Origin of the sequence: Saccharomonospora piscinae (assembly GCF_005862235.1) — a bacterium.
Lineage (GTDB): Bacteria > Actinomycetota > Actinomycetes > Mycobacteriales > Pseudonocardiaceae > Saccharomonospora > Saccharomonospora piscinae.
In genome coordinates this window covers 68,798-180,104 of record NZ_VCEK01000007.1, presented here as the reverse complement: position 1 = coordinate 180,104, position 111,307 = coordinate 68,798, and the positions used below count along the sequence as shown (strand labels likewise).

Below are 111,307 nucleotides of genomic sequence, written 5' to 3'. Positions count from 1 at the left end.
CGCGGGCGACTCGGTGGCCTGCTCCGTCGCCGAATCCGGGTTCGGCGGCGCCGAACCAGCCGCCCGCGCGGCGGGGTCGGCGCCGTCGGCCAGCTCGAACCAGTCGCGCTGTCCCGCTCCCGCGCCCGGCTCCCGCGGCGTCGGCGTGGCCGGTGACGGTGCCGTGGGCTGTGTGGGCTGTGCGGGAGGCGCGGGCGGCGGCGCGGCGGGGCGGGACTGCGCCGTGGTGGCCGTGTTGGTCGTTGGCGTGGTGCGCCACACCGGCTGCGGTCCGATGTTCATGGGCGCCGCGCCCGGCCGGGCACGCCCCCGGGGCGCCGGGTCGGCGGGTTCGGGTGAGCCGGCCGGGCTCGCCGCCTCGCGTCGCGCCGCGATCGGGTCGAGACACGGCACCAGCGCGACCGTGGCCTCCGGGTCGGTCACGCGGCGGCCGGTGCGGTCGCGGTAGACCAGCTCACCGTCGGCGTCCAGCTCGACGAGGTAGCCCGCTTCGGCGAGCTGTTCCTCGTCGAGGTCGACGAGACGTTCCGGCCGGGACGGCACCACGCGGTAGGTCGGCCACGACAACCCCCGGTGGGTGTCGTGAAACTGGCCGAGCAGGGACGCGAGCTGCTGCTGCCACGGCAACGGCATGTCCTCGGCCAGCGAGCGCGGCAGCACGACGTAGTGTTCGCTGACTCCCGGCGCGTCACCGCCGAGCTGGTCGGCCAGCGGTGTGCTCGACACCGGCGCCCGCCCCCGTCCCTGGCGCGACGCCGCGGGCGGGAACGCGGACTCGACGTCGAACGCCTGCGGCACCACGACCGGGCTCTTCGCCCTGCTGCGCCTGCCCCACTTCTTGGCCACGGGCCTCCTCCTCACACTCCCGGCCGCACCGCTTGCGGCACGAGACCGGCCTCGTCCCACGAGATCGCCCGCGTGTGTACGGGCACCCCGGACTGCTGCGCCTCCACGATGGTGCCGTCCCCGATGTACAGGGCCACGTGGTGGATGGTCGCCGGGTCGGCCGAGTCGTAGGCCCAGAACACGAGATCGCCCGGCTGCGCCTGCTCCACCGGCAGCATCGCGCCCGCCTGGTACTGGTCGCGTGACACGCGCGGCAGGGTGATGCCCGCCGACTCGTAGGCACGCAACATGAGCCCCGAACAGTCGTAGGAATCCGGGCCCACCGCGCCCCACACGTACGGCTTGCCCCGCTCCTCCAACGCGAAGTCGATGGCCTGGCCCGCCTGCTCGTTGGGTGGCAGTGCCGAGCCCATGCCGGGGCCGCAGCCCGTGGCGTCGGGCACCTCGCCCATGGTCTCCACCAGGTAGACCGCCATCGGCTCCCACTCGTGGTAGCGGTCCGGAAACGCCGAACGCTCCACGGCCTGCGCCGCGTCGCCGGGCCGCAGGCTCTCCCAGCCGGGGATGGCCTCCAGAACGTCGTAGAACTTGTTGATGGCGTAGGTCGGGTCGGTGACCTGCGCGGGCGTGCCCCACCCCATCGACGGCCGCATCTGGAAGATGCCGAGCGAGTCGCGGTCACCGTAGTCGAGGCTGCGCAGGCCCGACTCGGTCATGCCGGCCTGGATGGCGATCTGCCACGCCCTCGGCGAGAGGTCGCGTTCCTGGCCGATCGAGATGATGCGCGACACCGTGTCGAGCTGCTCGCCCGCGAGGTTGCCCGCGTCGGTGGCGCCCCGCCCCTGCTGGCCGGGCTGGGTCGGGCCCAGTGCGGCGTTGCAGCTCACCGGTGTGGCGTGGGCGTGCTGGCGCTGGCTGTCGATGACCAGAACCGCACCGGCCGCCACCAGCACGGTCATGGTGGCGGCGGCGACGAAACCGATCAGCAGCCCGGCTCGCACGGCGCCTCACTCCTCCGTCTCGGTGTAGTCGGACACGCGCCACCCGGTGTCGGTGTCGACGACGGTGACGAGCAGCCCGGGTCCGTCGGTGGTGAGCTCGACCTCCACCGACTTGGGATGGGCCTGCCGTGCCTCGGGCTCCCCCACGACCTCCGTGGCCGTGATGTTGTCGGGCTCCACGCTGCGCAGCTGGGGCCAGAACTCCGGGGTGGTCAGGGGGCGCAGCCCGTCGAGCCACGTCTCCGCCGACCCGTCCGCGGGCCGCGTCACCCATGCCTCGGCCCATTCCCGTGCCCTGCGCAGTGCCTCGGGAGCGGGTTCGGTCTCCGACGGCGTTGCCAGTGGTTCGGACAACCGCGTCGGCAGCGCCTCCCGGTCCAGCGTGGCCGACGGCCCGCCATCGGTCTCCGGTGACGCCTCGTCCGACGACGCTCCCGCGGCGCCCGGGGTGACCGGGCCCGCGCCACCGCCGGCGCTGTCTCCGACGAGTCTCGGCACGAGCATCCCCGCGGCGATCAGGACGGCGGCGACCAGGATGACCGTGCCCACGAGGTGCGAGGGCGACCGCATGGGAAAGCCCCAGAGGCGCCGGTACACCGCGGCCCGGCCCCGGTTGGTGCGGATGGGCATGTCGACGACCCCCTACCGGACCACGCGGTCGGTGTCGCGGCCGTCGTCCCGGACCTCAAGGCCGCGCGACGGCCGGTACAGCACGAAGACGGGTTTGCCCGCCACCATCTCGTGCTCCACCCGCCGTGGTTGCGGCACGGCGGCACGCTCCGGTGCCGGCTGTGGTGACGCCGGTGACGGCGCCGACGCCGAAACACCCGTCGAGGCGAGCCGCGACGGGACCACAACGGGATCGACGTCGTCGGCCCGGTCCCAGCCGTGCTCACTCACCGCCGGGGAAGTCATCCTGCGGCCGCCCGAGTACGCCGCCATCGGATCCCGCTGTTTCAGGTAGTCACCCGGCGACCGGCTCGGCGGGTATCCGCCGAAGACGCCGGACTCCGCGCTGCCCGCCGAGGGCAACGCCGCGCGACCGCCGCCTCCGGCCCACACCGTCGCTGGGTGCGCCCCGGCGCCCGAGCGGGTGTCGAGCCGCTCGGCCGTGGCCGTCACCGTCGCTTCAGGACGGTTGCGGCCTCCGGAGAGCACGCCGCCCGTGCCCCGGGTGGCGGCCCCGCCCTCGTCGCGGTCGTCCTCCGCGACGGTCTTCCAGAACTCGTCCTGCGGACTCGGCTGGTCGCCGCCCCGCCGGAACCGGGAGAGCAGCCCGCCGCGAGGACTGGGTACGGCGGCACCGACCATGCCGACCGACATCTCCACCATCTGCCACAGCCGTTTGCCCGGTTTGCCCACCATGAACAGCAGGACGGTGATCAACCCGGCGACCACGAGCTGCGTCAGCATGGACAGCGAACTGCCCGCCGTGAAGATCGCCCGCAGCAACAGGGCCTGCACACCGGCCAGGACCGACAGCACCAGCAGGTTGAACGCCACCGTGCCGACGACCTTGCCCACCCGGCGCAGGATGTCGTGGTGCAGGATGGCGACGAGCCCGATGAGCGGCGCGGTGAGCGTGAACAACCGCACCAGGATCTGCGCGAGCAGCACGGCGGCCTTGGCGAACAGCTGGAACAGCGCGTAACAGAGACTCTGGATGAACGCGAGGAAACCCGTCCCGGTCCTGCTGCCGTCCTCACCGGTGAAGTACCCGGTGGCGGGGCCGAGGTCATTGGCGATGGCGCGGAACTCGGACTTCTTCTCCTCGATCAGCGCCTCGTCGGCGTCGTCGCCCGCGCGCATCTCCTCCCAGGTGAACGACTGCGCGTCGAGCAGCGCCCTGCCGTGCTCCTCGGCCTCCGGCGAGTCGGGCGCGCCGAACTCACCGCGCAGCCAGTTCTTGTAGACCACCTCGGTGTGCAGATCGGTCGGCAGCACGTGACGCAGGACCCGGTCCTCGCTCTCGTCCACGAACCCGGCCTGGATGTTCGTGGTGGTCTGCACGATCGCGTTGTCGATGTCGTCGTAGTAGCGCAGCAGGGCCATCGAGGACGCCGCGAGCCACACCCCGCCCAGGGCGAACAGGGCGCGTTTGCTCACCGTGGCGAGGTCGCCGCGCCAGATGTTGCGGAACAGCAGGATGGCCAGCAGCAGCGCGAACAGCCCGAACAGCTGGGTGTAGATGTTGTCGTAGACCGTCTCGGCGCCCTCGGAGACGGCGTTGTAGATCGGGTTGAGCAGCCCGCCCTCGAGCACGGTGTAGTGCAGCGAGTTCGTGGCCCCGACGATGTTCTTTCCGAGGTTGAACAGCTGGTTCCCGGCCCAGGTGTCGATCGTGGACTCGGGAGAGCCGAGACCGAGCGCGCCGTTGTCGCAGTCGTAGACGTGCCACACCATGCCGGCGTAGCTGTGTTCGAGATAGGCGCTGCCCGCCTCACCGTTGGCCGACGGTGGGTCGATGGCACCGACCATGCCCGCGCCGGGCCGTTCCGGGTTCGGCACCTCGCAGCCGCTGTCCTGCGCCGACGCGGGGGCGGTGAGCGTGAGTTGCAGGCCGAGCACGGCCACGACCAGGGCCAGCGCGGGCGTCCGGCGTCCACCGGGGGCAGCGCGCTCGCCGCGACGACGCGCCCGCACCGCCCGCCACGCCGCAGCGCAGCAGACCACGGCCAGCACCGTCATGATCGTGTTCATACGGCGCCCCTGCCGGTGCCCTTGCCCGCTCCCGCGTGCTGCCGTTCCTCCGGCCGCGTCTCGGCGCCGTCTCCCATGTCACCGCCCGTGTCGCCGCCCGTGTCGCCGCCGGGAGCGCCCCGGTCTTCCGTGCCGGGTGGCGGATCGGCCAGCACGTCGCCCTCGGTGAGTCCGACCTCCAGCTCCGCCGCACGCTCCAGGTCCTCGTCGATGACGTCCTCCGGCGGCTGCGCCACACCCGGCGCGGAGTTACCGGCCTCGTCGGCCCTGTCGGTGTCCGTATGGGGGTCCGTGTCGGGGTCGGACTTCGTGGCGGGGCCTGTCCGCGGTGCCGCGGCGGGAGCGGACACCGACCCCGGCGTGGTGTCGAGCACGCCCCTGAGGTGGTCGAGGTGCGGCCCGGAGAAGTCCACCCTGATGCGTTCCACACCGCCCGCGCCGTCGGCGAAGATGAACTGTCTCGGGTCGGTGTCGCGCTCCACGTCCCGCCGCGAACCCGGCCTGCGGCCGAGGGCCGACACCACCTGCTCGTAGCCCACCCCCACCGGCACCTTCAGCAGGCGCAGCGCGTCGGCCTGGGTGTCGTCGTCGTCCAGCCTGCCGACGAACACCGAGTCGAGCAGGGCCACGAAACCCTGCATACGGAGGAAGTCGGCGGGGATCTGCGACGACAGCAGCACGCGGACGTTCCACTTGCGGGAGTCGCGGGCGAAGCGGTTCATCAGCACCCGGCCCGTGGGTACCTCGGAGAGGAAGAACGCCTCGTCGATCCAGACGCCCTTGCGCAGCTCCTTCGGCTTCTCGTACACGGAGCGCTGCGTCAGCCACGCCGCCAGGTTGAGCATCTCGACGCCCAGTGCCTCGGCGTCGGTCCAGTGCTCCCGGCCCACGCTCTCCTTCGGCAGTGTCAGCCCGGCCATCGTCAGCACGGTGAGCCGGTCGTCGCGGGTGTCGGAGTAGGGGTCGGCGTCGGCCTCCGGGATGAGCAGCGACATGCGTTCGCGCAACTCGTCGAGGAAGTCCGCGACCACGACGGCGTGCTCGTGGTGCTCGCTGGAGTCACCGCGCAGTGCGTCGATCACCTGGCCCGGGTCGGCGTCGTAGCGGCCACCCACGCGCCGCACCGCGCGCAACAGCACGATGCGGGTCTGCGGCATACGCGCCACCTCGTAGGGCAGCACGCCGGTGAGCACGTCGAGCACCAACCGCCGCCGGGTCGCTCCCGCGAGCGCGCGTTCCCTGCGCCATGCCCGCTCGGGGTCCTCCTCGTCGAGGAAGTGTTCGAGCTGCGGTTCGGCCACCACGCGATACGGGTTGAGGATGCCCGGCTGGGCGTTGAGCAGGTTGATCGGCCGTGCGTAGGGGCGGATCTCCGGCAGCTCGCACAACCGCGACAGCGGCCCCGACGGGTCGAGGATCGTCCAGTGCGCGCCCGCACGGAGTGTCTTGTAGACGATGCCGCCACCGAGGAACGACTTGCCGCCACCGAGACCGGCGACCATCGCGGTCAGCCCCGAGCCGTCGCGGATCTCCTGGGCCATCCACGGGTCCCACGCGACCGGCCTGCGGGTGGCCGTGCAGGTCTCCCCCAGCAGGATGCCGCGCCGGTCGCCGACCTCCGCCGTCGCCGTGGGCACGGCCGAGGCGGCCCAGACCACCGACCCCCGGCGCAGGTACGCACCGGACGACAGTGCCTCACCCGGGATGAACTCCCGTGCCAGCGCGTACTGCGCCTCCGGGTGCTCGATGGCGACCTTGGGTTTGTACAGGTCCAGCAGTTGCTGCGCCAGGCGCAGCGCCTCCCGCTCCGTCGGCGCGGACACCGCCAGCCGCCACCACGAGCGCACGCGCGTGGCCAGCGCCGTGAAGCCCGACGTCATCTCGTCGTCGATCTCCAGCACCCGCGACGCCTGGCGGGCCAGCGACTGGGGCGGTTCGAGGTCGTGCTCGTCGGTGTAGTGCTTGACCTGCGAACGGACCTTGTTCATCTGCCGTTGCAGCTCGCCCGCGACCTCCTCCGGCCTGCGCACGTAGATGCGCGCCGACCACTCCACCGCCGACGGCAGCCGGTCGGCGTGCTGCACCCACGGGTCGTCGACCTCGGGAATCTGCAGCCCGTGCATCTGCCCGACCGTGAGCACCGCGACATGCCGGGCGATACCGGCGTTGGAGCCGGTGCGCCCCCGCACGGCGACCGTGGGCGCGTAGGGATCGCTGTGGAAGTCGGCGGCGTCGGTGAAACTCGCGAGATCCTCGGGCTCCCAGGTGGCGCCCGGCACCGCGGGCAGGTTCCTCGGCGCGGGCAGGCCCAGCGAGCACGACCGGTGCATCAGCCAGGACATCTCCTCGGCCTCCACCGGCCTGCCCTCCAGCCCTGGAGCGCCCATCACCTGGTCGAGGTGCTCGACCTCCGAGTCCAGCGCGGCCAGTTCGGCGTCCACCGCCTCGGGGAGGATCTTGCGCAGCAGCGGGGCAGCCCGCTCGACCGCACGGTCCATCACCCGACGGGTCTGGACCTGAACCCCGATGTAGACCTCTTTCTCCGCCATCGAACGGCCCATCAACTGCTGCTGCTCGCCGACGAGATAGTCGTCGAACGACAACGCCCCCGCGGAGTCCGGCGGCCGGTTGTGGGCGTTGTGGACGTGCGCCTCGGCCCACATGCGGATCGGATACGGCCGCGTGGTCACCCGCAGGTGCATCCAGCGGCCCTGGAGATCGGCGTACTGGCCCGCGATCGCCGCGACCAGGTCCCGGCGCTGCGAGTCCGACCGGAACGACCAGCGCTGGGGCGCCAATCGGTACCAGGCGTAGACCTCGTGTCCGGTGCGCAGGAGGTGCCCGTCGATGGACCGCGCCGCGATCGACGGAGTGTAGGTGGGAATGGCCTGCTCGCCGGGCAGCCGTTTGCCCTGACGGCCGCCCTCGGCCTGTTGCGCTGGTGCCGGGTACTGGGCTTTCCGGCTACGGCCACGACCGAACAACGACTACCTCCCGACCGCCGCCGGAGGGCGACGGTGCGCTCGTGCTGGGTTGTCTGGCGGATACGGGACGGGTGGGGGCGCCGCGCCGCGCCGGGCCCCTCTCCGGCGTTCTCGCGGTCTGGGCCGCCGGGCGTTCACTCTGATCTTGCTCGCGCTCGCGGCACCCCCCGTTCCGGTCCGGCGCTCGCGCGGTGAGTGCAGCTCGCGCCACCACATGGTGAACACCGCGCCGAGTGGCCGTTCGTGGCTGATCTTCGACGTGATGATGCGGGTGAGCGCGATGGTGATGACGAACGCCCACGCCGTCGAGAAGAACCCGAAGCCGATTCCGACCTGCCGTTCCACGCCGAGAACCACGAGGAAGACCGGAATCCCGACGCCCCAGGCCACGTAGCGGGCCCGCCACGGGAAGGTCGCCTTCGGCGGACCGAGCCACACCGCGTCGACGCGGTAGATCTCGTCGTCAGTTCGGATGCGCACCGCGCGAGCCCTACGTCAACTCGAACTCGTGAACAGGCTGGCCAGCCACTCGCCGACGTCGACGCCCAGCCCGCTCACGGCGAGGCCGACGATCGCGAGCGCGATCACCACGCCAGCGAGCCTGCGCATCACGCCCGCGTTGTCTCCCTTCCCACCGCCGAGCCACAGCAACAGCAGGGCGACGGCGAGCAGCACGAGCGGGATGATGTTGTCCAGAATCCAGTTACGGACGTTGCCCGTGTCGAGCTCGGCCTGCGCGAGTGTCGCAAGCGTCATCGTGGTCATCGCGTACTCCCGAGTGCCCGGGGTGTGGAGCGCTGCGCACCGGTGTGCGCCGCGCCGGGTTTCCAGCACGTGCCGTGTTCAAACAACATCATGGCGTGATGACTGGTGGGGGTCAAAGGTCTGCCCCGAAGCCACGACCAATCCACTCGGCCTCCCTGCGTGATCTCACACACTCGGACGAGTTCGTCCCCCAGTCCGGCGGGACCGTCGTGACGGTGCGCGTTCGACCCGACGGGGCGCCGCCCCCGGTGTCGACACTCACTCATCCGCGCCGATCCCCCTCACAGTGTGTGCCACGAGTCCCTCGGTCGGTGACCGCTAAGACAGTGAACCATGCCCTGGGCGGGGGCCACGACAGACTCCGCGAAGTGGTCCGCACCACCGTTGGGCGTCGCCCGCGTGGCGCACGCCAGCCTCATCCGAACGGGCGATTCTCGCGGTGGGCGGGTGCAGTGCAGGCCACCTTCGCTGCGTGAGACGCAGTGAGGGTGGCCTTCGCGGCATCCCGCTCAGGATCGCTGCGTGAAAAGTTCCCTCGGGAAGGCGCCCGCCTTGCGCACCGCGCGCGACAGCGGCTTGGCGAGTTCGGCGATCCTCGCCGACTTCTCGGCGCCGACGGCCCGGTAGGGGCCGGCCGCGGCGTGGTCGGTGCGCTCCTCCAGCGCCGCGCGCATCGCCCTGCCCTCGTCGGTGAGACCGCCGTCGTCGCCGAGGACACCACGCTCGCGCAACGCCTGCTCGGCGCCTGCCCAGTCCTCGTCGGTCCAGCCGCGCAGCTTCTTCGCGGCCTCGGCCCGGAAGCTGTTGCCCTGCGCGATGTGGCTGACCAGCGCCTGCAGACCGGGCAGCCCCTCGGCGACCAGCGCCGCGATATGACCGTCCCCGCGGTGTTCCCGCAGCAGGGTGGCACCGTGCCAGAGGGCGGCAACCGGCCCGTCGGGCCAGCCGAGGTCGGCATGACCGGCGAACAGCGGGCGCCCTTCGGGCGAGCACGCCTCCGCGGCCTCGCGGACCAGCCCGGCGAGTTCGGTCACCTCGTCGGAGGCCGCCGCGTCCCCGAGCAGACGCCGCAGTGCCGCCTCGGCCCCGGCGAACCGCAGTTTCACCAGCTCGGCGGGCTCCACAACGGACCAGGCGTGCGGGATGTGCCTCGCGACGAGCCGGTGGTTGAAGTTGTAGAAGGTCGCGGTGACCACGCTGGCCCCCACGGCACCCAACGGTGCCGCCCGACCCGCGAAGTATCGCCCCCGTGCACTGTCCAGTCCCGCCGCCGTGAAGGACTGCTCGACCTCCGGGGCGAAGTAGACGAACGCGTGCAACGGCTCCAGCGCCGCGTGAGCGCGCGACGCGAGTTGCTGGGCTTCGGCGCGGTCCATGCGGATCACCCTAGCCCCGCGCACCGGTGGACGGGAAGCGGCCGTGGCGCGCATGTTCGCTGGTCACGAAAATGGTGGCCCCGCACACACCGGTCGGCCACGGTGGTGACATGTCCCAGGGATTCCGTGGTGAGGTCGTGGACTTCTACCACCGCTACCGGCGCGGCTATCCCGATGCCGTCGTGCGGCGACTTGTCGACGCGTTCGCGCTCGGCCCCGACGACACCGTGGCCGATGTCGGTTGCGGCACCGGACAACTCACCCTCGCGCTCTCGGGCCGGGTCGGCGCGGTGATCGGCCTCGATCCGGAAGCGGACATGCTGGCCCGCGCCCGCGCCGAGGCCGGCGAACACGGCGTCACCAACGCGCTGTGGCTACTGGGTGGCGACACCGACATGCCCGCGCTGCATGCCGCCGTCGGCGACGGCGGGCTGGCCTGCGTCACCATCGCGCAGGCACTGCACTGGATGGATCACGAGACACTGTTCGCCCGGCTCCCGCCGTTGTTGCGCCCCGGTGGCGGTGTCGCCGTGGTGACCAACGGGCTTCCACTGTGGCAGCAGGACACACCGTGGTCGCGGGCGCTCAACGGCGCACTGGCCGAGTGGGTCGGCCACCCGCTCACGGCCCGGTGCGGCACGGACGAGAAGAGCCGCCGCGCCTATCGCACGGCGCTGGCGGACGCGGGCTTCACCGTGCGGACCCGGACGGTGGCCTATACCGACGAGCTGAGCATGGAGCAGCTCGTCGGCGGGGTCTACTCGGCCATGTCGGCCGACCTGCTGCCCGCTCCGGACCGGCGCCCCGCGCTGACCGAATCGCTCACCCGCGCGGTGGAGGCCCATGCGCCGTTCGTGGAGGAGGTACGAGTACACCTGTTGCTCGCCACGCTCATCCACGAGGGGCATACATGATCACCGCGACCCCGGAGAGGCACAGCAACGCGCCGATCACGTCGAACCGGTCCGGCCGGTAGCCGTCCAGCACCATGCCCCACACCAGCGACCCGGCGACGAACACCCCGCCATAGGCGGCGAGGATGCGGCCGAAGTGCGGGTCCGGTTGCCAGGTCGCCACGAACCCGTACGCACCGAGGGCGAGCACTCCGGCTCCGATCCAGATCCAGCCCCGGTGTTCCCGTACGCCCTGCCAGACGAGCCAGGCTCCGCCGATCTCCGCCAGCGCGGCCAGCACGAACAGCGCGATCGAACGCAACACCAGCACCGCGGACCTCCCTCGGGGACTACGACCCTAACGCGATGCCCTTTTCGGTGCCGGGGTCGTGCGCGACGAGGTCGTGTCGCGGCCACAGGCGGGTCGCGGCCACGGCTCCGGCCAGGGTGAGCAGCGCCAGCACCAGCCAGCCCGTCGTGAATCCGGCCGCGGTGACGAGCCAGCCCGCGACGGGGTAGCTCACCAGCCAGCAGGCGTGGGACAGGGAGAACTGGGCGGCGAACAGAGCGGGCCGGTCGGCCTCGTCGGCGCAGCGGCGCAACACCCTGCCGATCGGCGTGAGCACCAGCCCCGCGCCACTGCCGCTCACCATCCAGGCGACGACGGCGACCGGCCAGCGCCACTCACCCGTCTGCGCCGTCGACAACGCGACCGCCGAGCACACACCGGCACACAGCGCCGCCGCTCCGGTGAGCATGACCTGCCGCTCCGGCACCCGGTCCAGGACCCGTGGCAACGTCAGCGCCACGAGCATGGTGCCCACGCCGTGTGCGCCCAGCAGCCACGCGACGTCCGCCTCCGAGCGGCCCAGCGCGTCGCGTACGTAGTTGACCGTGTTGACCACCACCACCGCACCAGCCCCGGCGACCGCGAGGTTCAGCGCCAGCACTCCACGCAGGCGGGGAGTCGCGAGGAAGATCCGCGTTCCCGCTGCCAGGCGTTCTCGCAGGCCCGTCCGGGTGCTCGGCCGAGCCCGGGGCAGCCGTGCCGTCAGCACGAGCACGGCCGAGACGACGAATCCGGCGCTGGTGCCCACGAACAACCAGTGGAAGCTGAGCACGCTGAGTGCCACGGCGGCCAGCACCGGGCTGAGCAGGGTCTCCATGCTCGACGCGAGCTGCGACGCCGACAACGCCCTCGTGTAGCGGCTCTCGTCGGGAAGGAGGTCCGGCAGCACGGCCTGGAAGGTCGGTGTGAACGCGGCCGACGCCGACTGCAACACGGCGATCAGCACGTACACCTGCCAGATCTCCGTCACGAACGGCAGGGCGAGCACCACCGAGGCCCGCACCGCGTCCGAGCCCACCAGCCACGCCCGTCGCGGTATCCGGTCGGCGACCGCACCCACCACCGGCGCGAGCACGACATAGGCGACCATTTTGATCGCCAGCGCGGTGCCGAGCACCGCCCCCGCACCGGCACCGGCCAGGTCGTAGGCCAGCAGGCCGAGGGCCACCGTGGTGAGTCCGGTGCCGAACAGGGCGATCACCTGGGCGCCGAAGAGATGGCGGTAGTTGCGGTCCCCGAACAGCGTGTTCCGGGAGAGGCCGTGGCTCGGGCTCATGCGGCGCAGGTTAGCAGAACAATTGAAGACCTGTTCAGTTGTTGTCGCTCGCTAGACTTCAGCCATGGGCCACGAACCGCCGGGGCACGCGCCACCGGCCCACCTGAGCGCCGAGGACGCCGCCACGGTGGCCACGACGCTGCAGGCACTGGCCACCCCCAGCCGACTGCTGATCCTGACCCGGCTGCGCGCGGGGGCGTGCGCGGTGACCGAACTGGCCGACGACGTCGACATGGAGACCTCCGCCGTGTCGCACCAGCTCCGGCTCCTGCGCAACCTCGGCCTGGTCACCGGCACCCGCCGGGGTCGCAGCATCGTGTACAGCCTCTACGACAGCCACGTCGCGATGCTGCTGGACGAGGCCGTCTACCACATCGAGCACCTGCGACTGGGCCTGCGCCAGGACCCGGCGGGCACCGCGCCACAAAACGCCGGTACACCGGCACCCTGAACCACCCGACCGCCACCCTGTCTACTATGTGCCCTAGTAGATATGGCGGGAGGAACGATGCGGCATCGCGGTACGGGCACGCTCGCACTGCTCGCGGCAGCGTCGGTAGCGGCGGGGGTCGCACTGACGGCCTGCGACGGCGGAACCGGGACCGCGCCGGAGCGGTCACTGCCGACGCCGGTCGTCGACCGGACGCCCCGGACGGCCACCCCTCCTCCGGCGGACGCCGACCCACCCGGGCCCGACACCTCACCGGCCCGCTGGACGGCGCCGTTCGACGATGTCCCGCGCACCGGCGGGCAGATGTTCGTCGGCCTGGTCTTTCCCGCCGACGACGAGGCGGACCTGTCGATCGTCGGCGTTGCCGGGGACGGGAGCACCCGGTGGAGCGTGCGCACCAACCCCGCCTGCGTCGGCTACGGCACGACGCGGGTCGGCGACCAGGCCGCGGCCGTGGTCCTCGCGAGCGACGCCGACAGCCGGGCGGGCAGGATCGCAACCCGGACGTCGGCCCAGGCCTACGACGTGCGCGACGGCAGCCGGTTGTGGGGGCCCACCCGGGTGCCGGGGCCCATGCTCGGGCCCGGACTGATCTTCGGCGACGCCACGCCGTCGGTCGTCGGCGGCGAGCAGTCCGAGCGCGTGATGCTCGCGGCCCACTCGGGCACCCCGGTCGAGCCGCCCGCCGAGGGCGCGGCCCCGGTGTACGAGCACCACGGCACCGGCCTGTTCGGCGACGGGAGCACGGTCACGGCTGTCGACACCGCCACCGGGGAGACGTTGTGGGACTCCGGGAGCGTGGCCGCCCCACAGGACTGGGACGGCGGGCCGCGCCGGGTGGAGCTGCTCGACTCCGGCTCGGCCTCCACCGGCGACGTCGTCGCACTGCGCTGGACACACGCGGACGGCGGCGAGCGGACGAGCCTGCACGACCTCCGGCACGGGCGGCTGATCGCCACGCTGGGCGAGGCGCCGGAGGCACGGACGACCGTGGACTCCAGCACGGGAACGGTCGTCGTCTCGGGCCTCGACCAGTACCGCACCACCCGCGCGTTCGACCTCGGCAGCGGCGAGCAGCTCTGGCGTGAGGACGGTGGTGTCGGCTCCCTGGAGATCACCCTGGCTCACGAGGGCACCGGATACGGCACCCGCGCCGGACGGTCGACGGCGATCGACGTCCGCACGGGGAAGGTCGTCGCCGACGGGGACTGGGAGGTACCGGTGGCGGCCACGGCGGCCAGGCTCCTCACACCGCTCCCGCCGGAGCCGGGAGACGGTCCCTCGGACCGCACCGAGGGCAGCGGCCCCGGCTACGTCGCCCATGAGAGCCGCTGAGCTGCGCCTATCATCGGTGCGGCGGAAGGGGTGCAACGGTATGCGTGGTCTCGGCGAACTCGAAGCCAAGGTGATGGACGTGTTGTGGTCGGCGGAGAAGCCGCTGCGGGTCCGCGACGTTCTCGCCCGGTTGGACCAGTCCCGCCCGCTGGCCTACACCACGGTGATGACCGTGCTGGACAACCTGCACGGCAAGGACTACGTGCGCCGGAACAAGGCCGGGCGCGCCTACGAGTACACCGCGGCCGACTCGCGCGAGGAGGTCGGCGCGCGCCTCCTGCGTGACGTCCTGTACTCCAGTGGCGAGGTCGAGCAGGTCCTGTTGCACTTCGCGGAGTCGGCCACCCCCGAGGAGTCGGACATCCTGCGACGCGCGCTGCGGAAGGGAGAGTCGTCGTGACACTCGCGCTCGGGTTACTCGCCGCGGCCGTCGTGCTCGGGGCCGCCGCGCCCCTGTACCTGCGGGTGACAGTGACTCCCCGGCTGCGGCCCGGGCTGGCACTCGCCGGGTGGGTGAGTTCGGGACTCGCCGTCCTCCTGCTCGTCCCGATCGCCGGCCTGCTGCTGGCCTTCCCGTCCGGCGACGGCCTCGACGGCCTCGTCGGCATGGCGGGCAGTTGCGTCAACGTGTTCGTCGCGCACGGCGACGTGGTGTGGGCCGACGTGGCACGGCTCTCCGGCGCCGCCGTGCTGCTCGCGGCCACGGTCAGGACGATCGCTGTCGGCCTCGGCAGGACCCGCCGCCACCGACGCTGCGGGCGGGACCACGTCACGCTGCTGCGCTCCCTCGGCCGCGCCGAGGGCCGAGTGCTGTGGCTCGAATCCCCCGACCCCGTCGCGTACAGCGTCGGCGGGCGAGCGGGCACCGTGGTGGCGACGCGCGGGGTCGCCCGGCTGAACCCGCACGAGCGTGACGCCGTCCTGGCCCACGAGCAGGCACACCTGCGGGGGCGCCACCACCTCCTTGTGCTGGCCGCCGACATCGCCGCCACGGCGTTGCCCTTCGTTCCCCTGTTCCGGCAGGCTCCCTCGGCGGTGCGGGTGCTGGTGGAACTGGCGGCCGACGCGGCTGCCGCCCGCAGGCACGGGCCGGAACCGGTGCGGGCGGCGTTGCTGGCGGTGGTGACCGGGCAGGCACCGGACACCGCGCTGGCGATGTCGCGCGACGCGGTGGACGCCCGGTTGTTGTGGCTGGAGAAAGGGCGGGCACTCGCCCCGCGAATGCCGGTCCGCGCCGACTATGCCGTGGGCGCGGCACTGACCGCGGTTCCCGCGGTGCTGGCGGTGGCGACCGTCGTGCTGCTGGTGGCGTTCTACTGCGTGGCAGCCGCGAGTTGAGGGTCGGCGCAGGCGTCCGAGGAGCAGGCGCTCTGCCGTCCGCGCCGTCGGCGCTGAACGACGGCCGCGGTGAGCAACGCCAGCGAGATGAGCGCGAGGAACGGCTGCAGAGGTGCCCAGAGACCGAGTGCTCCGGAAGTACCCAGCGCGACGAGCACGAGCTTGTTGCACACCGGGCACCCCACCGCGAAGACGGCGAGCAGCACGCCGCCCAGCGGCCGTCGTGATCCACCCGCGGTGGGCGGAGGGCCCTGGATGGCGAACCAGGCGACCGTGAGGGCGACGGTGGCCGCCACGACCGGGTACTCCCACCAGCGGACCGGGATCTCCCTGGAGAACAGCGGCGTGTCGATGATGTCGGTCGGCACGGCCACCACCGCGAGGGTGAGTGCTCCCATCGCGAGGGCACGCGCCGCTCTGCGAGCCCGCCGTCCGGTCGGCTTCGTCAGGGTGTCCACGGGTACTCCGATCGTGAGTCTGATTTACTATCTAGGATAGTAGTTCAGATTCGAGCGGAGTGGAGAGCCGATGTCCGCATCATCGCGACGGGACACCTCCAAGCGGGACGCGATCCTCGTCGTCGTCCTGGTCGTGGTCGCCGTGGGACTGATCGCCTACCTCGCCGGCGGGGGATCGGACGACGACTCCGCGGCGGGCGCGCAACAGCCGCGGCAGGAAGCGGCGGACGCCACGGCGGGAGCCGACCCGCTGGCCGACCTGCCCCGGCGCGAGCCGGGCGACCCCATGGCACTCGGTGATCCACAAGCCCCGGTGACGATGGTCATGTACGAGGACTACCGCTGCCCGTTCTGCGCGAAGTTCAGCCGCGACATCTCGCCCGCCCTCGTCGAGCGCTACGTCGACACGGGCGTACTCCGCATGGAGTGGCGCGACCTCCCCATCTTCGGAGAGCAGTCGCTGACCGCCGCGCGAGCGGGCCGCGCCGCCGCGGACCAGGACCGCTTCTGGGAGTTCACCGAGGCCGTCTACGCGGCCGCGCCCGACCGTGGCCATCCCGACCTCACCCCGGAGGCACTGCGCGAGTTCGCCCGCGAGGCCGGAGTCGGCGACCTCGACCGCTTCTCCGCGGACCTGACCTCGACCCGCTACGACGCCGCCATCGAGGCCGACGCACAGGAGGGGGCGGCCCTCGGCGTGTCGAGCACGCCGACGTTCATCGTCAACGGGCAGCCCGTCCTCGGCGCCCAGCCACTCGACACCTTCGTGTCCGTGATCGACGCGGCCGACGCCGAATCATGACCGAGATCGGACTGCTGGGAGCCTTTCTCGGCGGCGTCCTGAGCCTGCTCAGCCCCTGCTCGGCCCTGCTGCTGCCGTCGTTTTTCGCCTACGCCTTCGATCGGCTCTCCACGCTCGCCTGGCGCACGACGGTCTTCTACGCCGGACTGTTCGTCGTCCTCGTGCCGCTCGGCGCGGGCGTGGGCGCGATCGGCGCCCTGCTCACGCGGTACCGCGGAATCGCGACGCTGGTCGGCGGCACCGTCCTCGTCCTGCTGGGCCTCGCGATGATCCTCGGACTCGGCTTCGGCTCGGCCGCGGCGCAACGCGCCACCGCGCGCATCAGGATCTCCTCGAACGCGTCGGTGTTCGCGCTCGGCGCGGTCTACGCGCTGGCGGGTTTCTGTTCCGGGCCGCTACTCGGCAGTGTGCTCACCGTCTCCGCGACCGGCGGGCAACCGGTGTACGGCGGGACACTGATGGCGCTGTACGCACTGGGCATGGCGGCGCCGCTGTTCGTCCTCGCGCTGGCCTGGGATCGCTTCGATCTCGGCCGCAAGGACTGGCTACGGGGGCGTCCCGTCCGGATCGGACCACTGCGCACCCACTCCACCAGCCTGATCTCGGGCCTGCTGTTCATCGGCGTCGGCGCGCTTTTCCTGCTCACCGACGGCACCGCGAACCTCGGGGGACTCACCAGCGTGGACACCCAGTTCGCGTGGCAGGTGTGGCTGCAGGACCTGACCGCCTCGGTGGCGAACACCGCCGTGGTGCTGGGCGTGGTGCTGGTGGCACTGGTGGTCCTGGTGGTCCGCCTCCTGCGGGCACGGCGCAGTCGCCAGCTCCGTTGACGGGCCGCTCGTGCAGGTGGACTCGTGGAGGTGGACGAGTTGGCCTGTAAGCCGGATTCTGTCCACGCCCGCCTCGCGGCGGGCGATGGGCGACCATCCATCTGGGCCTGCCGTCGCCGACAGGCTCAAGCAGCCTACCCGCAGACTCGGACGGGCCGTCCTCGAACGCCTGCGCAGGAGCCTGGGCTCCCTCTTGGCCTTGCTCCGGGTGGGGTTTACCGAGCCGTCCCGGTCACCCGGGACGCTGGTGGTCTCTTACACCACCGTTTCACCCTGACCCGGCCGGTGTGGCCGGGCGGTCTGTTTTCTGTGGCACTGTCCCGCGGGTCACCCCGGGTTGCCGTTAGCAACCACCCTGCCCTGTGGAGTCCGGACTTTCCTCGACCGGAGACACCTCCGGCCGCGGCCGCCCGGCCAACTCGTCCACCCGCCAAGCCTACCCCGGCCGGATCGGCCACTCAGGCGAGGTGACAGGTGTCGTTCACGAGCGACACCGAGGCGTTGCCGTCCGGGTAGAGATCGACCACCGACAGCGAGGCCAGATCGAGATGGAGCCGGTACAGCAGCGCCGGTCCCGCGTCGAGCCCGAGGCGCAGCAGCGACTTCAGTGGTGTCACGTGGCTGACGACGACCACCGTGCCGCCCCCGAACCGGGCCACCACATCGGTGAGCGCGGCCCGCACCCGGCGATGGACCTCGTCGAAGCTCTCGCCACCGGGCGTACGTACCGAGGCGTTGCGCAGCCAGCGCCGGTGCAGCTCGGGATCGCGCTCGGCCGCCTCGGAGAAGGTCAGGCCCTCCCACTCGCCGAAATCGGTCTCCCGCAGACCTCGGTGCGTCTCGACGGGCACGCCCAGTGCGTCGGCGACGACCCGCGCGGTCTGCGTCGCCCTCGTCAGCGGTGAGGACACCACATGCACGGGCCCCTCGGGTGGCTCCAAACCCGCGATGCGTTTGGCGACGGCCTCCGCCTGCCGGGTGCCGAGGTCGGTCAGTGCGGCGTCCCCGGAGCCCGAGTAGCGCCGGTCGACCGACAGCGGTGTCTGCCCGTGCCGCACCAGCAGCAGTCGCGTGGGAGTGCCCTGCGCTCCCGTCCACCGGGTCGGCGAACGCTGCTCCGTCGGTTCGCGCTCCCCCGCACCGGCCTCCGGGTCGGCGGGCTCGTCGTCGGCCGGAGCCGGTCGTCGGACTCCGGCCTGGTCGTCCATGGCCTCGTTGGCCAGCCGGTCGGCGTGCGCGTTCTGCGCTCTCGGAATCCAGGTGTAGGTGACGCGGTCGAAGCGCCCCGCCACCTCCCTTGCCCGCAGCGCCAGCGGTTGCAGTGCCGCATTCTTGATCTTCCAGCGACCGCTGAGCTGCTCCACGACGAGCTTGGAGTCCAGCCTCGCTTCCACTGTGGACGCCCCCAGCTCCGCCGCGGCCTCCAGCCCGGCGATGAGGCCGCGATACTCGGCGACGTTGTTGGTGGCGACGCCCAGCCCTTCCTGCCGTTCGGCGAGCACTCCGCCGTCGGGATCCCGCACGACCGCGCCGTACCCGGCGGGGCCGGGGTTACCGCGCGAGCCGCCGTCGGCCTCGACGACGACGTGCCGGCTCACAGCCCCGACTCCAGAGTGCGCACGAGGATCGCGCCGCAGTTGTCACACTGCACGACCTCGTCCTCGGGCGCCGCCTTGATCTCGGCGATCGTGCTGCGGTCCAGCTCGAGCTGGCAGGCGCCGCAACGCCGGGCCCGCAGCAGGGCCGCGCCGATGCCCTTGTGCGCCAGCACGCGCTCGTAGAGGGCCACCAGGTTCTCCGGCAGCGCGGGCACCAGCCGCTCCCGGTCGGCGTCCCTGCGGGCCTGGGTGGTGTCGAGATCGGCCAGCGCCTCGTCCCGCCGGGTCGCCGCGTCGGCGAGTTCGCGCTCGGCCCGGTCCACCTCGGCAGCCGTGCGCTGCACGTCCGTGTCGACGGCCTCCTTGCGCTCCATCAACTCCAGCTGGTCGTCCTCCAGCGCCGACTGCCTGCGCGCGAGAGTCGTCAGTTCGTGCTCCAGGTCCGTGAGCTGCTTCGCCGACACCGAACCCGACTGCATCAGGGTGCGGTCGCGCTCGGCCCGTGCCCGGACCGACTCGACCTCACGCTCCTGCCTGACGACCTCACGTTCGAGGTCCGAAGCCGACGTCTGCACCGCCACCAGTGCGTCCCGCCGCTCCCTCAGGAGCTTTTCCGCGTTCTCGATCTCGGCCAGCTCGGGGAGGGTCCGGCGGCGGTGAGCGACCCGGTTCAGCTCGGCGTCGACCTTCGCCAGGTCGAGCAACTGACGCTGCACAGCGGGTTCTGCCTTCACTGCGGTTCTCCGTTCGTCCAGGTGCCGGCTCGCGCACGGGCTCGCGGGCGAACCCGCTCGGCCCACGCCTGCGATCCTCCCACAACGCGGGAGCACGCCGGTGAACGGCGGTCAGCGACCAGGATGGTTCGCCGGGGCGATGCGTGTGCGGACCTCGCCGAACCCGATGCGGCCTCCCGCGGCGCCCGGCGCCGTGGCCGACAGCGCGACTTCGTCACCGTCGCGCAGGAACGTGCGTTCCTCGCCCGCCACCACGATCGGTTCGCGACCTCCCCAGGTCAGCTCGATGAACGCGCCACACTGCGACCGCTCCGGCCCCGAGACGGTGCCGGATGCGTACAGGTCCCCGGTACGGGTGGCGGCACCGTTGACGGTGAGGTGCGCCAGCATCTGAGCCGGCGACCAGTACATCTCGCGGTACGGCGGGCGGCTCACGATCTCGCCGTTCCACTCCACCGTCAGGTCGATGTCGAGTCCCCACGGGTCCGCCTCGCGCAGGTACGGCAGCGGGCGTGGTTCCTGGGGCGGCGTGGAAACCCGTGCGGCACGCAGGGCGTCCATCGGCACCACCCACGGCGACACCGACGTGGCGAAGCTCTTGCCGAGGAACGGTCCCAGCGGAACGTACTCCCACGCCTGAATGTCGCGTGCCGACCAGTCGTTGACCAGGACGGCGCCGAAAACCCGCTCGGGGAACTGCTCCACCGGAACCGGGCTGCCCTGAGCGGACCCCGATCCGACGAGGAAGCCCAGCTCGGCCTCGATGTCGAGCCGCCTGCTCTCTCCGAACGTCGGCTGGGTCTCGTCAGGTGCCTTACGCTGCCCGCACGGCCGCACCACGTCGGTGCCCGACACCACCACGGTGCCGGCCCGGCCGTGGTAGCCCACCGGCAGGTGCTTCCAGTTCGGCAGGAGGGGTTCGGCGTCCGGGCGGAACAGCCTCCCGAGATTGCTGGCGTGGTGCTCGGAGGCATAGAAGTCGACGTAGTCGCCGACGGTCACGGGCAGGTGGAGTTCGACGCCCGACACCGGAAACACCGCGGCATCCGGCACGGATCCCGACACCAGGGCGGTGACGCGATCACGAACCTCCCGCCAGCGCCGGTGCCCCTGCGCCATGAAGCCGTTCAGCGTCGGCCTGGCGAACACGTCGTCGCCCAGCGCGGCGGCGAGGTCCACCACGTGGTCACCCACGCGGACACCCACCCTGCGCTCCTCACCGGGAGGGGAGAAGACCCCGTACGGCAGATTGTCGAGCCCGAACAGGGAACCGTCGGGAACGTCGATGCTCGTCATGCGGTCCTCTCCGCCCCGGGTGCCACACTCGGCGGCAGCAGACCCAGGGCCAGCAGGTCGTGCAAGGGATCGGTGATGCTGCAGGTTCCGAACGACCGGAACACCGCCCTAGCCTCGGTCAGAGCGGGCTCGTCGAGCGCGCGCACCCGGTCGGCGACCGAGGCGGTGTCGGTGTCGGCCAGCACGGCAGCCAGTTCGGCGATGTCCGCGCCGCGCAGCGCGCCCACCGTGGCGAGCAGCAGGTTGAGGAATCCGTGTTGCTCGAACCCGGTCGCGGGATCGGTGTGCCGCACGGCGTGGTGCAGCCCGGCCGTGGCCTTGAACGGCACCCCCGACCGCACGACGGAGGCCACCGCGTCGGCCAGTTCACCCGGCCCGGGGTGCATCGCGGCGGTGACCCCGCCGGTGCGGAACTTCGCGAGGTAACGAGTACCCGGAAGCGCGGTGAGCAACGGCGTCCGGCGCTCGTCCCGGGGTAGTTCGACGAACACGTCCACGCTCGACGGCACCACCGCCCGGTCGAGCGCGGACAGCACCTCGGCGGGGCTCAGCCCGTCGGGGACGGCGACCTCCAGCGCGCTCAACCGCACGGGTAGCTCCGCGGCGTGCTCGACCACGCCGGGGACGGCCTGCGGCCCACCCGGGAACGTCAGACTCAGGTCGAGCGCGGTGTCCGGGGCCGTGTCGGCCAGCAGCGCCGCGAGATCGCCGAGTGACGAGGCCGCCACCACCAGCGGGCCCACCAACTCGCCGTAGGGCGCGTGGCGATGCTCCGCGTGGGCCGGCACCGCGTCGCTCAGCGGCGCCAGTCCCGGCGGAAACGTCGCGGCGTCGTCGCACCATCGCCGCGCGAAGGCAGGCAGGGTTTCCGTGGCGTTCACTGCGCGGGCCCCCTCCCCGCCCAGGTCCACGCGTACGCGGAGTCCTCACACGCCAGACCACCCTCGCCCAGTTCGAGCGGCCGGAACGTGTCGACCATGACCGCGAGCTCGTCGAAGTAGTCGACGCCGACGCTGCGTTCGTACGCCCCGGGCTGCGGCCCGTGCGCGTACCCGCCCGGATGCACCGACACCGAACCCTGTGCGATCCCGGAACCCTTGCGGGCCTCGTAGTCGCCTCCGCAGTAGAACATGATCTCATCCGAGTCCACATTGGAGTGGTAGTACGGCACCGGGATGGACAACGGGTGATAGTCGACCTTCCGGGGCACGAAGTTGCACACCACGAAGTTGTGCCCCTCGAACACCTGATGCACGGGAGGCGGCTGATGGACACGGCCGGTGATCGGCTCGAAGTCGTGAATGCTCATCGTGTACGGGTAGAGGCATCCGTCCCAGCCCACGACGTCGAACGGGTGGTGCGGATACACCAGCACGGTGCCCACCAGACCGCGTGAGGTGCGATGCTTCACCAACACTTCCACGTCGGTGCCCTCGGCGGTGAGCGGCTCGCCGGGACCGTGCAGATCGCGCTCGCAGTACGGGGAGTGTTCGAGGAACTGGCCGTAACGCGAGAGATACCGCTTGGGTGGGCCGACGTGGCTATTGGCCTCGATCGCATAGGCACGCAGCGGTTGGTCGCCACGCGGCAGCCAACGGTGGGTGGTCGCCATCGGCAGCACCACGTAGTCGCCCTCCCGCGCCCGCAGGGCGCCGAAGACCGTCTCCACCACGGCCTCTCCGGACTCGACGTAGACCACCTCGTCGCCGGTCGCGTTGCGGTACAGCGGCGAGTCCCGCCCGGCGACCACGTACGACAACCGGACGTCCGCGTTACCCAGCACCAGCCTGCGGCCGGTGACGACGTCGGCATCGCGCCAGCCCTCACCCGGGAAAAGCTCAGGCAATCGCAGATGCCGGGGCCGGAGCGGATGGTTCGGCGTGGTCGCCTGCTCGGGCAGTTGCCAGACCCGGGAATCGACGATCGCCGAGGGGAGGTGCCGGTGGTAGAGCAGCGCGGAGTCGGACGAGAAGCCCTCCTCGCCCATGAGTTCCTCGTAGTAGAGGCCGCCGCCCTCGGAGCGGTGCTGGGTGTGACGCTTCGGAGGAACGTCGCCCACGCGACGGTAGTACGCCATGACCTGCCTCCTCGGAAGTCGGCGCCAGGCCGGTACGCCCCCGGCCCACCCCCATATAGTAAAGGTGTTAACTATTTTTCAGCCAGAGTGACGTGTGCCACACATTCCGTAGGATGTCAGTTCCGGCCGCGCACGTCGAACTGATGCCGGTTGGTGATCAGCTTGTTCAGCAGCATCACCAGAATGCGCTGCTCGGTGCCGGTGAGCACACTCGTCCACTCGTGCTCACGCTCGTTGTGGGTGCGAAACACCTCCACCATCTCGCTGTGCCCCCGCGAGGTCAGCGACAACCGCACCGACCGTCCGTCGCGGGCGTCGGGACTCCGGTCGAGCATGCCGTCCGCCACCAGCGTCTTCGCCAGGTTGGACACGGCCGCCCTGCTCATTCCGGTGAGTACGGCGGCGTTCTTCGGCTCCAACGGCCCGGCCAGCCAGGTCACGAACAGCAGCCGGAAACCCGACCACGACAGCCCTCGCGGCCGGTGTACCGCCGCCTCCAGGTCGTAGGTGACGATGTTCGAGGCCCGGTTGAGAGTCAGCAGCACCTCGGTCGCGAGTTGGTGCCGGAACCCGTACTCGGTGGCGAGCCGGTGGTTGGCGAGCTCGACGAACGTCCAGAAGTCGAGTTCGCTCGCCGACGGCCGCCGCTCGTCGTGATCGGAGTGCTCGTCGTCGCGGTCGCCGTTCATGCCTTCACTGTAGAGACCGGAAACCGGAGTACCACCGCCTCAGCCGACACCGCCGGCACCGATTCAGCGTTTGACTATCCACCGGAGCCGACCCGCATCGTCCAGGGATCGGTGCATCGGATGGACACCCGCACGTCGAGGTCACCGGCATTCCGGATCACGCGGGCCGCCTGCTCGCACCACGGCCACTCGCTCGCCCAGTGGGTGAGTCCGACCAGCGCCGGTCCGTCCTGTTCGCGGTGCTCGCCCGCCGGATGGTGCCGCAGGTCGGCGGTGACGTAGGCGTCGACGCCCTCGGCCGCGGCCGTGGCCAGGTAGCTGTCGCCCGCACCACCCGACACCGCGACCGTGCGCACGAGCCGGTCCGGCTCACCCGCGCCCAGTACCCCGGGCTCGGTCGCGGGCAGCGCGGCGGCCACCCGCCGCACGAACTCCGCGAACGGCACCGGCTCGGCGAGCTCGCCCACCCTGCCGAGGCCGGTGCGGCCGTCGGCATGCGGCGCCAACGGCCGCGACACCCGCACGCCGAGGCGCTCCGCCAGCGCGTCCGAGACGCCGGGCACGGCCGAGTCGGCGTTGGTGTGGGCGCAGAACAACGCCACCCCCGAGCGCACCATCCGGTGGACGAGCCTGCCCTTGGCCGTGTCCGTGCCCACCCCGTGTACCCCCCGCAGCAACAGCGGGTGGTGCGCCACGACGAGCTGCGCACCCCATTCCACGGCCTCGGCCACCGTCGCCGCGACCGGATCGACGCACACGAGCACGCGCTCGACGGGCTCGGCCGGGTCCCCGCACACCAGGCCCACCGCGTCCCACGGCTCGGAGAGCTCGCGCGGGTAGGCGGTGTCCAGGGCGGCGATCACGTCGGAGACTGTCGAAGACATGCGGGTGATCCTGCCAAACCGGCCTCAGCGGTGCGCGCCACGCGCCCGCGACATCGTGTGCAGGTGACGCACCAGCGTGAGAAGCACCTGCTTCGCCGACTCCCGCCGCCGCGCGTCACACGCCACGACGGGAACCGAGCCGGACAGCGACAGCGAGTCGCGCACCTCACCGAGGTCGTGCGCCGCACCGGGGAACACGTTGTGGGCCACGACGAACGGCATGCCGTGCTGTTCCAGCCGGTCGATCGCGTACCACGAGTCCTCGACGCGGCGCGTGTCCAGCAGCACCACAGCGCCCAGCGTGCCCGCGAACAGTCGTTCCCAGAGGAACCAGAACCGTTGTTGCCCCGGCGCCCCAAAGAGGTAGAGCACCAGCTCGGCGGTGAGACTCACCCGGCCGAAGTCGAACGCCACGGTGGTGCTCGACTTGCCGCCCACGCCCGCCGCCTGGTCGACCCCCCTGCCCGCCTCGGTCATCGTCTCCTCGGTGCTCAGCGGTCTGATCTCGCTCACCGACCGCACCAGCGTGCTCTTGCCGACACCGAACCCGCCCACAACGACGATCTTCACGCCGTCGGTGGCGGTGCTGCGCAGCGGTGGACGGGCAGCCGAGGGGGCAGCGGCCTCAGCGGCCTCAGCGGCCTCAGCGGCCTCAGAGATTGCGGAGTCCAACGAGCACCTTCTCCAGAAACGCGGGGTCGGGCAGCTGATCGGCGGCGCGGGGGGCGGTCGGGTGCCGGGCGGTGACCTCACCCGCGTCGAGCAGGTCGGCGAGCAGGATCTTCACGACGCTGACCGGCAGGTCCAGCTCGGCGGCGACCTCGACGACGGCAGTCGGACTGCGGCACAGCCACAGGATGCGCAGATGCTCCGACTGGCGCCCGGGCTGGGCCTCGGACTCGCTGACGATCAGAGTGACCAGGTCGAGCTCGCAGTCCTCCGCGGTACTGCGGCCCCCGGTGATCGTGTAGAGGCGTTCGGGCGTGTCCCCGGCGGCACGGGGCGTCTGCTCCCGTGTCATACCCGAGGTGCGGCGGGACGGCGGCGGTAGCGGGGCGGCGCGGTGAGAAACGAGCCGATCTGCTCCACCAGCTCGGTCATCTTGTGCCCGACGAGCCCGACGTCGGCGTTCTCGCGTGCCACCACGGCAAGGTGGGCACCCTCCCCCGCCTCCACCACGAACAACAGCCCGCCGTGGAACTCGGTCATCGACTGGCGGACGCCTCCTGAGCCGTCGCCGAACTCGGCGGAGGCGCTCTGAGCGAGTGCCTGGACTCCGGCGGCGATGGCGGCCAGCTGGTCAGCCTTGTCCGCGTCGAGGCCCCGGGTGTGGCACAGCCTGAGCCCGTCGCGCGAGAGCACCAGTGCGTGGCGGGTGCCGGGCGTGTGCTCCAGCAGGCTCTGCAGGAACCATTCGAGACTCTGGTCGGTGGTGCTCATCGGCAGTCCTCAGTCGGCGGTGGTCGGTGGGGTGTCCGGCCGCACCGCGGCACGGAAAGCGCTGAAGCTCGCGCCCGCGTCGGCACGGGGTTTGGTGTCCAGGCGGTGACGGGCTCTCGGCGGCGGTGAACTGCCGAGCGTCTGTCCCCTGCGCCGCTTCGGCAGCCGCGCGGTGGAGGACGGAGCGGTGGAGGACGGAGTGTGGTCGTCGACGGCGATCCGGTGGCGCAGAGTGGGCTCGTCCTCGGGACGGGGCTGGGTGACGAGCGCGGCCGGGATGCGCAGTACCGCGCTCACCCCGCCTCGCGGCGACGCCCGGAAGCGCACCCGCAACCCGTGTTTGCGCGCCAGGCAGCCCACGACGGCGAGGCCGATCCGGGTACCGAGCGTCGCCAGATCGAGTGGTTCGTCGATCGCCACCGCGCGTTCGGCACGCCGCAACACCTGGGGCGTCATACCGAGCCCCGCGTCCTCCACCCGGACGACCAGCCCGGTGTCGAGGTGTTCGACGTGCACGTGGACGTCCTCCTCCGGCTTGGAGAACCGGGTGGCGTTGTCCATCAGTTCGGCCAGCGCGTGCATGACGTCCTCGGCGGCGTAGCCCGCGACGGCGGCCGTGCAGGTCGAGTGCAGCCGCACCCGCCGGTACGCACCGATGCGGCCCATCGCGCCGCGCAGCACGCTCTCCATGATGATCGGCTTGTTCCACCGCCGTCCCGTGCGGGCACCGGTCAGCACCGCGATGCTGTCGGCGAGCCTGCCCGCCTGTGCGGTGCAGTGGTCGAGTTTGAGCAGGTCACCCAGTACGCGCTCGTCGTGCCGGTACTCCATCTCGCGCAGGTCGGCCAGCATGGTCACCGCCATGGCCTGCACGCGGCCCGCCGCGGTCGCGCACGCCGACATGGCCGCTTCCCGCCGCCGCTCGCTCACGTCGAGTTCCTTGACGAACCGCCGCACAATGTGCTGATCGACTACCTGGGAGGCGAATTCATTCGTGCGTTGTGCCAATTCATCCATAATGGTGGAGACGGCGCGCGACGATCCGCCTTCTCGTAACTGGGACGCACACTCCGGGAGGATCTCGTCAGCTAGTCGAGTGAGTCCCGTTTCCCTCGATTCGGCTTCACGCTTCACCTGCTGTAGTTGACCGGTTCGCTGAAAGACGAGCGCCACCGCGACGCACAGCGACAGCGTCGCCACGGCGCCGGCCAGCAGCACCGGAAACCGCTCGTCCGCCGCGACTTCCAGCGACGACAGCAGCCACAGGCCGACGGTCACCACGACCGAGCAGGCCAGTGCGAGCAGAACCCGGCCGTGAGCCGAGCGAGGTACGAGCGCACGGAGCGCTTCCGACGGGGAAATCAGGGACCCCCAGGTGTGCGAAGACGTTCATTGGCACAATGCCGACAACGGAATCCCAATACCGTGCCGACGAGTTCGGCAGCTTAGTACGACCCCCGCACGCCCTGCCACCGGAAACCCCGCCAAAACCGATCGATGATTCGACCGGTCCCGTTCGATGCCATTTCCGGGCCCGTCCGCAGGCGCCGACCGCGGCGCGGGGACACTGGTGGCATGGCCGACAACGCCGACAGCACCGCCGACACCGGCAGCACCGCCGACATCCCGAGCCCGGTCAGAGTCGTGTTCGTCTGCACGGGCAACATCTGCCGCTCGCCGATGGCCGAGGTCGTGTTCCGCAGCCGTCTGGCACGACACGGACTCAGCGAGGTCGTCTCCGTCCGCAGTGCGGGCACCGGTGGCTGGCACATCGGTGAACCCGCCGACCCCCGCGCCCAGGCCACGCTGGAGGCACACGGCTACGCCGTCGACCACACCGCGCGCCAGGTCGGCACCGATCATCTGGACGCCGACCTGCTGCTCGCCGCCGACGCGGGCCACCTGCGTGCGCTGCGCGGACTCGTCGACGATCCGGACCGGGTGCGTCTGCTCCGCGAGTTCGACCCCACCGCGCCCGCCGAGGCCGAGGTGCCGGACCCGTACTACGGCGACGGTGACGGCTTCGTGGCGGTGCTCGGCATGGTCGAGCGCGCCGCCGACGGCCTCGTCGACTGGGTCCGGGGCCGCCGGTGACGGCCCGGCAGGCGGCCGAGCGGCACACCGGGGTACGGGCGGCAACGAGCAGGCCGCTCGGTGCCGACGCGGCGGTGGTGACGCTCGAAGACGGCGCGGAGGTGGTGGTCAAACGCGGGCAGGGTTCCGGCGCCACCACGGCCGAGGCGGCCGGACTGCGGTGGCTTGGTGCGTACGGCGACGTGCCCGTTCCCGCCGTCCGCGGCCACGACGACACGTGGCTCGTGATCGACCACGTTGCCCCGGGAACGCCGAGCCGCGAGGCGGCCGAACGGTTCGGCCGCGGCCTCGCGGCCCTGCACGCCCGCTCGGCGCCGGCCTTCGGCAGTCCGCCCCCCGGAGGCCCCGGTGAGGCGTGGATCGGGCTCGCCCCGATGCGCAACGAACCGCACGAGGACTGGCCCACGTTCTACGCGCGCTGCCGGGTACGGCCCTACGTGCGGGAGGCCGCGCGGCAGGGCCTGTTCACCGCCGGGGAGACCGCGGTGTTCGACGAGGTGTGCGACCGGTTGCCGGACCTGAGCCCGAGCCCCGAGCCGCCCGCACGCCTGCACGGCGATGCCTGGAGCGGCAACGTCCACTGGGCGGCCGACGGCGCGGTGTGGCTCATCGACCCCGCCGCTCACGGCGGGCACCGCGAGACCGATCTGGCCATGCTGCGGCTGTTCGGGACACCGCTGCTGGACCACGTCCTCGGTGCGTACGACGAAGCAGCCCGCGACGCAGGAACACCGCTCGCGCCCGGGGTCGAGGCACGGGTTCCGCTGCACCAGCTGTTCCCGCTGCTCGTCCACGCGGTGCTCTTCGGCGGTGGCTACGTGGCGCAGGCGCTGACCGCCGCGCGGGCGGCGCTGAGGGCGTGAGCGACCCCTGCCCCGACGGGGCGGCGTCCGGCGCATACCGTGGTGGCGTGCGCTGGAAATTGCTGCTCCGGCCGGGTTGGCTGGCGCTCACCCTCGTGGTGTTCGGCTTCGCCGTGACCTGCTTCACCGTACTGTCCCCGTGGCAGTTCGACCGGCACGACGACCGCAGCACACAGAACACCGCCGTCCAGTCCTCGTTCGACGAGCAGCCCCGCCCGCTGGCGGAGATACTTCCCGAGGGACAGCGTCCCGGCAACGACACCGAGTGGCGCCGGGTGCTGGTCGAGGGCACCTACCTGCCCGAACACGAGATCATCGCCCGCCTGCGGACCGTCCAGGGCGAGCCCGCGTTCGAAGTCCTGACCCCGCTGCGCACGACCTCAGGGCGGGTCGTGCTCGTGGACCGGGGTTACCTGCGGCCGGACAACGGGGACGTTCCGCCGTACGCCGCCGCGCCAGGAGGCGTCGTGCGCGTGGAGGCGCGGCTGCGGGCCGACGAGACCGACCCGCAACGCCGGGACGCCTTCTCCGACGTCTCCACCCAGGGGCGGATGCATGCCTACGCCGTCGACTCACGGACGGTGGCCCGCGCCACCGACCTCGACATCTCCCCCGGTTACCTCCAGCTGGCGGCGGGGCAACCCGGCGTGCTCAACGCCCTGCCGCTGCCACAGCTGGAGGCCGGGCCCTTCTTCTCGTACGCGTTGCAGTGGGTCGCGTTCGGGGTGATGGCCGTGCTCGGCTGGGCGTACTTCACGGTCCGCGAGCTCAAACCGGGCGGCGCCCTGTCGGACGACGGCAACGGGCCGCGCCGCAAGTCGGTCGCCGAGCTGCTCGCCGAGGACGAGGCCGACGAACCGGCATCCCGGTGAGCGGCGTTCGTCAGGTCGTGCGGGCCCGACGCCTGCGCCGCAGCGACGGGACCACGGCCGCCGTGGCCGCGGCCGTGGCGCCCGCCAGCAGCCCCACCACCCGGGACAGCTCGACGGCGCGGGTCACGTGGCCGGCGTCGGGGTTGCGGCCGTCGCCGACGACCGGCAGTTCCCGCACCTGCCCGGGATAGGCCGTGCGCCCACCCAGCCGGATCTCCAGCGCACCGGCGTAGGCCGCCACCACCCGACCCGAGTTGGGGTACGGATGCAGGACCGTGTCCCGCCGCCACGCACGCCAGGCCGCACTGGCCGACCCGCCCACCACGGGCGCGCCCGCGACCGTGAGCGCCGCCGCGATCCGGGTGGGAACCAGGTCGGCGACGGTGCGCAGCGACTCCACCACCCGACCGGACCGATGCCGCCCCGCCCGCCCGGCCGCGACCTGGGAGAGCACCCCGGCCGCGCGAGAGCCCAACAGCCCCGGCAGTCCCGCGACGGCGCCCCACAGCAGGGGGGCCACCACGACATCGGAGGAACCGTGCGCGACAGCCTCCACGGAAGCCCTGGACAGCGCCGTGGCGTCCAGATTCTCCGAACAGCGGGAGTCCCACCAGGCGAGGGTCTCGCGGGTGGCGCCGAGGTCGCCGGTCTCCAGGTGCCGGGCCAGCGCGGTGCCGTCGGAAGCCAGGCGAGTTCCGCCGAGCACGGCCCAGGTGCAGGCCGCGGTGCTGACCGCACGGGTCAGCGGGCGGTCGCGCCCCAGCCGATCCAGCAGGGCCCCGGCCAGCACCGACGCGCCCGCGACCGCGCCCACGGAGACCGTGGCCGGCAGGGGCCGGTCCGCGTCGGCACGACGGTCGAGCGTTCTCGCGGCTCGGACGAGCGAGGCGTCCACCCGCCCGCGCATCGCATCACCGGCCATCGAATCGGCCATCACGCCCAGCAGCAGTCCCACAGCCCGAGCCGCGCTCACCGAGTCACCCCCATGACCTCTCGCGTGCCGAGAGAGTACCGGCTCCGCCGCCGGTCAGTTCGCCGCGGCGGCCCACGCGCGCACCATCACGTTCGCGATGGACGACCCTCCCGGCAGCAGGAGGTCGGGGTCCTCACCGGCCAACGCGGCCCGCACCCGCTCGCGCGGCAGCCACAACGCCTCGGCGATCTCCCCGTCCGCGGGGGTGATCGCGGCCCCGGCGTCCGCCCGCGCCGCGAACCCGGTCATGAGCGAGCGCGGGAACGGCCAGGGCTGGCTGCCGAGATAGCGGACATCGCGGACCGCGACGCCCACCTCCTCGCGGATCTCCCGTTCCACGCAGCGTTCCAGCGACTCACCGGCCTCGACGAAGCCCGCGAGCACCGAGTACCGCCGGGGCGGCCACTCCGGCTGGCGGGCCAGCAGCACGTGCTCACCGTTGACGCCGACGTCGTCGTGGACGAGGCAGATCACGGCGGGGTCGGTGCGGGGGTACTCCTCTCGACCGCACTGCTCGCAGTGGCTGGCCCAGCCGAACTGCCGCAGCCGCGCGGGCCCGCCACAGCGGGCACAGTGCCGGGCCCTGCGGTGCCAGTTGCGCAGCGCCACCGCGGTCGTGAGCAACCCCGCCGCCGTGTCGTCGAGCGAGGCGCCGTGCATCCGGAGCTCGATCCACGCCTCGCCGTCGGCCACCGGCACCGCGGCGGGCAGGCCCCACCCGGTGTCGACGTGTACCTCCCGCGCGTCCGGGCCGGGATCGCCGGACACAGCCCAGTAGTCGGTGTCCTCCCACTGCCCGAGGAACACGGCGTCCTCCGGCAACTCGGCCGCCACCGCCCCGCCGGGCAGCGTGGACAGCTCGATCGCGGGTTCGGGAGGTGCCTTCACGGCATCTGCCTCGGGCACGGGCACCCGGCCGTGGCCGTCGACCCGCACCACGCGGGCCGTGGGCCAGCGGACGCGCAGGCGCTCGGGGTCGGCGCGCAACGACTCCTGCCGGTCGGCGGTCGACCGCGACAGCGCGGGAACCTCACCCAGTTCGAACGGGGCCTCGCTCACGGGCGGCCCGCGCCCTCCGGCACGACACCACCCAGCGCGGTGAGCTTCGGCGCGAGCAACTCGGCGTCACCCACCACGACGCCGGTGAACCGGTGCGGCGCGAAGAAGTCCAGCGCGGCCTGCGCCACGTCCTCCGTGGTGACCGCCGCCAGCCGTCGCGGATGTTCGACGAGCCAGTCGACCCCCAGCCCCACGGCGCACAACGCCGCGAGCTGGCTCGCGAGGCCCGCCTGGGACGACGAGGCGATCAGCAGGGTGCCGACCGCGTACTGGCGCACCGAGTCCACCTCGTCGTCCGTGGGTGGCACGAGCCCGAGCCTGCTCAGCTCGTAGCGGGTTTCCAGCAGCGCGGCGGCCGTGACGTCGCTCGCGGTGTCGGCGTCCACCTGGAGCGTCGCCTTGTCTCCGGTGAACTCGAACCCCGAGTGAGCGCCGTAGGTGTAGCCCTTGTCCTCGCGGATGTTCTCCACCAGCCGCGACGAGAAGTACCCGCCGTAGGCCAGGTTGGCGAGTTGCAGTGCCGGATAGCGCGGGTCGGTCCTCGGCACCGCCTGCGCCGAGAGCCGGATCTGGGACTGCACCGCACCCGGCCGGTCGACGAGCACCACGTCCGCCGGGTCCAGGTCCGGCAGCTCCGGCAGCGTCCGCGCCCTGCCCTCGCGGGCCCAGCCCCCGAGCACGCGCTCGACCTCGGACAGCACCACGTCCGGAGCCACGTCCCCGACGACCACGAGCGTCGAGCCACCGGGCAGCACGGCCGCCACGTGCAGGGACCGGACGGCCTCCGGCACCACGGCCGCGACGTCCTCGGCCAGCGGCATCTCCCGCGTGTACGGGTGCGTGCCGTAACGGCGGCGCTGCAGCGCCTCCCGAGCGATCACTCTCGGCTGGGTGCGGGCCACCGCGAGGCGCTCGGAGATCCGGTCCGCCTCCCGGTTCACCTCACCGTCGGAGTAGGACGCCTCGGTGAGCACGTCCGCCAGTACGTCGAGCAGCTGGGGCAGCTTCTCGGCCAGCGCGCTGCCCGAGATCGTGAGGTGCTCGGGATTCACCATCGTGCCCACATCACCGCCGATCAGCGCGAGGTCGGTGTCGATGCCGACGCGGTCGCGGCGCCGGGTTCCGGTGAGCAGCGTCTCGGCCAGCACCTCGGCCGTCGCGGCGTGGAGCGGATCATCCCCCGCGAACGGGATGGACAGGCGCACCTCCACCATCGGCACGGCGGGTTTGTGCACGGCCAGTACCCTGAGCCCGCCCGCGAGCACAGTGTCCACATGGGACAGATCGGCTGCGGGACGCAGCGTGGCGAGCGGCGGGACCTCTCTCGGTCCCTGGGGCGTGCGGCCGATCTCCTCGGCGCTGCGGTGACTGGTCGTCGTCACTGGGCTCCTCCCTGTCCCGGTTCCACCACGAGAACGGCGCGTGAATCGGGGCGCAGCGCCTTCGCCGCCTCCGCCACCTGGTCGGCCGTGACCGCCGCGATGCGGTCGGGCAGCGCGTGAACGAGCCCGGCGTCACCGTGCAGCAGTTCCAGCGAGCCGAACGCGAGCGTGCGGGACACCAGCCGGTCGTGGTCGGAGTGCAGGCCCGCGCTCCACCGAGCGGTCACCTTGGCCAGCTCCTGCTCTCCGGGCGGCGTGGCGGCCAGCGCGTCGAGTTCGGTGTCCAGCGCGTCGAGCACCCGCTCGGCGCTCACGTCCGGTGAGTGGATGGCCGTCACCGAGAACGTGTCGGGATCGCGCGCCTCGAACGGCCCGAACAGGCCCGCGCCCGCGCCGATGTCGGTCACCAGCGGTTCGGCGTGGACCAGCCGCTGCTGCAACCGCGACGAGTCGCCGTCGGTGAGCACCGCGGCCAGCACAAGATTCGCGAGGTAGGCGTCGAGCTCGTTCACCGGGTCCGGCATGCGGTAGCCCACCGCCAGCGCCGGAAGCGGCGCGTGCGGGTCGACGTGGGTGCCGTGCAGCTGGCCGGAGGGGCGCGGCTCCGCGAACGACGGCCGCTGTGGCCTCGGCCGGGCAGGCACGTCACCGAAGTGGCGCTCGATGAGGTCGCGGGTGTGCTCCACGGTCAGATCGCCTGCCACGGTCAGCACGGCGTTCGCCGGGGAGTAGTAGGTGTCGAAGAACGCGGCGCAGTCGTCGAGCGACGCCTGTTCCAGATCGGTGAAGTCGCCGTAGCCGTTGTGCGCGTTGGGAAACGTCGAGTACAGCACCGGGGGAAGCAGGATCCACGGGAACCCGCCGTAGGGCCGGTTCAGCACGTTGAGGCGGATCTCCTCCTTCACCACGTCGATCTGGTTGGCCAGGTTCTCGCGCGTCAGCTTGGGCGCGCGCATCCGGTCGGCCTCCAGAAACAGCGCCCGTTCCAACGCCGCCGAGGGCAGCACCTCGAAGTAGTCCGTGTAATCCGGATGGGTGGAACCGTTGAACGTGCCCCCGCTGCTCTGCACGTGCCGGAAGTGAGCCAGCTTCTCCAGGCTCTCGCTGCCCTGGAACATCAGATGCTCGAACAGGTGCGCGAAGCCCGTGCGCCCCTCCGGTTCGGAGCGAAAACCCACGTCGTAGTGCACGCTGACACCCACGACCGGCGCCGTCGGATCCGGCGCGAGTACGACCCGCAGACCGTTGTCGAGGGTGAACTTGTGTAGCTCGGAGACGGCCATGACCACACCCTACGGGTAACCTCGGACACAGGAGCAGCAGACCAGGATGAGACCGCTGAGCGAGCAGACGATCCTCGTCACCGGCGCCACCGACGGCCTCGGCCGCGCGCTCGTGGGCGAGCTGGCCTCCCGGGGAGCGCGCGTGCTGGCACACGGCCGCGACCCCGCCAAGCTGCGCGCGCTCCGCGACGAGACGGGGGTCGAGGTGGTGCGCGCCGACCTCGCCGAGCTGCGCCAGGTGGACCGGCTGGCCGAGGAACTGCTCCAGCGCGACGAGCGGCTGGACGTGCTCGTCAACAACGCGGGAGTCGGCACCGGGCGTGATCCTTCACGCCGGGAGGAGAGCCGCGACGGCTACGAACTCCGGTTCGCGGTCAACTACCTCGCCGCGTACCACCTCACCCGTCGCCTGCTGCCCCTGCTGCGGGCGCCCGCGCGCATCGTCAACATCGCCTCGGCGGGGCAGCAGGAGTTCAGTTTCACCGACCCGCAGCTGCGCCGTCACTACAGCGGCGCGGCGGCCTACATGCGCAGCAAGCTCGCGCTGGTGATGTTCACGCTGGACCTCGCCAGCCAGCTCGACGGCAGCGGCATCACCGTCAACGCACTGCACCCGGCGACATTCATGGACACCACGATGGTGCGCGAGTCCGGCCGCATCCCGGTCACCGCCGTGGCCGACGGGGTGGCGGCCACCCTGCGGCTCGTCGCCGGGCAGGACGTGGAGGGCGAGACCGGCCGGTTCTTCGACGGCGACCACGAGGCCCCACCCCATCCGCAGGCGAGGTCACCGAAGGCGCGCGAGCGATTGCGGCGCCTCAGCGACGAGCTGGTGACCGACGCGCTGGCCTGACCGCAATGTCGCACGTTCTTTGTGCCACATCCGCGGTGTTTTATCCGACGCCCCTCCCGCGACTTTCGCAGCGGAGGAGCACCCATCGCATTCGAGGAGGCACGATGACCGCCACCGAGCCGACGCGGTCGGCACCCCAGACACCGCCCGCGCTCGACGCCGAACGGGCCGAGCGCTTCGCGGAGCACCTGATGGAGCTCACGACCGGCGGGATGCTCAGCCACCTGATCGGGATCGGCCACCGCACGGGCCTGTTCGACGCCCTCGCCGCGGGGCCGGCCGACTCGCCAACGCTGGCTCGTCGCGCGGACCTCCACGAGCGGTACGTGCGGGAGTGGCTTGGCGCGATGGCCACCGGCGGCATCGTCAGCTACGACCCCGGCGAGGGTTCCTTCACGCTGCCCGCCGAGCACGCCGTGTGTCTGCGCGGCAGCACGGCCGCCAACCTGGCTCCGTTCACGCTGGCCGTGGCTCACCTCGGCGAACATCTCGACGAACTCGAGGAGGCGTTCCGCCACGGCGGCGGGGTGCCCTACGAACGGTTCCGGCCGCGCTTCACCGAGATCATGGACGGGATGAGCCGGGGCGTGTTCGACGACCAGCTGATCAGCGGCATCGTGCCCGCCGTGCCGGGACTCGCCGAACGGCTGTCGGCGGGTGCGCGGGTCGCCGACATCGGCTGCGGCACCGGCCACTCGGTGACCCTGCTGGCCGCCGAGTACCCGGCCTCGACGTTCACCGGCTACGACTTCGCCTCCGACGCGCTCGACCGGGGACGGGCCGAGGTCGCCGAACGGGGCCTCGCCAACGCATCGTTCGAGGCGCTGGACATCGTGGAGCTGCCCACGGACCCGCCGTTCGACGTCGTGTTCGCCTTCGACACCATCCACGACCAGGCCGAACCCGCGCGCGTGCTGCGCAGGGTCCACGACGCGCTCGTCCCCGGCGGGCACTTCGTCATGCTCGACACGCGGGCCGCGACCGAACTGGCCGACAACCTCGACAACCCGTTCGCGCCGCTGCTCTACTCCGTCAGCACGTTGCACTGCATGACCGTGTCGCTCGCCAGGGGCGGAGCCGGTCTCGGCACCGTCTGGGGTGAGCAGCTGGCACGCCGGATGCTGGCCGAGGCCGGTTTCACGGACGTGGCGGTGAGCGAGGTCCCCGACGATCCGCTGGACTCCGTGTACTCCTGCCGCAGGCCGGAACCGGTCACGGACCGCACGACGCGGTGAGCAGGGTCCACACGGCCGCGTGCACGATCCGGTGCCCCGCGGCGGTCAGGTGGACGCCGTCGGGCAGATACAGGCCCTCGGCGTCGGGTGTTCCGCCCGGCGGGAGGTACTCGCCCAGATCGAGCAGGGGCGCGCCCTCGTCGGCCGCCACGGTCTCGATCACGGCGCGGTAGTCGTCCCAGTCGTGGGCCGGGTCCGCCACCAACCGCGCTCCGGGCTCGGGGCCCAGCACCAGCAGCACGGCGGTCCGTGGCGACGCTTCTCGCAGACCGTCGACGACCGCGCGGTAGTCGGCGTCGAAGCGAGCGGGCGGCACGTCCAGCGCGTACTCGGTGGCTCCCAGCACGACCAGTGCGAGGGCGGGCCGCAGGTCGTGCACCGTCTCGGCGGCGGCGGCCGTGTCCTCCCAGCGGCCACCGGGCCGGAAGTCCGCCGCGGCCGCCCCGGTGTGCGCGAGCACCGTGGTGACGGTGCCCCACTCGGCCGAGGCCCGGCGCGCCAGCGTGGACACCCAACCCGCCGTCGTCGCGGCGTAGGAACCCTCACCGTCGTAGCCGGGTAGACCGAAACCGGTGCCGTGCGCGTCGCCGAGCACGACCACCGAGGCCCGGTCCGCGCACCACACGGGCCCGACCGCGCCGCCAGGGGTGGCGTGCGGCCCCGCGCACCCCGCCACCACCGACAGCAACACGAGCAGCATCGAACGACTGATGCCAACGCGGCGACGTCGCTGTCCCGTGCCGTTTCCGGAGGTAGCCCCGCAACTCACACAACCCACGGTGTCTCCTCGCCGCGACGAGGTCGCCGGACGAGTGAACCGACGACGTCACCGTGCTCGTCGTCGCCGCCCGGCGGCTCGTTTCACTCCACGCGGGAATCACCACGTGTGAGTGACACCACGACACTCGGTGAGCTCAACCCCGGCGGGCCGCTCGCGCGAGTTCCTCGCCCAGGCCCTCCCGGCGGATGCGCTGATCGATGTAAAGCAAAGCGGTCACCGCCGCACCGAACGGCACCGTCACGGTGCGCGCCACCGCGCCGCCGAGTTCGCGCAGCAGCAGTTCCTGCGTCGTGTAGCCGCGCTCGAACGCCTGCGGGTCGATCGCGAGCCCGAACGGCCACTGGATGAGCGTGCCGATCGCCCACGTGACCAGCACTCCCACGACCAGCACCCCGAACACCCGCCACCACGAGCCGCGCACGAGCGCCACCGAGCGGCGCAGCGCCTCGCCGAGCGTGCCGCGTTCGAGCACGAGCGCGGGCGTGGCGAGACTCAGCAGCGCGTACAGCCACACGCCGGGCACGATGAAGAACAGGGTGCCGACCATGACCGCCACCGTGACCACCAGGGTCAACCCCAGCAGCGGCACTAGTCGCGGACGCAGCTGTTCCCACGCCTCGCCCACGCCGATCGGCTGCCCCAGCACCGCCCTGCCGACCACAACGGTCAGCAGTCCCGAGAGGAACGTCTGCGTGACCAGAGTGATCAGCGCGAGTGCCCCGAACTCCGGAAGCGTCTCCTGCAACTGCGCCACGGCCTGATCGAGCTGCTGTTCGGGCGTCGCGGTCGCATCGATCGTCGGCGCCGGCTCGGTGGCGTCGAGGACCCAGAGGTCGGCCGCGAAGTAGACCACTCCGCTGAGCAGTGCGACGACGGCAGCCGAGCCGAACACCACACCCGCGTACCGGCGCAGCGTGTCGAGGGCGCCCCCGATGATCTCCGAGAGCACCAGCGGTCGCAGCGGGATGACACCCGGCCTGTCGCCGCCGGAGGAGGACCAGCCAGTCGAGTCGGACATACCACCATCCTGACGTGCGCCGGCCACGGCGCAGGCGACGGGTCCGGCACGGAGGGCGGTCACGGCCGGGGGACGGCTCGCTATGCTGGCCACCGAGTTCCATCGAGCGCGCGGGGACGACGAGATGACACAGCCTCCACCGGGGCCGCACGGCCACGGGCATCCCGGTTCGCCCTGGGCGAGCTCCGCGACGCCACCGCCGGGGTCGCCCCGGAGACGCGCGTGGCCGTACGTCCTCGCGTTCGGCGGGGGAGCTCTGTTGCTGTCGCTGGTCCTGGTGCTGGTGTACGTGGTGGCCACGGGCACCGAATCCCCGGACACCCGCGAGGACCCGGGCCCCGTGGCCGCCTCGCCGACCACACCCCCGGCCACCCCCTCCACCGAGGCTCCGCCGAGCACGACCACGCCGGAGAGCCCGTCGTCGCCGAGCGCTCCGCCCGCGGGAGGGGCCGCCTCGACCGGGCACGCACCACAGCCGCAGAAGATCTTCAAGCTCGCCGACCATCCGATCCTGCTGGACCCCGACTCCGGCCTCGCCAACCGCGCGTGCCACCTGCCGGGGTGGCAGAACACGCCGGAGGGAGCCGAGCGGTTCTTTTACGCGGCCCGGGAGTGCCTGGACGCGGCGTGGGAACCGTTCCTGCGGGCTCACGGTCTGCCGTTCACCCCGCCGCGCCTGCACTTCCCCTCGGCCGCCAGGTTCGACACGCAGTGCGGCCGGATCAACGTCGGGATCGCCACGGCGGCCTACTACTGCGAAGGCGACCTCTACCTGCCCTACGACGGTCTGCAGACCGAGCAGTACGGCGACTCGCCCGGCGTGTACCTCGCGTTGTTCGCCCACGAGTACGGCCACCACGTGCAGGAGATGGCCGGCATCATGGACGCGGCCTGGGAACGGATCTACGCCTCGGGTCAGGACAGCGACGCGGGCCGGGAGATGTCGCGGCGCAAGGAGTTGCAGGCACAGTGCTTCTCCGGCATGTTCCTCGGCGCCCATGTCGACCAGGGCGGCTCCGTGACCCGGGAGATGTACAACGCGGCCTGGTACGACCAGGAGACGCGCGGCGACGACACCTCAGGCACCCACGACCACGGCAGCAACGCGAACTACGCCAAGTGGTGGCGGGCGGGTGCCTTCGACAACCGCATCGTCGACTGCAACACCTTCGCCGCGTCGTCGTCCGAGGTCTCCTGACGACTCACGCCGCCGACGGCCGCACCAGTCCGGGCCTCGGGCCGCGGGCCAGCAGGAAGGCGTAGGCGCCGCCACTCGCGCAGCTCAGCACCAGCAGTCCGAGCCCGACGGGCCTGCGCAGGTCACTCACGCCGGGGGCCGTGGCCGCCAGCGCCACCGGCACCGGGGAACCGGAGGAGGTGGCGTCCTGCGCCACGGCGATGCGCACCTGCTCGTCCTGGTCGTGGCCGCAACCGCTCAGCCGCCCCTCCCGGGTTCGGCCGCCGAGATCGAAGCGGACGGTCTCCTGCGCGTCCGCGTCGGAGCAGTCGCTCGGGCTCGTCACCGTGGCGTCGGTGAACACCCGTTCCGGGCCGGACGACGACCCGAACAGCGACGGCCCCATCCACCACGCCCCGAGCAGAATCAGCAACCCCGTCGCCGCCGCGACCCCGAGCACCTTCGGCGTCAACTGCGGCGGCGGCCGTCTGTCTGGGTTCGCTGGCTGCGGCACGGCTCAATGGTTCCAGAACATCCCGCCGCTGCCCACCACACGCCCGCCCGGCGGTCGGGGCGATCACACCCGTGGCTCAGGGGACGGTCTCCTCCCCGACCGACACCTTGCGCACGTACAGCAGCCGGTCGCCCGCCTCCAGCGAGTCGGCCTCGGGGGCGTCGACCCGGTAGAGCGCGCCGTCCCGCACGAGCCCCAGCACGATGTCGGGCAGGTGCCGTGGCGAGCCGCCCTCCTCGGACGGCTCCACCGGGCGCTCCGCGATGGCCAGCCCGGTCTCGGGCGTGAGCAGGTCCTCCACCATGTCCACCACGCGCGGCGTCTTGGTGGCGATGCCGAGCAACCGGCCCGCCGTCTCGCTGGACACCACGACCTGGTCGGCGCCGGACTGCTTGAGCAGGTGGACGTTCTCCGCCTCCCGCACCGACGCGAGAATCCTGGCCTTCGGCGCCAGCTCCCGCGCGGTGAGAGTCACCAGCACGGCGGTGTCGTCCCGGTTCGGCGCGACCACCACGGCCCGTGCGCGTTGCACTCCGGCCACGCGCAGCACGTCGGAGCGCGTGGCCGACCCGTGAACGGTGATCAGGCCCCGCGCGCTGGCCGAGTCGAGTGACACGCGGTCGGTGTCCACGACGACGACCTGGCTCGGATCGGTGTCCTCCTCGGCCAGCAGCGCGTTCACCGCCGAGCGGCCCTTGGTGCCGAAACCGATGACCACCACGTGGTCCCGCACTGTGCGCCTCCAGTTCTGGATTCGGAACGCCTGCCGCGAACGCTCGGTCAGCACCTCCAGTGTCGTTCCGATCAACACGATCAGGAACAGCACCCGCAGCGGGGTGACGAGGAGGATGTTGACCAGCCGGGCCGTCTCGCTGACGGGCGCGATGTCGCCGTAGCCGGTCGTGGACAGCGACACGGTGGCGTAGTAGAAGCAGTCGAGCAGGCTCACGCCGTCGTCGTTGGCGTCCCGGTAGCCGTCGCGGTCGAGGTAGACGACGAACACCACGGCCAGCAACGCCAGCAGCGCGAACAGCACCCGGCGGCCGATGGCCTTCGCGGGGCTGATCGTGTGCGCGGGCATGTTGACCACGCCCACCAGCGCGTGTCCCGGCTGGTCGGAGAGCTTTTCCTCGCGGAGCTTGAACTTCCACGGCTTCACCATGATCGCCAAAGCCTATTCCGCCGTTCGCTCGTCCGGTTCGGCCCCGCCGGGTTCCTCCCGCTCGGGCACGGCGCGCAGCAGTTCCCGCAGCCCGGCGGCGTCGGCGAGGTCCACGGGCCGCACGGTGCGGTTGGCCCTGACGTAGTGAAACGCCGCCCGCACCCGTTCCAGCGGGGTGTCCGACAGGTCCGCCCACGCGAGCCGGTAGGCGGCGAGCTGCACCGACAGGGCCGGCATCCGGTCGGGCCCCGGCACCGCGCCCGTCTTCCAGTCCACCACCGTCCAGCCACCGTCCGGATCGGCGAACACGGCGTCCATCCGGCCGCGCACGGTGACGCCGTCGATCTCGGTGGAGAACGGCACCTCCACGTCGTGCGGCGTGCGCCCCGCCCACTCGCTGCGTTCGAACGCCTCCCGCAGCTCCGCCAGCCCGCCGCCGGGGCGGTCCGAAGAGCCATCGGAAGAGGTGCCGTGGGAGATCTCGGTGTCGTCGTCGGCCGCGCCGGGCAGGTCGTCGAAGTCGAGCAGCCGCTCGCCGGCGAACCGGCGTTCGAGCCAGCCGTGGAACTCGGTGCCCCGGCGCGCGGCGGCGCTGGGCGGGAACGGCAACGGCCTGCGCAACCGCCGCGCGAGGTCCTCGGGCTCCCCCGCGAGGTCCACGAGCTGGCTCACCGACAGCGTGCCGGGCAGGTCGAGGTCGGCTCGTGGCTCGCGGTTCCTCGCGCGCTCGGCCAGCAACACGTCGGTGTCGGTGACCCAGCCGTCCGGGTCGTCGGTCTCATCGGCCTCATCAGGGTCGTTGTCGCCGGTGTTGTCGGCGTCCCCGGGCTCTCCGGCGTTGCCGGAGTGCCGAGCCGTGAGCGCCGCCAGCACCAGCCGGGCGCCCTCGCCGACGTCGTCCCGGCGCGGACCGAGCGGGTCGACCGGCCACTGGCCCTCCCGCGAGGCGTCGGCCAGCGGGTTCTCGCCCGGCTCGCCGTGCCACTGCTCGATGACGCCCACCTCGGGATGGGCACGCACCTGCTCGGCGACCTCGACGAGGAACGGCGACGGCTGCTTCGCCTCGGTTGTGGCCGGGTCGTTCCACCGGTGCCCGGAGACCAGCAGGCAGTGTTCGGATCGGGTCAGGGCCACGTAACACAGCCTGCGCTCCTCCTCGGCGTGTCGCTCCTTGAAGCGCTGTTCGTGTTCCGTCAGCAGCTCCTCGACCTGTCTGCGGTCGTCCGCCCCGCGCAGGTCCAGCTCCGGCAGATCCCGCGCGTCTCCCCGCAGCGGGGCGGGCAGCTCGGTCACGGTTTTCAACCACGACGCCGTCTTGCGCTCGTTGGGAAACGTGCGGTCCACCAGGTGCGGGACCGCCACGATGCGCCACTCCAGGCCCTTGGCGGCGTGCGCGGTGAGGATCTGCACCCGGTCCGGCACCACCTCCACCTCGCCGGGTTCGAGCCCGTCCTCCGCGCGGGTCGCGGTGGCGAGGTAGTCGACGAACGAGAGCAGGGTGGCCGACGGCGAGTTCTCGGCGTAGTCGTGCACGACCTCCGCGAAGGCGTCGAGGTGCGCCCGGCCCGCCGCGCCCGGCCGGGCCAGTGCCTCCACGTCCAGCAGCAGGGTGCGCTCGACGTCGGCGACCAGCTCCGGCAGCGGCTGGTCCAGCCTGCGGCGCAGCGCGCCGAGCTCGTGGCTGAGCGCGCGCAGGCGGGCGTAGCCCTGCTCGGAGTAGCGCTCGGGCCCACCCGGATCGTCGAGGGCGTCCACCAGACCTGCCTGTTCGGCCCGTTCGGCCACCACGACGTCGTCCGCGGCGGAGAGCTCCCCCGCCCTGCGCCACAGCGCACCCAGATCCGCCGCCCCCAGCCGCCAGCGGGCGCCGGTCAGCAGCCGCGCCGCCGCCGTACCCGACAGCGGTTCGGCCAGTACCCGCAAAGTGGCGACGAGGTCGGCGACCTCGGGTTCGTCGAGCAGCCCGCCGAGGCCCACGACCTCCACCGGGAGGCCCCGCTGCCGCAACGCCGCCGCGACGGGAGCCATGTCGGCGCGCCTGCGCACGAGCACGGCGGCGGTGGGCGCGGCCCCGGTCTCGTCCCGTTCGGCGAACCAGCGGGACGCGATCGCCTCGGCCACCCACTCGCGTTCGCTCACCACGTCCGGCAGCAGCGCCACGCGGATGTCGGCAGGCCCGGCGCCGTCACGCGCACGCAGCTGCGCCACGCCGAGCCCGCCCGCGCGCAGTGGTCCGGCCACGGCGTTGGCCAGCGTCAGGACCTCGGGCGGGTTGCGAAAGCTCGTGAGCATCCCGTAGTCCCGCGCCGGGACCGGGCGTCCGGTGTCCGGCTCGGGACGGGGGAAGTCGGTGGTGAACCGGGGCAGGTTCGCCGCGCTGGCACCGCGCCAGCCGTAGATGGCCTGTGCCGGGTCCCCCACGGCCGTGACGGGCAGCGGCTCGCCCCCCAGCGGGTCGTCTCCGCCGAACAGCGAACGCAGCAGCACCCGCTGGGCGTGCCCGGTGTCCTGGTACTCGTCGAGCAGCACCGCGCCGTAGCGGGCGCGTTCGGATTCCACCACCTCGGGCTGGGTCTCGGCCAGCCGCGCGGCCAGCGACATCTGGTCGGCGAAGTCCAGCGCGCCCTCGGCCCGCTTGCGCTGCTCGTACGCCGCCACCAGCGGCAGCAGCTGGAGACGCAGCCGTTGCGCCGCCAGGCAGTCGCGCAGGTAGCGGGAGGGGGCGGCGCGCTGCCGCTTGGCCCTCGGCGCGCTCTCCACGGTCTCGCAGAACCAGTCCGTGTACTCCCGCAACCGCCCGGGCGAAACAAGGTGCTCGCCCAGCTCGCCCGCGAGCGCGAGCACGTGCTCGGTGACGGTCGTGGGCACCTTCTCGGTGTCCAGGTCGTCGTCCCAGGACGACACCACCCGGTGCGCGAGCTGCCACGACGCGGTCTCCGACAGGATGCGCGCCCCCGGCCGGACCGGCAGCCGCAGGCCGTGCTCGGCCAGCAGGCGGCCCGCGTAGGCGTGGTAGGTGAGCACGGTGGGTTCGCCCGAGGCGACGGCGAGCCTGCGCTGCCCGCTCGGGTCCACGTCGTCGAGCAGCCCGGACCCGGCCAGCCTGCGCAGCCGCGCCCGCACCCGCTCGGCGAGCTGGCGCGCCGCCTTGCGGGTGAAGGTCAGGCCCAGCACCCGGTCGGGGGTGACCAGACCGTTGGCCACCAGCCACACCACCCTGGCCGCCATGGTCTCCGTCTTGCCCGCGCCTGCGCCGGCCACGACGAGCGCGGGCTCCGGCGGCGCGGCCACCACGGCGGCCTGTTCCAGCGTGGGCGTGGGCAGGCCCAGTGCCTCGGCGATGTCGGCGGGCGACACGCGGGGCGCCCTCGGCGCGGGGGCCGCGTCGGGGATGCTCGTCACGGGCCGGTCACCTGCCTGCCCTCCGGCCGCAGCGGGCACGCCGCCCGTGCGGGGCAGCGCGAGCAGTCCGCGTTCTCCCGCACCGGGTAGGTGGGGCCCGCGGTGTCGCCCGCGGCGCGGCGCACGGTGTTCAGCCACGTGCGGGCAGTCTCGTCGTCCAGCGCGGGTTGCTCGCGAACCGTGGCGCCGGTCCTGTTGTGCGACTTGCCGACGTAGAGCAGCCGCGCCCCGCCGGTTCGCGTCCCGGACTCGGCGAACGCTCCGAGCAGGGTCGCGAGCTGGTACACCGCCAGCTGGGGATGCTCGGCCGCCGCGTCCCGGCTGACCGGGGTCTTGGCGGTCTTGAGGTCCACGACGACGGGCCTGCCGTCCGAGTCCAGCTCCAGCCGGTCCACCCGCCCCGTGAGCACGACCGGGCGCTCGTCGTCCCCGGCGGGCAGTTCCACCCGCAGGTCACGCTCGACGGCGGCCTGGGTGAGTTCGGCGCGGCTCTGGTTCAGCCAGGTGAGGAAGGTTCGCACCATGCCCTCCACCCGGGCCCGCTCCTTGCGGGAGAACCACGGCGCGCCCGCGTCCACCTTGGCCCACGCCGCGTCCAGTTCCTTCCACAGGGTCTGCTCGTCGGTGCCCTCGGCCGCCTCCTGCGCCAGAGCGTGTACCAGCGTGCCCGTGACGGCCGAGAGCTGCGCCGGGTCGGTACCACCGTGCCGTTCCAGCAGCCAACGCAGTGGGCATGCCACAAGCGTGTCCACCACCGACGGCGACACGCGGACGGGTTCGCCGGGCGCCCGGAGCGGCCGGTCGGTGGAGGCGGGGGCCAGCCCGTACCACTGCGCCGGGTGCGCGCCGGGCACGCCGTCCGCCGCCAGCCTCGCGAGCTGGCGCGCGGCGAGATCGCGACGGCCCGGTTCCGTCGCGGGATCGGTCACCGCGGACCGCAGCGCCCCCACCAGCTCGGCCAGCGTCAGGCCCCGCTCGGTGACCTCACGCCGCACGTCCGGTCCGGCGTCCCGCGCGTCGGTGCCGTCGTCGGCCAGGTCACCGAGGAACCGGGACGGTTGCTCGTCCTCGCCCTGCACGGCGGTGACCAGCAACGTGTGCCGGGCGCGGCTCGCGGCGAGGTAGAACAGGCGGCGTTCCTCCGCCAGCAGCGGCGCGGTGGCCGACACGGTCGACACGGCGTCGTCGTCCACACCGGACAGCAGGTCGACGAGACGTTCCACCCCGAGCAGCGAACCCCGCAGGCGCAGATCCGGCCAGGAGCCCTCCTGCACCCCCACCACCGCGACCACGGCCCACTCGCGGCCCGCGGCCCCGTGCGCGGTGAGCAGCGACACCCCCGTGCCCCGGACCGCGACCGGCGCGAGGCTGTCACCCACGATGTGCTGCGAGGACAGGTACTCGGCGAACCCCGCGACACTCGCTCTCGGCAGGCGCTCGACGTACCGCCTCGCCGCGTCGAACAGCGCCACGACGGCGTCGAGGTCGCGGTCGGCCCGCGCACCGAGCGAGCCGCCCCGCCCGGCCTGCGACACCAGCCGGTCCTGGAGGCCGCAGGCCGACCACACCCGCCACAGGACCTCCTCGACCCCGGCGGCCTCGCCCACGGCGTCGCGGGCCGTGGTGAGCAGCCTGCCGAGCCTGCGCACGGGAGCGGCCTCGGCGTCGGCGAGCCCGGCCAGCACGTCGCCGTCGCGCAGAGCGGCCACGATCAGCTCGTCGCTGGATCGCTCGCCGCCCGCCACCAGTTCGAGCCTGCGCAGCCCGCGCCGCAGCCTCCGCAACGCCAGGGGATCGGCTCCCCCGAGCGGGGAGGACAGCAGCAGCTCCGCGGTCTCGGCGTCGAGCGCCTCCGCGTCGGCGGCCACCCGCAGCAGTGCCAGCAACGGCCGCACCGCGGGCTGCCTCGCCAGCGGCAGTTCCTCGGCGGCCGACGCCACCGGCACACCCGCCATCGCGAGTGCCCGCTGCACCACCGGCAGCGAGTGGGACGCGGACCGCATGAGCACGGCCATGTCCGACCACGGCACCCCGTCGATCAGATGTGCCCGCCTCAGCTGGTCGGCCACCCACGACGCCTCGGCGGCGGGAGTCGGTACCAGCCGCGTCCGCACGGCTCCGGCGCCGCCCTCCGCACCATCGACTGTGGACACTGTGGACACTGTGGACGCCGTGGACGCGCGGTGCTCGGCGCTGCCCGGCAGTGTGGCCGCCAGGCGCGCGACCGCCTCGTGGACGGCGGAACCGAGCCGGTGCGAACGCGACAACACGATCGTGCGATCGCCGTCGGGATCGGCGTCGGCCAGCAGCCGGGGATCGGCCCCCCGGAACGAGAACACCGCCTGATCGGGGTCGCCCGCGAGGACCGCGTCCGTCGCGCTGCCCGCCAGCAACCGCACCAGCCGGTACTGCAACGGGTCGAGCTGCTGGGCGTCGTCCACGAACAGGTGCCGCACCCTGGCCCGCTCCCGCGCGAGCAGGTCGGGGTCACCCTCCAGCTCCACCAGCGCGCTCGCGACGAGTTCGGCCGCGTCCAGCGCGGGAGCACCCGCCTCGCCGACGGCGTGTCCCCCGACGCCCTGCAACAGGGTGACCTGCTCGTACTGGCTCCAGAAGTGTCCCGCGGCCACCCAGGCTTCCCGCCCGTGCCGCTGTCCCAGCCGCACGAGGTCCTCGGGGCCGAGGCCGCGTTCGGCGGCGCGCAGCAGCAGGTCGCGCAGTTCCTCGGCGAACCCCGGCACCGCCAGCGCGGGGCGCAGCGACTCCGGCCAGTCCGGTGCGCCGCGTTCGAGGTCGCCCGCGAGCAGATCGCGCACCACGACGTCCTGTTCGGGTCCCGACAGCAGGCGCGGCGCCGGGTCGCCGTCCCGCGCCGCCTGTGCCCGCAGCACGGCGAAGGCGTAGGAGTGCACGGTCCGGACCAGCGGATCGCGCACCGTGCGCACCCGTCCGCCTGCCTCGTCGGCGTCCTCGGCATCCTCGCGGGTGGTCAGGCGCCGGGTGATGTCCTCGCGCAGCGACCCGGCCGCCCTGCGCGATCCCGTCAGCACCAGCACGCTCTCCGGGTCGGCTCCCCCGGCGATCCGGGCGGCGGCCGTGGCCGCGAGCAGCGTGGTCTTGCCGGTGCCCGGGGCGCCGAGCACGCGCACGAACCCCCGGGGCCCCGAGAGCAGCCACCGAGCGCCGTCGTCCCACCTGTGGCGCGGGACCGGCCGCACCGGGGTGCGCACGAGTCGGGCCTGGAGTCCGTTCACGACCTGATGGAATCATGCCGACCCGACGGACCGGCGCAGCCCGGCGGCGAGTGTCGCGTGCGGCGCGGTGAGTGGGGAACCCGGTGGTGGAGGGCGGTCGGAATGGACGAGCAACTGCACGAACGGATTCGCGACGCGGTGGCGTCGGTGCCACCGGGGACGGTGGCCACCTACGGCGACGTGGCGGCGCTGGCCGGGGCATCCACCCCACGGCTCGTGGGCAGGGTCCTCGCGGAGGACGGCCATGACCTGCCGTGGCACCGGGTGCTGCGGGCCAACGGCACGCCCGCCCCGCACCTGGCCACGGAGCAGCTCGCGCGGTTGCGCGCCGAGGGCGTGCTGGCGGACGGGCAGCGGATCGATCTCCGGAGGTTTCGCTGGCGCCCCCAGTAGGTTAGCCTTGCCTAATGACCACCGAGGCGACCCGGCCGAAGCTGGCCTACCTGACCGCCAGGGTGCTCCGCGTGCGCGGCATCACCCCCCGGCTGGTGCGCGTCACCCTCTCCGGAGCGGACCTGCGCACCGTCGTGGACACGGCGCCGGACCAGTACGTCAAGGTGTTCTTCCCCACGCCGGGCACCCGCACACCACGGCTCCCGCCGCCGCTGTCGGACGACGCGATGTCCTGGTACCGCCGCTACCTCGACATGCCGGACGGCCAGCGGCCCGCCATGCGCACCTACACCGTGCGCGAGGCCCGGCCCGAACGCGGTGAACTGGACATCGACTTCGTCCTGCACGCCTGCGCGGGCCCCGCGTCGAGCTGGGCGGCGTCGGCCCGGCCCGGCGACGAGGTGGCGCTGCTCGGCCCCCACGGCCTCTACGACGTGCCCGTCGGGACGTCGTGGCAACTGCTCGTCGGCGACGAGTCCGCGATCCCCGCCATCGCCGCCATCTGCGAACGCCTGCCCGAGTCGGCGACGGCCACGGTCTTCGTCGAGGTCGGCGACGCGGCCGACGAACTGCCCCTGCGCCGTGCCGGTGGCGGGCGGGTGGACGTCCGGTGGGTGCGCCGCGACGGCGCGGCTCCGGGCGAGGCCGTGCTCGCCGCCGTGCGCGCGGCGGCCCTGCCGCAGGGCGAACCCTATGCGTGGCTCGCCGGTGAGGCCGGGCTCGTCAAGCACGTCCGCCGTCACCTCGTGCGCGAACGCGGGATCGACAAGCGGCACATCACCTTCACCGGGTACTGGCGGCGCGGGCGCAGCGAGGACGACGCGGGCCGCGAGCAGTTGCGTGCCTACGACCGGGGAGAACTCGCCCGGGACTGACCGGGACCGCGCTACCTCCCCAGCCTCGCGACCAGCAGCTTCACCAGCGCGCCGAGCCGCTGGCGTTCGGGCAACACCACGTCGACACCCCGCTCCACCAGCGGCGCGGCCGTGACCGGGCCCACGCACGCGCACACGACCCGGTCGGCCAGCGCCTCGGCGAACCGCGCGGCCTCGGGCTCGCCGTCGGCGAGCGCGAGCAGGTTCGCCGCGGCGGGCGCGCTCGTGAAGGCCAGCGCGTCCACTTCGCCCGCCGCCACGGCGGCGACCAGCCCGCGCGCGGGCGTGAGATCGTCGGGCCACTGCCACCGGTACGGCTGGACCTCGACCACCTCGGCACCCCGCTCACGCAGCGGCTCGGTGTACTCCGGCAGCGGCGCGCCGTGCAGTTGCACCACCACCCGGCGACCCCGCAGGTCCTCGCGTGCCAGCCGGTCGAACAGCTCCCGGTTGCTCTCGCCGGGTGCCGACCATCGCTCCGTGAGCCCACTGCCCCGCACCGCTCCGGTCGCCTTCGGCCCGCGCGTGAACACCGCCGCCCGCGACAGCGACCGGGTCAGCCCCGCCGCGAGGCCCCACTGCTCGGCGGCGTCGAGCCAACCCCGGAATCCGGCGCCGGTCGTCACGGCCACATAGTCCACATCGGACGCCACCACGGCACGGGTGGCGTCGCGCAGCCGATCGTCACCGGCGAGCGGCACGATCCGGATGGTCGGCGCGGGTACGACGGTGGCACCATGCCGCCGCAGCGCGGCCACGAACTCCTCCGCCCTGCGCTCGGCCGTGATGCCGATCGTCACGCCCCGCAACGCGCCGGAGGACGACGAATTCTCACTCATACCGCTCACCCATCCTCGCGATCGCCTCGGACACCCTGCGGCGCAGCTCGGCCGGTCCGAGAACCACCAGCTCGGGACCGAACGGGAGCAGTTGCCCGAGCGCGGGAGCACCCGCCTCCACGGGCAACTCGGCCGTGGACCACCCCGACCCGTCGGGTTCCGAGCCGGTCTCGCGCAGCGCGCGGGCGCCCACCGGCCCGAGGTGAAACGGTACGAGGTCCCGGCCCAGCGGCGACAGCCGCACGCGCGCCCGGTCCGGGTGCAGGCGCCGCTCGAAGTCCTCCGACCAGGCACGCCAGTACGCGGCGAGATCGAAGTCACCGGGCCGCTGGACGGGTTCGGCGGTGTCGGTGAGCGTGTCGATGCGGGAGACGCGGTAGGTCCGCACCGCCTCAGGGCTCCCGCCGCACGCTGCCGCGAGGTACCAGACCCCCGCCTTCAGCACCAGGCCGAGGGGGTCGAGGTCGCGGTCGACGACGCTGCCGTCCCAGCGGCGGTACCGCACCCGCACGCGGCGGGCGTGCCACACGGCGTCGGCCACCGCCGCCAGCGCCGGTGCGCTCTCCAGGTCGCGGTGCCAGCCGGGGACGTCGACGTGGAAGCGCTCGGCCAGCTCGCCCGCCCGGCGGCGCAGTTCCTCCGGCAAGGCCGCGTGCAGTTTGAGTTGAGCGGCCGCCAGCACGGACCCGAGCCCGAGTTCGGCCGCCGCGGCGGGCAGTCCCGCCAGCGCCAGGGCACGGGCCTCGGGCTCCGACAGCCCGGTGAGCCGGGTCCGGTAGCCGCCCAGCAACTGGTAAGCCCCCGTGCGGCCCCGGTCGGCGTACACGGGCACGCCCCCCGCCGCCAGCGCGTCGAGGTCGCGGTAGACGGTGCGCACCGACACCTCCAGCTCGGCGGCCAGCTCGCGGGCCGTCATCCGGCCACGGTTCTGCAACAGCAACAGCTCCGACAGCAACCGGCTCGCACGCACGGGTTCCATTCTGCGCGCGAAAACCTGACAGCAGGTGACAGGTATGGGCCGGAGACTGGGGCCATGAGCAACAGCAACGACAACGCATACACCATGACCGGCTGGGACGAGCACGTCGTCGCGGGCGGGTCCGAGGGGCCCCGGTACGCGCACGCCCACGCCACCTTCACCTACACGGGCGTCATCGAGGGAAGTTCCGTGTGCGACTACCTCCTCTACTACGACGAGCGGACCGGCCACGGCGGGCAGCGCGCCCCCGGCTTCGAGCGCGTCGAGGGCCGCGTCGCGGGCCGCGAGGGCGGTTTTGTGATCCGCCACGACGTCGCCTACACCGACGAGGGCATCAGTGACCGGTTCACCGTGGTACCGGGGTCGGGCACCGGTGAGCTCGCGGGGCTGTCCGGCTCCGGGACGGCGTCGTCGGCAAGTGAGGTCGTGCCGTACACGTTCGACTACCGGCTCGACTGACCTACGGGAAGTGCGGACACGGCTACGTGGGCTGCGGACACGGCGGGGCGGGTCAGGCATGGGAGCGATCGACGGCCAGCCGGTAGCCGCGCTTGACCACCGTCTGCACGAGACCGCGCCTGCCGAGCGCGGTGCGCAGCCGCCCGACCGCCGTCTCCACCGCGTGTTGCTCGCCCCCGTCGGGCAGCACCGCCGTCAGCTCCGCGCGGGAGGTGACCCGGCCGGGCGACGCCGCCAGCGCGCGCAGCACGGCCATCGGCGCGGGCGGTATGTCCCGCAGCTCGCCGTCCACGAGTGCGGCCTGCCCCCGGAGCTGGAGCACGTGCCCGGCCACGGCGAGCCGGGGCGAGCGCGCCGCCAGCGCCTCCGCGAGTGCGCGGGCCAGCGCGCCGAGCCGCGCGCGGGGCGGCTGCACGGTCGGCACCCCCACGGCGGCCAGCGGCGCCGCCGTGACGGGGCCGACGCAGGCCACCACCACCCGGGCGCGCAGCGCGTCCACGAGCGCAGGCTGCCGTCCCGTGCGACGTGCCCTCGCCAGGGTGCTCGCCACGGCAGGGGCGCTGGTGAACGGCAGGGCGTCCACACTCCCGTCGAGCACGGCGTCGATGAGCCGGTCGAGCGGGCCGGGATCGGCCGGGCCGACCCACCGGTACACCGGTACCTCGACGACGTCGGCTCCGGCGGCGCGCAACCCGTCCGCGAAGTACGGCAGCGGTTCACCGTGCTGCTGCACCGCGACGCGCCTGCCCGCGACGCCGAGGGCGAGCAGGTGCGCCAACAGCTCGGCGGTGCTCTCCGAGGCGGGCGAGTACGCCTCCGACAGCCCCGCCGCTCGTACGGCTCCGGTCGCCTTCGGACCCCGGGTCAGCAGGGTGGCGCCCCGCAGCCGGGCAGCCAGGTCCTCGGCGAGCCCCCACCCCTCGGCGGCCTCCATCCAGCCCCGGAACCCGATGCCGGTGGTGGCGACCACGAACTCCGGCGGCTCGGCCACCAGGCCCACCGTGGCCGCGTGCAAAACGGTGTCGTCCACCAGGGGGACGATCCGCAGCGCGGGACCGTAACGGATGGTGGCGCCCTGCCGGACGAACAGCGCGCCCAGCTCGTCGGCACGCCGTGCGGCCGTGACCCCCACGACGTATCCCGCCAGCGGCGCGGGCGCGGTCACGGCGCACTGGCGGGCACCGGGGTGGACACCGGCACGGACACCGACACCGTGCCGTCCTCGACGCGCACCGGGTGAGTGGCCACGCGCACCGACCCGTCGTCGAGACACTCGCCCGTGCGCAGGTCGAAACGCTGCTTGTACACGGGTGAGGCCACCACGGGCACCCCGTCGCGGTCGCCCACGATGCCGCGCGAGAGCACCGCGGCCCCGCTGAACGGGTCGATGTTGGACAGCGCGTAGAACTCGTCACCTCCGGTGCGGAACACGGCCACCTGCACGTCGCCGTCGAGCAGCGCCGCGACGCCGTCGGCCCTCGGCACTGCGGCCACCTCGCACACGGGGGTCCAGACTCGCTCGCCCGTCGTCATCGGCTCCCCACCTCCGGCATTCCCAGGGACACGGGCACGCGCTGGTCGCGCTCGACCCGGAACGACACCGTCGGGTCCGGCACGCCGGGGGCGTTGACGAAGCTCGTGAACCGCGCCAGCTTCTCCGGATCGTCGAGCACGCCTTTCCACTCGTCGCTGTAGTGCGCGACGTGCTCGGCCATCGCGGCCTCCAGCTCGGCGCCGATGCCCAGCGAGTCGGCCACCACGACGTCGCGGAGGTGGTCGAGCCCGCCGTCCAGCTCCTCCAGCCACGCGGAGGTGCGCTGGAGCCGGTCGGCGGTGCGCACGTAGAACATGAGGAACCGGTCGATGATCCGTACCAGTGTCTCGGTGTCCACGTCGGACACGAGCAGGTCCGCGTGCCGGGGCAGCGCGCCGCCGTTGCCGCCGACGTAGAGGTTCCAGCCGGTCTCGGTGGCGATGACGCCGAAGTCCTTGCTCCGCGCCTCCGCGCACTCCCGCGCGCAGCCGGACACCCCGGCCTTGATCTTGTGCGGCGAGCGCAGGCCCCGGTAGCGCAGCTCCAGCTCCACGGCCAGCCCCACGCTGTCCTGCTGCCCGTACCGGCACCACGTGGTGCCCACGCAGGATTTCACCGTGCGCAGCGCCTTGCCGTAGGCGTGGCCGGACTCGAATCCCGCGTCCACCAGCCTGCGCCAGATGCGCGGCAACTGCTCGACCGTGGCGCCGAACAGGTCGATCCGCTGCCCGCCCGTGATCTTCGTGTACAGGCCGAAGTCCCGCGCCACCTCGCCCAGCACCACGAGGCGCTCCGGGGTGATCTCCCCGCCGGGGATGCGCGGCACCACCGAGTAGGTGCCGTTGCGCTGCATGTTGGCGAGGAAGTGGTCGTTCGTGTCCTGCAACCCGGCCTGCTCCCCGTCGAGGACGTGGCCCGCGCCGAGGGTCGCGAGGATCGACGCCACCGCGGGCTTGCACACCGCACACCCGCTGCCCCTGCCGTGCCGCGCGATGATCGCGGAGAACGTCGTGAGCCGCGTGGCACGCACGATCTCGAACAACTCCGCCCGCGACTGGTCGAAGTGCTCGCACAGCGCCGTCGACTGCGCCACGCCGCACGCCGACAGCAGCCTGCCGAGCATGGGTACGCAACTACCGCAGGAGGTTCCCGCCCTGGTACACGCCTTGATCGCGGCCACATCGGTCGCGCCGTTCTCGGTGATGGCCGTGGTGATCGCGCCCTTGCTAACGGCGTTGCAGGAGCACACCTGGGCCGACTCGGGCAGCGCCTCGACCCCCACGGCCACGCCGCCGCCTTCGGGTGCGAGCAGCGCGAGGGGCTCGGCGGGCAGGGCCGACCCGACCAGGGGCCGCAGCAGGGTGTACTCGCTCGCGTCACCGACGAGCACGCCGCCCAGCAGCGTGCTCGCGTCGTCGGAGACGACCAGCTTCTTGTAGGTTCCGGCCACGGCGTCGGCGACGACGACCTCCAGCGCACCCTCCGTAGTGGCGTGGGCGTCGCCGAAGCTCGCGACGTCCACGCCCAGCAGCTTGAGCTTCGTGGCCGTGTCCGCGCCGGGAAACCGGGCGTCGCGCCCGAGCAGGGTGGCGGCCACGACCTCCGCCATCGAGTAGCCCGGAGCCACGAGGCCGTAGACCCGGCCGTCGAGGGCAGCGCACTCCCCCACGGCGTAGACGTCCGGATCTTCCGTGCGGCACCGGTCGTCGACCAGGACGCCGCCGCGGTCCCCGGTCGCCAGCCCGCAGGCACGGGCCAGCTCGTCGCGGGGCCGCACCCCGGCCGAGAACACGACCAGATCGACGTCCAGTTCGGTACCGTTGCCCAGCACCGTGCGCAGTCGCCGGCCGTCGGCGTGGATACCTTCCACCGACGTTCCGGTGTGGACGGTGACACCCAGCGCGCCGACGAGGCCGCGCAACACGCTGCCACCGCCCTCGTCGACCTGGAGCGGCAGCAGCCGACCAGCCAGCTCGACGACGTGGGGCGACAGCCCCATATCCCGCAGCGCCTTGGCCGCCTCCAGCCCCAGCAGCCCGCCACCCACCACGGCCGCCGCGGGTCTACCGACCCGCTCCCCGGCCCGCTCCACGGCGTCGCGGAGTGCGTCGAGGTCCTCGATGGTCCGGTAGACGAAGCAGCCGGGACGCTCGTGACCGGGCACCGGCGGCACGAACGGGCGTGAGCCCGTCGCCAGCACCAGCGCGTCGTAGGGCTGGCTGTGACCCGACGCCGTGCGCACGAGTTTCGCCCCGCGGTCCACCGACACCACCGGGTCACCGAGTCGCAGCTCCACGGCGTCGTCACCGGCGTACTCGGAGCCGGGCAACGCCAGTGCCGCCGGGTCCCAGCCATCCACATAGGACGTCAGTCCCACGCGGTCGTAGGCGGGTCGAGCCTCCTCGGCCAGCACGACGATCCGCCACGCCGCGTCCACGTCGTCGGACCGCACGGCTTCGACCAGCCGGTGGGCGACCATCCCGTGCCCGACGACCACCAACGTTCGACTCATCGCCTCTCCCTTTCGTCGCGAGAGCTGTCCCCATGCTGCGCAGCGGCCGTGTCCGCCCGAATTCCCCGGTGTTGCGGCGCGGTTACCGAACCCTCCGCCGCGCGGCACCGCCGTGCGCGCCTCACACCCGCGCGGTCGCCAGGCTCGGCGCACGGCCCGCCGCGACGCCGCGCCGCAGGTAGAACCACCACGTCACCACCAGGCACACGACGTAGCACGCGAGGATCACGAGCAGCGCCGACGCGATGTCGGCGTCGGCGCCGAGCAGGGAGAACCGGAACACCAGGTTGACCAGCACGCCCCCGAACGCGCCGAGCGCGCCGCACACCCCGACGACGGCCGCGGCCTGGCGCTTCGCCGACGCCGTGACCCGGACCGGGTCCGCCCCCGCCGGTGCCGTGCGGTGCGCCTCGACCGCGAAGATCGCCGGAATCATCCGGTAGGTCGAGCCGTTGCCGATGCCGGTGAACACGAACAGCGCCACGAAGGAGGCGAAGAACAGCCCGAAGTCGTGCCTGGTCACGCTGATCAGCACTCCCACCGTGCCCGCGCCGAGCGCCACGAAGGTCCACACCGTGACCCTGGCGCCGCCGATCCGGTCGGACAGCCAGCCGCCGAACGGGCGGGCCGCCGACCCGATGGCCGCGCCGATGAACGCCAGCCCGACGTAGTGCTCGTAGCCCGCGAAACTGAGTTCGATCAGCGTGGGAAACGCGAACGAGTACCCGATGAACGACCCGAACGTGCCCACGTACAGCAGCGACATCACCCACGTGTGCTTGCTGCGCAGCGCCGTCCGGTACGAGTGCCCGTCGGGCCTCGCCGCCGTGATGCTGTCCATGAACAGCCAGGCCAGCGACGCCGAGAGCACCACGACCGGCAGCCACATCAGTGCCGCGTAGGCGAGTGTGGTTCCCGTGCCGATGCTGATGACCAGCGGCACGGCGAGCTGGGTGACGGCGACACCGATGTTGCCGCCCGCCGCGTTGAGCCCCAGCGCGAGCCCCTTCTCCCGTTCCGGGAAGAAGAAACTGATGTTGGCCATGGACGAGGAGAAGTTGCCGCCGCCCAGGCCCATCGCGGCGGCGGTGAGCAGGAAGAACCAGTACGGCGTGCCCTCGTTCGTCACCGCGAGCAGCAACATCGCGCACGGGATCGCCAGCAGGGCCGAACTCACCGTCGTCCACGCCCGGCCACCGAAACGCGGCGTGGCGAACGTGTACGGCACGCGCAGCACCGAGCCGACGAGGTTCGGCACGATGAGCAGCCAGAACGTCTGCCCGACGGTGAAGTCGTACCCGGCCGAGCCGAGGTCGGTGACCACGATGCTCATCAGCACCCAGACGCTGAACCCCAGGTGTTCCGAAAAGATCGAGAGCACCAGGTTCTTCCAGGCGGTCCGCCTGCCGCCCGCGCGCCAGAACGCGGGGTCCTCCGGCTCCCAGCGGTCGAGCCAGCGACCGCGCAGCCGGAACGAGGAGGTGGTGGGGATCGGGTGCTCCGGTGCGAGTGCCATAAGCCTCCTCGGTTCGGGGGATGCGGAAGTACGCGGGTACGGGAGTCAGGAACTGCTCGCCAGCCAGTCGGCGATGCCGCACACGGTGTCGGTGCAGCCACCGCACCCGGTGGCGGCACGGGTCCGCGCCGACAGTCCGTCCACAGTGGTCGCCCCGGAACGCCAGGCCGTCACGAGCGCGGCCTTGGTCACGGAGTTGCAGCGGCACACGATCGCCGAGCCGGGCAGATCCGCGGGGGATGCGTTGCCCCCGGTGGCGCGGGCCCCGGTGGGCAACGCCCGTCCCAGCAGGAGCGCGAGCCGGTCGGCCGGCGCGGGGACGGCACGGTCGTGCAGCTGGGTGAGCACGGCCGCCGCGTCGGGGAACCCGAGCAACGCGGCGCCGGTCACCCGGTCGTGCCGCAGCACGAGCTTGGCGTAGCGGCGCCGGGCGGGATCGTGGACACGCACCACCTCGACATCCGGATCGGCGTCCGGATCGCCGAACTCGTCCGGTTCGGAGCACGACTCGCCCAGCGCGGTCAGCTCGACGCCCCGGGCCTTCAGTCGGGTCACCACCGCCGTGCCCCGGTAGCGCGCCGCGACGTCCGTGCCGGTGAGCAGGTCGGCCAGCACCGCGGCCTGCTCCCACGCCGGCTGCACCAGGCCCGAGGCGGTACTCGGGTGCTGCGCGCAGTCACCGAGAGCGTGAATCCGGCCGTCGCTGGTCCGCAACGCGTCGTCGACGACGACACCGTGCTCCACCGCGAGACCGGCGTCGCGGGCCAGCGCGGTCTCGGCGCGGACCCCCGCCGCCACCACGACGAGTTCGGCATCGAGGTGCGTCCCGTCGTCGAGCTTCACCCCGTCGCCCGGCACGTAGCCCGCCACGCCGCGACCGAGCCGGAACTCCACGCCCGCGTCGCGCAGCGTCGCGGCCAGCACCCCGCCCGCGGCGGCGTCGAGCTGCCGGTTCAGCAGGTGCGAGGCCGGATGCACGACGGTGACCAGGCTGCCGCGTCCGGCCAGACCCCTGGCGGCCTCCAGCCCGAGCAGTCCGCCGCCGACCACCACCACGGGCGCACCGGGCCGCGCCGCGGCGACCAGGCGCTCGCAGTCGTCGAGCGTGCGGAAGGCGACCACCCCGTCGGCGAGCCCGCCGGGGCAGGCCAGCCCCTCCACGGGCGGCAGCCACGGTGTGCTGCCGGTGGCCAGCACCAGCGTGTCGTAGTCGAGCGCGGCGCCGTCGGCCAGCCACACCCGCCGCGCCCGCCGGTCGAGGCGGCACGCCCTGGTGCCGACCCGCAGGTCCACACCATGCGCCGCCGCCCATCCCGGCTCGTGCAGGCGCACCGCGTCCGCACTCAGCGACCCCGCCAGCACCGACGACAGCAGCACCCGGTTGTACGCGGGATGCGGTTCGTCCCCCACGACGGTCAGCGCCACCCGCTCGCCGTCGGGGTCCCGGCGTACGACCTCGTCGGCCAGGCGCGCACCCGCCATGCCGTACCCCAGCACGACCACCCTGCGGGGTGTCACGACACACCACCGGAGGGCAGCAGGCGCACGGCGCACACCTTGAACTCGGGCATGCGGCTCGTGGGATCGAGCGCGGGGTTGGTCAGCAGGTTGGCCCGCTGCTCACCGGGAAAGTGGAACGGAAGGAACACGACGTCCGGGCGCATCGACGGCTCGGTGCGCACCCGCGCCCGCACGGCACCGCGCCGGGAGACCACCCTGGCCTCGTCCCCGTCGGCTAGCCCCGCCCCCACGGCGGTGTCGGGGTGGACCTCCACGACGACGGTGGGCGCTGTGTCGTGCAGCTCCGGGATCGCCCGCGTCTGCGCCCCGGACTGGTACTGCGCGAGCACCCGTCCCGTGGTCGCCACCAAGGGAAACTCGTCGTCGGGTGTTTCGGCGGGCCCGGTGTGGTCCACCGCGGCGAAGCGGGCGAGGCCGTCGGGATGGGCGAAGCCGTCGACGAACAGCCTCGGCGTCCCGGGATGGTCGTCGTCCGGCACCGGCCAGTACAGCGCCTCACCCGCGCGCAGCCGGTCGTAGCTCACGCCCGAGTAGTCGGCGGGCCCGCCGCGCGATGCGGCGCGCAACTCGGCGAACACCTCCTCCGCCTCGGCGGGAAAGCGCGCGGCGGGCTGTCCGAGCCGTCGTGCCAGCGCGGCCAGGACGGCGAGATCGGTACGCACGTCCCGCGGTGGTGGGAGCGCCCTGCGCCGCAGCAGCACCCGGCCTTCGAGGTTGGTCATCGTGCCCGTCTCCTCCGCCCACTGCGTGACCGGGAAGACCACATCGGCCAGCGCCGACGTCTCCGACAACACCAGATCGGCCGTCACCAGGAGGTCGAGCGCCGCCAACCGCTCGACCACGTGCGCCGCGCGCGGAGCCGAGACCGCGGGATTGCTGCCGAACACCAGCAACGCCTTCGGGCCATCCTCGGTGCCCAGTGCGTCCAGCAGCTCGTACGCCGACCGGCCCGGCCCCGGCAACGAGGCGGGCGCCACGCCCCACACGCGCGCCACGTGCTCACGGGCCGCCGGGTCGGTGATCCGGCGATATCCCGGAAGCTGGTCCGCCTTCTGCCCGTGCTCCCTGCCGCCCTGCCCGTTGCCCTGCCCCGTCAGGCAGCCGTAACCCGATCCGGGCCGCCCGGGCAGGCCGTGCGCCAGCGCGAGGTTGATCCACGCGCTCACGGTGTCGACGCCGCTCGCGTGCTGCTCCGCTCCCCGCGCCGTCAGCACGTAGGCACGGCGCGCTCCGGCGAGCATCGTGGCCACCCGGCGCTGGTCGGCCGCCGCCACTCCGGTAAGGCGTTCCACCCGCTCGGGCCAGTAGGCTGCCGCGACCCGCCACACCGCGTCGAAGCCCGTCGTCCTCTGCTCCACAAAGGATTCGTCGACTCGTCCCGCCTCGACGGTCGCGTGCAGGATGCCCAGCGCCAGAGCCAGATCCGTCCCCGGCGCGGGAGCCAGTCGCAGGGTCGCCAGCTGTGCCGTCGGCGTGCGTCGGGGATCGACCACCACGAGCCCGCCGCGCGTCCGCGCCCCGTGGAGGTGGCGCACGAACGGTGGCATCGTCTCGGCCGGGTTCGCGCCCACGAGCACCACCACATCCGCCTCACCCACGTCGGTCAGCGGAAACGGCAGGCCCCGGTCGAGCCCGAACGCCCGCGTCCCCGCCGCCGCGGCCGACGACATGCAGAACCGGCCGTTGTAGTCGATCTGCGAGGTACCCAGCGCTACCCGCGCGAACTTGCCGAGCAGGTAACTCTTCTCGTTGGTGAGTCCCCCGCCGCCGAAGACCGCCACCGCGTCCGGCCCGTGGTCGCGCCGAAGGCGGCGCAGGCGCGCGGCCACGAGATCGAGCGCCGTGTCCCAGCTCGCGGGTCGCAACTCACCGTCCTCGCGCACGAGCGGTGTGGTGAGCCGGGCAGGGGAGCCCAGCAGCGTGCCCGCGGTCCAGCCCTTCTGACACAGCCCTCCCCCGTTCGTGGGGAAGTCGCGGGCCCCGACGGTGCCCGACGAACCGAGAGTCATGGCGCACTGCAAAGCGCAGTACGGGCAGTGCGAGTCGGTGCGGGACTCGGGGTCGGCGGGTGCCGGACCGGACTCCGTCAGCGTCACAGGGACCTCCTGCCTCATCGGCGGCGGTTCTCGACGCTAGGAATCCCGTGTTACGCGCGTGAGGCGGCAGGTTTCGGTCACGCTGCGGTGTGCGCGCATCGACCCGGGGCCCGCGGTGAGGTGCGCGGCGCTACAGCAGCTCGGTGACCTCGTTCGCGGCGCGGCGAAGGCCGTCCAGCGTCGTCGCACCGGAGGCAGGATGCAGGGCGTGCCATGCCAGGCGGAAGAGGGTCGCCCGCAACAGCAGCTGCGGCCACGCGGGCAGGTGCGACCAGCGGCGCAACAGCGCCCCGTCGGCGCCGCCCCAGGCCACCGCGTCCACCGCCGCCACCGCGGCACCCCACTCCGCCGGTCGGAAGTGGGGGACGAAACCGACCAGCCCCGGCGGCTCGTCACCGTCGAACAGCAACGTGCCGAACAGCTCGGCATGCACCAGCTGGTCCCGCGCGGAGACCGGACGGCGCGCCAGTGCCAGGATCTCGAACAGCCGCCCTCCCGTGGCCTCGTCGAGGTCCTGGTGCTGCTCGTCCCAGGCCATGCGTTCGGCCAGCGTGAAGGCGTCGTCCCGCTCGGACGGCTCCGGCGGGCGGGGAAAGTCCGCGGTGGCCTGGTGCAACCGCACCGCGGCCAGCACGGTCTCGTCGGGACGGTGTTCCACGACTCCGGACACGTGCCGGCGAGCACGCCACCCGCTGACCACCCAGCGGCCGTCGCTTGCCCCGATGGGGCGTGCCACCCGCAGCCCTGGCAGCTCCAACCCGGCGAGGGTCCGGCACAACCACGCCGCGAACGCGCGGTCGCGCACCGGTTCGAGCACGACGTCCCCGGCTCGCCACGTCGTCCCCACGGGTGTCACGTCGGCCGCGCCCAGCCCGAACGCCCTGCGGACGTGCTCGGGGGGCGGTCGGTGATCCACGCGGCGACGTTACCCCGCCGCCAGGCCTACGGGAACTGCGGACACGGCGACGAGAACTGCGGACACGCCGGTGCGGGCCCCCACCACCGGCGTGTCCGCAGGCTGTGTAGCCGTGTCCGCAGGCTGTGTCGGCGTGTTCGCAGGCTGCGGGGTGATCAGTACGTCGGGAGGCTCGGGTCGACCTGCCTGGCCCACGCGAGCACGCCGCCACCGAGGTGGGTCGCGTCGCGGAAGCCCGCCTTGTGCAGCGCGGCCAGCGCCTCGGCCGAACGCACGCCGGACTTGCAGTGCAGCACGATGGGCCGGTCCTGCGGGAGTTCGGCCAGCGCCTCCCCGGACAGGATGCGGTCCTTCGGGATCAGCGTCGCGCCCTTGATGTTGACGATCTCGTACTCGTGAGGCTCCCGGACGTCGATCAGCTCGAAGTTCTCGCTCGCGTCGAACTTGGCCCGCAGCTCCGCCGGGGTGATCGTGTGGTCGGACGCGGCCTGCTGGGCGTCGTCGGACACCACACCGCAGAACGCCTCGTAGTCGATCAGCTCCGTGATCTTCGGCGTCTCCGGGTCCTTGCGGATCTTCACCTCGCGGTACCGCATCTCCAGGGCGTCGTAGGTGACGAGCCTGCCGAGCAGCGGGTCGCCGATGCCGGTGATGAGCTTGACCGCCTCCGTCACCATGATCGAACCGATGGAGGCGCAGAGCACGCCCAGCACGCCGCCCTCGGCGCACGACGGCACCATGCCGGGAGGCGGCGGCTCGGGGTAGAGGTCGCGGTAGTTGAGTCCCCGGCCGTCCGGCGCGTCCTCCCAGAAGACGCTCACCTGTCCCTCGAACCGGAAGATCGACCCCCACACGTACGGCTTGCCGAGCAGCACCGCCGCGTCGTTGACGAGGTAGCGCGTGGCGAAGTTGTCGGTGCCGTCGAGGATGAGGTCGTACCCGGCGAACACGTCGAGCGCGTTGTCCGTCGTGAGCTGCTCCTGGTGCAGCACGACGTCGACGAGCGGGTTGATCTCGGCGATCGACTCGCGCGCGGACACGGCCTTGGGCTTGCCCACGTCGGACTGACCGTGGATGACCTGCCGTTGCAGGTTCGACTCGTCCACGACGTCGAAGTCGATGACGCCGAGGGTGCCGACCCCCGCCGCGGCGAGGTACAGCAGCGCCGGGCTTCCCAGTCCACCGGCACCGATGACCAGGACCTTCGCGTTCTTGAGCCGCTTCTGCCCCGCCATGCCGACGTCCGGGATGATGAGGTGGCGGCTGTAGCGCTCGACCTCTTCCTTGGTGAGCTCGGCGGCAGGCTCGACGAGCGGCGGCAGCGTTGACATCAGTCCTCCATCTCGCGCGTGTCCGCGAATCGCGGTCTCATTCATCTATAACCGCGCGAGCGGCCCCGGTCTTCCCCGTCCACATGGTGGGCGAGGGTGGGGCGTGCCACCCCGCTCAGTCGCCGTCCGGCTGCGGGTTGGGCCAGGCGTTGGGTTTGCAGACCTTGCCGTCGGCGGGCACGGCGCCGACGTCGCCGCCGGGCATGTCGTTGAGCTTCGCGACGTAGTCGTTGGCGACGCCGAACGTCTGCTGCATCATCACGGGCGCGAGTTCGGCGTCCTCGCGGCAACCGACGTGGTTGTTTCCGAGGGCGTGACCGACCTCGTGATTGATCACGTACTGGCGGTAGCCGGTGTCGTCGCCGCCGAACGCCTTCGCTCCGCGCACCCACCGCGCGAGGTTGATCACGACCCGGGGCCCGTCCGGGGTGGTGCTCTTGTAACAGGACGACTCGAACGGGATGGCCGTGCCGCACAGCTCGCCGGTCGTCTCGGGTGACGTGAGGCTCACGCGGAAGCGCGGAGCGGGGTGGCTGCCGTCGACCCGCTTCATCGCGACGTCGCCGGTACCGACCCAGCTGCGCTCGCTGGCCAGGATGGCCTCCACGGAGGCGGCGAAGCTGTCGTCTCCGGTGTAGCTGCCCGGATCGAGCCCGTCTTCCACCTCGACGGTGTACGTCCAGACCTCCCCGGTCTCGCCCGCCTGCTCGCCACTGCCCTCGGCGAGCGGGACGACGTGCCAGCTCCCCTCGCCCGACTCCGTGTAGTCGCCGCCGTCGGGGAGTTCGGCGGTGGGGATGTCGAGGTCGACGGGTGAGGCCGGGACCTCGGTGGCCACCGGCGCCCGCTGCTCCTCGTCGGCCCCGTTGCCACCGCTGCTCGCGGCGTCCGGCGACCCGTTGTCGGACGCCCCCGACCCCCTTGTGGTGTCGAACACCACGAGGGCGGTGACGACGAGCAGGATGGGCACCAGGTAGGCGCGCCAGCCGAACGCGGCGGTGAACCGCCTCAGCCCGGACTTCGTCGACGCGTGCCGGGTCCGGGTGCCCTCGGGGCGCCACGCGGCACGCAACGGTTCACCGGGACGCCGCCGCTCGCCCTCGTGTTCCTCCTCGGCGGGCTCGGGCCCGTCGGAACCACGGGAAGCAGCGGAACCGCGACCGGCCGCCGCGACGTTCCGGTGGTCCTTTCGTGTTCCTTCTGTTACCCGCTCCACGAGTGTCAGAGTGCCACACCATCGCGTCCTCTAACGCGCCCGGCTCGGCGCGTTCGGCCGATCCCGTGTCACCCGTTGCGGGCACGCCCGCCCTACCAGTGCCCGGCGTCGACACCGTCCCACAGCCCGAGTACGGCCCTGGCCACGGTCGTGGGTCGCTCCATCTGGGCGACGTGTCCCGTCCTGGGGACGACGAACAGCCGGGCCCGGGGGATCAGTTTCGCCGTCCTCGGGGCGCGGCGGACGGAGATCACCCGGTCCTCCGTGCCCCAGACCACCAGCGTGGGCGCGGTGATCCCGGGCGCCAGCGACCACAGCGACCCCGCGCCGCGGGTGAACCAGGCGCGGAAGATCTCCATCGTGCTCAGCGCCATCGCGCGTTCGGCCCAGCCGTAGGCCGCGCGGGCACTGTGTTCCTCGACCAGCTCGTCGAAGCGGCGCGCGGGAAACGAGTCCGGGTCGGCGAAGCACAGCCGGATGACCTGCTCGGCGCGTTGCCTCGGCGTCAGCGCGGCGAGGGTGCGCCGCACCCGCCTGCCGACGACCGGCAGGTAGGCCAGCGCCAGCCTCGGGTCCGAGAGCCTGCGGGGGTCGGGCCGCAGGTCGGGCATGGCAGGCGAGATGAGGGTGAGTGTGCGCACGAGATCGGGCCTGTGGGCCGCCACGAGCATCGCGACCGCGCCGCCCATGGAGTTGCCGAGCAGATGCACCGGGGCCTCGGTGTGGGTGGCCAGGTAGCCGGCGAGGACGTCGGCGTGTGCCGCGAGGCTGAAGGTGAACCCGTCCAGCGGCTCGGAGAACCCGAATCCGGGCAGGTCCACCGCCTGCCCCGCCGCGTGTGGCGACAGCAGCCTGCCGAGGTCGGTCCAGTTGGTGGACGAGCCGCCGAGCCCGTGTACGTACACCGCCGTCCCGTGGCGCGCAGGCTGATCCGCCGGGTCCTCGGTGTGCCGCACGTGCAGGGCGAGGTCACCGATCTCCCGCCTCGTCCCGGGCCACGGTCCGGCGGTGTCGTCGAGGTCCGGCAGTGGCGTGGCCGACAGCGGCACGTGCGTGAGCGGCGGCCTGGCCCCCACGCCCGTCAGGCTGTCGGGTGAACTGGTGAACGTTTCGGGCACGGTTCCAGCATGCCTGACGGACACCAGGTTTGGCGTGCGGTACGTACCCACGAGTAGTCTGCGGTGGGAAGTTCGAGTGGAGGCGGGGATGACGGAGACAGGGCAGGCGCGCGCACAGGTGCCGAGCCAGGAGACCGGCTCGGCACCGTTCGGTCGCGGGGTGCGGCTCCCGCGCACGGAGCGCCGGGCTCAGTTGCTGGCCGCCGCGCAGGAGGTGTTCGCGGCCAACGGCTATCACGCCGCCGCGATGGACGACATCGCCGAGCGCGCGGGCGTCAGCAAACCCGTGCTGTACCAGCACTTCCCCGGCAAGCTCGACCTCTATATCGCCCTGTTGGAAAGCCACGTCGACACCCTGGTGTCCGCCGTGCAGCAGGCGCTGGCGTCCACGACGGACAACAAGCAGCGGGTCAAGAACGCGGTGGGCGCCTTCTTCGAGTTCGTCAACGGCGACGCGGGCGCGTTCCGCATGGTGTTCGAATCGGACCTCCGTGGCGAACCGTCCGTGCAGGAGGCCGTGGACCGGGCCACGACGGCCAGCGTCGACGCGATCACCGAGACGATCACTGCCGACGCCGGTCTCGACGAGGAGAAGGCCCGCCTGCTGGCCGTCGGGCTGGTGGGGATGAGCCAGGTCAGTGCCCGGTTCTGGCTGGCCAACAGCTCGATGTCGCAGGATGAGGCCGTGGCGCTCACCTCCACGCTGGCCTGGCGGGGCATCGGCGCGGGCTTCCCGCTGTCCGGTCGGGACTGAGAGCAGCCGAGCAGCCGCTCAACTCGGCAGCGGCGCGGCTTCGCGGCGCGCCGCGACCGCCGTGATCTGGTCGGCCACGTCGTGCGCCCGCTCGTGCGCCAGCATGTGCCCCGCGTCCGGCAGCGTCACCAGGTGCGCCGAGCCCAGCTCGTCGGCGATGGCCCGGGCGTGCCGGGGTGAGCACAGCCGGTCGGCCGTGCCCGTGAGCACCGCACCCGGGACTCCGCGCAGGGTCGCGAGTGCGGCGGTGCGGTCGTGGACGGAGATCTCGGTCTGGAATGCCCCGACGCTCGCCGGATGAGCGCGCAGCAGCTGGTCGGTCACCGAGGCGACGTCGGCGCGCCGGGGCCGGCGACCGAACACCAGCCACCGGGTGCCCACGCGCGCGACGGCGGGACGCAGCGGGAGCCGGTCGCGCCGGTAGCCCGCGAGCGCGGTGGCGAGCCCGCGCTCGACGCGGTGGGCCGCGCGGCCTGCCGCGCCCGGCAGACCGAGCGTCACGCGGCCCATGTCGGCACACGCCGTGGACACGAACACGACACCGCTGGCGTGCTGTCGCACCAGTTCGGGATGCCGCTCGGCCAGCGCCATGATCGTCATTCCGCCCATGGAGTGACCGGCAAGCAGCAACCCACCGTGCGGTGCCACGCGCCCGGTCGTGACGGCGTCCTCCACGATCTCGGCGAGGTCGTCGGCGAGCCGGGCGATGGTCGCGCCGCCGGGCACAGCGGGCGCCGACTCGCCGTGCCCCCGCAGGTCGTAGCGCATCCACCGCACGTCCGGCGGCAGGAGCTCGACGACCCGGTCCCACGTCCCGCGGTCCTGGGTCCAGCCGTGGACCAGGACCACGGTCGGACCGTCGGCTGTGAAGTCGCCGAAGTCGCCGGAGTCGCCGGAACCACCGCCCCACTCCACCGCCAGCGAGGTCCCGTCGGCCGTGGTGAACCGCCGGGCGCTCATCGGGCCGCCAGCAGGTGCGAGCGGCGCCACCACGGCATTCCGGGCGCCCCCACGAGCCCGGCGTCGTCGAGGAAGCTCATGATCCGCTCGCCGGAGTAGCGCACGCTCTCCCGCCAGTGCGGGTTGGCGACGGCCGCGCGGTATCCGTCGCGGGGACGGATACCCACGGCCTTGTAGACGGCGGGGTTGACCAGGCTGTGGGTGATCTCGTTGGCGACGACGGCGATCAGCCACTGCTGGTAGGCCCGCTCCGGACCGCGCAGCCGCGCCATCCCGCGCTTGACCTCCTCGCGGGCGAACGTGACGTGGCGCGCCTCCTCCAGCACGTGGATGCGGTTGACCATGCGCACGAGCGGCTGGATCTCCGGGTCGTTCATCTGCTCGCGCTGCAACCGGTCGAGGATCTCCTCCGCGACCAGGATCGAGCCGTACATGGCGGGACCGTACGCGAGGAGGTTGAGCACCTTGCCGAGCCGCCTGCGCCACGGAACGGGCCCGTAGTGCGGGCAGCCGACGCGGTCGGAAAGCCGCGCGAACATCGTCGAGTGGCGGCACTCGTCGGCGATCTCGGTGAGGGCGTACTGGGCGAACCCGGTGGTCGGGTCGGTGTCGTAGACCTCCTTGAGCAGCATCTGCATGAGCAGCACCTCGAACCAGATGCCGTTGGTGGCGATGCTGGCGAGTTCGTGCTTGCCGAGTTCGATGCGCTGCTCGGGGGTGAGCCGGTCCCACAGCTCGGTGCCGTAGAGCGTGGAACGCTCCGGTGGGATGAAGTGCTTGCCCTCCTCCAGCGGCGCGTCCCAGTCGATGTCGATCTCGGGGTCGTAGAACTTGTTGGCCGACGACTTGAGCAGCCGTTCAGCGGTCTTCTCGCGGGTCGACTCCGACACGGCGCGCGTCATCGCGGCCACCACCTTCCCCTTGCGTGTAACCCCAGGTAACAGTTACTTCTGGTAGCATGGACAACATGGCCGACCGTGTCAACAGCTCAAGCAGGTCGGGACGGAAATCCGGGAACGAGCCATCCGGCGACGCCCGCCGCGACCGCTGGCGCAAGCACCGGATCGCCCGCCGCGCCGAGTTCGTGGATGCCGCACTGCGGGCGCTCGACGAGCACGGCCCCGACATGGGCATGGAGCACGTCGCCGCCGCCGCGGGCGTCACCAAACCGGTGCTGTACCGGCACTTCGACGACAAGGCCGACCTCTACCTCGCGCTCGGCCACCGGGGCACCGAGATCCTCTTCCAGCGGCTGCTGCCCGCCATCAACGCCGAACTGGCGCCGATGCCGCGCATCCGCATGGCGCTCGACGCCTTCTTCTCCGTGATCGAGCAGTACCCGAACCTCTACCGGCTGCTCGCCCGCAAGTCGTTCGCCGACCGGCCGGTGGACGCCGACGTGGTGGCCGAGGACAAGCAGCTCATCGCCACGGCACTCACCGCGTTGCTCGGCGACTACATGCGCATGCTCAACATGGACTCCGGCGCGGCCGAGCCGTGGGCACACGGCATCGTCGGCATGGTGCAGAGCACCGGGGAGTGGTGGCTGGACAAGCGCACCATGAGCCGCGACAGCGTCGTCGAGTACCTGACGCAGATCATCTGGGCCGCCATCGACGGCCTCACCCGCCAGCACGGCGTGGCGCTCGACCCGCACTCCCCCCTGGACGCCGACAAGGTCGTTCCGCTGAAGAAGGCCATGGACCACGGACAGCACGAACAGACGGGAGAACCATCGTGAGCGAGCACGACGAGGACGGCTACGAGGGCACGGCGACCCTGGTGGCCGACGAGGTCGAACTCGAGGTCGCCGTGCGGCTGCGCGGGCACTTCCAGCCGATCGACGGCTACTACCACTGGTACGGCCGGATCAAGGCCGACTCCCGGGTCTCCGAGCTGGCGGGAGGGAAGAAGCGCAAGGTCGAGATCCGCACCCCCGAGGGCCACGCGCACGGCGAGATCTCCGACCCCGACCCGTGGGACCGCTACCGCATCATGGGCGTGAGCACACCGCCGTTCGCGGTGCCCATCTCGCTGGCCGACATCGCGGAGGACGCGCAGGGTTAGGCGCCGCGGTCACCACTGCACACATCCGTCCGCCGGACACGACTCGGGCCGCCCACCGGCCCCGCGTGGCGAGGCGGCGAGCGGCCCGGATCGTCGTCGGCAGGCCCGGTCAGGAACCGACCGCGAAGCCCACCCTGCGCACGTCGGACGGCGCGATCTCGACGTAGGCGATGCGGTCCGCCGGGACGAGGAAGGTCCTGCCCTTCTCGTCGGTGAGGCGGAACAGCCCGTCGTCGGCACTCAGGGCCTCGGCGACCTGCTTCTCCACCTCGTCGGGCGACGCGCTGCTGGCCACCACGAGCTCTCGCGGCGCGTCCTTGATGCCGATCTTGACCTCCACGTGCGACCTCCGCCTAGTCGTGCTGTCGTCGCCCCCAGGCTAGCCGAGACCGAGGGCCTGCATCCGTTTGGTGTGTTGCTGTTGGAGCCTGCGAAACAGTGCCGCGATGCCCGAGAGGTCGCCGCTTCCGGCCACGATCAACTCGGCGAGACCGTCACGCTCGGCCACCACGTACTGGGCGTGGGTCAGCGCCTCTCCGAGCAGCCTGCGGCTCCACAGCGCGAGCCGGTCGCGGGCCGGCGTGTCGTTCTCGGTCGCGGCGGCCACTTCGCGCTGGGCGAACGCGGAGTGGCCGGTGTCGGCCAGCACGGTGACGACGAGTTCGCGCGTGCGCTCGTCGAGCAGCCCGGCGAGCTCGCGGTAGAGGTCGGCGGCGAGGTTGTCCACCACGTACGCCTTGACCAGTGACTCCAGCCACGTCCTCGGTGCCGTCGACGCCTGGAACGCGTCGACGTGCTGGATGAACGGCCGCATGGCGTCGGCGACCGCGACTCCGTGGTCGCCGAGATGGCGCTCCAGCAGGGCGTAGTGCCCGATCTCGGCGGCGGCCATCGACGCGAGGGCGGCGCGGCCCGCCAGCGTCGGCGCCTCGCGCGCGTCCTCGGCGAGCCGGTCGAACGCCGACAGCTCGCCGTACGCGAGGACGCCGAGCAGATCGACGACCCCGGCCTCGATGTCACCGGGCGCCCCGGACGTCGCGTCAGTCACGGCCCAACCGTAGTGCAGCCCACGACGAGACCAACAACACGCCACACCACGCGGGCGAGGTCCGCGGGATGAGCGCGTGGACAGGTTAGACTGCGAACTGGTAGTGAAGGTGCCTTGTGTAGTGCACGACGATCGGCTGATGCGCGTGAGGCGCTCGACCGGGAAGGCCCCGGGTCCGACAGCGCCGGTGTCCAGCATCGCCGAACCGTCTCACTTCACTACGAACTGACAGTGTGCGTGCACGCCTCCAGCGGCGTCCCACCGGTTTCGTGTGACACGCCGCGAAGCGAACGCTTCGGCGTGGTGGTCGAATGCCGCGTTGTACCCGGCTGTGCGCGCCGGTATGAGAGAGGCGATCCGACATCGACCCGAACAACGACACCATCGCGAGTACCGCCACGCCGGACAATCCGACGTTCGCCGAGCTCGGGGTCCATCCCGACATCGTCAAGGCGCTCACGGCGTCCGGCATCGAGCGCACGTTCGACATCCAGGCACTGACGCTGCCGCTGGCACTGCGCGGCGAGGACGTCATCGGCCAGGCCAGGACCGGGACGGGCAAGACGCTGGGCTTCGGCGTGCCGCTGCTCCAGCGGCTGACCCTGCCCGGCGACGGCACCCCGCAGGCGCTCGTCGTGGTACCCACCCGCGAGCTGTGCGTGCAGGTCACGAAGGACCTGGAGAAGGCGGGCGCCCACTTCGGCGTGCGCATCGCGTCCATCTACGGCGGCCGCCCGTACGAGTCCCAGATCGCGTCGCTGCGCGACGGCGTGGACGTCGTGATCGGCACGCCGGGACGGCTGCTCGACCTGGCCGAACAGCGCCACCTGGTGCTCGGCAAGGTCTCGACGCTGGTGCTCGACGAGGCCGACGAGATGCTCGACCTCGGCTTTCTGCCCGACATCGAGCGCATCCTGCGGATGGTGCCCGAGCAGCGGCAGACGATGCTGTTCTCGGCCACCATGCCCGGCCCGATCCTCACGCTCGCCAGGACGTTCCTGCGGCAGCCCACCCACATCAGGGCCGAGGACCACGAGGCGAGCGCGATCCACGAGCGGACCACCCAGTTCGTGTACCGCTCGCATTCGCTCGACAAGCCCCAGCTGGTCGCGAAGCTGCTCCAGGCCGAGGGCCGCGGCCTGACGATGATCTTCACAAGGACGAAGCGGACCGCGCAGAAGGTCGCCGACGACCTCGCCGAGCGTGGCTTCGCCGCGGCGGCCGTCCACGGCGACCTCGGGCAGGGTGCCCGCGAGCAGGCGCTGCGCGCGTTCCGCTCCGGCAAGGTGGACGTCCTCGTCGCGACCGACGTCGCCGCGCGCGGCATCGACGTGGACGACGTCACCCACGTCGTCAACTACCAGACGCCCGACGACGAGAAGACCTACGTCCACCGCATCGGGCGCACCGGCCGGGCAGGCAAGACCGGGGTCGCGGTGACGCTCGTCGACTGGGACGAGGTTCCCCGCTGGAAGCTGATCTCCGACGAACTGGGCCTCGACCTCGCCGAGCCGCCGGAGACCTACTCCACGTCGGCGCACCTGTTCACCGATCTCGGCATCGCCGAGAAGACGACCGGCCGGCTCCCGCTGTCGCAGCGCACCCGCGTCGGGCTGGCGGCCGAGAACGAAGAGGACTTCGGCGGCAAACGTCGCGCGACCAGGGCCGAGGCGCCCCGCAAGCGCTCGCAGCGCCAGCGCAGGCGTACCCGGGGCGGCCAGGAGGCCGGGCAGGGCGAGCAGGACGGCGCGACCGTGGCCGAGTCCGGCTCCGGGTCCGACGCCGCGAAGGACACCACCCGGCCGCGCAGGCGCCGCACACGCGGGGCCACGGCCCACACCCCCACGGCCGAGCACGCCGCTCCGGCCGACAAGGAGGAGCCGCCCCACGGCGACAGTGCCGAACGGCCGCCACGCCGCAGGCGCCGGAGGCGGCGCGGTTCCGGGAGCGGTCACGCCCCCAACCCCGCTGACACGGCCGACACGGCGGCGCGGGCAGACTAGGAGGGGTGAGCACCCCGTCCGGACGGCCCAGCGAGCACACTCCCGCGGCGCGAACGCCGGGCACGGAGGACGTGCTCGCTGCCGCCGGGCCCCAGGACGCCGATCCCGGCCGGGCCGTGCGGCAACCCGGCACACCCGGCCGCTCCCCTTGGAACCGCCGCCGCGACCGGTTCGTCGCGGCGGCGCTGGCGCTGGTGTGCGTCGCGGGCGGCGCCGTGCTCTGGCTGGTGAGCGACAGCCGCGCCACCACCCAGCGCACCACGACCGATCCCCCGGCGAGGCTGGAACCGCCGTCCGCGGTGCCCGGCAGCCTCGCCGAGCGGTGGCGCGCCCCCAGCGAGGCCACGGATGGGCCGGTCGCGGCGGGCGGGTCCGCGGTCACCGCGTCGGACGGCACCGTCGCGGGACGCGATCCGATGACCGGTGAGATCCGCTGGAGCTACTCCCGCGACCTCGCCCTGTGCGCGACGGACGGCGCGTGGTCGAAGGTCGTCGCGGTCTACCGCAAGGGCGAGTGGTGCGGCGAGGTCACGCAGCTCGATCCCGCCACCGGTGCGCGCACCGCACAGCGCAACGGCGACGCCGAAGCGCCCACCACGCTGGTGGTGGGCGAGGACCACGTCACCACCACCGGCACCCGACTGCTCAACACGTGGCGCAGCGATCTCGTGAAGACGCTCGAATACGGCCGGGTGCCCGCCCCGGTCAACCCGGGCAGGCAGCCGAGGCCGGAATGCCGGTACTCCACCGTGGCCGCCGGTTCCGGCCTGGTCGCGGTGATCGAACACTGCCCTCGCGAGACCGGGGCGCGGCTCACGGTGTTGCGAGCGGCGGGTGACGAGGCCGACGAACCGGAGCAGGTGTTCAGCTCGCTGCTGCCCGAGATGACCGCGCAGGTGGTGGCCGTGTCGGACGAGCGCGTGGCCGTAGCGCTGCCCGAGCGACGGCAGCTGTACGTCTTCGACCACGACGGCAGGCGGCAGGCCACGCACGATCTGGCCGTCCCGGAACCCGAACTCGCCGCCGTGCCGGAGTCCGGGGTCGCGGCGACGGCGAAGGGCCGGGACAGCGTGTTCTGGTTCACCGGATCGCGCACGGTGGCCCTCGCGGGTGACGACCTGCGCCCGCGCTGGACCGTGGAGGACACGCTCGGGGCGGGCACAGCGTTCGCGGGCGAGTACGTGGTGCCCATCGCGGGCGGTCTCGCGGTGCTGGACGAACGGACCGGCGAGACCACGCGCACCGTGGCCGTGGACCGCGGCGGATCGCGGGCCCCGGTCTCCCTGTCGGCGGCGGGACCGGTGCTGCTGGAACAGCGCGGGGCGACCGTGGTGGCACTGCGGTGATCGCCCGGGGTACCACTGCGGTGTCGTCGGTGTCACTGCCGAGCGCCCACGGCCCGCTCGCCGCGCTGCGCGGGGCGGGCACCGGCGCCACCGGGGCGAGCGCGCTGCTCGTGCCCGGCTACACCGGGTCGAAGGAGGACTTCGCTCCGCTGCTGGACGGCATCGCGAGTGAGGGAATCAGTCCGGTGGCGCTCGATCTGCCCGGCCAGCACGAGTCGCCCGGGCCCGAGGACCCCGCCGCCTACCTGCCCGACCCGCTGGGTGCGGTCGTGGCCGAGCTGGTCGCCACGCTGACCGAGGACGGCCCGGTGCTGCTGCTGGGGCACTCCTACGGCGGCCTGGTGGCGCGAGCCGCGGTGCTGGCGGGAGCTCCGGTCGCGGGACTGACGCTGCTGGGCAGCGGACCCGCGGCGCTGCCGCCAGGACCACGCCACGACGCCCTGCACACCGAGCCCGCGTGTCTGCTGGGCATGGCCGACGGGCTGCGCGGCGAGCCGGACCGGACCGGCGACCTCGCGGCGGTGCTGCGGCGGCGAAACCTGCCCGGCCTGGTGTTGGCCGGGCAGCACGACGACGCCTGGAGCGTTCCGGACCAGCGGGACATGGCCCGGCGGCTTGGAACGGAGTTCGTCACCGTCCCCGACTCGGCCCACTCGCCGAACACCGAGAACCCGCGCGGCCTGCTGGCGGAGCTGCTGCCCCGCTGGCGGGGCTGGCTCGCCGGACGCTGAGCGGGATCAGCCGCCGGACGGCGGCGACACCGCCCGTCACGACCACCAGAACAGCCACAACAGCAGCAGGCTCACCACGGCCACCCCCGCGCCCGCGGCGCCCGCTCGCGCGCCGCGGGTCCGGTCGGCCTGACGCTGCGCGTACCCGGCGAGCACCACGCCGACACCGTGGCCGACCAGCGGGTACGCACCCGGCCCCTCACTTTCGCCGCTCCAGGCCAGCCCCTGCGCGCCCGCCAGCACGACGAGCACCACCACCCAGCCCGCGGTCAGCGAACCGGTGATTCCGCGCCACACGGGCACCCGCGCGTCCGGTGCCCCGCCGGAGGTTCCCACGCTCAACTCCACCGTGTCCGGCTCAGCCATCTCACTCCGCCCATCGTCGTCACGCCGTCGGCACCAGCAAGTCCCACGGGCGGGCGGCGGGTACCGCCTCCTGCCCTTCGGGACAGCTGGGACGCAACTCGCACCAGGCACAACGACGTGCCGGGCGCGCAGGGAAGAGTGCATCCGGATCGCCCCCCTCGGTGAGCCTATCGGTCAACTCCCTCGCTGTGGCGGCGGTCTCCTCCGCCGCACTCACCTGGTCGCGCAGGTCGGCTTCGGTGTGCTCGGCCGACGCGACCGTGGCCGTCGGCAAGTGATGCAGTTCGACCCGCGAGCACGGCGTGCGGAACGTGCGGGCCGCCGCCACCGCGTAGAGCGCCAGCGCCCGGGAGCGGCGCGCGTCCGCCTCGCCGGGCCGCGCCCGACCGGTCTTGTAGTCGACGATCACCAGCTCGCCCTCGCGCGAGTCGATGCGATCGATCCGCCCCTCGACGATGAGCGCCGGGCGCGCGGGATCGCTGCCGACCGTCGCCGACACCCACCGTTCGAGCCCGACCGGCTCACCGGTCACGTCGTGGTCGCTCGCGTAGTCCGCGACCCAGCGGCGCGCCGCCTCCGAGTACCGCGCGATCTGGACCGCGTCGGCGAAACCGGCGCTGCGCCAGTGCTTGCCCACCAGTGCCCCGGCCCGCTCGGGTGTCCGCGCGGCCGGGGGCAGGGTGAACAGCTCCCGCAGCGCGTTGTGGACCACCGCGCCGAGCGTGTTGTGCGCCCACGGCCCCGTCCGTACCGGAGTGGGCCGATCGAGGTAGGTCATGCGGTAGCGGCGGGGGCAGTCGTCGTAGAGCCCCAGCCGCGCCGGGGTGACCTTCAGCAGCGGCGTCGGCTCGACGCCGAAGTCGAATCCGAGCTGAGCCATCTCACGCCCCTTCGATGAAACCGCGGACCGAGTCGGCCACCAGCTCCACGGCGATGGCGGCCAGCAGCAGCCCCGCCACCTTGGCCAGCAGCGTGATGCCGCTCTCGCGCACCACCCTGATGAGCACCCCGGAGTACCGCATACACAGCCACAACACCAGGTGTACCGCCACGATGGCCGCGCCGAGCGCCAGGTACGCGCCGGTCTGCCCGTCCGCCTGCCGCACGAACACGATCGTCGCCGCGATCGCGCCCGGCCCGGCCAGCAGCGGTGTGCCCAGCGGCACCAGCGCCACGTTGACGTCCTCGGTGGCCTCCGGCTCCGAGCTGCCCTTGCCCGTCAGGAGATCGAGCGCCACCAGCAGCAACAGCAGCCCGCCCGCGCCCTGCAACGCGGGAATCCCGATGCCCAGATAGGCGAGGATCGCCTGGCCGGCCACCGCGAACAGGGTGATCACCAGCAGCGACACGAGTACCGCCTGGCGCGCCGCCCTGGCCCGCGCAGGCGGGGGCTTGCGGCCGACGAGGCTCAGGAACACCGGAACCGTGCCGGGCGGGTCCATGATCACCAGCAGGGTGATGAACGCTTCGAGGAACAGGGTCGCGTTGAAGATCTCCGCCGTCACGGCGTGGCCCCGGTGGTCCGCACCGGCTCGCCCTCGGCGCGCGCCAGTAGCTCCCCGAACTGCTCGTCCTCCGTCGTCTCCTGACCGAGCACGAGAGTCTTGTTGGCGCCGTGATAGTCGCTGGACCCGGTTCGCACCAGCCCCAGTTCGTCCGCGAGCCTCCGCAACCGCGCCCGCACGTCCGGCGCGTGGTCGGGGTGGTCCACCTCCACGCCCGTGAGACCGCGCTCGGCCAGCTCGGCGATGGTGCTCGCGGAGACCGTCGGTCCCCGGGACGCCGCGAACGGATGAGCCAGCACCGTCACCCCGCCCGCCGCCGCGATCATCTCGATGGCGGTCACCACGGGCGTGTCGGCCCTCGAGACGTAGTAGCCCCGGCCACCGCCGAGAAAGCGCGCGAACGCCTCGTCGACGGTCGCGACCACGCCGGCCCGCACCAGCGCTCTCGCCAGATGCGGCCGACCGGCGGGGGCGTCCGGGCCCAGCCCGGCCATCACCTCGTCGGGGTCGACGGGCAGACCGTCGGCGGCCATGCGCTCCGCCATCACCCGCAGCCGCCCGCGCCGCTCCTGCCGCAGCCTGCGCTGCTCCGCGACCAGCGGCGGTGAGGCGGGATCGAACAGGTAGGCCAGCAGATGCACGCTCACCGGCCATCCCTCGGCCGAGGTCGACTCACACGACAGCTCGGCACCGGGCACCAGGGTCAGCCCGTCGGGCAGGGCCGCCGCCGCGGGCTCCCACCCCGCCGTGGTGTCGTGGTCGGTCAGCGCGACCACGTCGAGCCCGGCGCCCGCCGCGAGGCGCACGAGTTCGGCGGGACTGTCGGTGCCGTCCGAGACGGTCGAGTGAGTATGCAGGTCGATGCGCACACCGGCCATTGTCCCGCCCGAGCGGGACCGACCTCAGCCGACCATCTTCTTGTTCCGCCGGGCCGCACGCTGCGCCTTGATCATCGAGAAGCGTTCGGCCTGCTTCTGCTTGTCGCCGAACACGAGCTCCGAGATCGTGTCGTAGAAGTCCTCCGGCCTCGGGAGGTACTCGATGCGGTTCAGCGCCTGGATCTGACCGGCCGACTCCACGACCATGGTGCCGTAGCCGAGCATGCGGCCGAGGAACGGCCGTTCGTAGGTGAGGTCGGTGACCTTCGTGATCGGCATCATCAGCACCTGGGTGGTCCAGACCCCCTTGGTCATGACGAACCGTTTGTCGGTCACCACCAACCGCTCCACCCACCACTCGATCACCTGGTAGGCGAAGCGCAGGACCAGGAACAGCGCGACGTACCACAGGACGTTCTGCAACACCCACATGGCGGGCGGCAGGATGTAGGACACCATGACGCACACGGCGATCAGGGCGACGGCCTCGAAGGTCTGCCAGATGAGGCAGGACCAGTGCCGCCGGATCCTGATCACCCGGCGCTCGGTGTCGAGCAGGTACTCGTCTGGATCGCGTGGCGCGAACATGGCCGGAGCCTACCGTCGATCAGCTGAAGACGTTGCTGACAAACGTGATCACTGCCTCGGCGGCGTCGCGCAGCGCGGTGATGATGTTGTCCACGAACCCCGCTGCCTCGTCCGGTCGGGCGATCACGAAGAAGAGGACCAACGCGATACCAGCGAACGTCGCAAGCTTTTTCGCGTTCATCGGCGATCAATCCCGTCTCTCGAAGTGCAGACCTGTGTTGCGGCTTGGTGCCACTAAGTTTGTACCGCACTGCGCTCCGTTACGGCAGCAAAGTCCTGCGCTTGGGTCAGCGCACTGCGCAGTCTGCCATTCACGACTACACTCCGTGAAGCTTTCGAGTGATACACAACACGACGAGTGCGGGACGTCACGGCTCCGCGACGGAGGAAGGTGAGCGCCGATGCACCGGGCCGACAGCGTCCGCTGCGTGGGCGGGATCGTGTTCGACGCCGACGGCCGCCTGCTGCTCGTACGCCGGGCGCACGATCCGCATCGGGGCCGGTGGTCGCTGCCCGGAGGCCGGGTGCGCCCCGGCGAGACCGACGCCGAAGCCCTGGTCAGAGAGCTCCGCGAGGAGACCGGGCTGCACGTCACGCCTGTCACCCTCCGGGGCACCGTCCCGCTCGGCCGATACCTGATCAGCGACTACACGTGTACGGTCTCCGGCGGCCGGTTGTGCGCCGGAGACGATGCCGACGACATCGGCTGGGTGAATTCGGCCCAGTTCTCCGCGCTCGCGACCAGGGACGCACTCACGCCGGGCCTGGCCGAGACCCTCCGGACGTGGGACGCGCTACCCCGCTGACCCCGCCAGCCAGGTCATGCGCTGCCCCTGCGGCTCGGCGCTCGCCAGCAGCTCACCCCGCGCCCGGCCGTCCTCGAAGGCGACGACGCCCAGCACGGCTTGCCCCGTGGCGGCGGCCGGCGCGGCAGCGTCGGGTGCCACCAGGTTCAGCCACGCCGCGAGCCCCGAATCGCCGGAGTCCCCCGAGTACTCGACAGCCACCCACGACAGCGGGCGGTGGGCGGCGATCTCCCCCAGCGCGGCGACGAAGTCCTCGCGCCGCTCGGCGGGCAGCGACCCTAGTACGCCATCCGTGAAGACGACCAGCGGCAGCTCGTCCGGAACCCGCCCTGCCGCCGTGGCCAGGTCGCCGACCGCGTCACCGGCGAACAGCTCGGGCTGCCACCGGCGCTGGGCGCCCGCCGCCGTCCGCAGCAGGCGGATCCGGTCGGGTTGATCGGCCCAGACGCACGCCTCCAGCCACGCCAGCTCGTCCTCGTCGGCCGCGTCGACCGGATGGCGGTCGAGCCCCACCCTCGCCTTCACCGCGAGCTTCTTCGGCAGGGCGGGAAACACCGCGCCGTCGGCCACCGCCAGCGAGCAGTGCAGGCCCACCACGGCCTTCGCCGGTCCGGCGACGAGTTGTTCACCCCCGTCGCGCTGGTAGCGGTAGGAGAACGTGTCCATCCCGAGCAACAACCCGGCACCACACCCGACCTCCAGCAGCCCGACCGGCCCGCGCGCCCGCTTCGCCACACCCGCGACCGCGGGGTACAGCACGGCAGCGCGGCGCACCTCGTCGGTCCGGGTGGCCCGGGTCGAGACAAGCTCACGTACCCGGTCGGCACGTTCGAGCACGAAGTCGCGGAACAGCGGCCACGTCTGCGAGTCGGGACCGTCGAGCCCGCCCAGCGAGGGGTAGTACCGCGACAGCGGGTGGATCGGCTCGGCCTGCACCAGCCGGTGGGCCGCGGCCAGCAGCAGCGCCGGGTCCGCGTCGTCGCCGGACGCGGCCGTGAGCAGCCCGGCCACCTCGTCGTCGGTGGCGGCCTCCGCGGCGAGGTGCGAGTACAGCGGCGAGGCGTCCGCCGCCTCGTGCTCGGCGAACCGGCGTAGCCGCTCGCGAGCGGTGTCCAGACTCGAAGCCATGTCATCCTCGAAAGCCGTGCGCGGGAACTGACCTCACCGTAGCCGGTTTACCTCCCGTGGTGCGCCGCACCCGGCCCGGTGCGGACAACCGGCGGCGGGCAGGAGTAGCCTCAGTCAGGTGGTGCGCGCGCCGCGGCCGGTGTTTCCCGGCCCGCCCGCACCGGCCGACGTCGAGTCGAGAGGAGGTGGGGACCCAGATGAGTAGTGGCGATAGTCCGCTTCCTAGTAGCGCCGGCGTTTCCCGCCTCCCGGTCGGCCCACGTCCTATGCCGCGCTGACGCGGCCGGACTCCCGCCCGGGCGGGACCGCTGGCACATGCCTGTCGTCAGAGTTCACGACATCGCAGCCAGGAGAGTTCCATGCCCGCTATTCCCACGCTCGGTCAGCTGCGTTCCCGGAGCAACGGCCGCGTCGGCCGCCGCCGCGCCGCCGCCGTGCCCGTGCCGCCGACGTATGTCGTCGACTGCGGTGTCTACGTCGACGGTGTGCGCCAGCCCGGTGAGTGGACCCACGTCGAGGCGATCAAGGAAGTCCGCGAGCGCGGCGACGGTTTCGTGTGGATCGGCCTGCACGAGCCCAACGAGGAGCAGATCCAGGGCGTCGCCGACACGTTCGGGCTGCACGAGCTGGCCGTCGAGGACGCGGTCCACGCACACCAGCGGCCCAAGCTGGAGCGCTACGACGACACGCTGTTCATGGTGTTCCGCACCGTGCGCTACGTGGAACACGATTCCCCGACCACCGCCAACGAGATCGTCGAGTCGGGAGAGCTCATGGCCTTCCTCGGCGCCGACTTCATCATCACCGTGCGGCACGGCAACCACGCCGGGCTCGCGCACCTGCGGCGGGAGCTGGACGCCGATCCCGAGCGCCTGCTGCCCGGGCCCGCGTCCGTGCTGCACGCCATCGCCGACCACGTCGTCGACCACTTCCTCGTCGTCAGCGAGCGCATCGAGGACGACATCGACGCGATGGAGGCCGAGGTGTTCGCGCCGCGCACCCGGGTCACGTCGGAACAGATCTACCTGTTCAAGCGCGAGGTGCTCGAACTGCGCAGGGCCGTACTACCTCTGGCCACCCCGCTGCGCAGGCTGTCGGAGGGCTACACCCGCCTGGTCCCCGACGAGGTGCGGTCCTACTTCCGCAACGTCCACGACCACGTCACCACCGTCAGCGAACGGGTGGCCGCCTTCGACGAGCTGCTGACCACACTGGTCGACGCCACCCTCGGCAAGATCACGCTGCAACTGAACTCGGACATGCGCAAGATCACGGCGTGGGCCGCGATCGTCGCGGTGCCCACCGCCATCGCGGGGATCTACGGCATGAACTTCGACTACATGCCGGAGATCCACTCGCGCTACGGCTATCCGGCCGTCATCGCGGTCATCCTCGTCATCTGCCTGGTGCTCTACCGGGTGTTCCGCAAGAAGAAGTGGCTCTGAGCGGGCGCGTCCCGCCGCGCCAGCCGCACACTCGACTTCGACAGGGAGGAGTGGGTCATGACCCGCATGCTCACCAACCTCAAGTTCTGGGGACTCACCACCGCCTTCGCGTGGGTGGTCATCGTCACCGCGATCATCGCGACCAACCCGGAGTTCGCGCGCGGACCGGGATGATGGAGTCATGTCCGCGCCGAGGGTGCTCGCCGTCGCCGACGAGGTCGAGGAGTCGTTCTGGACGGATCGGGTCGCGGCCCTGTCCGTCGACCTGATCCTGGCGGCAGGCGATCTGCCCTTCGACTACCTCGACTTCCTGGCGAGTGCGCTGGACCGGCCGCTGGTGTTCGTGCCCGGCAACCACGACCCCGACCTCGGCGGGTTCGCGCGCCGCAACGGCCTCGTCCTGCGCGCGGGCTTCCCGTCCGAGTGGCCGGGGCCGTCCGGCGGGCTGAACGCCGACGGGCGGGTCGTCGAGGTCGCGGGGCTGCGGATCGCGGGTCTGGGCGGGTCGCCGCGCTACAACGGCGGCCCGAACCAGTGGACCGAACGGGAACAGACACGGCGTGCGCGCGGACTCGTGCGCCGCGCCCGGCGCAGGCCCGTCGACGTGCTGCTCACCCACACCCCGCCCCGCGGTGCGGGCGACGGCGGCGACGACGCCGACGCACCGCATCGCGGGTTCGTCTGCCTGCACGACACCGTGCGGCGGCTGCGCCCGCGCTGGCTGCTGCACGGGCACGTTCACCCCTACGGCCCCCGGCCGCCCGATCACCGACTCGACGGCACCCGCGTGCGCAACATCGTCGGCGCCCACGTGTTCGGGCTCGGCCCCGAGGTGACCACGGAGGCGTTGTGAAGAACCGCGACACCGGCTTCCCGAAGGCCGACGCAGAACACGACTTCCTGCGAGCGCGCCGCCGCCAGGTGCTGTCCCGGCTGTCGACCTGGCTCCGGCGCGAGCCCGACGACGTCAACATCATGCTGCCGTTCGACGAGGTGGTGCGGGCACTCGGCAGGATCGGCGAACGCCGGATCGGCACCCGGGTGGTCCGGCTCGACTCGATCGTCGGCAGCGTCGACCGGGGCCGCGACTTCGACCGCCGGTTCCGGCCGACCTCGGCCAGGGTGCGGCAGCGGTGGGAGCGGCTGGCCCTCGCCAGCAGGCGCGGCGAGCACATCCCGCCCATCGAGGTCTACCGCGTCGGCGACCTGCACTTCGTCATCGACGGGCACCACCGGGTGTCGGTGGCGTTCGCGCTGGGGCTGACCTCCATCGAGGCCGCCGTCGTGGAGGTCAGGACCAAACTCAACCCCGAGGGCATCCGGCACCGCGGCGACCTCATCGTCAAGGACTACCGCAGGCTGTTCCTCGAACGTGTGCCGCTGCGCGGGGAGGCCAGAGCGGCCGTCGTGATGACCGATCACTGGAACTACGCCCAGCTCGGCGAGCACGTGGAGGCATGGGGATTCCGGCTGATGCAGGACGAGGGCACGATGCTCGACCGGGCGACCGTCGCCAGGCGCTGGTACGACGACGAGTACCTGCCGGTGGTGCGCATGTTGCGCCAGGCCGATCTGGTGGGCACGCGCACGGAGGCGGAAGCGTACCTGTGGGTGGCGTGCGAACGGTACCGACTGATGCGAACCCACCGGTGGGACGACGAGTTCTTCCAGACGATGCGAGCCCAGCAGAGCTGACCGGTGTAGCCGTGTCCGCAGATTACGTAGCCGTGTCCGCAGTTGGTGTAGCCGAGTCCGCACCCGTGCGGTGCGGACTCGGCTACGTAACTTGCGGACACGGCGTGTGGGTTACTCCGCGTAGGTGAGGTTGCGGCCCGACGACGGGTCGAACAGCTGGACGCTGTCCACGTCGAACCACACCTTGGCCTGATCGCCCTCCCGGACCGCCGAGGCGGCCGACAGCCTCGACACGATGGTGGAACCCGCGCCCGGCACGTCGGCGGCTCCGGCGTCGGCGGCGAGTTCCTGCAGCTCCGCCGTGCTCGCCAACTCGGCTTCGACGCTGAAGTACGCGTACTTCTCCGAGCCCATCGACTCCAGCACGTCCACCGTGGCGCTGAACGACGCACCGCCCTGGCGGTGACCCTCTTCGACCAGCGCGGCGTCCTCGAAGTGCTCGGGGCGCACGCCCATGATCACTTCGCGTGGCGCGTCCGCCGCCTCGGCCTTGCGCCGCACGCTGTCGGACAGCTCGATCTTGCCAAGGGCACTGTTCAGCGCACCCTGTTCCAGGGTGGCGGGGACGAAATTCATCGACGGCGAGCCGATGAACCCGGCCACGAACAGGTTCGCGGGGTGGTCGTAGAGGAACTGCGGCGACCCGATCTGCTGCACGACACCGCCGCGCAGCACCACGACCCGGTCGCCCAGCGTCATGGCCTCGGTCTGGTCGTGGGTGACGTACACGGTGGTGGTGCCGAGCTGCTTCTGCAGTTTCGACACCGACGTGCGCATCTGCCCCCGCAGTTTCGCGTCCAGGTTCGACAGCGGTTCGTCCATGAGGAACGCCTTGGGACTGCGCACGATGGCACGCCCCATGGCGACCCGCTGACGCTGCCCGCCGGAGAGGTTGGACGGCCTGCGGTCGAGGTGCTGGGTGAGGTCGAGAATGCCGGCCGCCTCCTCGACCTTCTGGCGCACCGTGGCGTCGTCCACTTTGGCCAGCCGCAGTGGGAAGGCCATGTTCTCCCGCACGCTCATGTGCGGGTAGAGCGCGTAGGACTGGAACACCATCGCGATGTCCCGGTCCTTCGGCGTCTTCTCGTTCGCCCGCTGCCCGTCGATGCGCAACTCACCGGAGGAGATGTCCTCCAGCCCGGCGATCATGTTGAGCGCCGTCGACTTCCCGCAGCCCGACGGACCGACGAGGATGACGAACTCCCCGTCGGTGATCTGGATGTCCATCTCCGACACGGCGAGGGCTCCGTCGGGGAACCGCTTGGTCACCTTGTCGAGCACGATCTCAGCCATTGTCTAACCCTTCACCGCACCAGAAGTCAGCCCCGCGACGATCCGCCGCTGGAAGAACAACACGAACAGAATGATCGGGATGGTGATCACCACCGCTGCCGCCGAGATCGTCCCGGTAGGGTCCTCGAACTGCGAGGTGCCCGTGAAGAACGACAGCGCGGCCGGCACCGTCCGCGACGCCTCGGTGGACGTCAGCGAGATGGCGAACAGGAAGTCGTTCCAGCAGAAGATGAACACCAGGATCGCGGAGGTGAACACACCGGGCGCGGCCAGCGGCGCGATCACCTTCCGGAACGCCTGCGCCGGGGTGGCGCCGTCCATCTTCGCCGCCTTCTCCAATTCCCACGGGATCTCGCGGAAGAACGCGGACAGGGTGTAGATCGCCAGTGGCAGCGCGAAGGTGATGTAGGGCAGGATCAGCCCCGGCCACGTGTCGAACAACCCGAGCTCCCGCTCGATGTTGAACAGCGGCGTGACCAGCGAGATCTGCGGGAACATCGCGATCAGCAGCGACACCCCGACCAGCGCCTTCTTACCCGGGAAGGCGAGCCGCGCCACCGCGTAGGCCGCCATCATGCCGAGCACCACCGCGATCAGCGTCGCGATGATCGCGATGCCGATCGAGTTGATCAGTGGCCGGATGAACTCGTTGGTCGCGAAGATCTCGGCGTAGTTGTCCAGTGTCCATTCGCGCGGGATGAAGTTGCCGTCGGCGAGCGTCTCCTTCGACTTGAACGACAGGGAGACGATCCACAGCACCGGCACCAGCGCGTACACCACCACGACGAGGTCGATGAGCGCCCACCGGGCCTTGCGCCCCGTGGTGACCGTACCCAGACTCGACACAGCCATCAGCGCTTCCCCTCCTGATCACTGCCGGGCGCCGCGGTACCGAACACCTTGATGAAGATGAACGCGATGATCGCCACCGCGATGAAGATCAGTACGGCCATGGTGGAGCCGATACCGAGATTCAGGCCCTTCATCAGGTTGTTGTAGGTCTGCATCGACACCGACGAGGTGTCGTTGGCGCCGCTCGTCAGCACGAAGATGTTGTCGAACACCCGGAAGGCATCCAGGGTGCGGAACAGCAGGGCCACGAGGATGGCGGGTTTCATCACGGGCAGCATCACCTTGGTGAAGCGCTGCCACGCGGATGCCCCGTCCATCGACGCGGCCTTGAGCAGATCGTCCGGAACGAGAGCCAGACCGGCCAGGAGCAGCAACGCCATGAACGGCGTCGTCTTCCACACCTCGGCGAGGATGATGATCGCCAGCGACGACCACTGCTCGGTCAACGGTGCCCCGTCGCCTGCCAGCGCGTTGGCGAGATACCCCGTCTCCGGCGTCCACGCGTAGTACCACGAGAACGCGGCCACGACCGTGACGATGCCGTAGGGGATCAGCGTCACGGTTCGCACGAGACCGCGCCCCACCAGGGTCCGATGCATGATCAACGCGAGTGCCATGCCGAGGACGAACTCGATCGCCACCGACACCACCGTGATGAACGTGGTGACGCCGAACGCCGTCCACCAGTAGGAGTTGCCGAGTACCGCGGCGTAGTTGTCGAACCAGACGAACTGCCGCTCGTCGGGAAAGCGCAGGTCGTAGCGCTGGAGGGACAGCCACACCGAGTACAGGATCGGGTAGCCGGTGACGGCGATCATGACGATCGCGGCCGGCGCCACGAGCAGCAGCCCGAGCCGGCGTTCGGCCCGCTTGCCCTCGCTCATCGGGGCCGCGCCCCGCTCCGGTTCGACCCGGGTCGCCGATGCGGCCCCGGTCGCCGGACTTGCCGCCGTGTCACTCATGGAATCACGCCCTTCGAGCTGAGCGCCTGGTCGAGCTGGTCACGCAACTGCTGCGCGGTGCCCTGCGGATCGATGTCCGTCGGCGGCGACAGCACCTTGGCCATGACGATGGACAGGTTCTGGTACGCCGGGGTCAACGGCCGCACCGCCGCGTCCTTCAGCTCGTCCCGGATGGTGTCCTTCATCGGGTACTTCATTTCCATGGTCGGGTTCTCGTCCGCGTCCGCGGGCTGCGACGGGTCGAGCGGCGCCGTGTCGTCGTAGACCGACTCGATCGTGGGGGGCACGCCGGACATCAGGGCGGAGAACTTCTGGTTCTCGGGGCTGCGCAGGCACAGTGCCGCCTCGAACGCTTCGGGCTTCTGCTGTGAGGACGCGCTCACCGCGAGGTTGAAACCGCCGATCGTGCTGCGCCCGGTACCCGGCTCACCGACACCGGGATAGGGCGCCCACTTGAAGTGCTGGAGCTCGTCGGGTTTCTCGGCGGCGTAGGACGCGTAGACGTAGGGCCAGTTCAGCTGGAACGCGCCGCGTCCCTGCTGGAACGCCAGCCGGATGTCGTCCTCCTGCTGGTTGGTCAGTGACGGGTCCGTGAGCCCGGTCGTGCTGACCTCCTTGAAGATCTCCAGCGCGCGCACCGCCCCGTCGTCGACCTCCACCGACTGGCCGTCCTCCGAGAGGATGCGGCCCCCGGCCGATTCGACGACCGAGTTGTAGGAGACCACGAGTCCCTCGTACTGGGCGCCGGTGAACAGGATCTCGTGCGGTTCACCCTGCTCGCGCAGCTGCCGCGACATCGCGATCATCTCGTCCCACGTGCGTGGGGGTTCCGGGGTGATGCGCTCGTCGTACCAGAGCAGCCGGACGTTCGTGTTCTTCGGCGCGGCGTAGAGTTCGCCGTCCCACGTGGCGGTCTCCAGCGGGCCGGGAAGCACGTCGGCCTCGGCCTCGGCCTTGTTCTCGCCGGTCCACTCCTCGATCCAACCCGCCTCGGCGAACTCGGGCACCCAGGTCACGTCGAGGCCGAGGACGTCGAGCGAGGTGTCCCCCGCGGCCAGCCTGCGCACCATCTGCTCGCGCTGACCGTCGGCGTCGCGGGGGAGCTTGTTGTAGACGATCTGGTAGCGACCGCCGGCCTGCTCGTTGCAGTTGTCCACCACCTGCTGGAAGTTGTCTTCCGGCGACATGTAGACGTTGATCTGGGTGCCGCCGTCGGTACCACAGGCGGCCAACACCGACCCCGTCATGACGGTGATTCCCAGTATCGCCGCTGCCCGACCGGGTGAACGTCGGAGTCGCCGCCGCACAGCGGCCTTCAGCATGAGCTCTCCTCCCCACCGCACGAAAGGGTGGGGAGTCCACCCACCCCTTTGTGCACGGACTTCGATGTCACGGGGCGGATGTCCCGCCTGTGACCGGTGCCATAAACCTAGGCCCACCGATCACACAGCGCAAGTACTCACAGTAACTAAAGTAGGGCGGTACGGAAATTTTGTTGCATCACCCGTGTGAACCCATGGCCAGCTTCGCGAGCAGATCGCGACCCTTTTCGGCGTTGCGGGGCTGGCACAGCACGTCGTAGCGACCCGCCACCAGTTGACTCGCCGACGAGAAGTCCCTGCGACCGCGCGTGCTGCCGTAGCTCATCGCGGCGAAGGCCGCCCCGAACACGACACCGGCGACCAGACCCACCAGCACGGGGGCGTACGACATCCCCTGCGTGCTGCTGAACAGGCCGAGCAGCAACCCCACGAACAGGCCGAACCAGGCGCCGGACAGGGCGCCGGTGCCCAGCACCCGCCCCCAGGAGAGCTTGCCGATCACCCGCTCCACGAGCATCAGGTCGACCCCGACGATCGTGACGTCGGCGACCCGGAATTCACTGTCGGCGAGGTAGTCGACGGCGCGCTGCGCCTCCTCGTAGGTGGAATAGGAGCCGATCGGCCAACCGGACGGCGGCGTGGGAAGGCGCGGCAGTCCCGGCGCCTGTCGACCCGACGTGAATGGACCGGTCACGATCATCACCCGTTTGTTCTGCTTGTCCCTCGCCAGCCTCCACCGGCACGTGTACCCATGATCTCACGCTTCGCACACGGGGGAAACCGGGTGGACACGGCGGGGACCGCCTCGCCCGGCCGCCCGCTCAGCCCGCACGCTGCTGACTGGGCAGCACGCCGTCGGCACCGAGGTTGGTGGCCCGCTCGGCCGCGTCACGCTTCGCCCGCTCGTCGAGGAACCGCAGCAACTCGACGGGGAAAGGCAGGACGAGGGTCGAATTCTTCTCCGCCGCCACCTCCACGACCGTTTCCAGCAGACGCAGCTGCAACGCCGCCGGAGTGTCGGCCATGGTCGCCGCCGCCTGAGACAGCTTCTCCGAGGCCTGGAGCTCGCCCTCCGCCGCGATCACCCTGCCTCGCCGCTCGCGTTCCGCCTCGGCCTGTCGCGACATGGCCCGTTTCATCGTCTCCGGCAGGGCGACGTCCTTGATCTCCACCCGGTCGATGTGGATACCCCAGCCCACGGCCGGACTGTCGATCATCAGTTCCAGTCCCTCGTTGAGCCGTTCGCGGTGCGACAGCAGGTCGTCGAGATTGCTCTCGCCGATCGTGCGGCGCAGGCTCGACTGCGCCACCTGCAACATGGCGAACCGGTAGTTCTCCACCCCGACGATCGCCTGCACCGGATCGATCACCCGGAAGTACACCACCGCGTCGACCCGGACCGTGACGTTGTCCCGGGTGATGCCGTCCTGCGCGGGCACCGGGAGGGTCACCACCTGCATGTTCACCTTGTGCATGTGGTCGACCCCGGGAACGATCAGGGACAGCCCCGGCTCCCTCGGCAGGCCCGCGACCCGTCCGAACCGGAACACCAGCCCCCGCTCGTACTGGCGCACGATCCGCAGCGACGACCCGGCCACGACCACGAGCACCAGGCCGATGACGACAAGGATGACAAGCACCGTTTCCATCGCGCGCCCCACCTTCCGCGGGGCCGGGCTGCCGTCCTCTCCGGTGGGCGCCGGACCGCGACCCCGAGCGAGCTGACGTGATCCATATTACACCCGACCGTGGATCGTGGCCCCCTGACGAAGCGGACGCAGCCCGGAGCGTCCGTACTACCGGCACGTAGCATGAGGGCAGCAACGCAACTCACCAGCGACGAGAAGGTCGGTGCCGCAGCAGTGACCACCACGCAAGAGACCCCCAGCGTCGAGGACGTGCGCACCGCGCTGAACGACGTCCACGACCCGGAGATCAAGAAGCCGATCACCGAACTGGGCATGGTGAAGGACATCTCCGTCGGTGCCGACGGGGTCGTGACCGTCGCCATCTACCTCACTGTGGCCGGCTGTCCGCTCAAGGACACCATCACCCGCGACACCACCGCCGCCGTCGAGACGCTCTCCGGCGTGCGCGACGTGCGCGTCGAGTTGGACGTAATGAGCGACGAGCAGCGCACCGAACTGCGCAAGCAGCTGCGCGGCGACGTGGAGGAACCGGTCATCCCGTTCGCTCAGCCCGGCTCGCTCACCAGGGTGTACTGCGTGGCGTCGGGCAAGGGTGGCGTCGGCAAGTCCAGCGTGACGGTGAACCTCGCCGCCGCGATGGCCCGCAAGGGCCTGTCGGTGGGTGTGGTCGACGCGGACATCTACGGCCACTCGGTGCCCCGGATGCTCGGTGCGAGCGACAAGCCCACCAAGGTCGAGAAGATGATCATGCCGCCTCAGGCGCACGGCGTGAAGGTCATCTCGATCGGCATGTTCACTCCCGGCAACACCCCGGTGGTGTGGCGCGGCCCCATGCTGCACCGCGCGCTGCAGCAGTTCCTCGCCGACGTGTTCTGGGGCGATCTCGACATCCTGCTGCTCGACCTGCCGCCCGGCACCGGCGACATCGCCATCTCGGTGGCGCAACTCATCCCCAACGCGGAGATCCTGGTCGTCACGACCCCGCAGCAGGCCGCGGCGGAGGTTGCCGAGCGGGCAGGCGCGATCGCGCTCCAGACCCGGCAGCGCGTCGCCGGTGTCATCGAGAACATGTCGTGGTTCGAGGCCCCCGACGGCTCCCGCATGGAGATCTTCGGGTCGGGTGGTGGTCAGCGGGTGGCGGACTCGCTGTCGACCTCCGTCGGCGCCGAGGTCCCGCTGCTGGGACAGGTGCCGCTCGACCCCGCGCTGCGGGAACAGGGCGACTCGGGAACTCCGCTCGTGCTCTCCGCTCCCGACGCCACGGCAAGCCAGGTGCTCAACTCCGCGGCCGACAAGCTGTCCGTCCGGGCTCGGGGTCTGGCCGGCATGATGCTGAACGTCACACCGGCCGGGCGCTGAGCCCCGGGCCCGGACGTCGGCTCAGGTGGCGTCCGGGTCCACCGGCGGCTTCTCGCCCGCCTTCAGCGGCTCCACGTGATGCGGGGTGGTGGAACCCGCACCACCGGTACCACCGGTCGCCTGGCCGTTACCGCCGGGCGAGTCGGTGCCGTTGATGTTGTTCAGGCCCAGCGGGTCGGGGTCCCCGTCGAACAGGTGCTGCGTCACCGCCTGCCTCGGATCGAAGTTGCGGAGATTGCGCAGGTCCTGAATCGGTTGCCGGAACTCCTCGAAGTCCGTGCCCACCTCGTCGCGCAACTGCTGCCGGGCTCCGGTCGCGAAGTCCCTGACCTTGCGTACCGTCCGCCCCATCCAGGCGGCGGCCTCGGGCAGCCGCTCCGGGCCCAGGATGAACAGGCCGGCGACGATGAGGACGAGGATCTCACCCCAGCCAATGCTGTCGAACACGCGCCCAACCTCCGCCTCGAACCACGATGCGGTGAAAGCGTACCCCGTCAGTCCGCGCCGAGGGTGACCTCGACGGTGAGCGCTCGCCCACCGCGCACCACTCGCACCGGGACCTCGTCGCCGATCTCGTGCTCCCGCACCGCCACGGTCAGTTCGGCCGCGTTGCGCACCTGGCGTTCGCCGACCCGCACCACGACGTCGCCCTCCTCGATGCCCGCGCCCGCCGCCGGGCCGTCGGGCACGACGTTGCGCACCTGGGCACCCTGCGACGTGTTGGCCGCCACCGAGGCGGCGTTCACCCCCAGCGAGGCGTGCCGCATGCTGCCGTCGCGCACGAGCGACTCACTGATCTCCACGGCCTGGTTCGCCGGGATCGCGAAGCCGAGGCCGATGCTGCCGCCCTCCCCCGTACTGCCCGCCGTCCGGATCATCGCGTTGATGCCGACCAGGGCGCCGGTGGAATCGACCAGTGCGCCACCCGAGTTCCCGGGGTTGATCGCCGCGTCGGTCTGGATGGCGTCGTAGGTGACCGGTGGGTCGCCGTTCTCGCCCGGCGCCGTCACCGGCCGGTTCAGCGCGCTCACGATGCCCTCCGTCACCGTGTTCTCCAGCCCGAAGGGCGAGCCGATGGCCATCACCCGGTCGCCGGGCGCGAGTTCGGCCGAGTCACCGACCTCGATGACCACCGGGTTCTCCACGTTGACCTTGAGCACCGCGAGGTCGGTCTTCGGGTCGGTCCCGACGACCTCGCCGCTGGTCCGGGTGCCGTCGATGAAGACCACGGTCACCTTGGCGTTGTCGTCGCGGGAGGCGCGCGAGACGACGTGGTGGTTGGTGAGAACGTAGCCCTCGGGGTCGATCACGACGCCGGACCCCACACCGCCGGCCTGGCCTGCCTCCACCTCGATCGACACGACCGAGGGCGCGACCTGCTGCGCGATGTCGGCCACGGACCCCGCAGGCCGCTCCTTGGCCGCGTCGGCCTCGGCGATGTTCAACTCACCGGTGAGGGAATCCCCTGCCGTGGCGATCGCCCACCCGACGGCGCCGCCGCCCGCGCCGATCGCCAGTGCGATGATCGCGAGCAACGCGAGCGCCACAGGTTTGACACGGCGCCCGAACAGCACCTCGGGCAGGCTCAACAACGGCCCGGTGGGACGCTGGGGGTCGCTGTCGGCGGCAGCGCCGTCCCGCAGCGCGGGCTTGCCGAGCACGGCAGGCGCGGCCGGGTCACGCCACGGATCGTCGTCCGCCGTCCAGAGTGGCTCGTCGTCGTCGCCGCCCGGTCCCGGACTCGCGCCGTCGGTGTTCTGCCCCTCCGGCCGTTGCAGCAGCACCTCCTCGTCGCCCGGCTGCCGCCCGAACGCTTCCGTCAACGACTGCGGAGGCGGAGCCGATCGGGGCGAGGCGGGCCGCCCGTGGGTGTCCGGACCACGCAACAGGTCGAACGAGCCCTCGACACCCTCCGGCCTGCCGAACGTCGCGGCCGAGGCCGGGTCCACGGACGGTCGCGCGAGAGGGCGCGGCCGGAGCCGGTGTTCGTGCTGCCCGGACTCCTCCTGCTGCGGCGTGGCTCGCTCGTTCATTCTTCCCCGGTTGGACTGCGGTGATCACTCGAGATGCCCGGCGTGTGACCCTACGCCAAGCCTCCCACAGCGATGCTGCCCACGGGCCGGTGAAGTCAGCGTGGGACCGATGTGGTGGCGGTGACGGCCGCCGTCGTGACGGACGAGGACGTGCCCGAGCGTGAGGTGTCGGATTCGGTGGCACCCGACGACGTCGGGGTCGCGGGCGTCGACGACGTGCTGGTCGCCTGGGTCGCCTGCGCCTGCCCGCCGAAGCGGGCCGGAAGCACACCGGTGCGCGGCGTCGTGCTGGCGTCGGGGTCCGCGCCCGCGGTCCCCCCGCCTTCGGTGCCGGTGTTGGCCACGAGCGCGAGCGCGCTGAGGACGAGCCCGGACACCACGACACCCGCGCCCTGGGTCGCCCTGCGGCGGGACCACGCATGGCGCGTGCCCCCACCGAGCACGGAAGGCGAGGTACCGAGTGGAGCCGACGTGCCGAGCGCGCCGGGCGGCAGCGTGTCCCGCAGCCCCGCGACCCGGTCGGGACGCTGCACCGCCATCACCTGCCCGTCGGCACCCACCGCGAGGTTGTCCGGCGAGCCGGGCAGGTCCGCGTTCTGCGGGATGTCGCACAGGCTGGCGAGGAACCCCGTCGAGATCGTCGGGGTCCGTGCCTGCCGCACGGCGGAACTGGCGGCTCGCTGCGCGGCGACCTCCGCCGCACACCGGGGACAGTGGGCGAGGTGCGCGGCGGCACGCTCCTGAGCGCCGATCGACAGCTCCTGGTCCACGAACGCCACCACGGCGTCGGGAAGAAGGTGCGACTCGGCAAACCCCCATCCCTTGCCAACGGTCATACTCGTGCCTCCTGTTTGAGCGCCCGCCTGCGCTCGAGGGACGACTTCAGCGCCTGCCTGCCGCGGTGGATCCGGCTGCGGACCGTACCGAGCTTAACGCCGAGCGTCGCTCCGATCTCCTCGTACGACAGTCCCTCGACGTCGCACAGCACGACGGCCGCCCTGAACTCGGGCGGCAGCTCGTCCAGCGCGGCTTGCAGGTCGGGGTCGAGGTGGGTGGCCGAGTACACCTGCTCGGGACTCGGGTCGTCACCCACGATCCGGTCGGTGTCCTCCGGCAGGCCCTCCATGCGGACGCGGGAACGGCGCCGCGCCATGTCGAGGAACAGGTTCGTCGTGATGCGGTGCAACCAGCCCTCGAAGGTGCCGGGGCGGTACGACGCGAGCGAACGAAAGACCCGGATGAACGTCTCCTGGGTCAGATCCTCCGCGTCATGGGCGTTACCCGTCAGGCGGTAGGCGAGCCGGTACACGCGGTCGGCGTGCTGCCGGACGACCTCGTCCCAGGTCGGCGGCGTCCACGTCACCTCGTCCTCGACCAGCACCGGCGCGGTCTGCGAGCTGTCGTACGGCAGCTGAGGCACCTCCATCGGCCCGTCCCCTTCACTACTCCACCCAACGTGGCGGAAACAACGGGAGTTCCCGTCCTTGGCGTCCCAGTGTTACCCGCTTTCCTGTGGTTGTAGTGAAGGACGTCTGAGAGCATCCTGAGAAAGCAGCATGCCGAGCCGGGACGTTCCCTCGACGCGCCGCCAACCTGCGACAACCCCGCAGTGTCACCGAACCGGTCACCATAAGCGACCGGGGGGCTTCGTGTCCTCGCGACCGCCGTCGCGGAGACGAACAGCACTGCGGCCTGCCGTACTGGCCCAGCACCCGGGGGGTGCCGCGCTAACCTCTGGCGCGTGGACTCCGAGACGCACATCACCGGTTGGGTCGATCTCGGCGAATTCATCGAGGCGTACCTGCCCGAGGATGACGTCCTTACCGGGGCCCGCCTGCGAGCCGAACAGCTCGGCTGCCCACCGGTGTCGTGCGCCACAGGGTCGACGCTGAGCTTCCTGACGGCGGCGTTGCAGGCCAGAGCGGTGGTCGAGATCGGGACCGGCGCGGGCGTCAGCGGCCTGTACCTGCTCAGAGGAATGCCACCCGACGGCGTCCTGACCTCGATCGACATCGAACCGGAGTTCCACCGCAGCGCCCGGCGCTCGTTCCTCGACGCCGGATACCCGGCCGGCCGGACCCGGCTGATCATGGGAAGAGCGCTCGACGTGTTGTCGCGGCTCACGACGGCGGGCTACGACCTGGTCTTCGCCGACGCCGCGCGCGTCGAGTACCCCGGCTACTTCGACCTCGGCGTGCAACTGCTGCGACGGGGCGGCGTGATCGTGTTTCACAACGTGCTCGCCGCGGGCCGCCTCGCGGACCCCACCCGGCGTGAGCCGGAACTGCTCGCGCTGCGCGACGTCGCCCGCGCGGTCCGCGAGGACACCCGGCTGGTGCCCACCCTGCTGCCCATGGGCAACGGCTTGCTGGTCGCCGCCATGGCGACGTCGGACTCGTGAGGCCACCGGAGTGTCGCTGCTGTTCATGACCTCATCATAGCCAATAATCGAACAAATGTTCGGGCACGATGCGGTGGTTCCTCACGCGGTCGCCGTCACTCTCGGTCGCGCGAGCAGGAGCACACCCGCCGCGGCGACCCCGAGCCACACCGACACGGCACCGACGAGCCAGCCCCAGCCCGCGTACCCGTACACCACGCTGCCCACGGTGCCACCCACGCTGCTACCGAGGTAGTACGCGAGCGTGTACAGCCCCGACGCCGAGGCACGAGCCCTGGTAGGCGCCTCGGCCGCCGCCCACCCGTTGGCGACGGCATGAGCGGCGAAGAACCCGCCCGTGAACACCACGAAACCCGCGACCACGATCACCAGCGAGTCCGCCACCGTGGCCACCGCACCCAGCGCGGTCACGGCGAGGCTCACGAGCAGGCACCGCGCGCGCCCGTACCGCGCCACGAGCCTGCCCGCCGTGGCCGACGAGACCGAACCCATGGCGTAGCAGAGGAACACGAGTGAGGCGACGGCCGGACTGAGATTCAACGGGTCGCCGGTCAGCCGGAAGCCGGCCGCGTTGTAGAGGGCCACGAACGAGCCCATGGCCAGCAGTGCCACGCCGTACTGCGCCCAGAGCACCCGCGTCCGCAGTCCGGCCGCGAACCCCGAGCGCACGGTACGCAGCCGAGGCCGGAGTGCGCGTCGCTCGACCCGCGCGCCCTCGGGTGCCCTCGGCAGCGTGCCGACGGTGAGCAGCGCGCACAACGCCCCGATCACCCCGACCGCGGCCAGGGCGCCGTGCCAGCCCAGCCAGTCCGTGACACCTCCGGCGGTGAGCCTGCCGAGCATGCCCCCCACCGTGTTCCCGGCGATCATGGCTCCGACCGCGCCCGCCACGCCCGCCGCCCCGAGCAGTTCCGCGAGATACGCCGCCGCGACGCCGGGAAACCCCGCGATGGCCATGCCCTGCACCACCCGCAGGACGAGCAGGACCTCGTAGGAGGGAGCCAGCGGCAGCAACAGCCCGAGCAGTGCCGACACCAGCACCGAAGCCAGGATCACCCGCCGCTTGCCCACGATCTCGGACAGCACCGCGAGCGGCAGCACGGCGAGGGCGAGCCCGCCCGTCCCCGCCGACACGGCGAGCGACGCGGCGCCGGGATCGAGCGCGAACTCGGCGGCCAACTGCGGCAGCAACGGCTGGGGCGCGTACAGCAACGAGAACGAGCAGAGTCCCGCCGCGGCCACCGCCACGGTCACGCGGCGGGCGCTCACGGGACTGGTCACGGATTCCTGCGCGGTGGACCCCACGCCCATCGACGGTAAGTGTTGCTAACCAATACGTCCAATGCGCTTTCTGGGCATAATCGATACCATGACGAATGAGCTGCCGGACGTACGGCCCACCCCGCTCACCGCGGAGCTGGCCCCCGGCGCCGCGCTGCTCCACGTGTTGGACGTCACGGGCAATCTCACCCGGGCGGCGGCGGTCCTCGGCATTCCGCAGCCCACCGCCAGCCGCCGCCTCGCGGCGCTGAGCGCCCGGGTGGGCACGCCGCTGACCGTCGCCGACGGACGCGGGCTGCGCCTCACGCGGGTCGGGCACCTCCTCGCCGGGGCGGCAGGACGGGCCATCGACGCGCTCGAGCACGGTGTGCGCCAGGTCGGGGAGGAGATCGACCCCGCGTCGGGGCACGTCGTGCTCGGATTCCTGCACCTGCTCGGCCGGTCGCTGGTTCCCACGCTGGTCCGGGACTTCAGGGCAGGCAACCCGCACGTCCGGTTCAGCCTGGTGCAGGGGTCGAGGGACGACATCGTGACCGGACTCGCGTCGGGCACGGTCGATCTGGCGCTGGTGGCGCCGCCTCCCGCCGCGCCGGGCCTCGACTCGGTCGTCCTGGACGAGCAGGAACTGTTCCTGGCCGTACCGGCGGACCACCGGCTCGCGGACCGGGCGGGAGTCGGTGTCGCCGAGCTGGCCGGGGAGGTGTTCGTGCTACTCGAACACGGCTATGGGCTGCGGCAGATCACCGACGAGCTGTGCGCCGAGGCGGGATTCACGCCCACGGTGGCCTTCGAGGGGCAGGAGTCCGACACCGTGCGGGGCCTCGTCGCGGCCGGTCTGGGCGTGGCGCTGCTGCCCGCGTTCGGCCCCCGGCCGCCCTCGGGAGTCGCCGAGATCCGGCTCGACCCGCCCGTGACCCGCGAGATCGGGCTGGCGTGGCCCGCCGGGCATCCGCTGCCGCCCGCCGTGACGGCGTTTCGCGACTTCGTCCGGCAGCATGCCCGCGCCGGCGGCCCCGCTCAGCGATAGGAGGCGGCGAACTCCACGAGAGTGCGGGCGGCGAAACCGGTCCCGCCGGGCACGACCTCCGCGTACGTGCTCTCCGCCCTGGCCGGGCCCGCGATGTCCAGGTGCGCCCACGGCAGCCCGGCGGTGAACTCGCGCAGGAAGAGCGCGGCGGTGACGCCGCCGGGGCCGGGTGGGCACTGACGGCCGTCGGCGATGTCGGCGGTGACGGCGGCGGTGTGCTCCTCCGACAACGGCATCCGCCACCAGCGCTCCCCCACGACGTCCCCCGCCGTGCGGAGGCGGTCGGCGAGGTCGTCCACGGTGGCGAAGAGCCCGCCGGTACGCAGTCCCAGCGCCACCTTCATGGCGCCGGTGAGGGTGGCGACGTCGACGACCACGTCCGGGCGGAACGTCGCGGTGCCGTAGGCGAGCGCGTCGGCGAGCACCATCCTGCCCTCGGCGTCGGTGTTGTCGACCTGCGTGGTGCGTCCGCCGTAGTGGCGTACCACGTCACCCGGCCGGTAGGCCGAGCCCGACACGGTGTTCTCCGCCGAGGGCACGAGTGCGGTGATCCGGACGGGCAACCGCAGCGCGGCGATCGCGCGGACGGCCGCGATGACGGCACCGCCGCCGGACATGTCCGTGCGCATGAGGTGCATGCCCGCGTTGGGCTTCAGCGAGAGTCCGCCCGTGTCGAAGGTGATGCCTTTCCCGACGAGCAGCAGGTGCGTCGTGGCGCCACGGGGCCGGTACTCCAGCTCCACCAGCCGCGGCGGAGACGCCGCGCCGCCGCCCACGGCGAGCATTCCACCGAACCGGTTCCGTGCGAGCCACTTCTCGTCCCGCACGGTGACGTCGATGCCCGGTGTGGCTCCGGCGGTGCGCTCGGCCGTCCGCGCCAGCCACGCCGGGTCCTTCACGTTGGACGGTGCGTTGGCCAGATCACGCGCCAGTGCGGTGGCGCGGGCCAGCTCGACCGCCCTGGCGACGGCGTCGGCGCACTCGGTCAGGCCCTCGCCCGGCGCGACCAGCCGCAGTGTCCGGACCCGGACCGGCGCCTCGGCCCCGCTCACCCGGAACCGGTACCCGCCCAGCAGCGCACCCGTCGCGAACGCGGCGTACTCGGCGGCGCCCGCCCGCGCGGGTGGTCGCACCTGCACCGTGAGCGGGGGGCGCCCACCCGAGGAGGCCGTGGTGTCCGCGCAGGCGTGCGCGGCGCGGACGAAGGTCGCACCGGCCGTGCGGTAGTGCCGTGGCGCCCCCGCACCGACGCCGACCAGCCAGCGGGGGCCGTCGCCGTCGGTCAGCTCCTGGACCTCGCCCTCCGCACCCGCGAAGCCCGGCGGGCCGGAGACCGCGCCCTCGGCGACGTCCTCGTTCGTGACGAGCACCGCCACCGGGGCTGTTCGTCTCGTGCGGTCGGCCACCTCCACCTCGACCAGCCGCGAGGGAACGGAGGGAAGCGGCGGGCGGGCCATACGATCTCCAGGCACAACGAGTCAGGCCGGGCCGAGTCGGCACCGGCATAAATGGAGCGGGGCTGTCAGCTGGTGGCCTGCTGGAGGGCCACGCCGAGGTCCTTGGCCTCCTCGGCCGTCAGTTCGACGACGAGTCGCCCACCGCCCTCGAGCGGTACGCGCATCACGAGGCCCCGTCCCTCCTTGGTCACTTCGAGGGGACCGTCACCGGTCCGGGGCTTCATGGCCGCCATAGCGTGCTCCCTCCGTCTGAACCAGCGCGCCCGGGTCGCGCTCGCCAAAGCAACCGGGTCGTGACCATTGTCCCCCATGAGGAGTGGGCCGCGAACGTGGACCGATCTTAGCGACGCCGGATCGTTGCTGGTATGCGCGCCGCGGGCCTGTCAGACTCGCCGGGCGAGGACGAACGACGGAGGTTTTCGGTGACCGCACAGGACAACACGGACGCGAACACGAACGCCGTTTCCGGGGGCGACGACGGCGGGGTACTGCTGGTGACCGACGCCGACGGCGTGCGCACGCTCACGTTGAACCGGCCGGACGCCTACAACTCGCTGACCGTCGAGTTGAAGGAGCGCCTGCTCGCCGCGCTGCGGGACGCGGCGGCCGACGACACCGTGCGGGCGGTCGTGCTCACCGGGTCCGGCAGGGCCTTCTGCGCGGGCCAGGATCTCAAGGAGCACGTCGGCATGCTGCGTTCCGGGGACACGGCGCCGCTGCGCACGGTCGCCGAGCACTACAACCCGATCGTCACCGCGATCGTGGACATGCCCAAGCCGGTCATCGCCGCGGTGAACGGGTCGGCGGCGGGCGCGGGCGCCGCCTTCGCCTACGCCAGCGACCTGCGGGTCGCGGGAGCGTCGGCCAGTTTCGCCATGGCGTTCGCCGGTGTCGGCCTCGGCCCGGACTCGGGCGCGTCGTGGACGCTGCAACGGCTCGTCGGCCACGGCAGGGCAGTGGAGCTGATGCTGCTCGCGCGCAAGGTCGACAGCACCGAGGCACTGCGGCTCGGGCTGGTGGGCGAGGTGGTGCCGGACGACGAGCTCGCGAGCCGCGCACACACCGTGGCCGCGACACTGGCAGCGGGTCCCACCCGCGCCTACGCGAAGGTGAAGAGCACCGTGGCCGCGGCGGCCGGGTCGTCGCTGGCGGAGGCACTGGCGGCGGAGGACGCGGCGCAGACCGAGCTGGGTGCCACGGCCGATCACCGGGAGGCCGTGGAGGCGTTCGTGGAGAAGCGACGCCCCCGCTTCACCGGCCGTTAGAGCGCCCGGAAGCAGCCCCGCACGTGGTCGTCCACCATGCCGGTCGCCTGCATCAGCGCGTGGCAGGTGGTGGGGCCGACGAACGCGAAACCCTGCCGCTTCAGCGTCCTGGCCATCGCCGTCGACTCGGGCGTGGTGGCGGGGACGTCGGCCATCGTGCGGGGCCGGGTACGCGAGTCCGGCGGCGGCGCGAACGACCACAGCAGCTCGTCCAGTGGCCGGTCCAGCGCCGTGGCCGCCCTGGCGTTGCGGATCGTCGCGAGGATCTTCGCCCGGTTGCGCACGATGGTGGCGTCGGCGAGCAGCCGTGCGACGTCGGCGTCGCCGAACTCCGCGATCCGCGCCGGGTCGAACCCGGCGAAGGCGCGGCGGAAGTGCTCGCGCTTGCGCAGGATCGTCAGCCACGACAGCCCCGACTGGAACGCCTCCAGCGTCAGCCGCTCGAACAGCGCGGTCTCGCCGCGCAGGGGCACGCCCCACTCCTCGTCGTGATAGGTCGCGTAGTCGGGTGCGGTGTTGCCCCACGCGCAGCGGGCCACGCCGTCGGGCCCGAGCAGTTCCGGGCTCACCCGCCCACCATGTAGCTCTCCGCGAACCGCGCGAACGTCCGCATCGACCGGCGCAGCGCCAGCGTGAACGCGGGCCTCACCAGCAGCCATCCCAGCCTCCCCACCGGACCGAACGGGGGCGTGAACTCCTCGGCCCACACGAAGACGCTGCGCTGCGGCCCCCGCGCGTGGACGTGAAAGCCGCCCGTGCCCCGGACGATCTTGCCGAGGTGCCGCACGGTGCAGCGCACCGGGGGCTCCCAGCTCGTGATCTCCATCGTGTCGGTCACGCCGATCCCGCCGACGCCGGTGAACGCCTCCAGCCTCGACCCGACGCTGCGCCCGTTGCCCGCCACGACCCGGACCGTGGTCCCGAGAATCCACTCGCTCTGCCGTTCCCAGTCGGTGAGGGCGAGCCAGGTCGTCCCCGCCGGGGCGGCGACCTCCACCGACACCGCCAGGTCACTCACCCCGCACCTCACCGCCCGCGTGCGCCGTCTCCAGTTCGGCGACCCTGGCGCGCAGCAGGTCGATCTCCGTGCCGAGCCGCGCCATCACCCAGTCGACCTCGGACATCTTGTACCCCCGCACGACGATCTGGTATTTGACGGCCTCGACGTCCTCGGCGGTGATGTCCTCCGCGGGCAACCGGGTGGGCGAGCTGCCCGCCGCGAGCGGCGCCAGCTCCTCGCCCCTGCCGAACACCAGCGAGGCCAGCAGGAACACCACGGCCGCCACCAGCAGCATCACGAGGAGGTAGATCAGGGCGGTGGTCACCCCACGATCGTGACACACCCGCCGCCCCGGCGTGCGCCGCGCCGGACGCCCTCCCCGCCCGGCCCCGCGTCCCGCGTGCCGACATCACCCGGCCGGGTCGCGTGGGGGCGACGCCGTGCGATGCTGGGGCGGGATCGCGACGGGGAGGGACCGTGCTGCAACTGCTGATCAGGCGTGGGCTCGCGCCGCTGGCCCGGCTGGTCTACCGGCCGGAGGTGACCGGCCTGGACAACGTGCCCGCCGACGGGCCCGTGGTGCTCGCGCCCAACCACCGCTCCGCCATCGACACGGCCGTCATCGCGCTCACCTCGCCCCGGCCCGTGCGGTTTCTCGGCAAGGCCGAGTACTTCACGGGCGGCGGGCTCAAAGGGAAGGTCGTCGCGTCCTTCCTCTCCGCACTCGGGTACGTGCCGGTGGAGCGCGGCAACGCACAGGCGGGACTCGCGGCGCTCGGGGCCGCCCGGGCCGTGCTGGAACGGGGCGAGACGTTCGCCATCTACCCGGAGGGCACCCGCTCGCTGGACGGGCGGCTCTACCGGGGTCACACCGGGGTGGGGTCGCTGGCGCTGGAGACGGGCGCCGCCGTGGTGCCCGTGGCGCTGAGCGGCACCGAACGGCTGCTGCCCGTGGGGCGCAGGATCCCGAGGCCGGGGCCGGTCCACGTGCGGTTCGGCCCTCCGCTGGACTTCACGCGTTACCAGGGCCTCGGCTCGTCACCCGCCATCCGGCGCGCGGTCACCGACGAGATCATGTACTCGATCATGGAGCTGTCCGGCCAAGAGTACGTCGACCACTATCACCGGCGGCCCCGCCCCGACGCGGCCTGAGCCCGCGGCACCAGCCGGCGTCAGCCCGCCCACTTGTCGACCGGGGTGTAGCTGTGTTCGGCGAACGCCGTCAGCAGTACCTCCGGGTCCGGGGAGACGGTGACCAGGTCACGGCTCGGCAGGTTCAGGAACCCCTCGCCCACCATGTGGTCGAGAAATTCCGCCAGCTTCGTGTAGTAGCCGCGCACGTCGAGCATGCCCACCGGCTTGGCGTGCAGGCCGAGCTGCGCCCACGTCCACACCTCGAACAGCTCCTCCAGCGTGCCCGCACCGCCGGGCAGCGCGAGGAACCCGTCCGACAGCCGCGCCATCGTCGCCTTGCGCTCGTGCATGTCGTCCACCACGTGCAGCTCGGTGAGGTGGTGGTGTGCGATCTCCTCCCGCATGAGGTGTTTCGGGATCACGCCGGTGACCTCGCCGCCCGCCTCCAGCGCGGCGTCGGCCACCACACCCATGAGCCCGACCTGGCCGCCGCCGTAGACGACGCCGATGCCGCGCTCGGCGAGCAGCCTGCCCACGGCGGCGGCCTCGGCCGCGTAGCCGGGGTCGGCACCGGACGACGAGCCGCAGAAGACGCAGATCCGTCGCACTAGTGGGTGTCCTCCCATGCCTTGTACGCGTCCTGCACCACGCCGACGGCGTCGTCGATGTCGTCGGTGACGTGCAGCAGTGTCGCGTCGCGTTCGTTGATCTTGCCCTCGTCGAGCACGGTACCGCGAACCCAGTCGTAGAGACCGCCCCAGTACGACGAACCGAACAGCACGACGGGGAACTTCGTGACCTTCTTCGTCTGCACGAGCGTCAGCGCCTCGAACAACTCGTCGAGCGTGCCGAAACCGCCGGGAAGGCAGATGAACGCCTGGGCGTACTTGACGAACATCGTCTTGCGGGTGAAGAAGTAGCGGAAGTTCACGCCGAGATCCACCCACGGGTTCAGGCCCTGCTCGAACGGCAGCTCGATACCGAGCCCGATCGACAGCCCGCCCGCCTCGGAGGCACCGCGGTTCACCGCCTCCATCGCACCGGGTCCGCCGCCCGTGATGGCCGCGAACCCCGCGCCGGCCAGCGCCGCGCCGATCTCCCGTCCCGCCTGGTACTCGGGGTGATCACGGGGAGTGCGCGCCGAGCCGAACACGGTCACGGCGCGGGGCACCTCGGCCAGCGCGCCGAAACCCTCCACGAACTCGGCCTGGATGCGCAGCACCCGCCACGGATCGGTGTGTACCCAGTCGCTCGGGCCCCGCGAGTCGAGCAGCCGCTGGTCCGTCGTGGTGTCCTCCGACTGCCTGCCCCGGCGCAGGACGACGGGACCACGGTGTCGCTCCGGCGGGTGTTCGCCGCCCTCGGTGTTGCGCGTCGCCTCGGTCACGGATCAAGCCTAAGCCGTGTTTGCTCAGTCCCACGTACCGGCTGCGCGGGGCCTGGCGCGGCGATCCGCCGCGTTGTCGTCGTCGCCGATAGCGCTGCTATCAGCTCCTCCTCCGCCTTGCGGCTCATCCACGCCACACCCCGCTCGCACGGAGAGGACTGAACAAACACGGCCTAGAGTCACCCGGCCAGCAGTCGTCGGAGCACCTGGGTGACACGGCGCACCTGCCACGCGGGCACGTTTTCCTGCCGGGTGTGGGCCAGTGTCGGGTCACCCGGACCGAGGTTCACGGCGGGCATCCCGAGCGCGGCGAAGCGCGCCACGTCGGTCCAGCCGAGCTTCGCCGCCACCTGACCGCCCGCGGCCCGCACCAGCTCCGCCGCGGGCGGAGCCGCCAGGCCGGGCAGGGCTCCGGGGGAACAGTCGACCACGGTGAGGTCGTAGCCGTCGAACACCTCCCGCAGGTGCGCCTCGGCCCGCTCGGCGGTGACGTCGGGCGCGAAGCGGTGGTTGACGGCCAGCACCGCCTCGTCCGGCACGACGTTGCCCGCCACCCCGCCCTCGACCCGCACCGCCTGGAGTCCCTCGCGGTAGGTGAGTCCGTCGATCTCGACGACCCTGGCCTCGTACTCCGCGAGCCGTCGCAGCGGCTCGGCCAGCGCGTGAACGGCGTTGTCGCCCATCCAGGCACGGGCCGTGTGGGCCCGGGTCCCGGCCAGCCGCAGCTCCACCCGCATCGTGCCCTGGCAACCCGCCTCGACGACGGCGTTCGACGGCTCGCCCACGACCGCGAGGTCGCCCCGCAGCCACTCGGGCAGTTCCCGTTCGATGCGGCCGAGCCCGTTGCGGGCGGCCTCCACCTCCTCGCAGTCGTAGAACACGAAGGTGACGTCGTGTCTCGGCTCCGGCACGGTGGCGGCGAGGTGGAGAAACACCGCGTCGCCGCCCTTCATGTCCACACTGCCGAGACCGTGCAGCACCTCGTCATCACCCGAACCGGTGCGGTGGGAGGGCAGGTTGTGGTTGACGGGCACGGTGTCGAGATGACCGGCCAGCACGACGCGCTCGGCGCGGCCCAGGTCGGTCCTCGCCAGCACCGCGTCGCCGTGGCGCACCACCTCCAGGTGCGGTGCCTGCGCTCGCAGGGCGGCCTCCACCGCATCAGCGAGGGCGGCCTCCTCACCGGAGGAGCTGGGGACGTCCACGAGCGCCGCGGTGAGGTCGACGGGATCGGAGCGCAGGTCGAGCGAGGCCATGACTGGCACCGTAACGCGCCCTGCGTACCGTGGAGACGTGCGTACCCGAGCCTTTCTCGTCCTGGCCGCCGCGCTGCTGGTGCTCACCGCGTGCTCCCGCGAGGCCGGGCCCACCGCGAAGGGGCCCACCGATCCCGGGCCCGGCGCGCTCGCGGTGAAGCTGGAGGCGCTGCGGGCCGACGACTGCCACACCGCCCCCACCGAGGTGCGACCTCCGTCGTGCGAGAAGTTCGTCACGCAACTCGCCAATGTCGGCGGAACCGCCCGGAAGTACGCGACCGGCCATCCCCGGCTGCGCGAGGCCGCCGACGAACTCGACGCCGCCGTGCGCGCCTACCGGGGCAACCGCTGCACGGCGGGCGGCGACGCCGACGTCTGCGCGGCCACCCTCATCGACCTGTCCACGGCACTGACCGACGTCCACACGGAACTGTCCGCGCTGCCCGACGTGGCCACGCGATCGAGCTGAGCGCGGGTTACCGTAGCGGCCGTGAGCACAGCAATCCCCGATCCCGACACCACCGGCGCGACCGGCGTCGGCCTCGCGACCGTGACGACCGACGGAACCGTGCTCGACACCTGGTTCCCGCAGCCCAAACTGATCACCTCCGGCGCGGAGGTGCCCGCGACCGGCACCGAGCGGCTCTCGGCGGCCGAGACCGCCGACACGCTCGGCCAGGACGCCGCCGCCCTGCTCGGACCGGACGACGCCCGCGCCGTCGAGGTCGTCGCCGTGCGCACCTCCGTCGCGTCGCTGGCGCAGGCGCCCGCCGACGCACACGACGTGTACCTGCGGCTGCACCTGCTCTCGCACCGCCTGGCGCGTCCCCACGGCCTGAACCTAGACGGCCAGTTCGGGCTGCTGTCCAACGTCGTGTGGACCAACCACGGCCCGTGCCCCGTCGAGGGCTTCGAGGCCACTCGCCTCCGGCTGCGGGCGCGCGGCCAGGTGACCGTCCACAGCATCGACAAGTTCCCCCGCATGGTGGACTACGTGCTGCCCAGCGGGGTGCGCATCGGCGACGCCGACCGCGTACGCCTCGGCGCGCACCTCGCCAGCGGTACCACCGTGATGCACGAGGGCTTCGTCAACTTCAACGCAGGCACGCTCGGCGCCTCGATGGTCGAGGGCCGCATCTCGGCAGGCGTCGTGGTCGGCGACGGCACCGACGTCGGCGGTGGTGCGTCGATCATGGGCACGCTGTCCGGCGGCGGCAGGGAGGTCATCTCCCTGGGTGAGCGGTGCCTGATCGGCGCCAACGGCGGTGTGGGCATCTCGCTCGGCGACGACTCGGTGGTCGAGGCGGGCCTCTACCTCACGGCGGGGACCAAGGTGCTGTTCGAGGGACGCACCGTCAAGGCGCGCGAGCTGTCCGGCATCTCGGGTGCCCTGCTGCGCCGCAACTCCGCCACCGGCGCGGTGGAGGCCGTCGAACGCACGGGCGCGGGCGTCGAACTCAACGCGGCCCTGCACGCCAACGACTGACCGGCACGGGCGGCCGGGCACGGCCGACACGAGGACCGTCTCCGGCCGCCCGGTCAGGCCGACCTTCGCAGTGACCACGAAAGCGTCACCGCAGTCCGTGACCACGACGACGAGCAGGTAGCGGCCCGCTTCAGTTCGCCCATAGACAAGCGTGGTGTCGTTCTTGCCCCGAGTCATCCATCGGGCTCACGAGTCCACGCCTGGCGGCTCGGCTACCGCGCCGAAGTCGTCCCCTTCGCGCCGCAGCGCCGCGAGCAGTTCGGGGTCGGCGTACGCCTCGGCAGTACTGCGCCACGCCGCCACGAGGTGCGCGACCGGGGCGGGGTTGTCCAGCGACGCAGCCGCCTCAAGGGTGTCCACCAACTCCACGACGAACTCCCGGAGCGCGTCCTTGGGCAGGAAGCGCACCCAGGGGTACGCCTTGGGCAGGATGTCGGTGACCAGCGTGCGTGCTCGGTCGTCGTGTTCCATGAGAGCCAGGAAGAGCGTGGCGGTGGTCGAGGCTACCGCTGCTGCCTGCTCAGCACGGCTTGCGGTGGTGAGAACGAGGTCCTCGTCCTCTCCCCGACGACGTACTCGCAGCGCCCTGTCGGCCGACTGCTGGAGTTTGCGCACCGTCTCGACAGGCCTGTTCGAGAGGTCCGAGAAGTTCACTTCCAGCGACATAGTTTAAAACTACTGCGAAACTCGCCAGGCGGCAACGAGTTCTGCTGGTTCGATGCCACCTATCCGAGCCGGTTCGCGGCCTCGTCGATGCGCTCGTCGGTGGCCGTGAGGGCCACGCGGACGTGCTCGGCACCGCCGGGCCCGTAGAAGGTCCCCGGCGCGACGAGGATGCCCCGCTCAGCCAGCCACGCCACCGTGTCCCGCGCGGGCTCGCCGCGCGTGGCCCACAGGTACAGGCCCGCCTCGGAGTGGTCGATACGCAGGCCCGCGCGCTCCAGCGCCGGGCGCAGTACCGCACGGCGCGCGGCGTAACGGGCCCGCTGACCGTGCAGTGCGTCGTCGTCGGCCAGCGCCGCCGTCATGGCCTCCTGCACCGGCCTCGGCACGATCATCCCCGCGTGTTTGCGCACGGCCAACAGGTTTCGCACGAGCGAGGGGTCACCCGTGACGAACCCGGCGCGATAGCCCGCGAGGTTCGCCGACTTCGACAGCGAATGCACGGCCAGCAGCCCGTCGAGGCTGCCGCCGTGTACTTCGGGGTGCAGGATCGACACCGGGTCGGCGTCCCAGCCCAGTGCGAGGTAGCACTCGTCCGACACCACGACCGTGCCGCGCTCGCGTGCCCACTCGACCACCTTGCGCAGGTGTTCCACACCCAGCACCCGGCCGGTGGGATTGGCGGGCGAGTTGAGCCACAGCAGCGCGGGGCGTGCGGGACCGAGGGCCGTCAGACCGTCGGTTCTGGCCACGTGGGCCCCCGCCAGCCGGGCACCCACCTCGTAGGTGGGGTACGCCAGCTCCGGGATCACCACCGTCTCGCCCGCGCCGGCCCCGAGCAGCGTGGGCAGCCAGGCGACCAGTTCCTTCGACCCGATGGTGGGCAGCACCGCGTCCGGCTCCACGTCGACCACTCCGTGCCGGCGCCGGAGCGCGGCCACAGCGGCCTCCCGCAGCGCGGGCGTGCCGTGTGTCGTGGGGTAGCCCGGCACCGCCGACACCGAGGCCAGCGCCGCCCGGATGCTGTCCGCCACCGGGTCCACCGGCGTCCCGACCGACAGGTCGACGATCCCGCCCGGGTGAGCCCGCGCGGTGGCGGCGTCGCCCGCGAGCGAGTCCCAGGGGAAGTCGGGAAGGCTCGGCGGGATCATTCGCCCTGCGGGGGCAAGTCCTTGATCCACTGCGGGTCGTGCGCGGTCTTGCCGACCTTCGCCGCGCCGCCCGGCGACCCGAGCTCGTCGAAGAAGTCGACGTTGGCCTTGGTGTAGGCGCTCCACTCGTCGGGCACGTCGTCCTCGTAGTAGATGGCCTCCACCGGGCAGACCGGCTCGCAGGCCCCGCAGTCGACGCACTCGTCGGGATGGATGTAGAGCATCCGCTCGCCTTCGTAGATGCAGTCGACGGGGCACTCGTCGATGCATGCCTTGTCGAGCACGTCGACGCAGGGCTCGGCGATCACGTAGGTCACTGCGTTCTCCTGCTTGTCATTCGGTCTGGCCGTTGCCGGACGTTTCGCGGTCTCGCCGGGCATCCTATGCCCGCCGTGCTGGCGAGGACGCCGGCATGTCACCGAGTGGACACCCACCCGGACACCGGTGGCCGGGCGAACCCGTCCGCTGGTAGCACATTCATTGTGGACGAGTTCACGGCGCCTGAGCACCTCCGCGTTGCGGTGTGGTGCCCCGGAGCGAACCGGCGCTGTTCACCCCGCTGTGAGTTCCCCCACTGCCCGTGGCGAACACCCCACGACTGCGGCCAACACCGCGCTGCCGCGGCCGGGTCGCGTGCGAGGATCGGGCACCGGAACAACAACCGGACCGGAAGCAGAGGCCAGCACAGTGAAGGTTGTCGTCGTCGTGGGCGGAGTGGGCGGTGCCCGCTTCCTGCTCGGCGTCAAAGCCGCCCTCGGCCTGCCCGCCGTGGGCGAGGGGGACTCCCCCCACGAGATCACCGCACTCGTCAACACCGGCGACGACGTGTGGCTGCACGGGCTCCGCATCTGCCCCGACCTCGACACCTGCATGTACACGCTGGGTGGCGGCGTGGACGACGAGCGCGGGTGGGGTCACGCGGACGAGACCTGGACGGTCAAGGGCGAGCTGGAGGCGTACGGGGCCGACCCCACCTGGTTCGCACTCGGGGACAAGGACATCGCCACCCACCTCATCCGCTCCCGCATGCTCAGGGCGGGATATCCGCTGTCGGCCGTGACCGAGGCCCTGTGCGACCGCTGGCGTCCTGGCGTGCGGCTGCTGCCCATGAGCGACGACCGCGTGGAGACGCACGTCGTGGTGGACGACCCCGACCAGCCGGATCAGCGCAAGGCGCTGCACTTCCAGGAGTGGTGGGTGCGCTACCACGCCAAGCTGCCCGCGCACAGCATCGTGCCCGTCGGCGCGGAGGAGGCCGAGCCCGCACCGGGCGTGACGGCGGCCATCGCCGAGGCCGACGCCGTGTTGTTCGCGCCGTCGAACCCGGTGGTGTCGGTGGGCTCGGTGCTGTCGGTGCCCGGCGTCCGGGAGGCGCTGCGCGGGACCTCCGCCGGGGTCGTCGGCGTTTCACCGATCATCGGGGGCAGGCCGGTGCGGGGCATGGCCGACGCCTGCCTCGCCGCCATCGGCGTCGAGACCTCGGCCGAGGCCGTGGGCAGGCATTACGGTTCCCGGCAGACGTCCGAGGACGGGCTGCTCGACGGCTGGCTGGTGCATCAGGGCGAGTCGGTGGACGTGCCGGGCGTGGCCGTGCGAGCGGTGCCGCTGGTGATGTCGGACGTCGCGGCGACCACCCGCATGGTGCGCGCGGCGCTGGATCTCGCCGGGGTCGACGGTGACTGAACACGCCGCGCCGAGGATCGAGATCCTGCCCGTGGCGGAGCTGCCCGAGTTCCGGCCCGGCGACGATCTCACCGGCACCATCGCGACCCACGCGCCGTGGCTGCGCTCCGGTGACGTCGTGGTGGTCACCAGCAAGATCGTGTCGAAGGCGGAGGGCAGGCTCGTCCGCGTGCCGCGCGACCCCGAGGCCCGGGACGCCGAACGCCGCAAGCTCGTCGAGGCGGAGTCGGTGCGCGTGCTGGCGCGCATCGGCCGCACCGTGATCACGGAGAACCCGCTCGGCATCGTCCAGGCCGCCTCCGGCGTCGACGCCTCCAACGTGGACTCCGGTGAGGTCGCCCTGCTCCCGGCCGACCCCGACGCCTCGGCGCGCGCGCTGCGGGACGGGCTGCGGGAACGGCTCGGCATCGAGGTCGCCGTGGTCGTCACCGACACGATGGGCCGCGCGTGGCGCGTGGGCCAGACCGACGCCGCCATCGGCTCGTCGGGACTGCGGGTGCTGCGCTCGTACGCGGGCGAACGCGACGGGCAGGGCAACGAACTCGCCGTCACCGAGATCGCCGTGGCCGACGAGGTCGCCGCCGCGGCCGACCTGGTGAAGGGCAAGCTGACCGGCGTGCCCGTGGCGGTGGTGCGCGGGCTGCGCGTCGGCGACGACGTTCCCGGCGCGGCCACCGCACGCGACCTCGTGCGCCCGGCCGACGAGGACCTGTTCCGGCTGGGCACCGCCGAGGCACTCGCCCAGGGCAGGCGGGAGGCGGTACTCACCCGCCGCTCGGTGCGCGAGTTCACCGACGACCCCGTCGACGCCGCCGCGCTGCGCCGCGCCGTGGGCGCCGCCCTCACCGCGCCGGCGCCGCACCACACCCGCCCCGTGCGGTTCGGCTGGCCACGCGGCCGCGCGCGGCGGGAGAAGCTGCTCGACGCGATGCGTGAGGCGTGGCGGGCCGACCTGGAGCGCGACGGCTTCACCGCCGACCAGATCACGCGGCGGCTGGCACGGGGGGACCTCCTCTACACCGCCCCGGAGATCGTCGTGCCGTTCCTCGTCCCCGACGGCGCGCATCCCTACCCCGACGACCGGCGAGCCGCGTGCGAGCACACGATGTTCACCGTCGCCGGAGGTGCCGCCGTGCAGGCACTGCTGGTGGCGCTGGCCGCCGAGGGGCTCGGGTCCTGCTGGATCGGCTCCACGATCTTCGCGGCGGACGTCGTCCGGGACACGCTCGGCCTCGAACCGCACTGGCAGCCGCTGGGCGCGGTGGCGATCGGCCACCCGGCCACCCCGCTGGTTCCCCGGCCTGCCCGTGACCCTGACGAAGGACTGGTGGAATGGTGAACGCACTGCACGCCGACGCGACCGCGACCCTGGAGAAGTGGCAGCCCACCGACGCCGGGCAGGAGTCGCTGCGGCACAGCTACCTCGGCTACCTCGCCGCGCGCGCCGACGCCTGCGACCGCTCGTGCGCGGCGGGCCACCTGACGGCCTCCACCGTGGTGCTCGACGCCGAGGGCGAGCACGTGCTGCTGACCCTGCACGGCAGGCTCGGCCGGTGGTTGCAGCTCGGTGGGCACTGCGAGCCCGAGGACACCTCACTCGCCGAGGCGGCACTGCGGGAGGCCACCGAGGAGTCGGGGCTGCGCGAGCTGACCCTCGACCCGGAACCGGTTCACCTCGACGTCCACCCCGTGACGTGCTCGCTCGGCGTGCCGACCCGGCACTTCGACGTGCGGTTCGTGGCCCGGGCAGGCCAGGGCGCGCGCCCGGTGGTCAGCGAGGAGTCCGAGGACCTCCGGTGGTGGCCGGTCCGGCAACTCCCCCCTGGCACGGAGGACCTGACCGAACTGATCGCGGCCGCCCTCGACCGCTGACGCCGTGTCCGCAGCTCCCGTAGCCGAGTCCGCAGCTCCCGTAGCCGAGTCCGCAGCTCCCGTAGCCGAGTCCGCAGCTCCCGTAGCCGAGTCCGCAGCTCCCGT

At 72.1% G+C, this 111,307-nt stretch carries 113 protein-coding genes and 1 other RNA gene (1 of these 114 only partly in view); 36 read left to right on the top strand and 78 right to left on the bottom strand.

Annotated elements, in window-relative coordinates:
* The 8 genes from FFT09_RS22460 to FFT09_RS22425 form a co-directional block, all read right to left on the bottom strand.
* Nucleotides 1-846: the 5' portion of a hypothetical protein gene (locus FFT09_RS22460; protein WP_138383933.1), read on the bottom strand. It extends 60 nt beyond the left edge of the window; the window shows 846 of its 906 coding nt (coding positions 1-846); the start codon lies at nucleotides 844-846; the stop codon falls past the left edge of the window.
* Between the two features lie 11 nt (nucleotides 847-857).
* Nucleotides 858-1,847: a C40 family peptidase gene (locus FFT09_RS22455; protein WP_138383932.1), complete on the bottom strand. Its 990-nt coding sequence runs from the start codon at nucleotides 1,845-1,847 to the stop codon at nucleotides 858-860.
* Between the two features lie 6 nt (nucleotides 1,848-1,853).
* Nucleotides 1,854-2,477 (bottom strand): hypothetical protein, encoded by a 624-nt coding sequence (locus FFT09_RS22450; protein ID WP_081193824.1) that lies wholly within the window; start codon nucleotides 2,475-2,477, stop codon nucleotides 1,854-1,856.
* Nucleotides 2,478-2,489: 12 nt separating this feature from the next.
* Nucleotides 2,490-4,547, bottom strand: a complete 2,058-nt coding sequence (locus FFT09_RS22445; protein ID WP_138383931.1) for a magnesium transporter — start codon at nucleotides 4,545-4,547, stop codon at nucleotides 2,490-2,492.
* The gene (locus tag FFT09_RS22440) at nucleotides 4,544-7,531 is read right to left on the bottom strand and encodes an ATP-binding protein (protein WP_138383930.1); all 2,988 of its coding nucleotides are present in this window, start codon (nucleotides 7,529-7,531) and stop codon (nucleotides 4,544-4,546) included. The genes FFT09_RS22445 and FFT09_RS22440 overlap by 4 nt, the downstream gene beginning before the upstream one ends.
* Nucleotides 7,532-7,534: 3 nt before the next feature.
* Nucleotides 7,535-8,011: a hypothetical protein gene (locus FFT09_RS22435; protein WP_138383929.1), complete on the bottom strand. Its 477-nt coding sequence runs from the start codon at nucleotides 8,009-8,011 to the stop codon at nucleotides 7,535-7,537.
* A 15-nt stretch (nucleotides 8,012-8,026) separates the two neighbouring features.
* On the bottom strand, nucleotides 8,027-8,296 hold the full coding sequence (locus FFT09_RS22430; protein WP_024877560.1) for a hypothetical protein: 270 nt from the start codon (nucleotides 8,294-8,296) through the stop codon (nucleotides 8,027-8,029).
* Nucleotides 8,297-8,805: 509 nt separating this feature from the next.
* Nucleotides 8,806-9,672, bottom strand: a complete 867-nt coding sequence (locus FFT09_RS22425; protein ID WP_081193818.1) for an SCO6745 family protein — start codon at nucleotides 9,670-9,672, stop codon at nucleotides 8,806-8,808.
* Nucleotides 9,673-9,782: 110 nt separating this feature from the next.
* Between FFT09_RS22425 and FFT09_RS22420 the strand changes: the two genes are divergently transcribed.
* Complete coding sequence (locus tag FFT09_RS22420) at nucleotides 9,783-10,586, top strand: class I SAM-dependent methyltransferase (protein WP_081193892.1); 804 nt, start codon at nucleotides 9,783-9,785, stop codon at nucleotides 10,584-10,586.
* Here FFT09_RS22420 and FFT09_RS22415 read toward each other — a convergent pair.
* Together FFT09_RS22415 and FFT09_RS22410 are read right to left on the bottom strand one after the other, a co-directional pair.
* Nucleotides 10,564-10,896, bottom strand: coding sequence for a YnfA family protein (locus FFT09_RS22415; RefSeq protein ID WP_081193816.1), 333 nt, complete (start codon nucleotides 10,894-10,896; stop codon nucleotides 10,564-10,566). The two genes, FFT09_RS22420 and FFT09_RS22415, sit on opposite strands and share 23 nt — an antisense overlap.
* Nucleotides 10,897-10,915: 19 nt before the next feature.
* Nucleotides 10,916-12,190, bottom strand: coding sequence for an MFS transporter (locus FFT09_RS22410; protein ID WP_081193814.1), 1,275 nt, complete (start codon nucleotides 12,188-12,190; stop codon nucleotides 10,916-10,918).
* Nucleotides 12,191-12,254: 64 nt separating this feature from the next.
* Here FFT09_RS22410 and FFT09_RS22405 point away from each other — a divergent pair, with 64 nt between their 5' ends.
* Genes FFT09_RS22405 through FFT09_RS22390 form a run of 4 tightly spaced genes read left to right on the top strand, consistent with a single transcriptional unit; the run spans nucleotide 12,255 to nucleotide 15,314 of the window.
* On the top strand, nucleotides 12,255-12,641 hold the full coding sequence (locus tag FFT09_RS22405) for an ArsR/SmtB family transcription factor (RefSeq protein ID WP_081193812.1): 387 nt from the start codon (nucleotides 12,255-12,257) through the stop codon (nucleotides 12,639-12,641).
* 42 nt (nucleotides 12,642-12,683) lie between these two features.
* Nucleotides 12,684-13,976 carry a PQQ-like beta-propeller repeat protein gene (locus FFT09_RS22400; RefSeq protein ID WP_244231465.1) on the top strand — a complete coding sequence of 431 codons (1,293 nt, stop codon included), beginning with the start codon at nucleotides 12,684-12,686 and terminating at the stop codon, nucleotides 13,974-13,976.
* A 40-nt stretch (nucleotides 13,977-14,016) separates the two neighbouring features.
* Nucleotides 14,017-14,376 carry a BlaI/MecI/CopY family transcriptional regulator gene (locus FFT09_RS22395; protein WP_024877568.1) on the top strand — a complete coding sequence of 120 codons (360 nt, stop codon included), beginning with the start codon at nucleotides 14,017-14,019 and terminating at the stop codon, nucleotides 14,374-14,376.
* Nucleotides 14,373-15,314 (top strand): M56 family metallopeptidase, encoded by a 942-nt coding sequence (locus FFT09_RS22390; RefSeq protein WP_138383928.1) that lies wholly within the window; start codon nucleotides 14,373-14,375, stop codon nucleotides 15,312-15,314. The genes FFT09_RS22395 and FFT09_RS22390 overlap by 4 nt, the downstream gene beginning before the upstream one ends.
* On the opposite strand, the gene FFT09_RS22385 is transcribed toward FFT09_RS22390, so the two are convergent.
* Nucleotides 15,290-15,712 (bottom strand): hypothetical protein, encoded by a 423-nt coding sequence (locus FFT09_RS22385; RefSeq protein ID WP_138383954.1) that lies wholly within the window; start codon nucleotides 15,710-15,712, stop codon nucleotides 15,290-15,292. The two genes, FFT09_RS22390 and FFT09_RS22385, sit on opposite strands and share 25 nt — an antisense overlap.
* Before the next feature lie 130 nt (nucleotides 15,713-15,842).
* Here FFT09_RS22385 and FFT09_RS22380 point away from each other — a divergent pair, with 130 nt between their 5' ends.
* Together FFT09_RS22380 and FFT09_RS22375 are read left to right on the top strand one after the other, a co-directional pair.
* Nucleotides 15,843-16,574: a DsbA family protein gene (locus FFT09_RS22380; protein WP_138383927.1), complete on the top strand. Its 732-nt coding sequence runs from the start codon at nucleotides 15,843-15,845 to the stop codon at nucleotides 16,572-16,574.
* Nucleotides 16,571-17,404 (top strand): cytochrome c biogenesis CcdA family protein, encoded by an 834-nt coding sequence (locus FFT09_RS22375; RefSeq protein ID WP_138383926.1) that lies wholly within the window; start codon nucleotides 16,571-16,573, stop codon nucleotides 17,402-17,404. The genes FFT09_RS22380 and FFT09_RS22375 overlap by 4 nt, the downstream gene beginning before the upstream one ends.
* 31 nt (nucleotides 17,405-17,435) lie before the next feature.
* On the opposite strand, the gene rnpB is transcribed toward FFT09_RS22375, so the two are convergent.
* From rnpB to FFT09_RS22315, 12 genes are all read right to left on the bottom strand, one after another.
* Nucleotides 17,436-17,826: RNase P RNA component class A (gene rnpB / locus FFT09_RS22370), an RNA gene on the bottom strand.
* Nucleotides 17,827-17,862: 36 nt separating this feature from the next.
* Complete coding sequence (locus tag FFT09_RS22365; protein ID WP_138383925.1) at nucleotides 17,863-19,002, bottom strand: bifunctional RNase H/acid phosphatase; 1,140 nt, start codon at nucleotides 19,000-19,002, stop codon at nucleotides 17,863-17,865.
* The gene (locus FFT09_RS22360) at nucleotides 18,999-19,736 is read right to left on the bottom strand and encodes a zinc ribbon domain-containing protein (protein WP_081193800.1); all 738 of its coding nucleotides are present in this window, start codon (nucleotides 19,734-19,736) and stop codon (nucleotides 18,999-19,001) included. Before FFT09_RS22360 ends, FFT09_RS22365 begins: the two co-directional genes overlap by 4 nt.
* Before the next feature lie 111 nt (nucleotides 19,737-19,847).
* Nucleotides 19,848-21,032, bottom strand: a complete 1,185-nt coding sequence (gene fahA, locus FFT09_RS22355; protein ID WP_138383924.1) for a fumarylacetoacetase — start codon at nucleotides 21,030-21,032, stop codon at nucleotides 19,848-19,850.
* Nucleotides 21,029-21,913 carry a hypothetical protein gene (locus FFT09_RS22350; RefSeq protein WP_138383923.1) on the bottom strand — a complete coding sequence of 295 codons (885 nt, stop codon included), beginning with the start codon at nucleotides 21,911-21,913 and terminating at the stop codon, nucleotides 21,029-21,031. The genes fahA and FFT09_RS22350 overlap by 4 nt, the downstream gene beginning before the upstream one ends.
* Nucleotides 21,910-23,109 carry a homogentisate 1,2-dioxygenase gene (locus FFT09_RS22345; protein ID WP_138383922.1) on the bottom strand — a complete coding sequence of 400 codons (1,200 nt, stop codon included), beginning with the start codon at nucleotides 23,107-23,109 and terminating at the stop codon, nucleotides 21,910-21,912. The genes FFT09_RS22350 and FFT09_RS22345 overlap by 4 nt, the downstream gene beginning before the upstream one ends.
* Before the next feature lie 116 nt (nucleotides 23,110-23,225).
* Complete coding sequence (locus tag FFT09_RS22340) at nucleotides 23,226-23,798, bottom strand: MarR family winged helix-turn-helix transcriptional regulator (RefSeq protein ID WP_081193794.1); 573 nt, start codon at nucleotides 23,796-23,798, stop codon at nucleotides 23,226-23,228.
* 74 nt (nucleotides 23,799-23,872) lie between these two features.
* Entirely contained in the window at nucleotides 23,873-24,682 is an 810-nt protein-coding gene (locus FFT09_RS22335) for a Nif3-like dinuclear metal center hexameric protein (RefSeq protein WP_138383921.1), read from the bottom strand.
* A 24-nt stretch (nucleotides 24,683-24,706) separates the two neighbouring features.
* Complete coding sequence (locus FFT09_RS22330; protein WP_138383920.1) at nucleotides 24,707-25,354, bottom strand: GTP-binding protein; 648 nt, start codon at nucleotides 25,352-25,354, stop codon at nucleotides 24,707-24,709.
* A complete protein-coding gene (locus FFT09_RS22325) occupies nucleotides 25,335-25,703 on the bottom strand; it encodes a DUF742 domain-containing protein (protein ID WP_138383919.1) in 369 nt (122 codons plus the stop codon). Before FFT09_RS22325 ends, FFT09_RS22330 begins: the two co-directional genes overlap by 20 nt.
* The gene (locus FFT09_RS22320) at nucleotides 25,700-26,122 is read right to left on the bottom strand and encodes a roadblock/LC7 domain-containing protein (protein WP_024877582.1); all 423 of its coding nucleotides are present in this window, start codon (nucleotides 26,120-26,122) and stop codon (nucleotides 25,700-25,702) included. Before FFT09_RS22320 ends, FFT09_RS22325 begins: the two co-directional genes overlap by 4 nt.
* Before the next feature lie 9 nt (nucleotides 26,123-26,131).
* Nucleotides 26,132-27,403 (bottom strand): ATP-binding protein, encoded by a 1,272-nt coding sequence (locus FFT09_RS22315; RefSeq protein ID WP_244231464.1) that lies wholly within the window; start codon nucleotides 27,401-27,403, stop codon nucleotides 26,132-26,134.
* A gap of 294 nt (nucleotides 27,404-27,697) precedes the next feature.
* On the opposite strand from FFT09_RS22315, the gene FFT09_RS22310 reads away from it, so the two are divergent.
* The 3 genes from FFT09_RS22310 to FFT09_RS22300 are packed head-to-tail and all read left to right on the top strand — an operon-like array spanning nucleotide 27,698 to nucleotide 29,951.
* Nucleotides 27,698-28,216 (top strand): low molecular weight protein-tyrosine-phosphatase, encoded by a 519-nt coding sequence (locus FFT09_RS22310; RefSeq protein WP_138383918.1) that lies wholly within the window; start codon nucleotides 27,698-27,700, stop codon nucleotides 28,214-28,216.
* Nucleotides 28,213-29,079, top strand: a complete 867-nt coding sequence (locus tag FFT09_RS22305) for a fructosamine kinase family protein (RefSeq protein WP_138383917.1) — start codon at nucleotides 28,213-28,215, stop codon at nucleotides 29,077-29,079. The genes FFT09_RS22310 and FFT09_RS22305 overlap by 4 nt, the downstream gene beginning before the upstream one ends.
* A 47-nt stretch (nucleotides 29,080-29,126) precedes the next feature.
* A complete protein-coding gene (locus tag FFT09_RS22300; protein ID WP_138383916.1) occupies nucleotides 29,127-29,951 on the top strand; it encodes an SURF1 family cytochrome oxidase biogenesis protein in 825 nt (274 codons plus the stop codon).
* Between the two features lie 10 nt (nucleotides 29,952-29,961).
* Here the strand turns inward: FFT09_RS22300 and FFT09_RS22295 are convergent, their stop codons facing one another.
* From FFT09_RS22295 to FFT09_RS22280, 4 genes are read right to left on the bottom strand one after another with little or no spacing between them, the layout of a single operon-like run.
* Nucleotides 29,962-30,924 (bottom strand): cobalamin biosynthesis protein CobD/CbiB, encoded by a 963-nt coding sequence (locus tag FFT09_RS22295; RefSeq protein ID WP_244231463.1) that lies wholly within the window; start codon nucleotides 30,922-30,924, stop codon nucleotides 29,962-29,964.
* A 54-nt stretch (nucleotides 30,925-30,978) separates the two neighbouring features.
* Entirely contained in the window at nucleotides 30,979-31,983 is a 1,005-nt protein-coding gene (gene nudC / locus FFT09_RS22290) for an NAD(+) diphosphatase (RefSeq protein WP_138383915.1), read from the bottom strand.
* On the bottom strand, nucleotides 31,980-33,365 hold the full coding sequence (locus tag FFT09_RS22285) for a M16 family metallopeptidase (protein WP_138383914.1): 1,386 nt from the start codon (nucleotides 33,363-33,365) through the stop codon (nucleotides 31,980-31,982). The genes nudC and FFT09_RS22285 overlap by 4 nt, the downstream gene beginning before the upstream one ends.
* Nucleotides 33,362-34,648 carry a M16 family metallopeptidase gene (locus tag FFT09_RS22280; protein WP_024877590.1) on the bottom strand — a complete coding sequence of 429 codons (1,287 nt, stop codon included), beginning with the start codon at nucleotides 34,646-34,648 and terminating at the stop codon, nucleotides 33,362-33,364. Before FFT09_RS22280 ends, FFT09_RS22285 begins: the two co-directional genes overlap by 4 nt.
* A 46-nt stretch (nucleotides 34,649-34,694) precedes the next feature.
* Here FFT09_RS22280 and FFT09_RS22275 point away from each other — a divergent pair, with 46 nt between their 5' ends.
* On the top strand, nucleotides 34,695-35,501 hold the full coding sequence (locus FFT09_RS22275; protein ID WP_138383913.1) for an SDR family NAD(P)-dependent oxidoreductase: 807 nt from the start codon (nucleotides 34,695-34,697) through the stop codon (nucleotides 35,499-35,501).
* Between the two features lie 104 nt (nucleotides 35,502-35,605).
* Entirely contained in the window at nucleotides 35,606-36,736 is a 1,131-nt protein-coding gene (locus FFT09_RS22270; RefSeq protein WP_138383912.1) for a class I SAM-dependent methyltransferase, read from the top strand.
* Here FFT09_RS22270 and FFT09_RS22265 read toward each other — a convergent pair.
* Both FFT09_RS22265 and FFT09_RS22260 read right to left on the bottom strand, forming a co-directional pair.
* Entirely contained in the window at nucleotides 36,714-37,436 is a 723-nt protein-coding gene (locus FFT09_RS22265; RefSeq protein WP_138383911.1) for an SGNH/GDSL hydrolase family protein, read from the bottom strand. The two genes, FFT09_RS22270 and FFT09_RS22265, sit on opposite strands and share 23 nt — an antisense overlap.
* A gap of 214 nt (nucleotides 37,437-37,650) precedes the next feature.
* Nucleotides 37,651-38,535 carry a DUF7847 domain-containing protein gene (locus tag FFT09_RS22260; RefSeq protein ID WP_138383910.1) on the bottom strand — a complete coding sequence of 295 codons (885 nt, stop codon included), beginning with the start codon at nucleotides 38,533-38,535 and terminating at the stop codon, nucleotides 37,651-37,653.
* A 124-nt stretch (nucleotides 38,536-38,659) separates the two neighbouring features.
* Between FFT09_RS22260 and FFT09_RS22255 the strand changes: the two genes are divergently transcribed.
* Nucleotides 38,660-39,733, top strand: coding sequence for a neutral zinc metallopeptidase (locus tag FFT09_RS22255; protein ID WP_081193886.1), 1,074 nt, complete (start codon nucleotides 38,660-38,662; stop codon nucleotides 39,731-39,733).
* Nucleotides 39,734-39,737: 4 nt separating this feature from the next.
* Here FFT09_RS22255 and FFT09_RS22250 read toward each other — a convergent pair whose 3' ends face one another.
* The 4 genes from FFT09_RS22250 to FFT09_RS22235 form a co-directional block, all read right to left on the bottom strand.
* Complete coding sequence (locus tag FFT09_RS22250; protein ID WP_138383952.1) at nucleotides 39,738-40,172, bottom strand: hypothetical protein; 435 nt, start codon at nucleotides 40,170-40,172, stop codon at nucleotides 39,738-39,740.
* A 130-nt stretch (nucleotides 40,173-40,302) separates the two neighbouring features.
* Nucleotides 40,303-41,388, bottom strand: a complete 1,086-nt coding sequence (locus FFT09_RS22245) for a potassium channel family protein (RefSeq protein ID WP_024877597.1) — start codon at nucleotides 41,386-41,388, stop codon at nucleotides 40,303-40,305.
* Nucleotides 41,389-41,400: 12 nt separating this feature from the next.
* Nucleotides 41,401-44,790, bottom strand: coding sequence for an ATP-dependent helicase (locus FFT09_RS22240; protein ID WP_138383908.1), 3,390 nt, complete (start codon nucleotides 44,788-44,790; stop codon nucleotides 41,401-41,403).
* On the bottom strand, nucleotides 44,787-48,044 hold the full coding sequence (locus tag FFT09_RS22235; protein ID WP_167305427.1) for an ATP-dependent helicase: 3,258 nt from the start codon (nucleotides 48,042-48,044) through the stop codon (nucleotides 44,787-44,789). The genes FFT09_RS22240 and FFT09_RS22235 overlap by 4 nt, the downstream gene beginning before the upstream one ends.
* 102 nt (nucleotides 48,045-48,146) lie before the next feature.
* Here FFT09_RS22235 and FFT09_RS22230 point away from each other — a divergent pair, with 102 nt between their 5' ends.
* Complete coding sequence (locus FFT09_RS22230) at nucleotides 48,147-48,437, top strand: MGMT family protein (RefSeq protein ID WP_024877600.1); 291 nt, start codon at nucleotides 48,147-48,149, stop codon at nucleotides 48,435-48,437.
* A gap of 14 nt (nucleotides 48,438-48,451) precedes the next feature.
* Complete coding sequence (locus FFT09_RS22225) at nucleotides 48,452-49,312, top strand: siderophore-interacting protein (RefSeq protein ID WP_138383907.1); 861 nt, start codon at nucleotides 48,452-48,454, stop codon at nucleotides 49,310-49,312.
* Between the two features lie 11 nt (nucleotides 49,313-49,323).
* On the opposite strand, the gene FFT09_RS22220 is transcribed toward FFT09_RS22225, so the two are convergent.
* Both FFT09_RS22220 and FFT09_RS22215 read right to left on the bottom strand, forming a co-directional pair.
* Nucleotides 49,324-50,151, bottom strand: coding sequence for a uroporphyrinogen-III synthase (locus FFT09_RS22220; RefSeq protein WP_138383906.1), 828 nt, complete (start codon nucleotides 50,149-50,151; stop codon nucleotides 49,324-49,326).
* Nucleotides 50,144-51,121, bottom strand: coding sequence for a helix-turn-helix transcriptional regulator (locus FFT09_RS22215; protein ID WP_482822433.1), 978 nt, complete (start codon nucleotides 51,119-51,121; stop codon nucleotides 50,144-50,146). Before FFT09_RS22215 ends, FFT09_RS22220 begins: the two co-directional genes overlap by 8 nt.
* Before the next feature lie 63 nt (nucleotides 51,122-51,184).
* Between FFT09_RS22215 and FFT09_RS22210 the strand changes: the two genes are divergently transcribed.
* A complete protein-coding gene (locus FFT09_RS22210; protein WP_081193763.1) occupies nucleotides 51,185-51,589 on the top strand; it encodes a DUF3224 domain-containing protein in 405 nt (134 codons plus the stop codon).
* 52 nt (nucleotides 51,590-51,641) lie between these two features.
* Here the strand turns inward: FFT09_RS22210 and FFT09_RS22205 are convergent, their stop codons facing one another.
* The 10 genes from FFT09_RS22205 to FFT09_RS22160 form a co-directional block, all read right to left on the bottom strand.
* Nucleotides 51,642-52,754, bottom strand: a complete 1,113-nt coding sequence (locus tag FFT09_RS22205) for a uroporphyrinogen-III synthase (RefSeq protein WP_138383904.1) — start codon at nucleotides 52,752-52,754, stop codon at nucleotides 51,642-51,644.
* Nucleotides 52,751-53,122 carry a nitrite reductase small subunit NirD gene (gene nirD, locus FFT09_RS22200; RefSeq protein WP_138383903.1) on the bottom strand — a complete coding sequence of 124 codons (372 nt, stop codon included), beginning with the start codon at nucleotides 53,120-53,122 and terminating at the stop codon, nucleotides 52,751-52,753. The genes FFT09_RS22205 and nirD overlap by 4 nt, the downstream gene beginning before the upstream one ends.
* Nucleotides 53,119-55,635, bottom strand: a complete 2,517-nt coding sequence (nirB, locus tag FFT09_RS22195) for a nitrite reductase large subunit NirB (RefSeq protein ID WP_138383902.1) — start codon at nucleotides 55,633-55,635, stop codon at nucleotides 53,119-53,121. Before nirB ends, nirD begins: the two co-directional genes overlap by 4 nt.
* A 121-nt stretch (nucleotides 55,636-55,756) precedes the next feature.
* Nucleotides 55,757-57,151 carry an MFS transporter gene (locus FFT09_RS22190; RefSeq protein WP_138383901.1) on the bottom strand — a complete coding sequence of 465 codons (1,395 nt, stop codon included), beginning with the start codon at nucleotides 57,149-57,151 and terminating at the stop codon, nucleotides 55,757-55,759.
* A 45-nt stretch (nucleotides 57,152-57,196) separates the two neighbouring features.
* Entirely contained in the window at nucleotides 57,197-58,669 is a 1,473-nt protein-coding gene (locus FFT09_RS22185) for an FAD-dependent oxidoreductase (protein WP_081193755.1), read from the bottom strand.
* Nucleotides 58,666-60,768 (bottom strand): molybdopterin oxidoreductase family protein, encoded by a 2,103-nt coding sequence (locus FFT09_RS22180; protein WP_279631024.1) that lies wholly within the window; start codon nucleotides 60,766-60,768, stop codon nucleotides 58,666-58,668. Before FFT09_RS22180 ends, FFT09_RS22185 begins: the two co-directional genes overlap by 4 nt.
* Before the next feature lie 130 nt (nucleotides 60,769-60,898).
* Nucleotides 60,899-61,684, bottom strand: a complete 786-nt coding sequence (locus tag FFT09_RS22175; RefSeq protein ID WP_138383899.1) for a TIGR02569 family protein — start codon at nucleotides 61,682-61,684, stop codon at nucleotides 60,899-60,901.
* Between the two features lie 155 nt (nucleotides 61,685-61,839).
* Nucleotides 61,840-63,015: an adenylyltransferase/sulfurtransferase MoeZ gene (moeZ, locus tag FFT09_RS22170; protein WP_081193751.1), complete on the bottom strand. Its 1,176-nt coding sequence runs from the start codon at nucleotides 63,013-63,015 to the stop codon at nucleotides 61,840-61,842.
* 115 nt (nucleotides 63,016-63,130) lie between these two features.
* Entirely contained in the window at nucleotides 63,131-64,231 is a 1,101-nt protein-coding gene (locus FFT09_RS22165; RefSeq protein WP_081193749.1) for a DUF3152 domain-containing protein, read from the bottom strand.
* Between the two features lie 92 nt (nucleotides 64,232-64,323).
* Nucleotides 64,324-65,349, bottom strand: a complete 1,026-nt coding sequence (locus FFT09_RS22160; protein ID WP_138383898.1) for an alpha/beta fold hydrolase — start codon at nucleotides 65,347-65,349, stop codon at nucleotides 64,324-64,326.
* An 88-nt stretch (nucleotides 65,350-65,437) separates the two neighbouring features.
* On the opposite strand from FFT09_RS22160, the gene FFT09_RS22155 reads away from it, so the two are divergent.
* The gene (locus FFT09_RS22155) at nucleotides 65,438-66,103 is read left to right on the top strand and encodes a TetR/AcrR family transcriptional regulator (RefSeq protein ID WP_024877616.1); all 666 of its coding nucleotides are present in this window, start codon (nucleotides 65,438-65,440) and stop codon (nucleotides 66,101-66,103) included.
* An 18-nt stretch (nucleotides 66,104-66,121) separates the two neighbouring features.
* Here the strand turns inward: FFT09_RS22155 and FFT09_RS22150 are convergent, their stop codons facing one another.
* Together FFT09_RS22150 and FFT09_RS22145 are read right to left on the bottom strand one after the other, a co-directional pair.
* Nucleotides 66,122-67,063 (bottom strand): alpha/beta fold hydrolase, encoded by a 942-nt coding sequence (locus FFT09_RS22150; protein ID WP_138383897.1) that lies wholly within the window; start codon nucleotides 67,061-67,063, stop codon nucleotides 66,122-66,124.
* The gene (locus tag FFT09_RS22145; RefSeq protein WP_024877618.1) at nucleotides 67,060-67,965 is read right to left on the bottom strand and encodes an AurF N-oxygenase family protein; all 906 of its coding nucleotides are present in this window, start codon (nucleotides 67,963-67,965) and stop codon (nucleotides 67,060-67,062) included. The genes FFT09_RS22150 and FFT09_RS22145 overlap by 4 nt, the downstream gene beginning before the upstream one ends.
* Before the next feature lie 56 nt (nucleotides 67,966-68,021).
* Between FFT09_RS22145 and FFT09_RS22140 the strand changes: the two genes are divergently transcribed.
* Nucleotides 68,022-68,804, top strand: a complete 783-nt coding sequence (locus tag FFT09_RS22140; protein WP_024877619.1) for a TetR/AcrR family transcriptional regulator — start codon at nucleotides 68,022-68,024, stop codon at nucleotides 68,802-68,804.
* Nucleotides 68,798-69,130, top strand: a complete 333-nt coding sequence (locus tag FFT09_RS22135; protein ID WP_138383949.1) for a DUF4873 domain-containing protein — start codon at nucleotides 68,798-68,800, stop codon at nucleotides 69,128-69,130. Before FFT09_RS22140 ends, FFT09_RS22135 begins: the two co-directional genes overlap by 7 nt.
* Before the next feature lie 109 nt (nucleotides 69,131-69,239).
* Here the strand turns inward: FFT09_RS22135 and FFT09_RS22130 are convergent, their stop codons facing one another.
* Nucleotides 69,240-69,470 (bottom strand): DUF3107 domain-containing protein, encoded by a 231-nt coding sequence (locus FFT09_RS22130; protein ID WP_024877622.1) that lies wholly within the window; start codon nucleotides 69,468-69,470, stop codon nucleotides 69,240-69,242.
* A 39-nt stretch (nucleotides 69,471-69,509) separates the two neighbouring features.
* A complete protein-coding gene (locus FFT09_RS22125) occupies nucleotides 69,510-70,178 on the bottom strand; it encodes a ferritin-like fold-containing protein (RefSeq protein ID WP_081193743.1) in 669 nt (222 codons plus the stop codon).
* Between the two features lie 383 nt (nucleotides 70,179-70,561).
* On the opposite strand from FFT09_RS22125, the gene FFT09_RS22120 reads away from it, so the two are divergent.
* Genes FFT09_RS22120 through FFT09_RS22110 form a run of 3 tightly spaced genes read left to right on the top strand, consistent with a single transcriptional unit; the run spans nucleotide 70,562 to nucleotide 74,258 of the window.
* Nucleotides 70,562-72,181: a DEAD/DEAH box helicase gene (locus FFT09_RS22120; RefSeq protein WP_138383896.1), complete on the top strand. Its 1,620-nt coding sequence runs from the start codon at nucleotides 70,562-70,564 to the stop codon at nucleotides 72,179-72,181.
* A 5-nt stretch (nucleotides 72,182-72,186) separates the two neighbouring features.
* Nucleotides 72,187-73,527 carry an Rv3212 family protein gene (locus FFT09_RS22115; RefSeq protein ID WP_138383895.1) on the top strand — a complete coding sequence of 447 codons (1,341 nt, stop codon included), beginning with the start codon at nucleotides 72,187-72,189 and terminating at the stop codon, nucleotides 73,525-73,527.
* 29 nt (nucleotides 73,528-73,556) lie between these two features.
* Nucleotides 73,557-74,258, top strand: a complete 702-nt coding sequence (locus FFT09_RS22110) for an alpha/beta fold hydrolase (protein WP_425273076.1) — start codon at nucleotides 73,557-73,559, stop codon at nucleotides 74,256-74,258.
* A 36-nt stretch (nucleotides 74,259-74,294) separates the two neighbouring features.
* Here FFT09_RS22110 and FFT09_RS22105 read toward each other — a convergent pair whose 3' ends face one another.
* From FFT09_RS22105 to FFT09_RS23020, 6 genes are read right to left on the bottom strand one after another with little or no spacing between them, the layout of a single operon-like run.
* On the bottom strand, nucleotides 74,295-74,624 hold the full coding sequence (locus FFT09_RS22105; protein WP_081193737.1) for a hypothetical protein: 330 nt from the start codon (nucleotides 74,622-74,624) through the stop codon (nucleotides 74,295-74,297).
* 19 nt (nucleotides 74,625-74,643) lie between these two features.
* Nucleotides 74,644-75,504: a RecB family exonuclease gene (locus tag FFT09_RS22100; protein WP_081193735.1), complete on the bottom strand. Its 861-nt coding sequence runs from the start codon at nucleotides 75,502-75,504 to the stop codon at nucleotides 74,644-74,646.
* Nucleotide 75,505: 1 nt separating this feature from the next.
* A complete protein-coding gene (locus FFT09_RS22095) occupies nucleotides 75,506-76,129 on the bottom strand; it encodes a MarC family protein (protein WP_024877629.1) in 624 nt (207 codons plus the stop codon).
* Complete coding sequence (locus FFT09_RS22090) at nucleotides 76,126-77,007, bottom strand: PHP domain-containing protein (RefSeq protein ID WP_138383894.1); 882 nt, start codon at nucleotides 77,005-77,007, stop codon at nucleotides 76,126-76,128. Before FFT09_RS22090 ends, FFT09_RS22095 begins: the two co-directional genes overlap by 4 nt.
* Before the next feature lie 24 nt (nucleotides 77,008-77,031).
* The gene (locus FFT09_RS22085) at nucleotides 77,032-77,595 is read right to left on the bottom strand and encodes a PH domain-containing protein (protein ID WP_024877631.1); all 564 of its coding nucleotides are present in this window, start codon (nucleotides 77,593-77,595) and stop codon (nucleotides 77,032-77,034) included.
* Nucleotides 77,596-77,614: 19 nt separating this feature from the next.
* Nucleotides 77,615-77,776 (bottom strand): hypothetical protein, encoded by a 162-nt coding sequence (locus FFT09_RS23020; protein ID WP_167305426.1) that lies wholly within the window; start codon nucleotides 77,774-77,776, stop codon nucleotides 77,615-77,617.
* 220 nt (nucleotides 77,777-77,996) lie between these two features.
* Between FFT09_RS23020 and FFT09_RS22080 the strand changes: the two genes are divergently transcribed.
* Nucleotides 77,997-78,401, top strand: a complete 405-nt coding sequence (locus tag FFT09_RS22080; protein WP_138383893.1) for an NUDIX hydrolase — start codon at nucleotides 77,997-77,999, stop codon at nucleotides 78,399-78,401.
* On the opposite strand, the gene FFT09_RS22075 is transcribed toward FFT09_RS22080, so the two are convergent.
* Entirely contained in the window at nucleotides 78,390-79,529 is a 1,140-nt protein-coding gene (locus FFT09_RS22075) for a DUF2332 domain-containing protein (protein WP_081193727.1), read from the bottom strand. The two genes, FFT09_RS22080 and FFT09_RS22075, sit on opposite strands and share 12 nt — an antisense overlap.
* A gap of 359 nt (nucleotides 79,530-79,888) precedes the next feature.
* Between FFT09_RS22075 and corA the strand changes: the two genes are divergently transcribed.
* The 3 genes from corA to FFT09_RS22060 all read left to right on the top strand — a co-directional run bounded on the left by corA (nucleotide 79,889) and on the right by FFT09_RS22060 (nucleotide 82,669).
* Entirely contained in the window at nucleotides 79,889-80,974 is a 1,086-nt protein-coding gene (corA, locus tag FFT09_RS22070) for a magnesium/cobalt transporter CorA (protein ID WP_024877634.1), read from the top strand.
* 181 nt (nucleotides 80,975-81,155) lie between these two features.
* On the top strand, nucleotides 81,156-81,827 hold the full coding sequence (locus tag FFT09_RS22065; RefSeq protein WP_138383892.1) for a metallophosphoesterase family protein: 672 nt from the start codon (nucleotides 81,156-81,158) through the stop codon (nucleotides 81,825-81,827).
* The gene (locus tag FFT09_RS22060; protein ID WP_081193723.1) at nucleotides 81,824-82,669 is read left to right on the top strand and encodes a chromosome partitioning protein ParB; all 846 of its coding nucleotides are present in this window, start codon (nucleotides 81,824-81,826) and stop codon (nucleotides 82,667-82,669) included. The genes FFT09_RS22065 and FFT09_RS22060 overlap by 4 nt, the downstream gene beginning before the upstream one ends.
* A 111-nt stretch (nucleotides 82,670-82,780) precedes the next feature.
* On the opposite strand, the gene FFT09_RS22055 is transcribed toward FFT09_RS22060, so the two are convergent.
* The 6 genes from FFT09_RS22055 to FFT09_RS22030 form a co-directional block, all read right to left on the bottom strand.
* Nucleotides 82,781-83,962 (bottom strand): ABC transporter ATP-binding protein, encoded by a 1,182-nt coding sequence (locus FFT09_RS22055; protein WP_138383891.1) that lies wholly within the window; start codon nucleotides 83,960-83,962, stop codon nucleotides 82,781-82,783.
* A gap of 3 nt (nucleotides 83,963-83,965) precedes the next feature.
* Nucleotides 83,966-84,814: a carbohydrate ABC transporter permease gene (locus tag FFT09_RS22050; RefSeq protein WP_024877638.1), complete on the bottom strand. Its 849-nt coding sequence runs from the start codon at nucleotides 84,812-84,814 to the stop codon at nucleotides 83,966-83,968.
* Complete coding sequence (locus FFT09_RS22045; protein ID WP_081193721.1) at nucleotides 84,814-85,776, bottom strand: carbohydrate ABC transporter permease; 963 nt, start codon at nucleotides 85,774-85,776, stop codon at nucleotides 84,814-84,816. Before FFT09_RS22045 ends, FFT09_RS22050 begins: the two co-directional genes overlap by 1 nt.
* Nucleotides 85,773-87,098 (bottom strand): ABC transporter substrate-binding protein, encoded by a 1,326-nt coding sequence (locus tag FFT09_RS22040; RefSeq protein ID WP_024877640.1) that lies wholly within the window; start codon nucleotides 87,096-87,098, stop codon nucleotides 85,773-85,775. Before FFT09_RS22040 ends, FFT09_RS22045 begins: the two co-directional genes overlap by 4 nt.
* 178 nt (nucleotides 87,099-87,276) lie before the next feature.
* Nucleotides 87,277-87,798 (bottom strand): YflT domain-containing protein, encoded by a 522-nt coding sequence (locus tag FFT09_RS22035; RefSeq protein ID WP_024877641.1) that lies wholly within the window; start codon nucleotides 87,796-87,798, stop codon nucleotides 87,277-87,279.
* Between the two features lie 121 nt (nucleotides 87,799-87,919).
* Nucleotides 87,920-88,747 carry a slipin family protein gene (locus FFT09_RS22030; protein WP_138383890.1) on the bottom strand — a complete coding sequence of 276 codons (828 nt, stop codon included), beginning with the start codon at nucleotides 88,745-88,747 and terminating at the stop codon, nucleotides 87,920-87,922.
* Between the two features lie 213 nt (nucleotides 88,748-88,960).
* Here FFT09_RS22030 and FFT09_RS22025 point away from each other — a divergent pair, with 213 nt between their 5' ends.
* Nucleotides 88,961-90,106 (top strand): Mrp/NBP35 family ATP-binding protein, encoded by a 1,146-nt coding sequence (locus tag FFT09_RS22025; protein ID WP_138383947.1) that lies wholly within the window; start codon nucleotides 88,961-88,963, stop codon nucleotides 90,104-90,106.
* A 21-nt stretch (nucleotides 90,107-90,127) separates the two neighbouring features.
* Here the strand turns inward: FFT09_RS22025 and tatB are convergent, their stop codons facing one another.
* From tatB to sigE, 4 genes are all read right to left on the bottom strand, one after another.
* Nucleotides 90,128-90,553, bottom strand: coding sequence for a Sec-independent protein translocase protein TatB (gene tatB / locus FFT09_RS22020; protein ID WP_081193717.1), 426 nt, complete (start codon nucleotides 90,551-90,553; stop codon nucleotides 90,128-90,130).
* A 47-nt stretch (nucleotides 90,554-90,600) separates the two neighbouring features.
* Nucleotides 90,601-92,139, bottom strand: a complete 1,539-nt coding sequence (locus tag FFT09_RS22015) for a S1C family serine protease (RefSeq protein WP_138383889.1) — start codon at nucleotides 92,137-92,139, stop codon at nucleotides 90,601-90,603.
* 95 nt (nucleotides 92,140-92,234) lie between these two features.
* The gene (locus FFT09_RS22010; RefSeq protein ID WP_138383888.1) at nucleotides 92,235-92,975 is read right to left on the bottom strand and encodes a zf-HC2 domain-containing protein; all 741 of its coding nucleotides are present in this window, start codon (nucleotides 92,973-92,975) and stop codon (nucleotides 92,235-92,237) included.
* Complete coding sequence (sigE, locus tag FFT09_RS22005) at nucleotides 92,972-93,565, bottom strand: RNA polymerase sigma factor SigE (protein WP_024877647.1); 594 nt, start codon at nucleotides 93,563-93,565, stop codon at nucleotides 92,972-92,974. Before sigE ends, FFT09_RS22010 begins: the two co-directional genes overlap by 4 nt.
* A gap of 315 nt (nucleotides 93,566-93,880) precedes the next feature.
* Here sigE and FFT09_RS22000 point away from each other — a divergent pair, with 315 nt between their 5' ends.
* On the top strand, nucleotides 93,881-94,540 hold the full coding sequence (locus tag FFT09_RS22000; RefSeq protein ID WP_024877648.1) for an O-methyltransferase: 660 nt from the start codon (nucleotides 93,881-93,883) through the stop codon (nucleotides 94,538-94,540).
* A gap of 81 nt (nucleotides 94,541-94,621) precedes the next feature.
* Here the strand turns inward: FFT09_RS22000 and FFT09_RS21995 are convergent, their stop codons facing one another.
* Entirely contained in the window at nucleotides 94,622-95,845 is a 1,224-nt protein-coding gene (locus tag FFT09_RS21995; RefSeq protein ID WP_244231462.1) for an MFS transporter, read from the bottom strand.
* Nucleotides 95,846-95,909: 64 nt separating this feature from the next.
* On the opposite strand from FFT09_RS21995, the gene FFT09_RS21990 reads away from it, so the two are divergent.
* On the top strand, nucleotides 95,910-96,848 hold the full coding sequence (locus FFT09_RS21990) for a LysR family transcriptional regulator (protein ID WP_138383886.1): 939 nt from the start codon (nucleotides 95,910-95,912) through the stop codon (nucleotides 96,846-96,848).
* Here the strand turns inward: FFT09_RS21990 and FFT09_RS21985 are convergent.
* Together FFT09_RS21985 and FFT09_RS21980 are read right to left on the bottom strand one after the other, a co-directional pair.
* Nucleotides 96,839-98,305 (bottom strand): leucyl aminopeptidase family protein, encoded by a 1,467-nt coding sequence (locus FFT09_RS21985; RefSeq protein ID WP_138383885.1) that lies wholly within the window; start codon nucleotides 98,303-98,305, stop codon nucleotides 96,839-96,841. The two genes, FFT09_RS21990 and FFT09_RS21985, sit on opposite strands and share 10 nt — an antisense overlap.
* A gap of 65 nt (nucleotides 98,306-98,370) precedes the next feature.
* A complete protein-coding gene (locus tag FFT09_RS21980) occupies nucleotides 98,371-98,538 on the bottom strand; it encodes a DUF3117 domain-containing protein (protein WP_081193705.1) in 168 nt (55 codons plus the stop codon).
* Between the two features lie 255 nt (nucleotides 98,539-98,793).
* Here FFT09_RS21980 and FFT09_RS21975 point away from each other — a divergent pair, with 255 nt between their 5' ends.
* Entirely contained in the window at nucleotides 98,794-99,570 is a 777-nt protein-coding gene (locus FFT09_RS21975; RefSeq protein WP_244231468.1) for an enoyl-CoA hydratase-related protein, read from the top strand.
* Here FFT09_RS21975 and FFT09_RS21970 read toward each other — a convergent pair.
* From FFT09_RS21970 to FFT09_RS21960, 3 genes are read right to left on the bottom strand one after another with little or no spacing between them, the layout of a single operon-like run.
* A complete protein-coding gene (locus FFT09_RS21970; protein WP_081193701.1) occupies nucleotides 99,567-100,139 on the bottom strand; it encodes a DNA-3-methyladenine glycosylase I in 573 nt (190 codons plus the stop codon). The two genes, FFT09_RS21975 and FFT09_RS21970, sit on opposite strands and share 4 nt — an antisense overlap.
* A complete protein-coding gene (locus tag FFT09_RS21965; protein ID WP_024877654.1) occupies nucleotides 100,136-100,588 on the bottom strand; it encodes an SRPBCC family protein in 453 nt (150 codons plus the stop codon). The genes FFT09_RS21970 and FFT09_RS21965 overlap by 4 nt, the downstream gene beginning before the upstream one ends.
* A complete protein-coding gene (locus FFT09_RS21960) occupies nucleotides 100,581-100,895 on the bottom strand; it encodes a DivIVA domain-containing protein (protein WP_024877655.1) in 315 nt (104 codons plus the stop codon). The genes FFT09_RS21965 and FFT09_RS21960 overlap by 8 nt, the downstream gene beginning before the upstream one ends.
* 152 nt (nucleotides 100,896-101,047) lie before the next feature.
* On the opposite strand from FFT09_RS21960, the gene FFT09_RS21955 reads away from it, so the two are divergent.
* Nucleotides 101,048-101,722, top strand: a complete 675-nt coding sequence (locus FFT09_RS21955) for a lysophospholipid acyltransferase family protein (RefSeq protein ID WP_138383884.1) — start codon at nucleotides 101,048-101,050, stop codon at nucleotides 101,720-101,722.
* Nucleotides 101,723-101,742: 20 nt separating this feature from the next.
* Here FFT09_RS21955 and FFT09_RS21950 read toward each other — a convergent pair whose 3' ends face one another.
* The 3 genes from FFT09_RS21950 to dapE form a co-directional block, all read right to left on the bottom strand.
* Nucleotides 101,743-102,330 (bottom strand): LOG family protein, encoded by a 588-nt coding sequence (locus FFT09_RS21950; protein ID WP_081193699.1) that lies wholly within the window; start codon nucleotides 102,328-102,330, stop codon nucleotides 101,743-101,745.
* Nucleotides 102,312-103,091, bottom strand: coding sequence for an LOG family protein (locus FFT09_RS21945; protein ID WP_081193697.1), 780 nt, complete (start codon nucleotides 103,089-103,091; stop codon nucleotides 102,312-102,314). The genes FFT09_RS21950 and FFT09_RS21945 overlap by 19 nt, the downstream gene beginning before the upstream one ends.
* Nucleotides 103,092-103,270: 179 nt before the next feature.
* Nucleotides 103,271-104,347, bottom strand: a complete 1,077-nt coding sequence (gene dapE, locus FFT09_RS21940) for a succinyl-diaminopimelate desuccinylase (RefSeq protein WP_138383883.1) — start codon at nucleotides 104,345-104,347, stop codon at nucleotides 103,271-103,273.
* A gap of 37 nt (nucleotides 104,348-104,384) precedes the next feature.
* Here dapE and FFT09_RS21935 point away from each other — a divergent pair, with 37 nt between their 5' ends.
* Together FFT09_RS21935 and dapD are read left to right on the top strand one after the other, a co-directional pair.
* On the top strand, nucleotides 104,385-104,816 hold the full coding sequence (locus FFT09_RS21935) for a hypothetical protein (protein WP_081193693.1): 432 nt from the start codon (nucleotides 104,385-104,387) through the stop codon (nucleotides 104,814-104,816).
* A gap of 21 nt (nucleotides 104,817-104,837) precedes the next feature.
* Entirely contained in the window at nucleotides 104,838-105,833 is a 996-nt protein-coding gene (dapD, locus tag FFT09_RS21930; RefSeq protein WP_138383882.1) for a 2,3,4,5-tetrahydropyridine-2,6-dicarboxylate N-succinyltransferase, read from the top strand.
* Nucleotides 105,834-106,019: 186 nt separating this feature from the next.
* Here the strand turns inward: dapD and FFT09_RS21925 are convergent, their stop codons facing one another.
* Genes FFT09_RS21925 through fdxA form a run of 3 tightly spaced genes read right to left on the bottom strand, consistent with a single transcriptional unit; the run spans nucleotide 106,020 to nucleotide 107,964 of the window.
* Nucleotides 106,020-106,499, bottom strand: coding sequence for a hypothetical protein (locus tag FFT09_RS21925; protein ID WP_081193685.1), 480 nt, complete (start codon nucleotides 106,497-106,499; stop codon nucleotides 106,020-106,022).
* A 59-nt stretch (nucleotides 106,500-106,558) separates the two neighbouring features.
* The gene (dapC, locus tag FFT09_RS21920) at nucleotides 106,559-107,647 is read right to left on the bottom strand and encodes a succinyldiaminopimelate transaminase (protein WP_138383881.1); all 1,089 of its coding nucleotides are present in this window, start codon (nucleotides 107,645-107,647) and stop codon (nucleotides 106,559-106,561) included.
* A complete protein-coding gene (fdxA, locus tag FFT09_RS21915; protein WP_024877768.1) occupies nucleotides 107,644-107,964 on the bottom strand; it encodes a ferredoxin in 321 nt (106 codons plus the stop codon). The genes dapC and fdxA overlap by 4 nt, the downstream gene beginning before the upstream one ends.
* A gap of 370 nt (nucleotides 107,965-108,334) precedes the next feature.
* Here fdxA and cofD point away from each other — a divergent pair, with 370 nt between their 5' ends.
* The 3 genes from cofD to FFT09_RS21900 are packed head-to-tail and all read left to right on the top strand — an operon-like array spanning nucleotide 108,335 to nucleotide 111,202.
* A complete protein-coding gene (cofD, locus tag FFT09_RS21910; protein WP_081193681.1) occupies nucleotides 108,335-109,330 on the top strand; it encodes a 2-phospho-L-lactate transferase in 996 nt (331 codons plus the stop codon).
* Complete coding sequence (locus tag FFT09_RS21905) at nucleotides 109,323-110,669, top strand: coenzyme F420-0:L-glutamate ligase (protein ID WP_138383880.1); 1,347 nt, start codon at nucleotides 109,323-109,325, stop codon at nucleotides 110,667-110,669. Before cofD ends, FFT09_RS21905 begins: the two co-directional genes overlap by 8 nt.
* Complete coding sequence (locus FFT09_RS21900) at nucleotides 110,663-111,202, top strand: NUDIX hydrolase (protein WP_024877771.1); 540 nt, start codon at nucleotides 110,663-110,665, stop codon at nucleotides 111,200-111,202. The genes FFT09_RS21905 and FFT09_RS21900 overlap by 7 nt, the downstream gene beginning before the upstream one ends.
* The last annotated feature ends 105 nt before the right edge of the window (nucleotides 111,203-111,307 follow it).

What these genes read in the sequence shown, in the direction of transcription:
- FFT09_RS22450 (WP_081193824.1), bottom strand. Translation starts at nt 2,477, where the DNA reads ATGCCCATCCGCACCAACCGGGGCCGGGCCGCGGTGTACCGGCGCCTC.
- FFT09_RS22445 (WP_138383931.1), bottom strand. Translation starts at nt 4,547, where the DNA reads ATGAACACGATCATGACGGTGCTGGCCGTGGTCTGCTGCGCTGCGGCG.
- FFT09_RS22430 (WP_024877560.1), bottom strand. Translation starts at nt 8,296, where the DNA reads ATGACCACGATGACGCTTGCGACACTCGCGCAGGCCGAGCTCGACACG.
- FFT09_RS22425 (WP_081193818.1), bottom strand. Translation starts at nt 9,672, where the DNA reads ATGGACCGCGCCGAAGCCCAGCAACTCGCGTCGCGCGCTCACGCGGCG.
- FFT09_RS22420 (WP_081193892.1), top strand. Translation starts at nt 9,783, where the DNA reads ATGTCCCAGGGATTCCGTGGTGAGGTCGTGGACTTCTACCACCGCTAC.
- FFT09_RS22410 (WP_081193814.1), bottom strand. Translation starts at nt 12,190, where the DNA reads ATGAGCCCGAGCCACGGCCTCTCCCGGAACACGCTGTTCGGGGACCGC.
- FFT09_RS22405 (WP_081193812.1), top strand. Translation starts at nt 12,255, where the DNA reads ATGGGCCACGAACCGCCGGGGCACGCGCCACCGGCCCACCTGAGCGCC.
- FFT09_RS22400 (WP_244231465.1), top strand. Translation starts at nt 12,684, where the DNA reads ATGGCGGGAGGAACGATGCGGCATCGCGGTACGGGCACGCTCGCACTG.
- FFT09_RS22395 (WP_024877568.1), top strand. Translation starts at nt 14,017, where the DNA reads ATGCGTGGTCTCGGCGAACTCGAAGCCAAGGTGATGGACGTGTTGTGG.
- FFT09_RS22385 (WP_138383954.1), bottom strand. Translation starts at nt 15,712, where the DNA reads ATGGGAGCACTCACCCTCGCGGTGGTGGCCGTGCCGACCGACATCATC.
- FFT09_RS22380 (WP_138383927.1), top strand. Translation starts at nt 15,843, where the DNA reads ATGTCCGCATCATCGCGACGGGACACCTCCAAGCGGGACGCGATCCTC.
- FFT09_RS22375 (WP_138383926.1), top strand. Translation starts at nt 16,571, where the DNA reads ATGACCGAGATCGGACTGCTGGGAGCCTTTCTCGGCGGCGTCCTGAGC.
- fahA (WP_138383924.1), bottom strand. Translation starts at nt 21,032, where the DNA reads ATGACGAGCATCGACGTTCCCGACGGTTCCCTGTTCGGGCTCGACAAT.
- FFT09_RS22345 (WP_138383922.1), bottom strand. Translation starts at nt 23,109, where the DNA reads ATGGCGTACTACCGTCGCGTGGGCGACGTTCCTCCGAAGCGTCACACC.
- FFT09_RS22340 (WP_081193794.1), bottom strand. Translation starts at nt 23,798, where the DNA reads ATGAACGGCGACCGCGACGACGAGCACTCCGATCACGACGAGCGGCGG.
- FFT09_RS22335 (WP_138383921.1), bottom strand. Translation starts at nt 24,682, where the DNA reads ATGTCTTCGACAGTCTCCGACGTGATCGCCGCCCTGGACACCGCCTAC.
- FFT09_RS22325 (WP_138383919.1), bottom strand. Translation starts at nt 25,703, where the DNA reads ATGACACGGGAGCAGACGCCCCGTGCCGCCGGGGACACGCCCGAACGC.
- FFT09_RS22320 (WP_024877582.1), bottom strand. Translation starts at nt 26,122, where the DNA reads ATGAGCACCACCGACCAGAGTCTCGAATGGTTCCTGCAGAGCCTGCTG.
- FFT09_RS22310 (WP_138383918.1), top strand. Translation starts at nt 27,698, where the DNA reads ATGGCCGACAACGCCGACAGCACCGCCGACACCGGCAGCACCGCCGAC.
- FFT09_RS22280 (WP_024877590.1), bottom strand. Translation starts at nt 34,648, where the DNA reads ATGGCCGTCTCCGAGCTACACAAGTTCACCCTCGACAACGGTCTGCGG.
- FFT09_RS22275 (WP_138383913.1), top strand. Translation starts at nt 34,695, where the DNA reads ATGAGACCGCTGAGCGAGCAGACGATCCTCGTCACCGGCGCCACCGAC.
- FFT09_RS22270 (WP_138383912.1), top strand. Translation starts at nt 35,606, where the DNA reads ATGACCGCCACCGAGCCGACGCGGTCGGCACCCCAGACACCGCCCGCG.
- FFT09_RS22265 (WP_138383911.1), bottom strand. Translation starts at nt 37,436, where the DNA reads ATGCTGCTCGTGTTGCTGTCGGTGGTGGCGGGGTGCGCGGGGCCGCAC.
- FFT09_RS22260 (WP_138383910.1), bottom strand. Translation starts at nt 38,535, where the DNA reads ATGTCCGACTCGACTGGCTGGTCCTCCTCCGGCGGCGACAGGCCGGGT.
- FFT09_RS22255 (WP_081193886.1), top strand. Translation starts at nt 38,660, where the DNA reads ATGACACAGCCTCCACCGGGGCCGCACGGCCACGGGCATCCCGGTTCG.
- FFT09_RS22245 (WP_024877597.1), bottom strand. Translation starts at nt 41,388, where the DNA reads ATGGTGAAGCCGTGGAAGTTCAAGCTCCGCGAGGAAAAGCTCTCCGAC.
- FFT09_RS22230 (WP_024877600.1), top strand. Translation starts at nt 48,147, where the DNA reads ATGGACGAGCAACTGCACGAACGGATTCGCGACGCGGTGGCGTCGGTG.
- FFT09_RS22225 (WP_138383907.1), top strand. Translation starts at nt 48,452, where the DNA reads ATGACCACCGAGGCGACCCGGCCGAAGCTGGCCTACCTGACCGCCAGG.
- FFT09_RS22220 (WP_138383906.1), bottom strand. Translation starts at nt 50,151, where the DNA reads ATGAGTGAGAATTCGTCGTCCTCCGGCGCGTTGCGGGGCGTGACGATC.
- FFT09_RS22210 (WP_081193763.1), top strand. Translation starts at nt 51,185, where the DNA reads ATGAGCAACAGCAACGACAACGCATACACCATGACCGGCTGGGACGAG.
- nirD (WP_138383903.1), bottom strand. Translation starts at nt 53,122, where the DNA reads ATGACGACGGGCGAGCGAGTCTGGACCCCCGTGTGCGAGGTGGCCGCA.
- nirB (WP_138383902.1), bottom strand. Translation starts at nt 55,635, where the DNA reads ATGAGTCGAACGTTGGTGGTCGTCGGGCACGGGATGGTCGCCCACCGG.
- FFT09_RS22190 (WP_138383901.1), bottom strand. Translation starts at nt 57,151, where the DNA reads ATGGCACTCGCACCGGAGCACCCGATCCCCACCACCTCCTCGTTCCGG.
- moeZ (WP_081193751.1), bottom strand. Translation starts at nt 63,015, where the DNA reads ATGTCAACGCTGCCGCCGCTCGTCGAGCCTGCCGCCGAGCTCACCAAG.
- FFT09_RS22155 (WP_024877616.1), top strand. Translation starts at nt 65,438, where the DNA reads ATGACGGAGACAGGGCAGGCGCGCGCACAGGTGCCGAGCCAGGAGACC.
- FFT09_RS22150 (WP_138383897.1), bottom strand. Translation starts at nt 67,063, where the DNA reads ATGAGCGCCCGGCGGTTCACCACGGCCGACGGGACCTCGCTGGCGGTG.
- FFT09_RS22145 (WP_024877618.1), bottom strand. Translation starts at nt 67,965, where the DNA reads ATGACGCGCGCCGTGTCGGAGTCGACCCGCGAGAAGACCGCTGAACGG.
- FFT09_RS22140 (WP_024877619.1), top strand. Translation starts at nt 68,022, where the DNA reads ATGGACAACATGGCCGACCGTGTCAACAGCTCAAGCAGGTCGGGACGG.
- FFT09_RS22105 (WP_081193737.1), bottom strand. Translation starts at nt 74,624, where the DNA reads ATGGCTGAGCCGGACACGGTGGAGTTGAGCGTGGGAACCTCCGGCGGG.
- FFT09_RS22100 (WP_081193735.1), bottom strand. Translation starts at nt 75,504, where the DNA reads ATGGCTCAGCTCGGATTCGACTTCGGCGTCGAGCCGACGCCGCTGCTG.
- FFT09_RS22090 (WP_138383894.1), bottom strand. Translation starts at nt 77,007, where the DNA reads ATGGCCGGTGTGCGCATCGACCTGCATACTCACTCGACCGTCTCGGAC.
- FFT09_RS22085 (WP_024877631.1), bottom strand. Translation starts at nt 77,595, where the DNA reads ATGTTCGCGCCACGCGATCCAGACGAGTACCTGCTCGACACCGAGCGC.
- FFT09_RS23020 (WP_167305426.1), bottom strand. Translation starts at nt 77,776, where the DNA reads ATGAACGCGAAAAAGCTTGCGACGTTCGCTGGTATCGCGTTGGTCCTC.
- FFT09_RS22080 (WP_138383893.1), top strand. Translation starts at nt 77,997, where the DNA reads ATGCACCGGGCCGACAGCGTCCGCTGCGTGGGCGGGATCGTGTTCGAC.
- FFT09_RS22075 (WP_081193727.1), bottom strand. Translation starts at nt 79,529, where the DNA reads ATGGCTTCGAGTCTGGACACCGCTCGCGAGCGGCTACGCCGGTTCGCC.
- corA (WP_024877634.1), top strand. Translation starts at nt 79,889, where the DNA reads ATGCCCGCTATTCCCACGCTCGGTCAGCTGCGTTCCCGGAGCAACGGC.
- FFT09_RS22065 (WP_138383892.1), top strand. Translation starts at nt 81,156, where the DNA reads ATGTCCGCGCCGAGGGTGCTCGCCGTCGCCGACGAGGTCGAGGAGTCG.
- FFT09_RS22055 (WP_138383891.1), bottom strand. Translation starts at nt 83,962, where the DNA reads ATGGCTGAGATCGTGCTCGACAAGGTGACCAAGCGGTTCCCCGACGGA.
- FFT09_RS22050 (WP_024877638.1), bottom strand. Translation starts at nt 84,814, where the DNA reads ATGGCTGTGTCGAGTCTGGGTACGGTCACCACGGGGCGCAAGGCCCGG.
- FFT09_RS22045 (WP_081193721.1), bottom strand. Translation starts at nt 85,776, where the DNA reads ATGAGTGACACGGCGGCAAGTCCGGCGACCGGGGCCGCATCGGCGACC.
- FFT09_RS22040 (WP_024877640.1), bottom strand. Translation starts at nt 87,098, where the DNA reads ATGCTGAAGGCCGCTGTGCGGCGGCGACTCCGACGTTCACCCGGTCGG.
- FFT09_RS22035 (WP_024877641.1), bottom strand. Translation starts at nt 87,798, where the DNA reads ATGATCGTGACCGGTCCATTCACGTCGGGTCGACAGGCGCCGGGACTG.
- FFT09_RS22030 (WP_138383890.1), bottom strand. Translation starts at nt 88,747, where the DNA reads ATGGAAACGGTGCTTGTCATCCTTGTCGTCATCGGCCTGGTGCTCGTG.
- FFT09_RS22015 (WP_138383889.1), bottom strand. Translation starts at nt 92,139, where the DNA reads ATGAACGAGCGAGCCACGCCGCAGCAGGAGGAGTCCGGGCAGCACGAA.
- FFT09_RS22010 (WP_138383888.1), bottom strand. Translation starts at nt 92,975, where the DNA reads ATGACCGTTGGCAAGGGATGGGGGTTTGCCGAGTCGCACCTTCTTCCC.
- sigE (WP_024877647.1), bottom strand. Translation starts at nt 93,565, where the DNA reads ATGGAGGTGCCTCAGCTGCCGTACGACAGCTCGCAGACCGCGCCGGTG.
- FFT09_RS21990 (WP_138383886.1), top strand. Translation starts at nt 95,910, where the DNA reads ATGACGAATGAGCTGCCGGACGTACGGCCCACCCCGCTCACCGCGGAG.
- FFT09_RS21985 (WP_138383885.1), bottom strand. Translation starts at nt 98,305, where the DNA reads ATGGCCCGCCCGCCGCTTCCCTCCGTTCCCTCGCGGCTGGTCGAGGTG.
- FFT09_RS21980 (WP_081193705.1), bottom strand. Translation starts at nt 98,538, where the DNA reads ATGGCGGCCATGAAGCCCCGGACCGGTGACGGTCCCCTCGAAGTGACC.
- FFT09_RS21950 (WP_081193699.1), bottom strand. Translation starts at nt 102,330, where the DNA reads ATGGGAGGACACCCACTAGTGCGACGGATCTGCGTCTTCTGCGGCTCG.
- dapE (WP_138383883.1), bottom strand. Translation starts at nt 104,347, where the DNA reads ATGGCCTCGCTCGACCTGCGCTCCGATCCCGTCGACCTCACCGCGGCG.
- FFT09_RS21925 (WP_081193685.1), bottom strand. Translation starts at nt 106,499, where the DNA reads ATGTCGCTGGAAGTGAACTTCTCGGACCTCTCGAACAGGCCTGTCGAG.
- dapC (WP_138383881.1), bottom strand. Translation starts at nt 107,647, where the DNA reads ATGATCCCGCCGAGCCTTCCCGACTTCCCCTGGGACTCGCTCGCGGGC.
- FFT09_RS21900 (WP_024877771.1), top strand. Translation starts at nt 110,663, where the DNA reads ATGGTGAACGCACTGCACGCCGACGCGACCGCGACCCTGGAGAAGTGG.